This window comes from Variovorax sp. JS1663 (assembly GCF_002157355.1).
Classification (GTDB): Bacteria; Pseudomonadota; Gammaproteobacteria; order Burkholderiales; family Burkholderiaceae_C; genus Variovorax.
On the sequence record NZ_LYMK01000002.1, the window covers coordinates 1 to 112,826 of the forward strand.

At 69.5% G+C, this 112,826-nt stretch carries 97 protein-coding genes and 1 pseudogene (1 of these 98 running past the window's edge); 61 read left to right on the forward strand and 37 right to left on the reverse strand.

From position 1 onward, the window contains the following. Nucleotides 1-83 precede the first annotated feature (83 nt). Together A8M77_RS02250 and A8M77_RS02255 are read left to right on the forward strand one after the other, a co-directional pair. Nucleotides 84-1,277: a 5-(carboxyamino)imidazole ribonucleotide synthase gene (locus A8M77_RS02250; protein WP_086919929.1), complete on the forward strand. Its 1,194-nt coding sequence runs from the start codon at nucleotides 84-86 to the stop codon at nucleotides 1,275-1,277. 5 nt (nucleotides 1,278-1,282) lie between these two features. Then, nucleotides 1,283-2,287, forward strand: a complete 1,005-nt coding sequence (locus A8M77_RS02255; protein WP_086919930.1) for an L-threonylcarbamoyladenylate synthase — start codon at nucleotides 1,283-1,285, stop codon at nucleotides 2,285-2,287. A gap of 119 nt (nucleotides 2,288-2,406) precedes the next feature. Here A8M77_RS02255 and A8M77_RS02260 read toward each other — a convergent pair whose 3' ends face one another. Both A8M77_RS02260 and dacB read right to left on the reverse strand, forming a co-directional pair. Continuing rightward, on the reverse strand, nucleotides 2,407-3,774 hold the full coding sequence (locus A8M77_RS02260) for a lipase family protein (RefSeq protein WP_086919931.1): 1,368 nt from the start codon (nucleotides 3,772-3,774) through the stop codon (nucleotides 2,407-2,409). Between the two features lie 132 nt (nucleotides 3,775-3,906). Next, nucleotides 3,907-5,337, reverse strand: a complete 1,431-nt coding sequence (gene dacB, locus A8M77_RS02265) for a D-alanyl-D-alanine carboxypeptidase/D-alanyl-D-alanine endopeptidase (protein WP_086919932.1) — start codon at nucleotides 5,335-5,337, stop codon at nucleotides 3,907-3,909. 89 nt (nucleotides 5,338-5,426) lie between these two features. Here dacB and A8M77_RS02270 point away from each other — a divergent pair, with 89 nt between their 5' ends. The 9 genes from A8M77_RS02270 (at nucleotide 5,427) to A8M77_RS02310 (ending at nucleotide 13,850) form a co-directional block, all read left to right on the forward strand. Then, nucleotides 5,427-6,413: a DMT family transporter gene (locus A8M77_RS02270; RefSeq protein ID WP_086919933.1), complete on the forward strand. Its 987-nt coding sequence runs from the start codon at nucleotides 5,427-5,429 to the stop codon at nucleotides 6,411-6,413. A 5-nt stretch (nucleotides 6,414-6,418) separates the two neighbouring features. Then, nucleotides 6,419-7,120 (forward strand): tRNA (adenosine(37)-N6)-threonylcarbamoyltransferase complex dimerization subunit type 1 TsaB, encoded by a 702-nt coding sequence (gene tsaB / locus A8M77_RS02275; RefSeq protein WP_443269961.1) that lies wholly within the window; start codon nucleotides 6,419-6,421, stop codon nucleotides 7,118-7,120. Then, nucleotides 7,117-7,692, forward strand: coding sequence for a ribosomal protein S18-alanine N-acetyltransferase (gene rimI, locus A8M77_RS02280; protein ID WP_086919935.1), 576 nt, complete (start codon nucleotides 7,117-7,119; stop codon nucleotides 7,690-7,692). Before tsaB ends, rimI begins: the two co-directional genes overlap by 4 nt. A gap of 142 nt (nucleotides 7,693-7,834) precedes the next feature. After that, nucleotides 7,835-8,566: a uracil-DNA glycosylase family protein gene (locus A8M77_RS02285; protein WP_238136676.1), complete on the forward strand. Its 732-nt coding sequence runs from the start codon at nucleotides 7,835-7,837 to the stop codon at nucleotides 8,564-8,566. Between the two features lie 9 nt (nucleotides 8,567-8,575). Beyond that, a complete protein-coding gene (gene pyrF, locus A8M77_RS02290) occupies nucleotides 8,576-9,400 on the forward strand; it encodes an orotidine-5'-phosphate decarboxylase (protein ID WP_086919937.1) in 825 nt (274 codons plus the stop codon). Nucleotides 9,401-9,577: 177 nt separating this feature from the next. Continuing rightward, entirely contained in the window at nucleotides 9,578-11,440 is a 1,863-nt protein-coding gene (locus tag A8M77_RS02295) for a DUF1800 domain-containing protein (RefSeq protein ID WP_086919938.1), read from the forward strand. 10 nt (nucleotides 11,441-11,450) lie between these two features. Continuing rightward, complete coding sequence (locus A8M77_RS02300; RefSeq protein WP_086919939.1) at nucleotides 11,451-12,917, forward strand: DUF1501 domain-containing protein; 1,467 nt, start codon at nucleotides 11,451-11,453, stop codon at nucleotides 12,915-12,917. 73 nt (nucleotides 12,918-12,990) lie between these two features. Further along, on the forward strand, nucleotides 12,991-13,338 hold the full coding sequence (locus A8M77_RS02305; protein ID WP_086919940.1) for a GFA family protein: 348 nt from the start codon (nucleotides 12,991-12,993) through the stop codon (nucleotides 13,336-13,338). Continuing rightward, a complete protein-coding gene (locus A8M77_RS02310; RefSeq protein WP_443269968.1) occupies nucleotides 13,335-13,850 on the forward strand; it encodes a GFA family protein in 516 nt (171 codons plus the stop codon). The genes A8M77_RS02305 and A8M77_RS02310 overlap by 4 nt, the downstream gene beginning before the upstream one ends. Nucleotides 13,851-13,859: 9 nt before the next feature. On the opposite strand, the gene A8M77_RS02315 is transcribed toward A8M77_RS02310, so the two are convergent. Next, nucleotides 13,860-14,687 (reverse strand): IclR family transcriptional regulator, encoded by an 828-nt coding sequence (locus tag A8M77_RS02315; protein WP_086919941.1) that lies wholly within the window; start codon nucleotides 14,685-14,687, stop codon nucleotides 13,860-13,862. 121 nt (nucleotides 14,688-14,808) lie between these two features. On the opposite strand from A8M77_RS02315, the gene A8M77_RS02320 reads away from it, so the two are divergent. From A8M77_RS02320 to A8M77_RS02350, 7 genes are all read left to right on the forward strand, one after another. Continuing rightward, nucleotides 14,809-15,777: an MBL fold metallo-hydrolase gene (locus A8M77_RS02320; protein ID WP_086919942.1), complete on the forward strand. Its 969-nt coding sequence runs from the start codon at nucleotides 14,809-14,811 to the stop codon at nucleotides 15,775-15,777. 27 nt (nucleotides 15,778-15,804) lie between these two features. Then, complete coding sequence (locus tag A8M77_RS02325) at nucleotides 15,805-17,466, forward strand: FAD-dependent oxidoreductase (protein WP_086919943.1); 1,662 nt, start codon at nucleotides 15,805-15,807, stop codon at nucleotides 17,464-17,466. A 13-nt stretch (nucleotides 17,467-17,479) separates the two neighbouring features. Further along, nucleotides 17,480-17,674 (forward strand): DUF2783 domain-containing protein, encoded by a 195-nt coding sequence (locus A8M77_RS02330; protein ID WP_086919944.1) that lies wholly within the window; start codon nucleotides 17,480-17,482, stop codon nucleotides 17,672-17,674. Between the two features lie 31 nt (nucleotides 17,675-17,705). Then, complete coding sequence (locus A8M77_RS02335) at nucleotides 17,706-18,662, forward strand: Bug family tripartite tricarboxylate transporter substrate binding protein (protein WP_086919945.1); 957 nt, start codon at nucleotides 17,706-17,708, stop codon at nucleotides 18,660-18,662. Between the two features lie 27 nt (nucleotides 18,663-18,689). Next, nucleotides 18,690-19,985, forward strand: a complete 1,296-nt coding sequence (hmgA, locus tag A8M77_RS02340) for a homogentisate 1,2-dioxygenase (protein ID WP_086919946.1) — start codon at nucleotides 18,690-18,692, stop codon at nucleotides 19,983-19,985. Then, a complete protein-coding gene (fahA, locus tag A8M77_RS02345; RefSeq protein ID WP_086919947.1) occupies nucleotides 19,982-21,268 on the forward strand; it encodes a fumarylacetoacetase in 1,287 nt (428 codons plus the stop codon). Before hmgA ends, fahA begins: the two co-directional genes overlap by 4 nt. A gap of 334 nt (nucleotides 21,269-21,602) precedes the next feature. Continuing rightward, entirely contained in the window at nucleotides 21,603-21,962 is a 360-nt protein-coding gene (locus tag A8M77_RS02350) for a response regulator (RefSeq protein ID WP_192871535.1), read from the forward strand. A 13-nt stretch (nucleotides 21,963-21,975) separates the two neighbouring features. On the opposite strand, the gene A8M77_RS02355 is transcribed toward A8M77_RS02350, so the two are convergent. From A8M77_RS02355 to A8M77_RS02370, 4 genes and pseudogenes are all read right to left on the reverse strand, one after another. Then, on the reverse strand, nucleotides 21,976-24,204 hold the full coding sequence (locus A8M77_RS02355) for a hybrid sensor histidine kinase/response regulator (RefSeq protein WP_158100870.1): 2,229 nt from the start codon (nucleotides 24,202-24,204) through the stop codon (nucleotides 21,976-21,978). Continuing rightward, nucleotides 24,195-29,141 (reverse strand): HAMP domain-containing protein, encoded by a 4,947-nt coding sequence (locus tag A8M77_RS02360; RefSeq protein WP_086919950.1) that lies wholly within the window; start codon nucleotides 29,139-29,141, stop codon nucleotides 24,195-24,197. Before A8M77_RS02360 ends, A8M77_RS02355 begins: the two co-directional genes overlap by 10 nt. Before the next feature lie 155 nt (nucleotides 29,142-29,296). Beyond that, nucleotides 29,297-30,040 (reverse strand): amidase family protein, encoded by a 744-nt coding sequence (locus A8M77_RS02365; RefSeq protein ID WP_238136677.1) that lies wholly within the window; start codon nucleotides 30,038-30,040, stop codon nucleotides 29,297-29,299. A gap of 192 nt (nucleotides 30,041-30,232) precedes the next feature. Continuing rightward, nucleotides 30,233-30,556 (reverse strand): annotated as a pseudogene (locus tag A8M77_RS02370) (Bug family tripartite tricarboxylate transporter substrate binding protein); the annotation flags it as partial. A 27-nt stretch (nucleotides 30,557-30,583) separates the two neighbouring features. On the opposite strand from A8M77_RS02370, the gene A8M77_RS02375 reads away from it, so the two are divergent. Next, complete coding sequence (locus A8M77_RS02375; protein WP_238136679.1) at nucleotides 30,584-31,309, forward strand: LysR substrate-binding domain-containing protein; 726 nt, start codon at nucleotides 30,584-30,586, stop codon at nucleotides 31,307-31,309. Nucleotides 31,310-31,325: 16 nt separating this feature from the next. Here the strand turns inward: A8M77_RS02375 and A8M77_RS02380 are convergent, their stop codons facing one another. Both A8M77_RS02380 and A8M77_RS02385 read right to left on the reverse strand, forming a co-directional pair. Continuing rightward, entirely contained in the window at nucleotides 31,326-31,772 is a 447-nt protein-coding gene (locus A8M77_RS02380) for an acyl-CoA thioesterase (protein WP_086919951.1), read from the reverse strand. 141 nt (nucleotides 31,773-31,913) lie between these two features. Then, nucleotides 31,914-32,810, reverse strand: coding sequence for a LysR family transcriptional regulator (locus A8M77_RS02385; RefSeq protein WP_086919952.1), 897 nt, complete (start codon nucleotides 32,808-32,810; stop codon nucleotides 31,914-31,916). Between the two features lie 127 nt (nucleotides 32,811-32,937). On the opposite strand from A8M77_RS02385, the gene gtdA reads away from it, so the two are divergent. The 7 genes from gtdA to A8M77_RS02420 all read left to right on the forward strand — a co-directional run bounded on the left by gtdA (nucleotide 32,938) and on the right by A8M77_RS02420 (nucleotide 40,406). Next, nucleotides 32,938-34,011: a gentisate 1,2-dioxygenase gene (gene gtdA, locus A8M77_RS02390; RefSeq protein WP_086920195.1), complete on the forward strand. Its 1,074-nt coding sequence runs from the start codon at nucleotides 32,938-32,940 to the stop codon at nucleotides 34,009-34,011. A 75-nt stretch (nucleotides 34,012-34,086) separates the two neighbouring features. Beyond that, on the forward strand, nucleotides 34,087-34,791 hold the full coding sequence (locus tag A8M77_RS02395; protein ID WP_086919953.1) for a fumarylacetoacetate hydrolase family protein: 705 nt from the start codon (nucleotides 34,087-34,089) through the stop codon (nucleotides 34,789-34,791). Between the two features lie 30 nt (nucleotides 34,792-34,821). Then, complete coding sequence (locus tag A8M77_RS02400) at nucleotides 34,822-36,042, forward strand: 3-hydroxybenzoate 6-monooxygenase (RefSeq protein ID WP_086919954.1); 1,221 nt, start codon at nucleotides 34,822-34,824, stop codon at nucleotides 36,040-36,042. Between the two features lie 39 nt (nucleotides 36,043-36,081). Further along, nucleotides 36,082-37,041 carry a Bug family tripartite tricarboxylate transporter substrate binding protein gene (locus A8M77_RS02405; protein ID WP_086919955.1) on the forward strand — a complete coding sequence of 320 codons (960 nt, stop codon included), beginning with the start codon at nucleotides 36,082-36,084 and terminating at the stop codon, nucleotides 37,039-37,041. Nucleotides 37,042-37,113: 72 nt separating this feature from the next. Next, complete coding sequence (locus A8M77_RS02410) at nucleotides 37,114-38,073, forward strand: Bug family tripartite tricarboxylate transporter substrate binding protein (protein ID WP_086920196.1); 960 nt, start codon at nucleotides 37,114-37,116, stop codon at nucleotides 38,071-38,073. After that, nucleotides 38,070-39,416, forward strand: a complete 1,347-nt coding sequence (locus tag A8M77_RS02415) for an FAD-dependent oxidoreductase (protein WP_086919956.1) — start codon at nucleotides 38,070-38,072, stop codon at nucleotides 39,414-39,416. The genes A8M77_RS02410 and A8M77_RS02415 overlap by 4 nt, the downstream gene beginning before the upstream one ends. 72 nt (nucleotides 39,417-39,488) lie before the next feature. Next, nucleotides 39,489-40,406 carry an acyl-CoA thioesterase gene (locus A8M77_RS02420; RefSeq protein ID WP_086919957.1) on the forward strand — a complete coding sequence of 306 codons (918 nt, stop codon included), beginning with the start codon at nucleotides 39,489-39,491 and terminating at the stop codon, nucleotides 40,404-40,406. A 65-nt stretch (nucleotides 40,407-40,471) separates the two neighbouring features. Here A8M77_RS02420 and A8M77_RS02425 read toward each other — a convergent pair whose 3' ends face one another. The 7 genes from A8M77_RS02425 to pdxR form a co-directional block, all read right to left on the reverse strand. After that, nucleotides 40,472-41,056: a GspH/FimT family pseudopilin gene (locus A8M77_RS02425; RefSeq protein WP_086919958.1), complete on the reverse strand. Its 585-nt coding sequence runs from the start codon at nucleotides 41,054-41,056 to the stop codon at nucleotides 40,472-40,474. After that, nucleotides 41,053-41,547, reverse strand: a complete 495-nt coding sequence (locus A8M77_RS02430) for a type IV pilin protein (RefSeq protein ID WP_086919959.1) — start codon at nucleotides 41,545-41,547, stop codon at nucleotides 41,053-41,055. The genes A8M77_RS02425 and A8M77_RS02430 overlap by 4 nt, the downstream gene beginning before the upstream one ends. Next, a complete protein-coding gene (locus A8M77_RS02435; protein WP_086919960.1) occupies nucleotides 41,544-46,412 on the reverse strand; it encodes a pilus assembly protein in 4,869 nt (1,622 codons plus the stop codon). Before A8M77_RS02435 ends, A8M77_RS02430 begins: the two co-directional genes overlap by 4 nt. 20 nt (nucleotides 46,413-46,432) lie before the next feature. After that, nucleotides 46,433-47,041: a pilus assembly PilX family protein gene (locus A8M77_RS02440; protein ID WP_443270122.1), complete on the reverse strand. Its 609-nt coding sequence runs from the start codon at nucleotides 47,039-47,041 to the stop codon at nucleotides 46,433-46,435. 17 nt (nucleotides 47,042-47,058) lie between these two features. Further along, nucleotides 47,059-48,045 carry a PilW family protein gene (locus A8M77_RS02445; protein ID WP_086919962.1) on the reverse strand — a complete coding sequence of 329 codons (987 nt, stop codon included), beginning with the start codon at nucleotides 48,043-48,045 and terminating at the stop codon, nucleotides 47,059-47,061. 53 nt (nucleotides 48,046-48,098) lie between these two features. Further along, nucleotides 48,099-48,692, reverse strand: coding sequence for a type IV pilus modification protein PilV (gene pilV / locus A8M77_RS02450; protein WP_086919963.1), 594 nt, complete (start codon nucleotides 48,690-48,692; stop codon nucleotides 48,099-48,101). Nucleotides 48,693-48,959: 267 nt separating this feature from the next. Next, a complete protein-coding gene (gene pdxR / locus A8M77_RS02455; protein ID WP_238136681.1) occupies nucleotides 48,960-50,417 on the reverse strand; it encodes a MocR-like pyridoxine biosynthesis transcription factor PdxR in 1,458 nt (485 codons plus the stop codon). A gap of 134 nt (nucleotides 50,418-50,551) precedes the next feature. Here pdxR and gabT point away from each other — a divergent pair, with 134 nt between their 5' ends. The 9 genes from gabT to A8M77_RS02500 all read left to right on the forward strand — a co-directional run bounded on the left by gabT (nucleotide 50,552) and on the right by A8M77_RS02500 (nucleotide 62,428). Then, complete coding sequence (gabT, locus tag A8M77_RS02460; RefSeq protein ID WP_086919965.1) at nucleotides 50,552-51,853, forward strand: 4-aminobutyrate--2-oxoglutarate transaminase; 1,302 nt, start codon at nucleotides 50,552-50,554, stop codon at nucleotides 51,851-51,853. A 19-nt stretch (nucleotides 51,854-51,872) separates the two neighbouring features. Beyond that, a complete protein-coding gene (locus tag A8M77_RS02465) occupies nucleotides 51,873-53,336 on the forward strand; it encodes an NAD-dependent succinate-semialdehyde dehydrogenase (RefSeq protein WP_086919966.1) in 1,464 nt (487 codons plus the stop codon). Beyond that, the gene (locus tag A8M77_RS02470; RefSeq protein ID WP_086919967.1) at nucleotides 53,333-54,226 is read left to right on the forward strand and encodes a carbon-nitrogen hydrolase family protein; all 894 of its coding nucleotides are present in this window, start codon (nucleotides 53,333-53,335) and stop codon (nucleotides 54,224-54,226) included. The genes A8M77_RS02465 and A8M77_RS02470 overlap by 4 nt, the downstream gene beginning before the upstream one ends. A gap of 146 nt (nucleotides 54,227-54,372) precedes the next feature. Beyond that, complete coding sequence (locus A8M77_RS02475; RefSeq protein WP_238136682.1) at nucleotides 54,373-57,192, forward strand: aminotransferase class I/II-fold pyridoxal phosphate-dependent enzyme; 2,820 nt, start codon at nucleotides 54,373-54,375, stop codon at nucleotides 57,190-57,192. Next, a complete protein-coding gene (locus A8M77_RS02480; RefSeq protein WP_086919968.1) occupies nucleotides 57,189-58,646 on the forward strand; it encodes a biotin carboxylase in 1,458 nt (485 codons plus the stop codon). Before A8M77_RS02475 ends, A8M77_RS02480 begins: the two co-directional genes overlap by 4 nt. Before the next feature lie 17 nt (nucleotides 58,647-58,663). After that, complete coding sequence (locus A8M77_RS02485; RefSeq protein WP_086919969.1) at nucleotides 58,664-59,716, forward strand: C45 family autoproteolytic acyltransferase/hydolase; 1,053 nt, start codon at nucleotides 58,664-58,666, stop codon at nucleotides 59,714-59,716. A gap of 39 nt (nucleotides 59,717-59,755) precedes the next feature. Beyond that, nucleotides 59,756-61,081 carry a dicarboxylate/amino acid:cation symporter gene (locus A8M77_RS02490; protein WP_086919970.1) on the forward strand — a complete coding sequence of 442 codons (1,326 nt, stop codon included), beginning with the start codon at nucleotides 59,756-59,758 and terminating at the stop codon, nucleotides 61,079-61,081. 12 nt (nucleotides 61,082-61,093) lie between these two features. Further along, a complete protein-coding gene (locus tag A8M77_RS02495; protein ID WP_086919971.1) occupies nucleotides 61,094-62,011 on the forward strand; it encodes an amino acid ABC transporter substrate-binding protein in 918 nt (305 codons plus the stop codon). 150 nt (nucleotides 62,012-62,161) lie between these two features. Further along, nucleotides 62,162-62,428: a hypothetical protein gene (locus tag A8M77_RS02500; RefSeq protein WP_086919972.1), complete on the forward strand. Its 267-nt coding sequence runs from the start codon at nucleotides 62,162-62,164 to the stop codon at nucleotides 62,426-62,428. A 13-nt stretch (nucleotides 62,429-62,441) separates the two neighbouring features. Here A8M77_RS02500 and A8M77_RS02505 read toward each other — a convergent pair whose 3' ends face one another. After that, nucleotides 62,442-62,819: a helicase SNF2 gene (locus tag A8M77_RS02505; RefSeq protein ID WP_086919973.1), complete on the reverse strand. Its 378-nt coding sequence runs from the start codon at nucleotides 62,817-62,819 to the stop codon at nucleotides 62,442-62,444. Nucleotides 62,820-63,187: 368 nt separating this feature from the next. On the opposite strand from A8M77_RS02505, the gene A8M77_RS02510 reads away from it, so the two are divergent. From A8M77_RS02510 to A8M77_RS02530, 5 genes are read left to right on the forward strand one after another with little or no spacing between them, the layout of a single operon-like run. Further along, entirely contained in the window at nucleotides 63,188-63,667 is a 480-nt protein-coding gene (locus A8M77_RS02510; protein ID WP_086919974.1) for a rhodanese-like domain-containing protein, read from the forward strand. Between the two features lie 57 nt (nucleotides 63,668-63,724). Beyond that, nucleotides 63,725-64,636 carry a serine O-acetyltransferase EpsC gene (gene epsC / locus A8M77_RS02515; RefSeq protein ID WP_086919975.1) on the forward strand — a complete coding sequence of 304 codons (912 nt, stop codon included), beginning with the start codon at nucleotides 63,725-63,727 and terminating at the stop codon, nucleotides 64,634-64,636. Next, on the forward strand, nucleotides 64,633-64,902 hold the full coding sequence (locus tag A8M77_RS02520; RefSeq protein ID WP_086919976.1) for a helix-turn-helix domain-containing protein: 270 nt from the start codon (nucleotides 64,633-64,635) through the stop codon (nucleotides 64,900-64,902). The genes epsC and A8M77_RS02520 overlap by 4 nt, the downstream gene beginning before the upstream one ends. A gap of 57 nt (nucleotides 64,903-64,959) precedes the next feature. Continuing rightward, nucleotides 64,960-65,898: a family 2A encapsulin nanocompartment shell protein gene (locus A8M77_RS02525; protein WP_086919977.1), complete on the forward strand. Its 939-nt coding sequence runs from the start codon at nucleotides 64,960-64,962 to the stop codon at nucleotides 65,896-65,898. 6 nt (nucleotides 65,899-65,904) lie between these two features. Next, the gene (locus A8M77_RS02530) at nucleotides 65,905-67,728 is read left to right on the forward strand and encodes a family 2A encapsulin nanocompartment cargo protein cysteine desulfurase (RefSeq protein WP_086919978.1); all 1,824 of its coding nucleotides are present in this window, start codon (nucleotides 65,905-65,907) and stop codon (nucleotides 67,726-67,728) included. 169 nt (nucleotides 67,729-67,897) lie between these two features. On the opposite strand, the gene A8M77_RS02535 is transcribed toward A8M77_RS02530, so the two are convergent. The 3 genes from A8M77_RS02535 to A8M77_RS02545 form a co-directional block, all read right to left on the reverse strand. Next, on the reverse strand, nucleotides 67,898-70,264 hold the full coding sequence (locus A8M77_RS02535; protein ID WP_202820597.1) for a di-heme oxidoreductase family protein: 2,367 nt from the start codon (nucleotides 70,262-70,264) through the stop codon (nucleotides 67,898-67,900). 226 nt (nucleotides 70,265-70,490) lie between these two features. Beyond that, nucleotides 70,491-71,135 (reverse strand): winged helix-turn-helix domain-containing protein, encoded by a 645-nt coding sequence (locus A8M77_RS02540; protein WP_158100871.1) that lies wholly within the window; start codon nucleotides 71,133-71,135, stop codon nucleotides 70,491-70,493. Nucleotides 71,136-71,315: 180 nt separating this feature from the next. Continuing rightward, nucleotides 71,316-72,308 carry a LysR family transcriptional regulator gene (locus A8M77_RS02545; RefSeq protein ID WP_238136683.1) on the reverse strand — a complete coding sequence of 331 codons (993 nt, stop codon included), beginning with the start codon at nucleotides 72,306-72,308 and terminating at the stop codon, nucleotides 71,316-71,318. Between the two features lie 94 nt (nucleotides 72,309-72,402). Between A8M77_RS02545 and A8M77_RS02550 the strand changes: the two genes are divergently transcribed. Genes A8M77_RS02550 through A8M77_RS02565 form a run of 4 tightly spaced genes read left to right on the forward strand, consistent with a single transcriptional unit; the run spans nucleotide 72,403 to nucleotide 76,957 of the window. Next, nucleotides 72,403-73,599 carry a CaiB/BaiF CoA transferase family protein gene (locus A8M77_RS02550; protein WP_086919981.1) on the forward strand — a complete coding sequence of 399 codons (1,197 nt, stop codon included), beginning with the start codon at nucleotides 72,403-72,405 and terminating at the stop codon, nucleotides 73,597-73,599. 23 nt (nucleotides 73,600-73,622) lie between these two features. Next, a complete protein-coding gene (locus A8M77_RS02555) occupies nucleotides 73,623-74,855 on the forward strand; it encodes an acyl-CoA dehydrogenase family protein (protein WP_086919982.1) in 1,233 nt (410 codons plus the stop codon). Continuing rightward, entirely contained in the window at nucleotides 74,848-75,942 is a 1,095-nt protein-coding gene (locus A8M77_RS02560) for an NAD(P)H-dependent flavin oxidoreductase (protein ID WP_086919983.1), read from the forward strand. Before A8M77_RS02555 ends, A8M77_RS02560 begins: the two co-directional genes overlap by 8 nt. A 19-nt stretch (nucleotides 75,943-75,961) precedes the next feature. Then, on the forward strand, nucleotides 75,962-76,957 hold the full coding sequence (locus A8M77_RS02565; protein ID WP_086919984.1) for a Bug family tripartite tricarboxylate transporter substrate binding protein: 996 nt from the start codon (nucleotides 75,962-75,964) through the stop codon (nucleotides 76,955-76,957). Nucleotides 76,958-76,972: 15 nt separating this feature from the next. Here the strand turns inward: A8M77_RS02565 and A8M77_RS02570 are convergent, their stop codons facing one another. The 9 genes from A8M77_RS02570 to A8M77_RS02610 all read right to left on the reverse strand — a co-directional run bounded on the left by A8M77_RS02570 (nucleotide 76,973) and on the right by A8M77_RS02610 (nucleotide 87,003). Beyond that, a complete protein-coding gene (locus A8M77_RS02570; RefSeq protein WP_086920198.1) occupies nucleotides 76,973-80,998 on the reverse strand; it encodes a Pls/PosA family non-ribosomal peptide synthetase in 4,026 nt (1,341 codons plus the stop codon). Between the two features lie 78 nt (nucleotides 80,999-81,076). Beyond that, nucleotides 81,077-82,201 (reverse strand): lytic murein transglycosylase, encoded by a 1,125-nt coding sequence (locus A8M77_RS02575; protein ID WP_443269998.1) that lies wholly within the window; start codon nucleotides 82,199-82,201, stop codon nucleotides 81,077-81,079. A 205-nt stretch (nucleotides 82,202-82,406) separates the two neighbouring features. Next, entirely contained in the window at nucleotides 82,407-82,907 is a 501-nt protein-coding gene (locus tag A8M77_RS02580; protein ID WP_086919986.1) for a dihydrofolate reductase, read from the reverse strand. Between the two features lie 4 nt (nucleotides 82,908-82,911). Continuing rightward, on the reverse strand, nucleotides 82,912-83,745 hold the full coding sequence (locus tag A8M77_RS02585; RefSeq protein ID WP_086919987.1) for a thymidylate synthase: 834 nt from the start codon (nucleotides 83,743-83,745) through the stop codon (nucleotides 82,912-82,914). A gap of 1 nt (nucleotide 83,746) precedes the next feature. Further along, nucleotides 83,747-84,061 (reverse strand): CcdB family protein, encoded by a 315-nt coding sequence (locus A8M77_RS02590; protein ID WP_086919988.1) that lies wholly within the window; start codon nucleotides 84,059-84,061, stop codon nucleotides 83,747-83,749. A gap of 8 nt (nucleotides 84,062-84,069) precedes the next feature. Beyond that, on the reverse strand, nucleotides 84,070-84,309 hold the full coding sequence (locus A8M77_RS02595) for a type II toxin-antitoxin system CcdA family antitoxin (RefSeq protein ID WP_086919989.1): 240 nt from the start codon (nucleotides 84,307-84,309) through the stop codon (nucleotides 84,070-84,072). Between the two features lie 75 nt (nucleotides 84,310-84,384). Next, the gene (locus A8M77_RS02600) at nucleotides 84,385-85,116 is read right to left on the reverse strand and encodes a glutamine amidotransferase (RefSeq protein WP_086919990.1); all 732 of its coding nucleotides are present in this window, start codon (nucleotides 85,114-85,116) and stop codon (nucleotides 84,385-84,387) included. Nucleotides 85,117-85,127: 11 nt separating this feature from the next. Further along, nucleotides 85,128-86,549, reverse strand: a complete 1,422-nt coding sequence (locus A8M77_RS02605; protein WP_086919991.1) for an FAD-binding oxidoreductase — start codon at nucleotides 86,547-86,549, stop codon at nucleotides 85,128-85,130. A 55-nt stretch (nucleotides 86,550-86,604) separates the two neighbouring features. Beyond that, nucleotides 86,605-87,003, reverse strand: coding sequence for a DUF2069 domain-containing protein (locus A8M77_RS02610; RefSeq protein WP_086919992.1), 399 nt, complete (start codon nucleotides 87,001-87,003; stop codon nucleotides 86,605-86,607). A 50-nt stretch (nucleotides 87,004-87,053) separates the two neighbouring features. On the opposite strand from A8M77_RS02610, the gene A8M77_RS02615 reads away from it, so the two are divergent. Genes A8M77_RS02615 through A8M77_RS02625 form a run of 3 tightly spaced genes read left to right on the forward strand, consistent with a single transcriptional unit; the run spans nucleotide 87,054 to nucleotide 89,373 of the window. Further along, a complete protein-coding gene (locus A8M77_RS02615) occupies nucleotides 87,054-88,271 on the forward strand; it encodes a YihY family inner membrane protein (protein ID WP_086919993.1) in 1,218 nt (405 codons plus the stop codon). A 42-nt stretch (nucleotides 88,272-88,313) separates the two neighbouring features. Then, entirely contained in the window at nucleotides 88,314-88,700 is a 387-nt protein-coding gene (locus A8M77_RS02620) for a thioredoxin family protein (RefSeq protein WP_086919994.1), read from the forward strand. Nucleotides 88,701-88,710: 10 nt separating this feature from the next. Further along, the gene (locus A8M77_RS02625) at nucleotides 88,711-89,373 is read left to right on the forward strand and encodes an NAD-dependent epimerase/dehydratase family protein (RefSeq protein ID WP_086919995.1); all 663 of its coding nucleotides are present in this window, start codon (nucleotides 88,711-88,713) and stop codon (nucleotides 89,371-89,373) included. Here the strand turns inward: A8M77_RS02625 and A8M77_RS02630 are convergent. Beyond that, nucleotides 89,357-90,169 carry an alpha/beta fold hydrolase gene (locus tag A8M77_RS02630; protein WP_086919996.1) on the reverse strand — a complete coding sequence of 271 codons (813 nt, stop codon included), beginning with the start codon at nucleotides 90,167-90,169 and terminating at the stop codon, nucleotides 89,357-89,359. The genes A8M77_RS02625 and A8M77_RS02630 overlap by 17 nt on opposite strands. Further along, nucleotides 90,169-91,491, reverse strand: a complete 1,323-nt coding sequence (locus tag A8M77_RS02635) for an O-acetylhomoserine aminocarboxypropyltransferase (protein ID WP_086919997.1) — start codon at nucleotides 91,489-91,491, stop codon at nucleotides 90,169-90,171. The genes A8M77_RS02630 and A8M77_RS02635 overlap by 1 nt, the downstream gene beginning before the upstream one ends. A gap of 141 nt (nucleotides 91,492-91,632) precedes the next feature. Between A8M77_RS02635 and A8M77_RS02640 the strand changes: the two genes are divergently transcribed. Beyond that, a complete protein-coding gene (locus A8M77_RS02640; protein ID WP_086919998.1) occupies nucleotides 91,633-92,082 on the forward strand; it encodes a CBS domain-containing protein in 450 nt (149 codons plus the stop codon). A gap of 20 nt (nucleotides 92,083-92,102) precedes the next feature. On the opposite strand, the gene A8M77_RS02645 is transcribed toward A8M77_RS02640, so the two are convergent. After that, nucleotides 92,103-93,005 (reverse strand): LysR family transcriptional regulator, encoded by a 903-nt coding sequence (locus tag A8M77_RS02645; RefSeq protein ID WP_086919999.1) that lies wholly within the window; start codon nucleotides 93,003-93,005, stop codon nucleotides 92,103-92,105. Nucleotides 93,006-93,109: 104 nt separating this feature from the next. Between A8M77_RS02645 and A8M77_RS02650 the strand changes: the two genes are divergently transcribed. From A8M77_RS02650 to A8M77_RS02670, 5 genes are read left to right on the forward strand one after another with little or no spacing between them, the layout of a single operon-like run. After that, the gene (locus tag A8M77_RS02650) at nucleotides 93,110-93,982 is read left to right on the forward strand and encodes an HpcH/HpaI aldolase/citrate lyase family protein (RefSeq protein ID WP_086920199.1); all 873 of its coding nucleotides are present in this window, start codon (nucleotides 93,110-93,112) and stop codon (nucleotides 93,980-93,982) included. 37 nt (nucleotides 93,983-94,019) lie between these two features. Next, nucleotides 94,020-95,021 carry a tripartite tricarboxylate transporter substrate binding protein gene (locus A8M77_RS02655; RefSeq protein WP_086920000.1) on the forward strand — a complete coding sequence of 334 codons (1,002 nt, stop codon included), beginning with the start codon at nucleotides 94,020-94,022 and terminating at the stop codon, nucleotides 95,019-95,021. Beyond that, nucleotides 95,021-95,893, forward strand: coding sequence for an amidohydrolase family protein (locus A8M77_RS02660; RefSeq protein WP_086920001.1), 873 nt, complete (start codon nucleotides 95,021-95,023; stop codon nucleotides 95,891-95,893). Before A8M77_RS02655 ends, A8M77_RS02660 begins: the two co-directional genes overlap by 1 nt. Nucleotides 95,894-95,919: 26 nt before the next feature. Next, nucleotides 95,920-96,903, forward strand: coding sequence for a Bug family tripartite tricarboxylate transporter substrate binding protein (locus tag A8M77_RS02665; protein ID WP_086920002.1), 984 nt, complete (start codon nucleotides 95,920-95,922; stop codon nucleotides 96,901-96,903). 16 nt (nucleotides 96,904-96,919) lie between these two features. Continuing rightward, nucleotides 96,920-98,143 carry a CaiB/BaiF CoA transferase family protein gene (locus tag A8M77_RS02670; protein WP_086920200.1) on the forward strand — a complete coding sequence of 408 codons (1,224 nt, stop codon included), beginning with the start codon at nucleotides 96,920-96,922 and terminating at the stop codon, nucleotides 98,141-98,143. A gap of 7 nt (nucleotides 98,144-98,150) precedes the next feature. Here A8M77_RS02670 and A8M77_RS02675 read toward each other — a convergent pair whose 3' ends face one another. Next, nucleotides 98,151-98,816, reverse strand: coding sequence for a TetR/AcrR family transcriptional regulator (locus A8M77_RS02675; protein ID WP_238136685.1), 666 nt, complete (start codon nucleotides 98,814-98,816; stop codon nucleotides 98,151-98,153). Between the two features lie 138 nt (nucleotides 98,817-98,954). Between A8M77_RS02675 and A8M77_RS02680 the strand changes: the two genes are divergently transcribed. The 6 genes from A8M77_RS02680 to A8M77_RS02705 are packed head-to-tail and all read left to right on the forward strand — an operon-like array spanning nucleotide 98,955 to nucleotide 105,854. Next, nucleotides 98,955-99,980, forward strand: coding sequence for an HlyD family efflux transporter periplasmic adaptor subunit (locus tag A8M77_RS02680; protein WP_086920004.1), 1,026 nt, complete (start codon nucleotides 98,955-98,957; stop codon nucleotides 99,978-99,980). Beyond that, on the forward strand, nucleotides 99,980-101,734 hold the full coding sequence (locus tag A8M77_RS02685; protein ID WP_086920005.1) for an ATP-binding cassette domain-containing protein: 1,755 nt from the start codon (nucleotides 99,980-99,982) through the stop codon (nucleotides 101,732-101,734). Before A8M77_RS02680 ends, A8M77_RS02685 begins: the two co-directional genes overlap by 1 nt. After that, nucleotides 101,731-102,855 carry an ABC transporter permease gene (locus A8M77_RS02690; RefSeq protein ID WP_086920006.1) on the forward strand — a complete coding sequence of 375 codons (1,125 nt, stop codon included), beginning with the start codon at nucleotides 101,731-101,733 and terminating at the stop codon, nucleotides 102,853-102,855. Before A8M77_RS02685 ends, A8M77_RS02690 begins: the two co-directional genes overlap by 4 nt. 9 nt (nucleotides 102,856-102,864) lie before the next feature. Beyond that, nucleotides 102,865-103,995 carry an ABC transporter permease gene (locus A8M77_RS02695; RefSeq protein WP_086920201.1) on the forward strand — a complete coding sequence of 377 codons (1,131 nt, stop codon included), beginning with the start codon at nucleotides 102,865-102,867 and terminating at the stop codon, nucleotides 103,993-103,995. Nucleotides 103,996-104,007: 12 nt separating this feature from the next. Then, a complete protein-coding gene (locus tag A8M77_RS02700; protein WP_238136686.1) occupies nucleotides 104,008-105,474 on the forward strand; it encodes an efflux transporter outer membrane subunit in 1,467 nt (488 codons plus the stop codon). Then, nucleotides 105,471-105,854, forward strand: a complete 384-nt coding sequence (locus tag A8M77_RS02705; protein WP_086920008.1) for a hypothetical protein — start codon at nucleotides 105,471-105,473, stop codon at nucleotides 105,852-105,854. The genes A8M77_RS02700 and A8M77_RS02705 overlap by 4 nt, the downstream gene beginning before the upstream one ends. A gap of 269 nt (nucleotides 105,855-106,123) precedes the next feature. Here the strand turns inward: A8M77_RS02705 and A8M77_RS02715 are convergent, their stop codons facing one another. From A8M77_RS02715 to A8M77_RS02730, 4 genes are all read right to left on the reverse strand, one after another. Then, nucleotides 106,124-108,475 (reverse strand): PAS domain-containing protein, encoded by a 2,352-nt coding sequence (locus A8M77_RS02715; protein WP_086920009.1) that lies wholly within the window; start codon nucleotides 108,473-108,475, stop codon nucleotides 106,124-106,126. Continuing rightward, nucleotides 108,472-108,930, reverse strand: coding sequence for a response regulator (locus A8M77_RS02720; RefSeq protein ID WP_086920010.1), 459 nt, complete (start codon nucleotides 108,928-108,930; stop codon nucleotides 108,472-108,474). Before A8M77_RS02720 ends, A8M77_RS02715 begins: the two co-directional genes overlap by 4 nt. Before the next feature lie 9 nt (nucleotides 108,931-108,939). Further along, nucleotides 108,940-110,133 carry a sensor histidine kinase gene (locus A8M77_RS02725; protein ID WP_086920011.1) on the reverse strand — a complete coding sequence of 398 codons (1,194 nt, stop codon included), beginning with the start codon at nucleotides 110,131-110,133 and terminating at the stop codon, nucleotides 108,940-108,942. A gap of 145 nt (nucleotides 110,134-110,278) precedes the next feature. Further along, a complete protein-coding gene (locus A8M77_RS02730; RefSeq protein WP_086920012.1) occupies nucleotides 110,279-111,217 on the reverse strand; it encodes a LysR family transcriptional regulator in 939 nt (312 codons plus the stop codon). Nucleotides 111,218-111,347: 130 nt separating this feature from the next. On the opposite strand from A8M77_RS02730, the gene A8M77_RS02735 reads away from it, so the two are divergent. Further along, nucleotides 111,348-112,523 (forward strand): CaiB/BaiF CoA transferase family protein, encoded by a 1,176-nt coding sequence (locus A8M77_RS02735; protein ID WP_086920013.1) that lies wholly within the window; start codon nucleotides 111,348-111,350, stop codon nucleotides 112,521-112,523. Beyond that, nucleotides 112,520-112,826, forward strand: the 5' end (the start) of a protein-coding gene (locus tag A8M77_RS02740) for a hydroxymethylglutaryl-CoA lyase (protein ID WP_086920014.1). 683 nt of this gene lie beyond the right edge of the window; 307 of the gene's 990 nt are visible here — the first part of the coding sequence; it begins with the start codon at nucleotides 112,520-112,522; its stop codon lies beyond the right edge, outside the window. Before A8M77_RS02735 ends, A8M77_RS02740 begins: the two co-directional genes overlap by 4 nt.

Below are 112,826 nucleotides of genomic sequence, written 5' to 3' on the forward strand. Positions count from 1 at the left end.
CGGCCGCCCGAAGGCGCTCGCCCCCTCCTTCAGGAGGGGGTGCGCGAAGTACACGAAGTGACGAGCCTGGGGGAGGTCGGCCAATGACCGCGATCCTGCCTGGCGCCACCCTCGGCGTGATCGGCGGCGGGCAACTGGGCCGCATGTTCGCGCATGCCGCCCAGCGCATGGGCTACCTCACGGCCGTGCTGGACCCCGACGCCGACAGCCCGGCCGGCCGGGTGAGCCACCACCACATCCACACCGACTTCGCCGACGTCGACGGCCTCGCCCGGCTGGCAGGCCTGGCCGACGCCATCACCACCGAGTTCGAGAACGTGCCGGCGCCCTCGCTGGAGCATCTCGCGGTGGCCCGGCCGGTGCGGCCGGCTGCCGCCGCCGTGGCGATCGCGCAGGACCGCATGCGCGAGAAGAGCCATTTCGTCAGCTGCGGCGTGGACTGCGCGCCCTACGCGGTCATCGAGACGGCCGAGCAGATCCCACTCATCCCGCCCAACCTGCTGCCGGGCATCCTGAAGACTGCGCGCCTGGGCTACGATGGCAAGGGGCAGCAGCGCGTGGGCACGCGCGAGGAACTGGCTGCCGCCTGGGAAAGCGCCGGCCAGGTGCCCTGCGTGCTCGAGAAGCTGATGCCGCTGGACTACGAGTGCTCCGTCATCGTCGCGCGCGGCCAGGACGGCCAGGTCGTGCATTTCCCGCCGCAGCGCAACCTGCACCGCAACGGCATCCTCGCGGTGACCGAGGTGCATGCGCAGAACATCCCCGAAGCCGTGGCACGGCTGGCGGTGAATTCGGCCATCGCCATCGCGGAGGGCCTGCAGTACGTGGGCGTGCTGTGCGTGGAGTTCTTCGTGCTGGCCGACGGTGCCCTGGTGGTCAACGAGATGGCGCCGCGCCCGCACAACAGCGGCCACTGGACGCTGGACGCCTGCGACGTCTCGCAGTTCGAGCTGCAGGTGCGCACCCTCGCCGGCCTGCCGCTCACCACGCCGCGCCAGCACAGCCCGGCGCTGATGCTGAACCTGCTTGGCGACCTGTGGTTCCCGGACGTCGATGCGGCCGGCTCGGCGCGCGGCGCCGACACCGCGGTCGAGCCGCGCTGGGCCGACGTGCTCGCGCTGCCGGGCGCGCACCTGCACCTCTACGGCAAGGCCGAGGCGCGGCGCGGGCGCAAGATGGGGCACCTCACCATCACCGGCAACGACATCGACACGGTGCGCAGCACGGCCGATTTCGCCGCGGCGCTGCTGGGCCTGCCGATCCCCTTGTCGGAATGAGCACGATGGCCATCCGCGACGGCCATTCATCCGACGCCATCCAGGAAGCCGCGCGCGTGCTGCGCGCCGGCGGCCTGGCAGCCTTCCCGACCGAGACGGTCTATGGCCTGGGCGCCGACGCCAGCAGCGACGAGGCGGTGGCCGGCATCTTTGCGGCCAAGGGGCGGCCCAGCAACCATCCGTTGATCGTGCACGTGGCGGCTGGCGCCAAGGGCACCGAGGCACTGTCCCGCTTCGCCCAGCCGCTGCCACCCTTCGCGCAGAAGCTGGTACAGGCCTTCTGGCCCGGTCCGCTGACGCTGATCGTCACCCGCCAGCCGGGCGTGGCCGCGGCGGCGGCTGGCGGGCAGGACACCATCGGTCTGCGTTGCCCCGCCCATCCGGTGGCGCAGGCCCTGCTCGTGGCCTGTGCCGAGCAGGGCGTGCCGGGCATTGCGGGGCCGAGCGCCAATCGCTTCGGGCGGGTGAGCCCGACCACTGCCGAGCACGTGCGGCAGGAGTTCGGCGACGACCTGCTGGTGATCGACGGCGGCCCCTGCGACGTCGGCATCGAGTCCACCATCGTCGATTGCAGCCGCGGCCAGCCCGTGCTGCTGCGCCCCGGTGCGATCACCCGCATGCAGATCGAGGCGGCCTGCGGCGAGACCCTGCGCGACAGGAACGAACTGGCCGTGCCCGACCCGCGCGCTTCCGGCACGCTGGAGGCGCACTACGCGCCCGCGGCCAAGCTGCGCCTGATGGATGCCAAGGCATTGCAGACCGGCCTGGACGTGCTGGGCCCGAATGCGGCCCACATTGCCGTGTGGTCGCGCAGCCCGCTCAAGAGCCGCTCTCAGCGGGTGCTGCTACGTCGCATGCCCGACGATGCGGCGGCTGTCGCGCAGCAGTTGTTCGCGATCCTGCGCGCCTTCGACGACGAGGGCGCCAAGCTGATCTGGGTCGAGACCCCGCCGGCCGGCCCCGAATGGGAAGGCGTGCACGACCGCCTTCGAAGAGCCGCCGCTGCATAGGGCCTGCGCGCAGCGCGCCCGTTCGGGGCCGCCGCTTGACCGGCTTTGCCGGGCCGCTGGCGGGGCCCCCGGTGAGGGGGGTTGGCGGCTGCGCGAAGCGAGCAAGCCCGGGGGAGAGCCTACTTCACCGTGTCGAAGAGCGCCCGTGCCCGCACGTGGCAGAACGGCGGCTCATAGGTGCCGTGGTAAGCGCCGAAATAGGCCGCGTAGGCAGGCGTCGTCGGGTCGGTCGGCGCCTTGCCGCCCGGTCCGTAGGTGGCCTGGATCTGGGCATCCACGTCCACCGTCGTCACCGTCGTCACGCCGCGTGAATCGAAATCCGCCTTCATCGGCACCATGTGCACGGCCGGCGGCACGGTCGGGTCGCCGGCGCCGCCGCACAGCAGCGTCTTGGCGCGCGGGTTCCAGCCGAACAGGTCGTTCTTCTTCGCGTCGAGGAAGAGCGTGTTGTTCGGGTTGGTCTGCACGTCGGTGAGGAAGGCGCTCTGGAAGATCGCGTCGCGCGCCTGGTTCGGCGTCTCGCCGTTGGCGCCCGGCAGCGTTCCGCTGGTCACCAGCGTGGTGTAGTTCAGCGTCGCGCTCGGCAACAGGTTCTCGATGTAGCTGACGTAGGGCTGCCTGTAGACCGTGTTGGCGTCGGTGTAGACGTCGCCATACACCTTCTGGTACGAGTTGACGATGAAGGGCACGAAGAACTGGTAGCCCGCGATGGCCTGGGTCAGCTTGAAGGAGCCCGAGAGGTTGTAGGGCCCGGCCAGGTGCGCGCCGGCCACCACGTTGATCTCCGCCGCGTTGTCGCGCTCGGCCGCGCGGTGCGCCGCCATCGAGGAGTGGCCACCCTGCGAATAGCCGGTGAACATCACCTTGCCCGACAGCGAGCCGCCTGCGCTCACCACGGCCGCCCTGGCGGCGCGCACCGAATCCAGCACCGTGCGTGCCTCGGAATCGGCATGCAGGTAAGGGTGGTAGGGGAAGGTGGACCTGGCGTAGCCCAGGTAGTCGGTCGCCACCACCGCATAGCCCTGGGCCGCGTACATCGCGGTCAGCAGGAAGGTCTCCGGATCCTGCGGATTGACCAGCGTGCGCGGCTTCTGCACGTCGGTGCCCTTGGCATAGGCCACCAGCGGCGCGCCGTTGGCGCAGGTGCCGGCCGGCATCAGCAGCACGCCCGAGGCGTTGGTGACTTCTCCCTTCGGTCCCACGGTGCTGTAGTTGAGCGAGACCACATTGACGTCGCATTTCGCCTTGCCGCTGAGCGCCTGCAGGCCGCTCTGCGCGCTGGCGCCATCGATCTGCGCCGTCGTCAGCGTGGTCACGATCACGGGCGGCTCCCGGAGCGCGCCGGTACCGGGGCCGCCGCTGCCGCCGGTGCCGGTGCCGGTCCCGGTACCGATGAAGGCGAAGCCGCCACCGCCACCACCGCCGCCGCAGGCTGCGAGCAGGCTGGCCGTGGCGACGGCGCAGAGTAGATGCAGACGACGATTCATGGCTTGTCTCCGTGCTGTGCGTGTTGTCGTGATGAGGAAGGCGCACGATCCTAGGCCTGTGCCTTGCCGAGCCGGACCGAGGGAAACCCCGAGCCGTCGCACCACCGCAGTCGCCTTGGCGACGCTCCGTGCTCAGTTGTCCTGCGCTGCCCAGTCGACCAGCGCATCGAAGGCCGGTCGTGCGGCATTCGCGCTGCCGTGGTTGGCGATCGCCACCACCACCCAGCGCCGGCCGCTGGCGCCGTGCACGTAGCCCGCGATGCCGGCCGAATCGCGCAGGCTGCCGGTCTTGAGGTGGGCCGCCCCGCCCGAGCGCAACGTGCGCTTGCGCAGCGTGCCGTCCACGCCCATGGCCGGCAGCGAGGAGGCCAGCTCGGGCATCAGCGGCGAGCGCCATGCGACCTGCAGCATCTTCGCCAGGGCCGCCGCGCTGATGCGTTCCTCGCGCGACAGCCCGGAGCCGTTGTCGAACACCGGCTGGCCCTCGCCGGTGCCGATGCGCTCGTTCCACCACTGGCGCAGCACGGCGCGCGCGGCCTCCGGCGTGCCGCGCCGCTTCTGCTGCAGCCCCAGGGTCAGGAAGAGCTGCTGTGCCATCACGTTGTTGCTGTACTTGTTGATGTCGCGCACCACCTCGGCCAGCGGCGGCGAGGTGGCCTCGAAGGCCGGCCGCAGGCCTGCCGGCACCGAGCCCTCGCGGACCTGGCCCTGCAGCTTCGCGCCCATCTCGGCCCACATGCCGCCGACCGCGCGCACCGCGTAGCTGCGCGGCTCCGCGTAGGCCACGGCCCAGCTCTTCTCGCCGCAGGCGGCGGGATAGCTGCCGGCGAAGCCGATGCGGGCCGGATCGGCGAAGGCCGGCGCCAGCGCGGCACGCCAGTCCCCGCACTCGCCGGGCACCAGCGGCACGCTGGCCTGCATGCCGACCCCGCTCAGCGCCGGCTCGTAGCTGACCTGGGCGGCCTGGCCGTCGCGGTTCGGCTGGAAGGTCATCACCACCGACCTGAAGTTGATCAAGAGCGCGTCCGGCGCGGCGTTGTAGGGCCGCTGGCCCTCGCCGTCGAAGGCCGAGGGGTCGGTCTCCGCGGCCTCGAAGGCGCTGCGGTCCAGCACGATGTCGCCGCGGATCGTGTGGATGCCCAGCCCCTGCACCCGCCGCAGCAGCAGCCACAGGCGCTCGATCACCAGCTTCGGGTCGCCCTGGCCCTTGATGTAGAGGTTGCCGGCCAGCACGCCGCCCTGCACCGGCCCGTCGGCGTACACCGGCGTGCTCCAGGTGAAGGCCGGGCCCAGCAGGTCCAGCGCGGCGTAGGTGGTCACCAGCTTCATGACCGACGCCGGGTTCACGGGCACTTGCGAGCGCCAGGCCAGCCGGGGCGGGCGCACCCCGTCCGCATCCGCCACCAGCATCGTGACGGCCTCGCGCGGCACTTTGGCGCGGGCCAGCGCAGCCTCCACCTCGGGCGGGAGGTTCTGGGCCAGGGCAGGGACCGAAGCAAGCGCGGCGAGCAGGGAGAACAGGCGCAGGACGCGGCGCGCGGATGGCTTCGGGGCAGCAGGCATCGGGCGATTATCCGGGGCCTTCCCGGTGCGTTGGGCCGCTCATGGGCCTGCCGCGGCGCGGTGCATGGCGGCCCCTCGATAATCGCCCGATGCCCGCCGTTCCCCGTCTGTCCCCCCGTGCGCTCGGCATCGGCGCGGCAGTTGTCACCGTCCTGGTCTGGACCGCCTTCATCGTCATCGCCCGGGCTTCGGCCGGGCGCTCGCTCACGCCCTTCGACATCGCCTTCACGCGCATCTGCGGCGCCAGCCTGGTGCTGGTGCCCTGGGGTGCCTGGCTGGTGGCGCAGGCGCGGCGGCGCGATCCCTCGCAGGGCTCGCTGTTCGGGCTCTCGCCGGTCGCGCTGCGCCCGACCGTCGTGGCGGGCGTCTTCGGCGGTCTCGCCTACGCCCTGCTGGCCTACGCCGGTTTCTTCTATGCACCGGCCACGCATGCCTCGGTTCTCATGCCGGGCAGCCTGCCGCTGTGGACCGCGGTGCTCGCCGCCGTGGTGCTGCACGACCGCCTGACGCCCGCTCGCCTGTTCGGCCTGTCGCTGATCGTGCTGGGCGACCTGCTGGTGGGCGGCGCCAGCCTGCTGCATGCCTTCGAGGGCGGCGAGCTCTGGAAGGGCGACCTGCTGTTCATGAGCGCGGCCTTCTGCTGGGCCTGCTACAGCGTGGTGGTGCGCCGCGAGGGGCTGGACGCGGTGCGCGCGACCATCGCGATCACGGTGTTCGCCTTCCTCGCCTACGTGCCGGCCTATGCGCTGCTGGCCTACCTGGGCCAGGTGACGAGCCGGCTCGGGAGCGCGCCGCTGGGCGAGATCGCGTTCCAGCTGCTGTTCCAGGGCGGTGGCTCGGTCGTCGTTTCCGGCATCACCTTCACCCGCATGGTCGAGTACTTCGGGCCGGTGCGGACCACCATGATCACCGCGCTGGTGCCGGGCCTGTCGGCGCTGGGTGCGGTGTTCTTCCTGGGCGAGCCGCTGCACTGGAACCTGATCGCGGGGCTGCTGCTGGTCACGGCCGGCATCCTGTTCGGTGTGCAGCGCATGCGCGCGGGCGGCGTGAGCGCGGCGGTCGCCGCCCGGGGATGAGGCCGATGGCTGCCACCCGCCTCCTGGCCTTCGACACCAGCACCGAGGTCCTGTCGGTCGCGGTGCGCCATGGCGACCTGCTGCTCACGCACACCGGGGCGGGCGGCGCGCAGGCCTCAGGCACGCTGATCCCGACGATCGAGCAACTGCTGGCCCAGGCCGGGCTCACGCTGGCCGGGCTCGACGCGATCGCCTTCGGCCGCGGTCCGGGCTCCTTCACCGGCCTGCGCACCGCCTGCTCCGTGGCCCAGGGGCTGGGCTTCGGCGCCGGTGTCCCCCTGCTGCCGATCGACACCCTGCATGCGGTGGCTGAGGAGGCGCGCCACCGCTTCGGCGCCACCCGCGTGCTGGCGCTGCTCGATGCGCGCATGGACGAGCTCTACGCCGCCCGCTACGACTTCGGGCAGCCCGTGCAGGCCGGCGCCGAGCCGCAGCTGATGGCGCCGGAGCAACTGCAGGTGCCGCCGGACTGGGCCCTGGCCGGCAACGTCTTCGCCGCCTACGGCGAGCGCCTGCCGCCCGCCGCGGCCCGCCACGAGGCCCTACCCACCGCCGAGGCGATGCTGAGGCTGGCTCCGGAATTGCTTGCTGCTGGCAGGGCGGTCGAGCCGGCGCAGGCCTGGCCGCTCTATGTTCGCGATAAAGTTGCGCAAACCACCGAAGAGCGTGCCGCCCTGAAGGCGGCGCCGATCCCCCCGAAGTCATGAGCGCCGTCCTGCAGCCGCGAGAAGCCCGCCTCGAGCCGATCACGCTCGAGCGGATCCCGGCCGTGTGCACGATCGAGCGCAGCGCCTACACCCACCCGTGGACGCCCGCCAACTTCAGCGATTCGCTGCACGCCGGCTACCACTGCCAGTGCCTGGTGGCCCCGGCGCTCCTGCCGGGCGAGGCCGCGCCAGCGCGGCGGCCGCGCGCGCTGTGGGGCCGGCCGGCCTCGCAGTCCGGCGGCGAGACGCTGATCGGCTACTTCGTCGCCATGAAGGGCGTCGACGAGGTTCACCTGCTCAACATCACCGTCGCGCCCGCCTTCCAGGGCCAGGGCTGGGCGCCGCTGATGCTGGAGGCGCTGGCCGGCTGGTCGCGCGGCCAGAACGCCCAGTGGCTGTGGCTGGAGGTGCGCGCCAGCAACCAGCGCGCCCTGGCCATTTACGAGCGCCAGGGCTTCCGCCGCGTGGGCATGCGCAAGGGCTACTACCCGGCCGAGGGCCATTCGCGTGAGGACGCGGTGGTGATGAGCCTGCGTCTCAACGAATCGAACAGTGCGTGGGGAGCACCATGACTCTCCCCCAGGCTCCCCCCACTTCGTGTGGTCCGCCAACCCCCTCACCGGGGGCAACACCAGAGGCCCGGCAAAGCCGGTTCCGCGGTGTTTCCCGAACGGGCCTGGCTTCGCCGGCCGCGGTGCTCCGATGAAAGAGGGCATGCTGAATCTGGATGCGCGCCAGCGCGCGATGCTCGACGAGATGGGCGTGAAGGTCTGGTGGCCGGTGGCAGCGTCGACCGAGGCGCCGGCGGCCGTTGCGGTGCCGGCCGCGGCGCCACCGATGCCCCGCGCGAGCACGCTGCCTTCCGCGCCCGTGCCCGTGCCCGTGCCCGCGCCCGCGCCGCCGGTCGTCGCCCGCCCCGCGGCTGCGCCTTCCGCCGCCAGTGTCCTTGTCGAGGTGCCCCGCCTGCTGTACGGTCCCGAAGGCGCGGCCCAGGGCGGCTGGCTGATCGTTGCCGACATGCCGCCGGGCCTCGACGGCCGCCACGCCGAGCCCTTCGACGGCGATGCCGGCCGCCTGTTCGAGGCCATGCTGCGCGCCCTGCAGCTGCACACGGGCGCGGTGCCCGTGCAGCTCATGCGCACCCACCGCGGCGTGGCCTCCGGCCAGCCCGGCAGCCCGCGCCCGATCGCCGAGGGCCTGCCCTTGCCGGCGGTCGTTCCCCAGGTGGTCCTGGCCATGGGCCCGCTCGCATCGCAGAGCCTGCTGCAAAGCGGCGAGCCGCTCGGCCGGCTGCGCGGCCGCGCCGCACGGGCCGTCCTGCCGGGCTGGGAGGCGGTCCCGTTGGTCGCCACGTACCACCCCGCCTACCTGGTGCGCAACCCGGCCGACAAGGCACGCGCCTGGGCCGACCTGTGCCTGGCCGCCGACCAGTTCGGCCCCTCCTAGAATTCCCCCATGACCTTCCTGGACAAGCTGCGCGCCGCCGAGCGCCGCAACGGCTCACTGCTGTGCGTGGGCCTGGATCCCGAGCCCACCAAGTTTCCCGCCCACATGAAGGGCGACGCCAGGCGGATCTACGATTTCTGCGCCGCCATCGTCGATGCCACCGCCGACCTGGTGATCGCCTTCAAGCCCCAGATCGCGTACTTCGCCGCCCACCGCGCCGAGGACCAGCTCGAGAAGCTGATGGAGCACCTGCGCCGCAACGCGCCCGACGTGCCGGTGATCCTGGACGCCAAGCGCGGCGACATCGGTTCCACGGCCGAGCAGTACGCGCGCGAGGCCTTCGAGCGCTATGGCGCCGATGCCGTCACCCTCTCGCCCTTCATGGGCTTCGACTCGGTCGCGCCCTACCTGCGCCACGAGGGCAAGGGCGCCTTCCTGCTGTGCCGCACCAGCAACCCGGGCGGCGACGACCTGCAGGCCCAGCGGCTGGCGGACGTCGACGGCCAGCCCTTCCTCTACGAGCATGTCGCGCGCCTCGCCCAGGGCCCGTGGAACCTGAATGGCCAACTGGGCCTCGTCGTCGGCGCCACCTACCCGGCCGAGATCGAGCGGGTGCGGGCGCTGGCGCCGACGGTGCCGCTCCTGATCCCGGGGGTCGGCGCCCAGGGCGGCGACGCGGTCGCCACCGTGCGCGCGGGCTGGCGGGCCGATGCGCCGATCGTGGTCAATTCTTCGCGAGCCATCTGCTACGCCTCGGATGGCGAGGACTTCGCGGCAGTGGCACGCAATGAGGCTATTCGTACTCGCGACGGCCTCGAGCAAGCCAAGCCTTAGTTCACTTTCCCAGGTGATGGCAAGCAGCCGAGTGCGTCACCCTGACGGAAAAAGTCACATTTCGCGACAATTGTTGTCGTTCTTCGCTGCCTGAAGCGCCGTCCAGCCCCGGTTCGGGCCCGGCACGGCGATTGCCTCAGCAGCCGCGGCGCCGCAGCGCCGAGGAGCGAGGAACTCATGGTGGAAGACATTGCGACCGGCCGCCCCGAGGCGGCCGACGGGCCGCCGCGCGCGCCTGACACGACGGCCACACCCGACGCCGGCCCTGCGGCCGCGCCGCGCAACCCCTTGCCGGGGGCAGCCGCCCTGGCCGCCGCCGCCGCGGCGCTGGCCGCCTGCGGCGGTGGTGGAGGCGGTGGAGGCGGGGGCGGCGGCGCCGGGTTCTTCCCCGGCCTGGGCGGCGGCAATGGCGAGGGCGTGCAGGCCGGCTCCCTGACGCCGCTGGCGAGCACCCCGAGCGGCCAGTCCTACGTCTACACGCAGGCCAAGACCGACGACGAGGCCGCCCGCTTCCTGCTGCAGGCGCAGTTCTCCGCCTCCGAGGCCGAAATCGCCGCGGTGCGCAGCCAGGGCTACCTGCCCTGGCTCGGCGCCCAGATGGACCGCGCGGCCACGCAGACCGGCTGGGCCTGGATCGCGAGCAAGCCCTACGACGCGGTCAACAGCGACGACATGGTCTGGAACCAGCTCATGACCTCGCCCGACGCCCTGCGCAAGCGCATGGCGCTGGCCCTGTCGGAGATCTTCGTGGTCTCGGCCAACGACGTCAGCTCCAACTGGACCGCCCACATGTTCGCCCAGTACTGGGACATGCTGGTCGCCGGCGTCACCGGCAACTTCCGTCAGCTGCTGGAGAACGTGTCGCTCAACCCGGCCATGGGCTACTACCTCAACACCAAGGGCAACCAGAAGGAGAACGCCCAGGGCCGCCAGCCGGACGAGAACTACGCCCGCGAGGTCATGCAGCTGATGAGCATCGGCCTCTACCAGCTCAACCCCGACGGCTCGGTCAAGACCGGCGCCGACGGCGCGCCGCTGGAGAGCTACACGCAGGACGACGTCACCAACCTAGCGCGCGTCTTCACCGGCTACGACCTCGACATCCCTTCGGGCGAGCGCAATGCCTTCACCCCGCCCGGCGCCAGCTTCACCATCGAGAGCAATGCCTGGACCACGCGGCCGATGGCGCTCACCGCCTCGCGCCATTCCACGTTGGAGGCCAAGTTCCTCGGCGCCACCGTGCCCGCCAACACCGAAGGCAAGGTCGCGCTCAAGACCGCGCTGGACACGCTGCACAACCATCCCAACGTGGGCCCCTTCATCGGCCGGCAGCTGATCCAGCGCCTGGTGACCAGCAACCCCAGCGCCGCCTACGTGAAGCGCGTGGCGGATGTGTTCGCCGACAACGGCGCGGGCGTGCGAGGCGACATGAAGAGCGTGTTCGCCGCCGTGCTGCTGGACAACGAGGCGCGCAGCCCTGCGGGCCTGGCCGATGCGAGCTTCGGCCGCCTGCGCGAGCCCATGCTGCGGCTGGTGCAGTGGGGTCGCACCTTCGGCATCACCTCGACCCAGGACACCTGGAAGATCGGCAACCTCTCCCGCCCGAACGACCAGCTCGGCCAGAGCCCGCTGCGCTCGCCCTCGGTCTTCAACTTCTTCCGGCCGGGCTACGTGCCGCCGTCCAGCGCGATGGCGAGCGCCAAGCTGGTCGCGCCCGAGTTCCAGCTGGTCAACGAGACCAGCGTGGGCGGGTACCTCAACTTCATGCAGAACGTGCTGCCCAACGGCTTCAACAGCAAGGACGTGGTGGCGGGCTATGCCGCCGAGAAGGCGCTGGTGCTCGACCCCGCCGCGCTGGTGCGCCGCCTCAACCTGTTGATGACCGCCAACCAGCTCGATGCCGGCACCGTCGCGCTGATCACCAACGCCCTGAACACGCCGGCGGTCACCGCGGCCAGCACCGACACCGTCAAGAACAACCGCGTCTACGCCGCCGTGCTGCTGGTGATGGCCGCGCCGGGCTACCTGGCCCAGAAATGAGGAACGCGCGATGCACCTGATCGATCCCCAGGCCCACACCCGCCGCGCCTTCCTGCGCCGCTCCGGCCAGCTCGCGATGGCCGGCAGCGCGCTGCCCTTCGCGCTCAACCTGGCCGCCATCGGCGAGGCCGCGGCCCAGGCCGCCGGTGACGACTACAAGGCGCTGGTGTGCGTCTTCCTGTTCGGCGGCAACGACTACGCCAACACCGTCATCACCTACGACGACACGAGCTACAACGCCTACAGCGCGATCCGCGGCGGCGGTGCCGGCCAGACCGCCGGCGGCGTCGCGATCGCCAAGGCGGACCTGACGCCGACGCTGCTGACGCCGACCACGCCACTGGCCGATGGCCGCCAGTACGCGCTGCATCCGTCGATGACCGAGCTGGCCACGCTCTTCAACACGGATGCCAAGGCCGCGGTGCAGCTCAACGTCGGCCCGCTGGTGGTGCCGCTCACGCGCGCCCAGTACAACAGCGGCAACCGCAAGCTCTACCCGGTGCCGCCCAAGCTGTTCTCGCACAACGACCAGCAGTCGACCTGGCAGTCCTCCTCGCCCGAAGGCTCGACGGTGGGCTGGGGCGGCAACCTCGGCGACCTGATGCTCGGGCAGAACACCAACTCGCTCTTCACCTGCATGTCGGTGTCGGGCAACGCGGTCTTCCTGTCGGGCGACACGGCCCTGCAGTACCAGGTGAGCACCGGCGGCGCGGTGCGCATCAACAGCGTGACCGGCGGCAACGTGTACGGCTCGAGCACCGTCAAGGCCGCGATGGCGCAGATGGTGCAGCAGGCGCGCGGCCATGCGCTGGAGAACGAGTACACCAAGGTCACCAAGCGCGCGGTGGATGCCGAGGGCTCCGTCACCTCGGCCATCGGCTCGGCCTTCAGCGCCGGCACCTTCCCCGCCACGGGCCTGGGCAACCAGCTCGCGATGGTGGCGCGCCTCATCCGCGGCCGGGCCACGCTCGGCGCCAAGCGGCAGGTGTTCTTCGTCTCGATGGGCGGCTTCGACCTGCACGACAACCTGATCGCCAACCAGCCCGGGCTGATGAAGCAGTTGAGCGACGCGCTCGCCGCCTTCTACCGGCAGACGGTCGCGCTCGGCGTGGCCGACAAGGTCACCGCCTTCACCGCCTCCGACTTCGGCCGCACCCTGGCCTCCAACGGCGACGGCTCCGACCACGGCTGGGGCGGCCACCACCTCATCGTCGGCGGCGCCGTGAAGGGCAAGCAGATCTACGGCACGCCGCAGGTGGTGAGCATCAACAACGACTCGAAGCTGGCAGGCTACGAGGGCCACGTGGGGCAGGGGCGGCTGATTCCCTCCACCTCGGTCGACCAGTACGGCGCCACGCTGGCGAGCTGGTTTGGCGTGCCGGTGGGCAGCCTGGAGAGCATCCTGCCCAACCTCAGGAACTTCGGCGGCAACGTCAACGGCATCAACTACCCGAAGAACATCGGATTCATGACGTAGAGGCCGCCTACAGACGCCGCACTGCGCGGTCCGCATACTCGGCGGTCCGCGCATTTCTTTTTTGGAGACAACGATGAAATACCAAGGTAGCTGCCACTGCGGCCGGATCGCCTTCGAGGTCGAGGGCGAGATCCAGGGCGCAATGGCGTGCAACTGCTCCATATGCCAGCGCAAGGGCTCCCTGATGTGGTTCGTGCCGCACGACAAGCTCGTGCTCAAGACCCCGCCCGAGGACATGAGCACCTACCTGTTCAACAAGCACGTGATCTCGCACCGCTTCTGCGGCGTCTGCGGCATCCATCCCTTCGGCGAGGGCGCCGATCCGAAGGGCAACAAGATGGCGGCCATCAACATCCGCTGCCTGGAGGGCATCGACCTGGAGAAGGTGCCCGTGCAGCACTTCGACGGGCGCTCCAAGTGAGCCCTGAGCCTCCCTTCCCGCTCGAAGGCGGCTGCACCTGCCGCGCGGTGCGCTACCGGATGACGACGCGCCCGCTCTTCGTCCACTGCTGCCACTGTCGCTGGTGCCAGCGCGAGAGCGGCAGCGCCTTCGCCCTCAACGCGATGATCGAGGCCGACCGCATCGAGCGGCTGCAGGGCGAGGTCGAGCTGGTGCTGACGCCATCTCACAGCGGCAAGGGCCAGAAGATCGCGCGCTGCCCGCAGTGCCGCGTCGCGCTGTGGAGCCACTACGCCGGTTCCGGCGAGGCGGTGTGCTTCGTGCGCGTGGGCACGCTGGACATGCCGGACCACCTGCCGCCGGACATCCACATTTTCACGATGTCGAAGCAGCCGTGGGTGCAACTGCCGGAGGGCGTGCCGGCGGTGTACGAGTACTACCGGAGTGCGGAGCATTGGCCGGCGGAGAGCCTGGAGCGCGGGCGTGCGCTCAAGGCCGCGCGCGTCGCTGCTGCTGCTGCTGGTGGCGGCTGAGGCCGCGCCTCAGCGCCCCGCCGCCCCCAAGCGCTGCGACACTTCGCTCGCACACCGCTTCAACGCCCGCGCCACCGGCCCGTCCCAGCTCGCATCGAACACCGCCGTGGTGCCGATCGCCGTGATCGCCAGCGCGATCGCCCCGGTGTGGTCGAACACCGGCGCCGACATCGCACTCACCCCCGGCACGATCTCGCCGTCGGAGCGGCTCATGCCGTGCTCGCGCACCGCGTGCAGCTGGGCCTCGAAGCCTTTCCAGTCCGGCACGGGCGGCGCGGGCGGCATGCCGACGTGGCTTTCGGGCGCCGGGCCGCTGCTCTTCTCGCGGCGGCGATCCTTCTCCAGCATGCGCTTCACTTCCTCGGGCGGCAGGTACGCGCCGAACAGCCGTCCCGACGCCGTGCTGGCGAGCGAGAACACCGTGCCGTGGCGCATGCTCATGTGCAGCGCGGCCGGCGATTCGGCCACCCGCACGATGGTGGCGCCGCGGTCGCCCCACACGACGATGGCCGTCGTGTGGCCGATCTCCTGCGCCAGCGCGCTCACCAGCGGCGTTGCCAGGTGCACCGGATCGGCCTGCTGAAGGCTGATCAGCCCCAGTTGCAAGGCGAGCGGGCCGAGCAGATAGTGGCCGCTGGCGCGGTCCTGCTCGATCAAGCCGAGCCGGCCGAAGCTGACCATGTAGGGGTGCGCCTTGGCGGGCGACATCTCGGCCTCGCGCGCGAGGTCCTTCAAGGCCATCGGCCGGCCGTGGTGCACCAGGGCACGCAACAGCTGGCCGCCCACTTCGATGCTCTGGATGCCGCGCTGCGCGCGGTCGCCGCTGTCAGAGGCCATGGCCGCTCCGTCGTTCGTTCATGCAGAAGGCATTAGACATGATCCAAAAAGCCGACTACACTGCCGTCATTCGTTCCTTGCAAACCAATTTGTTTTAGACGAATAAACAGGAGACACCCCGATGAGCCAGACCCAGACCACCAAGGCCTTCGCCAGCCAGGCCGACCTCGAAGAAAAGAAAGTCACCTTCAGCCAGATCTCGGAGCACGCCTGGGCCTACACGGCCGAGGGCGATCCCAACACCGGGATCATCATTGGCGACGACGCCGTGCTGGTGGCCGACACCCAGGCCACCCCCGCCATGGCCGCCGACGTGATCCGCCGCATCCGCGAGGTCACCGACAAGCCGATCAAATACGTGGTGCTGACCCACTACCACGCCGTGCGCGTGCTGGGTGCCAGCGCCTACCAGCCGCAGCACATCCTGGCCAGCCAGGACACCTACGACCTGATCGTCGAACGCGGCGAGGCCGACAAGGCCAGCGAGATCGGCCGCTTCCCGCGCCTGTTCCAGAACGTCGAGAGCGTGCCCCCGGGCCTGACCTGGCCCACCATGACCTTCACCGGCAAGTTGACCCTCTGGCTGGGCAAGCTCGAAGTCCAGCTGCTGCAGCTCGGCCGCGGCCACACCAAGGGCGACACCGTGGTCTGGCTGCCGGGCGAGAAGGCCCTGCTGTCGGGCGACCTGGTCGAGTTCGACGCCACGCCCTATGCCGGCGACGCCTACTTCAAGGACTGGCCCCAGACGCTGGACAACATCGCCGCCCTGAAGCCCAGGGCCCTGGTGCCCGGCCGCGGCGCCGCGCTCACCACGCCGGAAGAGGTGGCCAAGGGCCTGGCCGGCACGCGCGACTTCATCGCCGACGTCTATGCCAGCGTGTCCGAGGGCACGAAGGCCGGCAAGGACCTCAACGCGGTCTACAAGGACACCTACGCCAAGCTCAAGCCCAAATACGGCCACTGGGTGATCTTCGACCACTGCATGCCCTTCGACGTGACGCGCTGCTACGACGAGGCCACGAAGTACGCCGACCCGCGCGTGTGGACCGCCGAGCGCGACGTCGAGATGTGGAAGACGCTGGAAGGCTGAGTCCCTTTTCGCCCGCAGGAGACAACCGTGAAGCTGAACGACCTCGCGTCGGTCGGCGGGGAACCGCTCGACTATCAGAAAGTCACTTTCGACTACCGGCACCATCCCGACCAGGATGCGGCCTCGCCCGCACGCCATCCGGTGGTCGTGGTCGGCGCCGGCCCGGTCGGCCTGGCGCTGGCCATCGACCTCGCGCAGCGCAACGTGCCGGTGGTGCTGCTGGACAACGACAACAAGCTGTCCACCGGCTCGCGGGCCATCTGCTTCGCCAAGCGCTCGCTGGAGATCTTCGACCGGCTCGGCTGCGGCGAGCGCATGACGGCCAAGGGCGTGTCGTGGAAGCTGGGGCGCGTGTTCCTGCAGGACGCGCAGATCTACGAGTTCGACCTGCTGCCCGAGGCCGGCCATCACCGCCCGGCCTTCATCAACCTGCAGCAGTACTACGTCGAGGGCTACCTGGCCGAGCGCGCGGCCGAGCTGCCGCTGCTGGACATCCGCTGGAACCACAAGGTGACCGGCGTCGAGCAGCATGCGGACCACGCCCTGGTGACGGTCGAGACGCCCGAGGGCAGCTACCGCCTGCAGGCCGGCTGGCTGGCCGCCTGCGACGGCTCCCGCTCGGCGGTGCGCCAGCTGATCGGCCAGGAAAGCAAGGGCCGCATCTTCAAGGACCGCTTCCTGATCGCCGACGTGAAGATGAAGGCCGACTTCCCGGCCGAGCGCTGGTTCTGGTTCGACCCGCATTTCCACCGCAACCAGAGCGTGCTGCTGCACATGCAGCCCGATGGCGTGTGGCGCGTCGACTTCCAGCTCGGCTGGGACGCCGACCCGGAGGTGGAGAAGAAGCCCGAGAACATCATCCCGCGCGTCAAGGCGCTGCTGGCCGCCTCGCCCTTCAAGGACGCGGAGTTCGAGCTCGAATGGGCCAGCGTCTACACCTTCGCCTGCCAGCGCATGGAGGCCTTCCGCCATGGCCGCGTGCTTTTCGCCGGCGACTCGGCGCACGGCGTCTCGCCCTTCGGCGCGCGCGGTGCCAACTCGGGTGTGCAGGACGCCGACAACCTGGCCTGGAAGCTGGCCGCGGTGCTGCGCGGCGACGCGCCAGATGCGCTGCTGGACAGCTACGCCCGCGAGCGCGAGTACGCGGCCGACGAGAACATCCGCAACTCCACCCGCGCCACCGACTTCATCACGCCCAAGAGCGAAGTGAGCCGGCTGTTCCGCGATGCCGTGCTGCACTTGGCCCGGCGCCATGCCTTCGCGCATTCGCTGGTCAACAGCGGGCGGCTGTCGGTGCCGGCCACGCTGCACGGCTCGACGCTCAACACGCCGGACGGCGACGGCTTCGCGGGGCGCATGGTGCCCGGCGCCGTGGCGGCCGATGCGCCCTTCGGCGCGGGCGGCTGGCTGCTGAACACGCTCGGCACCGATGGCGGCTTTGCCGCGCTGGTGTTCGGCGACGGCGCCGCTGCCGAGGCCAGCCTGCGCGCGCTGGCCGAGTCGGACGTGCCCGCCGCCGTGGTGCGCGTCCCGCTCGACGAGGCCCATGCGCTGGCCGCGCAGCGCTACGACGCGCGGCCCGGCACCACCTACCTGATGCGCCCCGACCAGCACGTGTGCGCCCGCTGGCGCAGCCCCACGGCCGACCGGATCCGGGCTGCCCACGCACGCGCCCTCGCCAAGGCTTGAGAGGACCCTGACCATGTCCAACGACCACCTGATCCTGACGCCGAACCTGGACGCGCCGGACGACTTCTACGAGGCCCTGCTCGACGCCCACCAGGGCCTGTCGATCGAAGAAAGCCAGGCCTTCAACGCCCGCCTGGTGCTGGTGCTGGCCAACCACATCGGCGCGCTGCCCGTGCTGCGCGAGGCCCTCGAGGCGGCCCGCGCCTGAAGAATTTTTCGATCCACCGGAGACACGACCCATGATCCGCAAGACCCTGGCCGCCCTCGGCCTGGCCGCACTCTCTTTTGCCGCCGTCGCCCAGGATGGCAAGCCCATCGAATGGGTGGTCGGCTACGCCGCAGGCGGCGGTTCCGATTCGGTGGCGCGCGCCACCGCCGAGTCCATGGGCAAGAGCCTCGGGGCCCCCCTCGTCATCAACAACAAGCCGGGCGCGGCCACCAACATCGCGGCCGAGTACGCGGTGCGCGCCCGGGACGTGGAGCACACCCTGTTCACGGCCGATTTCGCGACGCTGGCGGCCAATCCCTTCCTCTTCACCAAGCTGAGCTACGACGCCGAGAAACAGCTCAAGCCGGTCGGCCTGCTCGCGCGCTTCCCGCTCGTGCTGGTGGTCGGCCCGCAGGTGCCCGCGAACAACTGGAAGGAGTTCGTGGCCTGGGCCAAGGCGCAGCCCGGCGGCGTCAACTACGGCTCGGCCGGCGTCGGCAGCCCGCACCACCTGGCAGCCGAGCTGCTGCGCGAGAAGGCCGAGCTCAAGCTCACCCACGTGGCCTACCGCGGCGCCGCGCCGGCGATGCAGGACGTGCTGGGCGGGCAGGTGCCCTTCATGCTGGTCGACACGGCCAGCGGCAACCCGTTCGTGCAGGCCGGCAAGGTCAAGGCGATCGGCGTGGCGAGCGCCAGGCGCATCGCCTCGCTGCCCAACGTGCCCACGCTGATGGAGCAGGGCCTGGCCGGCTACGAGGCCTATGCCTGGCAGGGCCTCACCGTGCCCTCCGGCACGCCCGACGCCACGGTGGCACGCTACGCCAAGGCCCTGCAGGAGGCGCTGGCCTCGCCCGCGGTCAAGGCGCGCTTCGATGCGCTCGGCGTGGAAGGCCTTCCCGGCTCGCCGGCCGACATGGCAAGCTACGTGAAGGCCGAGCGCGAGCGCTGGGGGCGCCTGATCAAGGCCAACAACATCCGCGTGGATTGAACCTTGAACCCGACGGAAAGGAGACCCATGAGCACCGACGCATTGCGCTACCAGAGTGGCTTTGGCAACGAATACGCCACCGAGGCCGTGCCCGGCACCCTGCCGCAGGGCCGCAACAGCCCGCAGCGCGCGCCCCATGACCTGTACCCCGAGCTGATCTCCGGCACCGCCTTCACCGCGCCGCGCCACGAGAACCGCCGCAGCTGGCTGTACCGCCGCCAGCCCTCGGTGGTCTCGGGCCGCTACCAGCCCTATGCGCAGCCTTACTGGCAGACCGGGCCGGACCGCGAGGTCATCCTCGCGCCCGAGCCGATGCGCTGGCATCCCATCCCGCTGGAGAACGCCGAGGTCGACTTCGTCGATGGCGTGCGGACGCTGGCGGCCAACGGCGACGCCGAGGCCCAGACGGGCGTGGCCGCGCATGTCTACCTGGCGAACCGCTCGATGGAGCGCCGCGCCTTCGTCAATGCCGACGGCGAGATGCTGTTCGTGCCCCAGCAGGGCCGCGTGGTGCTCACCACCGAGATGGGCGTGCTCGAGCTCAAGCCGGGCGAGATCGCGCTCGTGCCGCGGGGTGTGGTGTTCAAGGTCGGCTTGCCCGACGGTCCCTCGCGCGGCTACCTGTGCGAGAACTACGGCGCCCAGTTCCGCCTGCCCGAGCTGGGCCCGATCGGCTCCAACGGCCTGGCCAACGCGCGCGACTTCCTCGCGCCCGTGGCGGCCTTCGAGGACGATGCGGGCTCCTACGAGCTGGTCAAGAAATCCGCCGGCCGCCTGTGGCGCGCGCCGATGAAGCAATCGCCCTTCAACGTGGTCGCCTGGCACGGCAACCTGGCGCCGGTGAAGTACGACACCGCCAACTTCATGACCATCGGCTCGATCAGCTTCGATCATCCCGATCCGTCGATCTTCACCGTGCTGACCTCGCCCTCGGACACGCCCGGCACCGCGAACTGCGACTTCGTGATCTTCCCGCCGCGCTGGCTCGTCATGGAGGACACCTTCCGTCCGCCCTGGTACCACCGCAACCTGATGAGCGAGTTCATGGGCCTGGTCTACGGCGAGTACGACGCCAAGCCGGGCGGCTTCAAGCCCGGCGGCGCCAGCCTGCACAACGCGATGGTGCCGCACGGGCCGGACGAGGAAGCCTTCGAGAAGGCCAGCAACGCCGACCTGAAGCCGCAGAAGCTGGACAACACCCTGGCCTTCATGTTCGAGTGCCGCTACCGTTTCATTCCCAGCGCCTGGGCCCTGCAAAGCCCCGCGCTGGACACCGATTACGCCGACTGCTGGGCCGGCCTCCAGGATCGATTCAAGCCATGAACCCCGACGCACTCAACCCCACCCACGACCTGAAACTGCGCAGCTGGGTGGCCTCGGCCAACGTGCCAGGCTGCGACTTCCCCATCCAGAACCTGCCTTTCGGCCGCTTCCGCCCCTTTGGCAGCAGCGAGGCCTTCCGCATCGGCGTCGCGATCGGCGACCAGGTGCTGGACCTGCGCGCCACCGGCCTGGTCGGCGACGAGGACATGAACGCGCTGATGGGCCACACCCGCGAGGCGCGCCAGCGTCTGCGCGCCGCGATCTCGGCCGGCCTGGCCGAAGGCAGCGACAAGCAGGCCGCCTGGTCGAAAGCGCTGCTGCCGCAGTCGGCGGTGGAGCTCACCGTGCCCTGTCGCATCGGCGACTACACCGACTTCTACACCGGCATCCACCATGCCCGCACCGTGGGCAGCCTGTTCCGTCCGGACGCGCCGCTCCTGCCCAACTACCAGTGGGTGCCGATCGGCTACCACGGCCGCGCGTCGTCCATCGCCATCTCGGGCCAGCGCTTCAAGCGCCCGCAAGGGCAGACCCGGGCGCCCGACGCGAAAGAGCCCAGCTTCGGCCCCTCGAAGCGGCTGGACTACGAGCTGGAGCTCGGCTTCCTGGTCGGCCAGGGCAATGCGCTGGGCCAGCCGATACCCATCGGCCAGGCCGAGGCTCACCTGTTCGGCGTGACCCTGCTCAACGACTGGTCGGCGCGCGACATCCAGGCCTGGGAGTACCAGCCGCTGGGCCCTTTCCTGTCGAAGAACTTCGCCACCACGCTTTCGCCCTGGATCGTGACCATGGAGGCGCTGGCCCCCTTCCGCGCCCCCTTCGAGCGCCCGGCCGGCGACCCGCAGCCGCTGCCCTACCTGGACGCCCCGGCCAACCGAGCGGCCGGCGCCCTCGACATCGTGCTGGAGGTCCTGCTGCAGACCGCGAAGATGCGCGAGGCCGGCCAAGCGCCGGTGCGCCTCACGCGCGGCAACGTGCGCGAGGCCGCCTACTGGACTGCGGCGCAACTGGTCACCCACCACACGGTGAACGGCTGCAACCTGCAGCCCGGCGACCTGCTGGGCTCGGGCACGCTTTCGGGCCCCGGGCCCGACGAGGCCGGCTCGCTGCTGGAGCTCACGCTGGGCGGCAAGCAGCCCATCGAGCTCCCCAACGGCGAGCGCCGCACTTTCCTCGAGGACGGCGACACGCTCACCCTGCGCGGCTTCTGCGAGCGCGAAGGCGCGGTGCGCATCGGGCTGGGCGAGGTGAGCGGGACGGTGGAGCCGGCGCTGGGTGCGTAGCTGGCCTACTGAGCACGCCGCCACCGCCCTGCGTGTTGCTGAGGTTGCAGTTCTTCGGCACGCGTGCCCAGTCGACCTGGGAAACGGCGATGGGCCAGGTGAATGTGACGGGCTGCCGGCGCGCGCGCGGGTCATCAACTGCCGGTCGGTCCCGAACCCGCCGCTCGACAAGGTGGCATCCGGAGATACGACGTTCCGTGCGAACGCCTGGTCTTGCAGGATGGTGTGACGAATGCCTTGCGCGGCGCGAGCCGTGCTGTTTGACGGCGCCTCCTCCTACGCCTCGCCCCGGGCCGCCTGCGCATACTGGGATGCTTGCCTGGAGGACCTCGCCGTGAATGTGCTCATCGTCGACGACAACAAGGCTGCGGCCGACCTGTTGCGCGAGCTGCTGGGGCTGGAGGAGCACACCGTGCATTGCAGCTACTGCGCGCAGGACGCGCTGGACGCCGCGACCGCCACCGCCTTTGATGCCGCGCTGGTCGACCTCGTACTGCCCGACTTCTCCGGCGCCGAGCTGGCCCGGCGCCTTCGCGCGGCTGCGGGCGGGAGGTCGCTGCTGCTGATCGCCGTCTCGGGCCTGGGGCTGGAGGACGCGGGCGATGCCGCCGCGCCCGGCCTGTTCGACCACCACCTGCAGAAACCCATCGACTTCGAGGCGCTGGACCGCATGCTGGCGGCGCCGGTACCCTGAGGCGGCTGCTCTTTCAGGCGGTGGCGCTGGCAGTGCCGTTGTTGCTGCTGTTGCGACCGGTGCGCTGCGCCGACCATTGACGGATGCAGGCCAGCAGGGCCTGCGCGTCGGCAGGCTTGACGAAGTGGTGGTCGAAGCCCGCGCCGAAAGCGGTCTGGCGATCTTCCCGCTGCCCGTAGCCGGTCAGGGCGATCAGCAGCAGCCCCTGGCCCTCGGGCACCGCGCGCATGCGTCGCGCCACCTCGTAGCCGTCGAGCAGCGGCAGCCCGATGTCCAGCACCACCACCTCGGGCCGATGGAGGGCCAGCGCCGCGAGCGCCTGCTCGCCGTCCGCCGCGGTGCGCACCGCATGCCCCTCCAGCTCCAGCACCGCGGCGACACCGGCCGCCGCATCGTGGTTGTCGTCGACCACCAGCACCCGCAGCGCATCCGGCCGCGGCGCGGCCGCAACCGTTGCAGGCCCCGGCGCCGGCTCGGCCGGCCCAGCCGGCCCGGCCGTGGCGGGCAGGTGCAGCCGGAACTCGGAGCCGCGGTGGTGGCCTTCGCTGAAGGCCACGATCCGCCCGCCGTGCATCTCGGTCAGGCGCCGCGCCAGCGTCAGCCCCACGCCCAGGCCGCCCTGGATGCGGTCCAGGCCGCGCTCGCCCTGCTCGAACAGGTCGAAGATGCGCGGCAGCAGCGCGGCCTCGATGCCGATGCCCTGGTCGCGCACCGACACCACGATCGCACCATCCTCCAGCCCGCAGGCGAGGGTGATGTCGGTGTCCTCGGGGCTGTACTTGGCGGCGTTGTGCAGCAGGTTGGCGACCACCTGCGTGAGGCGCGCGGCATCGCCCGCGAGCCAGGCCGGCTGCTGCGGCAGGCTTGTGGCCAGGCGCTGGCGGCGCCCGTCGATGAAGGGCTGCACCGTCTCCACGCTCTGCGCGATCACCGTGCGCAGGTCCACCACCTGCCGCTTCAGGACGATCTTGCCCTGGCTGATGCGGGCCACGTCGAGCAGCTCCTCGATCAGCCGGGTCAGTTGCCGCAGCTGGCGCTCCGCGATGTCCAGCGCCCAGGTCACCTTGGGATGCGGCGCGGCGACACGGCGGATCACCTCCACGGCGGTGTGGATGGGCGCCAGCGGATTGCGCAGCTCGTGCGACATCATGGCCAGGAACTCGTCCTTGCGCCGGCTGGCGCGCTGCAGCTCCTCCTGCGCTGCCTGCAGGCCGCAGTAGAGGCGGGCGTTCTCCAGGGCGGCTGCGGCGCGCGCGGCCAGCTCGTCGACGAGGCCGGGGAGGCCGGGGTCCGACCCCTCGGCCGTCTCCGCGATCAGGACCGCCCCCAGCGCGCGCTCGCCGCGCAGCAGCGGCACCGCCTCGCCGGCGCGCAGCGGCACCGGCGCCGCCGATCCGGCGAAGGCAGCTGCGAGCGCTGCAAGCGCCTGCGGCTCGACGCGCGTGCGCCGGCGTCCTTCCACTGCCTCCTTGAGGGCCGCGCGCACGCCTTCGGGCAGCGCCGCCTCCGAGGCGGCCACGAGCCGGGGCGGCGCCTCGCCCGGCGCCTGGACCGCGGCCCGCAGCCGGCTGGCGCCGAGCTCGGGATCGCTCGCCATCACCACCGCCAGTGGCGCGAGCCGCGGCACCAGCAGGGCCGCGAGCTGCTCCATCGCGATCTCGATGTCCAGCGAGCTGCCGAGCGCGCGGCTGGCGTCGGCCAGGAAGGCCGAGCGCCGGTCGTTCTCCTCGGCCACGCGCCGCGCCGCCTGTGCGGCCATCATCGCGGCGCGCGCATCGGCCTGGCGGCGCACCTGGCGCTGCATCAGGTAGAGCGAGACGAACACCGACACCTTGCTGCGCAGGATCTCCGGCACCACCGGCGACAGGATGTAGTCCACCGCGCCCAGCGAATAGCCGCGCGCCTGCTGCATCTCGTCGGCGTAGGAGGTGATGAAGATGATCGGCGTGTGCGCGCAGCGCCGGTGCTGGCGGATCAGCGTCGCGGTCTCGAAGCCGTCGATGCCGGGCATGTTGACGTCCAGCAGGATCACCGCGAACTCGTGCTGCAGGATCTCGCGCAGCGCGTCGGCGCCGGAGCGCACCAGCACCAGCTCCTGCCCCAGTTCCTCCAGCACGGTCTTGAACACCAGCAGCTTCTCGGGCAGGTCGTCCACCACCAGGATGCTGGCCTTCTCCCCGGCGGGCGGCTCCGGCATGCCGGGCAGGTCCGACGGGTCCTCGCCGTCTCTGTCTATCTGCACAGCCATCCCCGCAGCACGGCCAGCAGGTGGGCCGTGTCGACCGGCTTCGACAGGTAGTCCCAGGCGCCGGCCTCGATGCACTTCTCGCGGTCGCCCTTCATCGCCTTGGCCGTCACCGCCACCAGCGGCAGCTCCTTGCCGCGCGGCAGGCGGCGCAGCTCGCGCATGGTCTGCATGCCGTCCATCTCCGGCATCATGATGTCCATCAGGACGATGTCGATGTCCGGGTCCTGCTGCACCAGGCGGATCGCGTCGCGGCCGTTCTCCGCGGACACGATGTCCATGCCCTGCGCGTCGAGCACCGCGGCCAGCGCGAAGATGTTGCGCATGTCGTCGTCCACGATCAGCACCTTGCGGCCGGCCAGCGAGCCGCTGGCCTGGTGCACCGCCTCCACCGCGTGCCGCTCGGGTTCGGACAGGTGCTGCGTGTGGCGGTGGAGCATGAAGGCAGTGGCATCGACCAGCTGCTCCAGCGAGTCCGCCACGCGCAGCGCCGGGCCGCCGGCGCCGCGCTCCCAGCCCGGCACGGGGCCACCGGGCGCGGGATTGAGCAGCAGCATCGGCAGCGGCCGGATGGCATCGCGGCGGCCCTCTTCCAGCCACTCGGCCACGTCCTCGCGGCGCAGGCCGGGCACCGCGCCGTCGGTGACGAGGCCGTCGAACGCCTGCGTGCACAAGGCCTCGCGCGCGGCCTCGGCGCTGTCGGCGAGCAGCACCTCGACCTCGGCGCCGGGCAGGGCGGCCAGGTAGCGCTCGCGCAGCGGCGAGGGCGGCATCGCCACCAGCAGCCGGCGCAACGGCGCCTCGACGTAGCGGCGCAGGGGGACCAGCGCGAGGTCGACCTCGTCGATGGACTGCAGCGGCTTGGCCAGGAAGCCGATGGCGCCGGACTCCAGCGCGCGCTCGCGCGCATCGTCGGTCGAGACCACGCACACCGGGATGTGCCGGGTCGTCAGGTCGGCCTTCAACCGCTCGAGGATGCGCCAGCCTTCCATGTCGGGCAGGAAGATGTCCAGGGTGATCAGTGCCGGATGGTGGTCGCGCGCCAGCGCCAGGGCGCCCGCGCCGCTGGTGGCCACCAGTCCCTTGAAGCCGCCGCGGCGCGCGGCCTGCAGCAGCATCTTGGCGAAGGCCAGGTCGTTCTCCACCACCAGCAGCACCTTCTCGCCGGCCAGGATGTTGTCGCGGTCGTCCTCGGCGACGTTCAGCCCGGCCGGCAGCTCGGCCGCGCCTTCGACGTCCAGCTGCGCAGGCGCCGGAAGGGACGCCGGGATGGGCGCCGCCGCGGCCTGGGTGCGCCGCGCCGGCTTGCGCGCCTCGGCCCGCCCCTCGGGGGGGCGGCGGCCCAGCCGCGTGCCGCGCGAGGCGTTGTAGCTCTGCGGCAGGTAGAGGGTGAAGGTGCTGCCTTCCCCGGGCACGCTGGCCAGGCGGATCTCGCCGCCCAGCAGCCGCGCCAGCTCGCGGCTGATCGCCAGCCCCAGCCCGGTACCGCCGTACTTGCGGGAGGTCGAGCCGTCGGCCTGCTGGAAGGCCTCGAACACGATCTGCTGCTTGTCGGGCGAGATGCCGATGCCGGTGTCCGAAACCGAGAAGGCGATCACCCGGCCGGCGCGGCCGAGGCTCTCGTTGTCGGCCGACCAGCCGCTGTTCACCTCGGCGATGGTCAGCGCCACCGACCCCTGGTGCGTGAACTTGAAGGCGTTGGACAGCAGGTTCTTGATGATCTGCTGCAGCCGCTTCACGTCGGTCGCGATGGTCTCCGGCAGTGGCGCCCCGGCGCGGATGTCGAAGGCCACGTGCTTGGCCTCGGCCACGTGGCGGAAGCTGCGCTCCACGGAGCGCTGCAGGTCGTCCAGCCGCAGCTCGGACAGCTCCACCGCCACCGTGCCCGACTCGATCTTCGACAGGTCCAGGATGTCGTTGATCAGCATCAGCAGGTCGTTGCCCGAGAGGTGGATGGTCTTGGCGAACTCCACCTGCCTGGCCGTGAGGTTGCCCTCGTTGTTCTTGCACAGCTGGTCCGACAGGATCAGCAGGCTGTTGAGCGGCGTGCGCAGCTCGTGCGACATGTTGGCCAGGAACTCGGACTTGTACTTGGAGGTGAGCGCGAGCTGCTCGGCCTTTTCCTCCAGCGCCTGGCGCGCCTGCTCCACTTCCTGGTTCTTGCGCTCCACCTCCTGGTTCTGGTGCACCAGCAGGCGCGCCTTCTCCTGCAGCGCCTCGTTGGTCTGCTGCAGCTCCTGCTGGCGGCTCTGCAATTCCTCGGCCAGCGACTGGGACTGCTTGAGCAGGTCCTCGGTGCGCATGTTGGCCGAGATGGTGTTGATCACGATGCCGATCGATTCGGTCAGCTGGTCCAGGAAGGCCTGGTGCGTCGGATTGAAGCGCTCCAGCGAGGCCAGCTCCAGCACGGCGCGCAGCTCGCCCTCGAAGACCACGGGCAGCACGATCACGTCCATGGCCGCGCCCTCGGACAGCCCGGTGGCGATGCGGAAGGCGGTGCTCGGCACGTTGGTCAGCAGGATCTTCGTCTTCTCCACTGCGCACTGGCCGACCAGGCCCTGGCCCAGCGCGATCTCCTTGCCGTGCACGTGCTGGCCGCCCGAGGCATAACTGGCGAAGAGCTTGAGCCGCGGGGTGCTGCCGGCGGGGGTCAGCAGGTAGAACTCCGCCTGCTGCGCGCCGACCACGGGCGCGAGCTCCGACAGGATCAACTGGCCGACGGTCAGCAGGTCCTTCTGCCCCTGCAGCATGCGGCTGAACTTGGCGAGGTTGGTCTTGAGCCAGTCCTGCTCGGTGTTCTTCTGCGTGGTGTCCTTCAGGTTGCGGATCATCTCGTTGATCGTGTCCTTCAGGGCCGCCACCTCGCCGCGCGCTTCCACCGTGATGGACCGCGTCAGGTCGCCCTGCGTCACCGCGGTCGCCACCTCCGCGATCGCCCGCACCTGCGTCGTGAGGTTGGCGGCGAGCTGGTTCACGTTCTCGGTCAGGTCCTTCCAGGTGCCGGCCGCGCCGGGCACCTTGGCCTGGCCGCCCAGCTTGCCTTCCACGCCCACCTCGCGCGCCACCGTGGTCACCTGGTCGGCGAAGGTGGCGAGCGTGTCGGTCATGCTGTTGATGGTCTCGGCCAACGCGGCGATCTCCCCCTTGGCCTCCACCGTCAGCTTCTGGTGCAGGTCGCCGGTGGCCACCGCGGTCACCACCTTGGCGATGCCGCGCACCTGGCCGGTCAGGTTGCCGGCCATGGAGTTGACGTTGTCGGTCAGGTCCTTCCAGGTGCCCGAGACGTCGCGCACCTGGGCCTGGCCGCCCAGCCGGCCCTCGGTGCCCACCTCGCGCGCCACCCGCGTCACCTCGGCGGCGAAGGAGGAGAGCTGGTCCACCATGGTGTTGATGGTGGCCTTGAGCTCCAGGATCTCGCCCTTCACGTCCACCGTGATCTTCTTGGACAGGTCGCCCCGGGCCACCGCGGTGGTCACGTCGGCGATGTTGCGCACCTGGCTGGTCAGGTTGGAGGCCATCAGGTTCACCGAGTCCGTCAGGTCGGCCCAGGTGCCGGCCACGCCCTGAACGTCGGCCTGGCCGCCGAGCTTGCCCTCGGTGCCCACTTCGCGCGCCACCCGCGTCACCTCGGCGGCGAAGGAGCGCAGCTGGTCCACCATGGTGTTGATGGTGTTCTTCAGCTCGGAGATCTCGCCCTTCACGTCCACCGTGATCTTCTTGGAGAGGTCGCCGGCGGCCACCGCGGTCGTCACCTCGGCGATGTTGCGCACCTGCGAGGTCAGGTTGCCGGCCATGAAGTTGACCGACTCCGTGAGGTCCTTCCAGGTGCCGGCGACGCCCTGCACGTCGGCCTGGCCGCCGAGCTTGCCTTCGGTGCCCACCTCGCGCGCCACGCGCGTCACCTCGGCGGCGAAGGAGCGCAGCTGGTCCACCATGGTGTTGACCGTGTTCTTCAACTCCAGGATCTCGCCCTTCACGTCCACCGTGATCTTCTTGGAGAGGTCCCCCGCCGCCACCGCCTTGGTCACGTCGGCGATGTTGCGCACCTGCGCGGTCAGGTTGCCGGCCATGGAGTTGACCGAGTCGGTCAGGTCCTTCCAGGTGCCGGAGACGCCCTCCACCCGCGCCTGCCCGCCCAGCGAGCCCTCGGTGCCCACTTCGCGCGCCACCCGCGTCACTTCGGAGGCGAAGGAACGCAGCTGGTCCACCATGGTGTTGATGGTGTTCTTCAGCGTGAGGAACTCGCCCTTCACGTCCACGTCGATCTTCTTCGACAGGTCACCCTTGGCCACCGCGGTGGTCACGTCGGCGATGTTGCGCACCTGGTCGGTCAGGTTGCCGGCCATGGAGTTGACCGAGTCGGTCAGGTCCTTCCAGGTGCCGGCCACGCCCTTCACCTTGGCCTGGCCGCCGAGCTTGCCCTCGGTGCCGACCTCGCGCGCCACCCGCGTCACCTCGGCAGAGAAATTGCCCAGCTGCTCCACCATCTTGTTGATGGTCTTGGCGGTGCGCAGGAACTCGCCTTCGAGCTGCCGTCCGTCCACGTCCAGCGCCATGCTCTTGGAGAGGTCGCCCTGGGCCACGGCGCCGATCACGCGCGCCACTTCGGTGGTCGGATGCACCAGGTCGTCGATGAGCGCGTTGACGCACTCGACCGATTCGCCCCAGAAGCCGCGCGCCTCGCCCAGCGTCGCGCGCTGCCGGAGCTTGCCTTCCTTGCCCACGACCTGGCGCAGCCGCACCAGCTCGGCCGCCAGCGTGGCGTTCTGCTCGACCACGTCGTTGAAGACGTCGGCCACCTTGCCCGACAGGCCGGTCCAGTGCACCGGCAGTCGGACCCGGGCGTCGCCCTTGCGCAGGCGCGTGAGCGCATCCAGCAGGATGGCCATCTCCTCGAGCGACCCGGTCGCAATGGATTTGTCCAGGACGTTCATCTCTTCGCCTCCGGTCGTTGTCGGAATGGTCGCTGCGGTGCGCCGAGCCAGGGCTCGCCGGGGCAGTGTATCGACCGCGGTCCCGACTCCGCGTAAGACGAAACGTACAACGGCCGACCTCCCATGGGGGCCGGGCGTCGTGAGAGGGAGGGGGATCAGGCTGGATCGACGGGGGGCGGCGTGCCGGTTCGGCGCTCGATCGCCGCGGCGGTCGCGAGGCAGAGGTCCTCGCGGAAGCAGTCGGCCATGAGCTGCACGCCCATCGGCCGCGGGCCCGGCAGCGGCACCGACACGCCCGGTGTGCCCAGCATGGCGGTGGCCAGCAGCGGGCTCTGGGCTTCCAGCACGGCGCGCACGGTGTCGGGATCACGCTGATCCTCGTCGACCGCGAAGGGCGTGCGCCAGGAGACCGGCATCAGTACCAGCGGGAAGTCCTGGAACAGCAGCGACCAGGCGCGCCGGATCTTCGTGCGCGAGGCCAGGGCTTCGAGGTACCCGCGCAGGTCCAGTTCCTTCGCATAGGCCAGCATGGCCTGGTAGGCGCGCTGGATCGGCAGGTCGCCGTCGCGCAGGATGGCCTCGCCCACCAGCAGGCGCGTGTCGTTGAGCGTGAGGCTGAACCACAGGTCGTGTGCCTCGCGGAACAGCGGCAGCTCGATCTCTTCCACACGGTAGCCCGCGTCCTCCAGCCAGCGCGCCGTCTGGTCCAGCGCGGCCGTGACGGCCGCATCGGCGTGGAAGCCCGGCATCCGCCGGCACAGGCCAACGCGCACCGGCGCGGCGGGCGCAGGGCCGGCCAGCGGCGCCGGCACCCAGGCCGGGTCGCGTGCATCGCGCGCGGCCATGGCCTCGAAGGCCAGCCGCAGATCGGCCACGCTGCGCGCCAGCGGACCCTGCACCGAGGTGATCTGGACGCATCGGCTTCGGCCAGTGCTTCGTCGGGCCGCAGGTCAACCACCGCGTTGAGCCGCGGGTTCACCGCATCGAGGCGGCCCAGGCAGCTTTGCATCGCCTCGCGGGCCGACACCTCGCGTTGGCGGATCAGCGCGGCGAGTTCGGCGGCGCCGAAGCGCCAGAGTTCGTTCGCCATCTCAGTCTCCCTTCACGCCGGCGCGCTTCACGGCCTCGGCCCAGCGCGCTGTCTCGCGCTTCATCAGCGCTGTCATCTCCTCGGGCCTGGACGGCATCGCCTCGATCGACAGCGCCGCGTTGGCCCGCACCACGGCCGGGTCGGCCAGCGCCTTGCGCAGCGCGGCGCTGAGCCGTTCGATCGCGTTCTTCGGCGTGCCCACCGGCGCGACCAGCCCACCCCACGCCACCACGTCGAAGCCCGGCACGCCGCTCTCGGCCAGCGTCGGCACCTGCGGCAGCACGGAGGCGCGCTTCGCGCTGGTCACCGCCAGCGCCTTGATCTGGCCCGACTGGACGCCAGCTCACGCGGCGTGGAACTGACCGAGTGCGGCCGGCAGCTCGCAGTGCGCGCGCGCCTGGCGCAGGAGCAGCTGGCGCTCGCGCGCCAGGACATCCGTCAGCTCCAGGGCGGCAAGCAGGCGCGCGTGGCAGCGGCGGTGACGCCGGTGGTGTTCATGGGCGCGCTGCCGAAGGTGGTGCGCGAGTTCCGGCGCACGCTGCCCTACGCGCAACTCAAGCTGTACGAGGGCCTGATGCCGATGGTGCTGCCGCTGCTGCGCGAGGGTTTTGTCGACTTCGCAGTGGCCGGCGCGATGGAAGGTGCGCTGGACGGCGACCTGGAGCTCGACCCGATCGCGCCGATCGAGATGATCGTCGCCTGCCGTCCGGACCACCCGCTGGCGCGAGCCACCCGCTGGGAGGACCTGGTCGACGCCGACTGGCTGGTGCACCGCGCGCCGGGCAGCCACCACACCGTGCTCTTCGACCAACTGCAGCGAAGCGGCCTGCCGGTGCCGCAGCGCACCATCGAGACCAACACCTTCGGCGTCAGCTGGGGCCTGGTGACGCGCAGCGACCTGCTGCTGATCCTGCCCGAGCGCTTCCTGTCGATCGAGCCCTATGCGCGCCAGATCGTGCGCGTGCCGCTGGCCATGAGCCTGCCGGCGCTCACGCTCGGCATCCTGAAGCTGCGGGCCTCGCCGCTGTCGCTGGCGGCCACGCGGCTGGCGACGCTGTTCCGGCGCTACGCGCGCTGAAGGCCTGTGCAGGAGTTCAGGCCGTGCCCGCCGCGCGCGAGGCCTCGAGGTGCTGCTTGGCCCGCGCGGCCACCGACTTCGCCTCGTCGGTGGCAGGTACGTAGGGCACGACCGGCAGCGGCCGGCCGTGCGAGTCGACCGAGACGAAGACGATCAGGCACTCGGCCGTCTTCTGCATCTCGCCGCCCTTCATGTCGCCGCTGCGCACCTCGACGGCGATGTTGATGCTGCTGGTGCCGGTGTAGGCCAGCTTGGCCTCCACCTCGACCAGGTCGCCGATCATGATCGGGTGGTGGAAGCGGATGCTGCCGATGAATACCGTCACGCAGTAGCGCTTGGACCAGCTGGTGGCGCAGGCGTAGCCGGCCTCGTCGATCCACTTCATGACGGTGCCGCCGTGCACCTTGCCGCCGAAGTTGACGGTGCTGGGTTCGGCGAGGAAGCGCAGGGTGATGGAGCTCATGGGTCGGCCTGGATGAGGGGTTGAATCGTGGGGGAGCGCCCGCGGATTATGCGGCGCGCCCGGCCGCCGCCGGGCCGCCCCACGGCGGCCGAGCCTCCCCCTCGGGGGCGGCGAAGCATACGCAGTAGCAAGCCGGGGGCACTATTTCCCGCCGAAAAGCTGCGCCACGGTGCGCCTGAGCCAGGCATTGCCCGGGTCGGCATGGAAGCGCTCGTGCCAGTGCTGCTTGACCGCGTAGGGCGGCAGCGCGAAGGGCGGATCCAGCAGCTTCACCGGCTCCTGCGTGACCAGCACCTCGCCCAGGATGCGCGGAACGATCACGATCAGCTCGGTATGCGCCACGATGCGCGCCACGCTCAGGAAGCTGGACAGCGCCACCACCACCTCGCGCTTCAGGCCCAGGCGGGCGATGGTCTTGTCGACGATGGCATGGCCGGTGCCGGAGGAGGAGATCACCGCATGCGCCTCGGCCTCGAAGCGCTTGCGCGTGAGCCGCTCACCGATGCGCGGATGCGCCCGCGCCGCCACGCAGACGAAGTTCTGCATGAACAGCGTCTGCTGGTAGAAGCCCGCGTCCAGCTGCGGCATGAAGCCCACCGCCAGGTCCACCTCGCCGTCGGCCAGGCGGCGGCCGCTGTCGGTGGAGATGATCTCGGTCTCCAGGTGCACGCCCGGCGCGGTGCGCCGCAGGTGGTCGAGCAGGCCGGGCAGCAGCACGACCTCGCTGATGTCGGTCATGCAGATGCGGAAGTTGCGCTGCGCCCGCGCCGGGTCGAAGCTGCTGCGGCTGCCGCGGGCCTGTTCGATCTGCGACAAGGCCTCCCGCACGTGGGGCAGCATGCGCTGTGCATAGGGCGTGGGCTGCATGCCCTGGGCGGTGCGGGCGAACAGGCGGTCGTCGAAGTGCGCGCGCAGCTTGTTCAGCATGGTGCTGGCCGCGGCCTGCGCCAGGCCCAGCCGCTCGGCGGCCTTGGAGACGCTGCCGGTCTTGTAGATCTCGTCGAAGACGGCGAGCCATTCGAGGTCGAGCTTGGCCATGGGGTGTTCCTTCTCGGTACTCATTATCGAAAAACGGAATGGCAGGTATTGGCTGCAGGTCTTGAGGAAATAGTGGTCGCGGCGAACAATGCATCCCAAGGCGGCCACCGCCTCGGAGACACCCACCATGAACACCGCCACCCAGGCCGTCCCGGCCGGCAACGCTGCCGAACGCCGCGGCTACTACGAACGCATCCGCCCGCTGAACCTCACGCCGCTGTGGGAGTCGTTGCATGCCCTGGTGCCGCGCGAGCCGCAGACGCCCTGCGTGCCGGCCCTCTGGCGTTACGACGAGATCCGCCCGCTGCTGATGGAGTCGGCCGCGCTGATCACGGCCGAGGAGGCGGTGCGCCGCGTGCTGGTGCTGGAGAACCCGGCCATCCCGGGCCGCTCCTCGATCACCCAGTCGCTCTATGCCGGCCTGCAGCTGATCATGCCGGGCGAGATCGCGCCCTCGCACCGCCACGTGCAGTCGGCGCTGCGCTTCATCGTCGACGGCAAGGGTGCCTACACCACCGTGGGGGGCGAACGCACCACCATGTACCCGGGCGATTTCATCATCACGCCCTCCTGGGCCTGGCACGACCATGGCAACGAGGGCATCGAGGGCGTGGCCGAGCCGGTGGTATGGCTCGACGGCCTGGACATCCCGATGCTGCGCTTCTTCGACGCCGGCTTCGCGGAGAACGACGATGCCAAGGTGCAGCACGTGGCGAAGGCCGAGGGCAACAGCCTGGCCCGCTTCGGCCACAACATGGTGCCGGTGCGGCATGACCACGTCGCGCCGACCTCGCCGATCTTCAACTATCCCTATGCCCGCAGCCGCGAGGCGCTGGCCCAGCTGCAGAAGCAGGAGGCGCCCGACGCCTGGCTCGGCCACAAGCTGCGCTACGTCAACCCGCTGACGGGCGGCGCGCCGATGCCGACCATCGGCACGAACCTGCAGCTCTTGCCCAAGGGCTTTGCCGGCAAGACGCACCGCGCGACCGACGGCACGGTCTACAGCGTGGTCGAGGGGCGCGGCACGGCGGAGATCGGCGGCCAGCGCTTCGACTTCGGCCCGCGCGACACCTTTGTCGTGCCCTCGTGGGCGCCGCTGCGCTTCTCGGCCTCGGAGGAAGCGGTGCTGTTCAGCTTCTCCGACCGTCCGGTGCAGCAGGCCATGGGCGTGCTGCGCGAGGCCTTCCTGCAGGACGCCTGAGCCCGGCGGCGCCGCCGCGCCGCATGTCCCTTCTTTTCTTGAACCATGTGCCGCGCCCGCGGCAGGAGTTTCCTCATGTCTTACGTCGTCACGCCGCCCGCTACCGTCGGCCTTCCCATCGCCGGCTCGTCCGACCTGTTCCCGGTGCGCCGGGTCTACTGCGTCGGCCGCAACTACGCGGCCCATGCCCGCGAGATGGGCTTCGACCCGGACCGCGAGCCGCCCTTCTTCTTCTGCAAGCCCAACGACGACGCCTCCATCGTGCCGGTGCCGGCCGGCGAGACGGTGGGCATCCCCTACCCGGGCCAGACCGCCAACTACCACTACGAGGCCGAGCTGGTGGTGCTGATCGGCCAGGGCGGCCGCGACATCGCGGCCGAGGACGCGCCCAAGCACATCTACGGCTACGCGGTCGGGCTGGACATGACGCGCCGCGACCTGCAGATGAAGATGCGCGAAGCCGGCCGGCCGTGGGAGATCGGCAAGGCCTTCGACTTCTCCGCGCCCATCGGCCCGGTGCGCCGGTTCGCGGACGGCGGTGCGATCGACGGCGGCGCGATCGTGCTCGAGGTGAACGGCGAGACGCGCCAGAAGAGCGACATCCGCAACCTGATCTGGTCGGTCAGCGAGGTGATCGCCAACCTCTCGACCCTGTTCGCGCTGCAGCCCGGCGACCTGATCTTCACCGGCACGCCCGAAGGCGTGGGTGCGGTGCAGCGCGGGCAGACCATGAAGGTGACCATCGACGGCCTGGCGCCCATCGCGGTGCGCGTCGACTGAGCGCCTGCGCCACCCCACTGGAGACACACCATGAGCACCCCACGACAGGACAAGCCCTCCGTGCTGCTGATCGGCGGCGGCATCGGCGGCATGGCGGCCGCGCTGGCGCTGGCGCGCCTGGGCATGCGCATCGACCTGCTGGAGCAGAGCGCGGCCATCGGCGAGATCGGCGCCGGCCTGCAGCTGGGGCCCAATGCCTTCGCGGCGCTCGATGCGCTGGGCGTGGGCGAGGCCGTGCGGCGCGGCGCGGTCTTCACCGATCGGCTGGTGATGATGGACGCGGTGGACGCCAGCGAGGTGGCCTCGGTCCCGGTGGGCGAGGCCTTCCGCGCGCGCTTTCGCAATCCCTATGCGGTGAGCCACCGCGCCGACCTGCACGGCGCCATTCACGAGGCGGTGAAGCAGCATCCGCTGATCCGCTTCCACACCTCGGCGCAGGTGCAGGACCTGGACATCGGCGAGCGCGGCGTCACAGCCGTCACCCGCGACGGACGGCGCTTCCAGGCCGATGCGATCGTCGGTTGCGATGGCGTGAAGTCGGTGGTGCGTGCCAAGCTGATCGGCGACGCGCCGCGTGTCTCGGGCCATGTGGTGTACCGCGCGGTGGTGCCCACGGTCGACATGCCCGAGGACTTGCGCTGGAACGCGCCGGTGGTCTGGGCCGGCCCCAACTGCCACCTCGTGCACTACCCGCTGCGCCACGGCGAGCAATACAACCTGGTCGTGACCTTCCACAGCCGCTACGACGAGGAATGGGGCGTGACCGACGGCAGCAAGGAAGAGGTGCTTTCCTACTTCGAGGGCATCCACGCGCGCCCGCGCCAGTTGCTGGACCGGCCCACCTCGTGGCGCCGTTGGAGCACCGCCGACCGCGAGCCGGTCGCGAGCTGGAGCCAGGGCCCGGCCACGCTGCTGGGCGACGCGGCCCATCCGATGATGCAGTACCTGGCGCAGGGCGCCTGCATGGCACTGGAGGATGCGGTCACGCTGGGCGCAGCCGTCGAGGCCTGCGACTACGACCTGCCGGCCGCCTTCCAGCTGTATTCGTCGGCCCGCGTGGCGCGCACCGCCCGCGTGGTGCTGTCGGTGCGCGAGATGGGGCGCCTCTACCATGCCAAGGGCGTGGAGCGGTTGGTGCGCAACGGCCTCTGGACTGGGCGCACACCCGAGCGCTTCTACGATGCGGTCGAATGGCTCTATGCCTGGAACCCCGCTGAATGTCTGGCGGACGCACGGCGCGCCGCCGCCTGAAACGCCTTTCTCATCGCCATCCAAAGGAGACAAGCCTTCATGAAACCCATCCTCTCGCTGATCGCCGGCCTGCTCGTCACCACCGGTGCGTGGGCGCAGGCCGACTACCCGAGCAAGCCCGTCACCCTCGTCACGCCCTTCGCTGCCGGCAGCGGCCCCGATGCGGTGCTGCGCCTGGTCTCCGACAAGCTCAGCCGCCTGTGGAACCAGCGCGTGGTGGTGGACAACAAGCCCGGCGGCGGCGGCTTCATCGCCATCGACCAGGCCAAGCGCGCCGCGCCCGACGGCTACACCCTGCTGCAGCTGGACAGCGAGCACATCGCCGCGCTGCCGCACCTGTACAAGTCGCGCAACTTCGTGACGCTGCAACACTTCGACCCGGTGGCTTCGCTGTTCCGCACGCCCTTCTTCGTGGCGGTGCCGACCGATTCGAATTGGAAGAACATGAGCGACCTGGTCGCCGCCGCCAAGGCCGGGCCGGTGAGCTACGGTTCCTGGGGCGTGGGCAGCCCGGGGCATCTGGGTGCGCAACAGCTCGAAGCGCTGACCGGCGTGCAGATGCAGCACATCCCCTATCGCGAGGTCTCGCAGCTCTACGCCAATGTGGGCGCCGGCGAGGTGCCATGGGCCTTCGCCAGCATTCCGTCGAGCCAGGGCATCTACAAGGCCGGCAAGCTGCGCTACATCGCGGTTGCCACCACCAAGCGCGTGCCGCAGATGCCGGACGTGCCGACCATGGCCGAGGCCGGCGGACCGGCGGGGCTGGAGGTCAATTCCTTCGTCTCCATCCTCACGCCCAAGGGCGTGGCGCCGGCCATCCAGGCGAAGATCAACGCCGACGTCGCCAAGGTCATCGCCGACCCGGAGATCCGCGCCCGCTTCGACACCTTTGCTTTCGAGCCGCTGGCCTGGTCGCCGGAGGAGATCCGGCGGCAGGCGGAGGCCAAGTCCAAGGTCTATGGGGAACTGGTTCGCCGCGGGAACATCAGCCTCGATTGACATCGCTGCGTCACACCCGGCGACAGGCCGGCTTTATCCTTCTGCCTTCCATTGCTCCATTCCATCTCGTTCATGCACCTGTCCAAGAGAGTCCTCCTGATCGCCGCCTGTGCCCTTCCGCTCGCCGCCGCCGCGCAGGACACCTGGCCCACCAAGCCGGTGCGCCTGGTCGTCGGCTTCCCCGGCGGCTCCACGCCCGACATCGCAGCGCGCACCATCGCCGAGCCACTGGCCAAGGCGCTGGGCCAGCCGATCGTGGTGGACAACAAGCCGGGGGCCTCCGGCAACATCGCGGCCGACCAGGTGGCCAAGGCGACCGACGATCACACCCTCGGCGTGGTGATCAACGGCAACCTCACCTCGTCGAAGATGCTCTATCCGAAGCTGCCTTACGACCCGGCCAGGGACTTCACCTACCTCTCGCTGCTGACCACCGCGCCGCTGGTGCTTGTGGCGCAGAACGGCCTGCCGACGGGCACGGCCTTCTTCGACGCCGGCCGCAAGAGCGGCGACAAGTGGAGCTACGGCTCGGTGGGCGTGGGCTCGGTGGGCCACTTGGGCATGGAACTGCTCAAGAGCCGCGTGCCCGGCATGAAGGCGGTGCACGTGCCCTACCAGGGCAACCCGCAGGTCATGACCGACCTGATCGGCAACCAGATCCAGATGGCGCTGATCCCGCCGGGCGTGGCCATGCCCCAGGTCAGGGCCGGCAAGGTCAAGGCCATCGGCGTGACCAGCGGGCGCAGCGCGCTGGTCCCCGAGCTGCCGCCGCTGGCCGATGCCGGTGTGAAGGACTTCAACCTCGAGGTCTGGACCGCGCTGCTGGGCCCGGCCAATCTCTCGAAGCAGGCGCAGGAGCGCATCACGCGCGAGCTGGCGGTCGTGATGAAGTCGCCGGAGGTGCGGCAGAAGCTCTTCGAGCAGGGCTGGCAGGCAGTGGGCACCTCGCCCGACGGCATGCGCACGCGCGTGAAGGAAGAGGCGGCGCTGATGACCAGGATCATTTCCAGCCAGGGCATCAAACTCCAATGACCGCCACCGTCATCGAGCCGCAACGCAGCCTGCCGGTCTTCGGCGAGTACGACGTGGTCGTGGTGGGCGGTGGGCCCGCCGGCATCGCCGCGGCCGTGAGCGCGGCGCGCCACGGCGCGCGCACGCTGCTGGTGGAGCGCTACGGCTTCCTCGGCGGCATGGGCACGGCTGGCGGGGTGACCAACTTCGCCGGGCTGTACGGCAAGCGCGGCGGCGAGATGACGCAGTTGGTGCACGGCGTGGTCGATGAGCTGCTGGCGCGCATCGACGCGCTGGGTGGGCTCAACAAGCCGCAGGACGGCATGCAGGGCCGCATCCGTGTGCGCTCCTACGACACCTCGGTCTACAAGTGCGCGGCCGACCGGCTGCTGCTCGATGCGGGCGTGGCGCTGCTGTTCCATGCGCTGGCCGCGGCGGTGGTGATGGACGGCCCGCGCATCGCCGCGCTGGTGGTCGAGACCAAGTCCGGGCGGCTCGCCATCCGTGCCAACGCCTTCATCGACGGCAGCGGTGATGCCGACGTGGCGGCCTTCGCGGGAGTGCCCTTCGCGGTGGGCGATGGGCACGGCAGCGGGCTCTTTCCCTCGACCATGTTCCGCGTCGGCCATGTGGATGCGCCGAGCGCGCTGGCCGCCGTGAGCGAGTTCAAGGCCATCAACGAACTGATGGCGAAGGCGCTCGAGCGCGATCCCGGGGCCTATCGTTTCCCGCGCGAGGGCGCGATCCTGCGGCCGCAGATCGATCCGCGCGAATGGCGCGCCAACGTCACGCAGATCCGCAATGCCAAGGGCGGTGCGATGAACGGCGTGGACGCGCGCGAACTGAGCGACGGCGAGATCGAGGGCCGGCGCCAGATCGTCGAGTACTTCCGCTTTCTCAAGGCGGAGGTGCCGGGCTTCGCAGGGTCGGCCATCGTCGAGATCGCGCCGCAGGTGGGCATCCGCGAGACGCGGCGCATCGAGGGCCTCTATGCGCTGGACGGCGAGGACATCCTGTCGTCGGCGCGCTTCGACGACAGCATCGGCATCAACGCCTGGCCGATGGAGATGCACGCCGCCGGAAAGATCGAGTGGGCCTTCCCACGCGATGGGCAGCGCACCTACAACCAGCTGCCCTGGCGCATGCTGGTGCCGCAAGGCGTCGACAACCTGCTGGTGGCGGGGCGCTGCGCGTCGATGACGCACGAAGGCCAGTCGGCAGCCCGCGCCAGCGGCGGCTGCTTCGTCATGGGACAGGCGGCGGGCACGGCAGCGGCTGCGCTGGGCAGGGCGCGCTTCGCCGAGGTGGATGTGCCGGCGCTGCAGAAGAAGCTGGCCGACGACGGCGCCGACCTGGACCGCTGACAGACCGGGGACAGCCGAGCGGCGGGCTCTTTGCTATCGTCGCTGGATTCCCTTCAGCGCTGCCTGTCCACAATGACCGATCCCGCCAACGCCGCCCGCCTCGTCGGCGACCTCGTCGACCTGATGCAACTGGAGCCACTGGGCGGCGACCGCTTCCGCGGCCGGAGCGAGGACATCGGCACGCCGGCCGTCTTCGGCGGCCAGGTGCTGGGCCAGTCGCTGGTGGCGGCCAGCCGCACCGTCGATGCCGACCGGCCGATCCATTCCATGCATGCCTACTTCCTGTTGCCGGGCGAGCATGCGCCCATCGACTATTCGGTGGATCGCGTGCGCGACGGGCGCAGCTTCACGACGCGGCACGTGGTGGCGCGCCAGGGCGAGCGCGTGATCTTCGAGATGTCGGCCTCCTTCCAGACCGTGGACGAGGGCGTGGAGCACCAGTTCGCGATGCCCGCCACGCCGGGCCCCGAGGGCCTGCCGAGCGAGCTGGACCAGCGCCGCGCGCTGGGCGACCGGCTGCCCGAGCGCTGGCGAGCGAAGGCGCTGCTGCCGCATGGCATCGAATACCGGCGCGCCGATCCCGACGACATCCTGGCGCCCGAGCCGCGCCCCTCGGAAAGCGCGATCTGGCTGCGCGCCATCGCGCCCCTGCCCGACGACCCGATCGTGCACCGCGCGCTGCTGGCCTATGCCTCCGACCACGGCCTGCTGCGCGCAGCCGTGCGGCCACACGGGCTTAGCTTCATCAGCGGCAAGGTGCGGCCCGCCAGCCTGGACCACGCCATGTGGTTCCACCGCGACTTCCGCATGGACGACTGGCTGCTCTACGTGATGGACTCGCCCAGCGCCAGCGGCGCGCGCGGGCTGTGCCGGGGCAGCCTGTTCACGCCGGACGGGCGGCTGGTCGCCTCGACCGCGCAGGAAGGCATGCTGCGCGTGTGGCGGGAGGGCATGCCGGTGCCGAGCGCGGGTGGGTCGGCGCCGATCTGAACGTGCCGCGAGGCGCTACGATCAACACAAGCCATGGTCGAGGCGAGCGTAACCAGGACGGGCCACTACTCGGTCGCGGTGGTGACGCAAGTCGTGTCCGTTGCTGGCTTGCAAACACGCACCCGGCCCGTGACGGCAATCACGATCAGCCGGGTCTGCTCCTTGAGCGCGGCGTCTGCAAGATCGCTGCGCTGAATGGAAAGGGTCACAGATCGAAAGGCCGCCGTGCCTACCGTTTGGCTGTAGCCTGACGCGTCGAACATCAGGTAGTCTGTGGCGCTTCCATCCCCCGATTGCGCGCTGGCGGAGAAGTAGCTCTGCAAGGCGCCTTGCTTGAGGATCGTGACATCTTTCGATTCGTCGTATCTGCGATCGCGATCGACATCGACGAACACCGTCCATCCCGTGCCCCAGTCACTGCCGCTCGCCGGGACGATCAGCGCGCTCATGCTGCGCTTCATGGCTTCACCGCGTGCAGCGTTGATTGCGGCCACCAGGGTGTTGGTGGCAGAGGTGAGCTCCGAGTTGCGCTGGAAGGTGACAAAGCTGGGCACGCCGATCATCAGAAGAATCACGGCGATGGCGATGGCAACCAGAAGCTCGATCAGCGTGAATCCGCTGGCGCCTGCATGGGGACGGCGCTTGTTCATGGCCAGCAAAGCTTGAACTTGGAATCTGTCGCTGCGATGTCGCAGCCTTTCACGCTGGTGCTCGTCAGGCTCAGGGCACCGACCACGGGATCGCCAATCGTCGGGGTGGCGACCAGCGCCACGCAGTCCCTGATCGCAAATGTGCCTCCGCCTGGCTTGGCGCACGTGGTTGCGCTCAGCCAGTAGGGCGGTGCAGTCGAGCTATCGCCTGCAAAGACTTTGAAGACCGTGCTTGCGTTGGCCGGGTTCGTGGTCCCGGAAGCGTTGCTGAATGCGAGGTACGTGTTGTTCTGTGTCATGTAGCGTTCCTGCTGCTGCAGGAGTTCCATGAGGGCAGTGCGCGCCTGGGCACGCCTGCCCTTGCGCACCGAATCCGTGTAGGCCGGGTAGGCGATCGCCGCAAGCAACGCGACCACCGCCACCACGATCATGAGCTCGATCAGCGTGAAGCCGCGCGACGGTTGTTGCTTGGAAAAGCCAGATCTCTTCATGGTGCTGCCGCGTGTTTCAAGTCTTGATAGTTGCTGATCTGACGCCAGCTGAGGCGGCCTGTGTAGATCGAAGTGACCTGAGTCGATGTTGACGACAGTCCATCGCTACCCAAGTCGACGACTGTCTTGCTTTCTTTTCGCACGCGACGGCCAGTGGTGTTGCTGATAGTTTCCGTTGCGGCGCTCTCCAACTCAATCATCAACGGTTGACCAAGGAAACCCACAGTCGACGTTCGGAAGCTGCCGTCGCCCGTGTCGACGTTCAAGCGGTACTGTCGTCCGCTGCCCGCCGTGACATTGCAGACCGCCGCGTTGGTACTTCCCGGGATGAGGCTGGCGAAGATCAACGTATCGCCTGCCAGCGCTGCGCTGCTGATCTGGCGCTCGCCGACGGTTGCGGCATAGTCGATGTACCAGCCCGAGCGTCGCGTGGTGTCGTCATCGCTGGTCGCGCGTCCCCAGACAAAGGGGTCGACGCCCACGATTCCGCTATTGGTGTCGATCGTGCCGCTTTTCAATCGACCTCTTCCGCTGATCACGCTGGCACCGGCGGAGCTGTCGAAAGTGGCCACCCCGCTGTCCAGCACTGTGTAGAACGAATTCTTTGCTGTCGATCCGCGATCGCTCGCCTCGAGGTATTTGCCTGTGCCGAAGGCCACGTAGGAGCTGATGGACGATTCGCCGGCCACCAAGATCGGTGCCATGCTGATGGGCTGGCGATTTCCGTCGGCATCCTTGGCGATGAAGAGCGGCGCCGGCTCGCTTCCCTTGTAGAAGGCCGAGAGATGTGCGATGTCCCACTCGGTAGACGGCCGTGCGCGAAAATCCAGCTTCCACAAGTTGCCGTGGAGATCGCCAGCAAAGATTTGGGTGGTCACGCGATCGGAGTCCACGACTTCGCGGAGGTTGAGGACCCCTGGAGCGATGCTGGCTGCCAATGTCGTGTCGACGGGCAACGAGATCTTGTAGTAGTTGCTTCCCAGGGTCCACGCCGTTCCTGCCGGCTTGGCCAGATCGAGCAAGAACAAAGTGGGCTTGCCCGTCGAGCTGAATGCGCCTGCGCTGTCCCGCAGATAGTTGTTCACACCGCCGGCAACGGCTGCAAACCATTTGTAAGTGGGCGTGGGTTCGTTCGCCGCATTGGTACGCAATTTCACGATGCGCGGCTGGCCGACCACGAAGCCGAGATCGGCGTCATCCGTGGAGGTGAATTCCCACAGCGCGTCGGAAGCCGTGAACGTGGCCGGATTGGTGACGTTCAGCGCGAAAACGCCACGCCCGCCGGCACCCGTGCCGGACACCAATACCGTCTTCCAGTCCTCCTTCGTGCCGCTGGTGCCGAGCTGTGCCTCTGCCACCATGGACGGACCATCGACGAAGCTCTGATGACTGTCCAGATAGAGAGGATCGGTGAGCTGCGAAAGCTTAGGGCCCATCCAGCTCGGGATGTATGCGAACAGTTCGTCGCCGGTGTCGGCCTTGAAGGCGTGGAGCATGCCGTCGTTGGCACCCACATAGACGGCAGCTTGCCGGCCCTTGTATTCGTTCAGGAACTCAGCGTAGCTGGTGGATTGGATGGCGCTGGAAGGCGCGCCGACGTGAACGACGTTTGAGTTGACGATGTCACCGAGCAACTTGCCATCGCGGCGCCGGAACAGACCGCGTTCTTGTTCTTGTGACCTGTCGCCGCGTAAATAGGCCAGGCGGCTTTGCCCGAGCCCATCGGCCACCGCGGTCGGCGAAAGCTTGTTCAATGCGCTTTGCAAGGTCGAGGGAATGGCATCCCATGCGAAGTTGGTGGCAACGGGGTTTGTGGTGGCCCCCCCGCTGCCGATCACGATGTTGCGGGATGCGTTTGGATTGGACAGGGCCGCCAGGCGCGCGCTCGCAGACCAGAGCGGGGTGGAGCCGATGGTTGCGCCCGTGGCTGTTCCGGTCAACGTGATGGCCACGACGTCACCGGTCCAGTTCGAAGTGTCGAACGCGCCTTGGTAGATCGTCGTCGTGGCGCCTTGCGCGACGGAAGTCGATTGGGCGGCGCCACCGGCAATGCTGCGCGCGGACGAGGCGGCGCGATTGAAGAGGGTGTCGAAGGCAGTCAACACACCGCGCGCATTGTTCTGCATGAAGTAGGCGGCGGCTTCGCCCGGACGGGATGGATCCTGCCAGACGTTGTTGTCAACGGTTCCGTCCTCGCGCTGGAAGGGGTTGCCGAACCTGTTGAAGGCAGGGCCGTTCGCAGGCTCGGTTTCGAAGCCAGCGTATTTGGCGGTCATGAAGAACTGATTTCTGTATCGCCGCAGGGATTCGATGTTCTGATCGCCAAATTCGTTGACGTCGAAGGTGAATGTCTTGACTCGCAGTCCCGGGCGCTGCTTTGTCGGCGCGTCCGTCCAGCCTGTACCGCGGATGTCGTGCGTGTGGGCCCAATAGGCCCATCCGATCATGGCGTTCGAAGGTGCCAACAGGTTGGAGGGATTCGGATTGCTTGTGGCTCGCCCGACGCCTTGGCCATCGGTGTAGTCGCGGCTGACAAGATTTCGCTCAAACGCGAGGGCTGTGAGCCGCCACAGGGATAAGTCGGGAATGTTCTTTGTGACATCGGGACTCGGATAGCGGTTGCTGCCTTCTTGCACGTTGACATCACCGACGACCACGATATTGCTTTTCAGACAGCCATATTGACCGTCCGCCGGCCGGCCGTCGCCGTAAGGGTCTGACCATGTGGTGTGGACCGGGAAGCCGTCGTACATCGCGGGCGTCAAGTTGCTGACCGCGTCGTCGCTTGGCTGCAGGCCTTGCAGGTACCGCAATGTTTCGTAGTACATCTCGCTGACGGGGTCGTAGACCTTGTAGCGACCGGGCACCGGGCCGATGCGCCCGAATTTGTTGAGGTAGTTGATCACGCCTGAAATGGCGGGGTTCTGGGAGGTGTCGCCATCCGGATTGGCCGTGAAGACACCGGTGGACATGTCCCATTCGGCCTTTGGGTTCCCGCCTGCCGGCGTGTTGTCCGCACCATAGATGTCGAACGTCTTGCCGCCGACATACTTCATCGGCACGCGCAGCACACCTCCATAGCGTCCACCGGGGTTGTAGCTTGCTGTCTGATCCATCAGATAGCCAAATGCGGCAAGCCGCATGCGGTTGCCGTACTTCTGGATCACACCGTTCGGCTTGTAGTTTCCATTGGGATACTTGGTGCAGAAGTCGTAGTCGCGCACTTCGAGAAGGTTGCCCGCACTGTCCTTCTGGCACACCTGCACGCGCGCGTAGAAGAAGCCGTCGCTGTTGAGCGAATCGGCGCGGGTATAGCAGGACTTATGGACGCCAACCAAAGGATCGCCAAAGGTGAGGTACGTGCAAGTCGTGCCCCCGCTCACAACTGCGACCTTCCAGCTGTCGTTGGCGCCGTACCAGACCTCCCGCACGCCGGTGAAGCTGCATGCATTGCTTTCGGCTGCGCATAAGGTGGCATCGGTGGGGAGGGACTGAGATCGGGATTCGATCGGGCCGATGGAGGACGTCATTGGCGAGTTCCCGAAGGCGCGGATATAGCAGGACTTATGGACGCCAACCAAAGGATCGCCAAAGGTGACGTACGTGCACGTCGTGCCCTCGCTCACAAGTGCGACCTTCCAGCTGTTGTTGGCGCCGTACCACACCTCCCGTACGCCGGTGAAGCTGCATGCATTGCTTTCAGCCGCGCACAAGGTGGCATCGGTGGGAAGGGACTGAGACCGGGATTCGATCGGGCCGATGAGGGACGGTCCGGAATAGGCGCGGGTATAGCAGGACTTATGGACGCCCCCCAAAGGATCGCCAAAGGTGAGGTACGTGCAAGTCGTGCCCTCACTCACAACTGCGACGTTCCAGCTGTTGTTGGCGCCGTACCAGACCTCCCGTACGCCGGTGAAGCTGCATGCATTGCTTTCAGCTGCGCATAAGGTGGCATCGGTGGGGAGGGACTGAGATCGGGATTCGATCGGGGTCCGGCCGATGGAGGACGTCATTGGCAAGCCACCGAGGGCGTAGCCGCTGGGGGCGATGCAGTTCCCACCCCACGACGTGCCGAAATAGATCCGGTTGAGTGTGTTGCCGACATAGATGTCGTTTGAGCCTGCAGCCGTCGCCATGATCGCCGGTACCGCGCCCCAGTAGGGCTTGCCGCTGGTCCCACCGGCACGCGCCAGGACCTTCCCGGGAAAGTTCTGCGAATTCCACATGCAAGTCGGGTCTCCATTGGGGATGATGGCTCGCTGTAGGATGGTCTGATCCGGCGTGTCGATGTAGCGGTCGCCGCCCGACAGGGCGATGCGCATCATGTCGATGGCGGAACTTGACGCCCAGTTGAGAAAGTTGCCACTGAATGCATTGGCATTGACGTCCGAGCATGTTCGATCGATGGCCGAGCCCACGCGGTCGAATCGCTTGTAGTCCGCGCGGGTCAGACCCGTTGCCGGCGACTCGGTCGGTGTGTCGTTGTAGGCATAACAGCCGTTGGCGTCGAAGTAGCCGAGGTATTCCTTCAGGTTGCTGTAGCTGTCGTCCACGGCATTGCGCGGCTCTTTGATGTGCAACGCGCCGACCGTCGGGAACTCCACCGACAAGGCCAGGGCCAGCGTCGGCTTGTCGCCGGCCGTGCTGGCGTAGAGGGGATCGCTCGACAGGCTCACAGGCTTGAACTCGGGTGGCGTGGGAGCCCCCACTTGGGCGATGGCGGCGATGGTCAATGCCAAGATCGGAGCGATCATCAACGCCGATGCGCGCCGTGAAATCGGCCATGGCCGCAAGCGTGTCCTGTTGCGTGGCACTTGAGTCGCCGGATGCGCGCAGGATTTCTGTGGTTGCTTGTCGTTGTTCATGAAACTGATCGACACTTGTTTCAGTTGCGGTAGACCGTTTGTGTCACGGCTTGGATGTCTTCACGAGGTCCGAAGCCCATGGCCGTGATGCGATAGATGAGCTTGGTGCAGGGGTCAGACCGGTCGCGCTGGCGTGCCGTGTCGCACAACGCCTCGATGATGTAGCGTGGCTTGAGTGCGGGCTGCGGACCTGCCGTGCCGGCGGCAAAGGATCTGCCTGTGAACTCGCCAAGCTGCGCGACCGTATTGGCGTCGGTGAAATCCACAGCGAGCCAGGTCGGCTTTCCGCTCGTCGAGACCGCGCAAAGGCCCTTGCGCTCGCCGCTGCCGCAGCTCGCGGCGAAAGCCCCGAGGTTCGATGAGCCGGTAAAGGTGGAAAGGCGGTTCGACGCCGCACTGTTGGGGCCATGGATATCGAACTCTGCGTCCATCAGTGCGGCTTCGGATGCTTGCCAAGCGATCTGCATGTCGCGGTCGTTGCGGGACCCGCGCTCGGCCATCGAGGCAATCTGCGCTGCACTCACACCGAGGATCGAGACGATCACAAGGATGAGCAGAGCCATGATCAGGGATGCACCGCTCTGGTAGTTCGTTGTCGCGTGTGGCCGTGGAAAGCGGCTGGACGCCACCGGGAGTGATGCGGTGGTCATGGTGCGTACCCCAGCCCTTGGTCGTTTCTCAGGTGAATCGTGAAGGTCAGCGACTGTCTGAGCCGCCCGTCGGCTGGTGCGGAGAACGTGCTGTTTGTGTCGGCAGCCGATGCAAAAGCACTGCCCTTTGCGGCGGTTGCGGAAGACTGGCTCGCTCCGAAGGGATAGAAAGTCTGCGTCTCGACGGTCTGGCTGGAACCGGCTGCGCCGCGCAGCACCAGTCCAACACGGATGCTACGCACCCGACGCCAGTTGGCATTGGTTCCCGCCGCGTCGCCGGCAACGACCAATTCATCGGCGCGTAGATAGGCCTTCGCGACGTCGGGTGCCGATGCGCCAGAAGCCGGCGCCGTTCCGGGGGTGACGCCATCCACGCCATAGAGCAGCTGGAACTGTTCAACACCCTGTATCAATGGAACAGTCGTGAAGCCACCCGACACATTCTGATAGGTACACATCAGCGTCGGCTCGTCTTGACGGACATCGACATGGAAGATGCTGACCATGCGAGTGTCACGTGCGTCGGGGCTGGCCGGATCCGGTACGCTCAAAACGGGGTTACCTGCGCAGTCGATCATCGATTTGTCGGAGGTGAGATCGGCCGACTGAGAGCGGAGTTGGCTGGCCTGATAGCGCAGAATCAGGACGTCGCTGCCGTAGCCAGCAACGCTGGAATTGCGGGAGCTCCAAGCAGTGAGCGGATTGCTCGCATCCAGCGCAGCATTGTTGAAGCCGCTGACATCAGGCGGAGGATCTGTACTTGGAGGAGTCTTTCGGGTGCCGGAGGCGAAGCTCACGTCCCGGTAGCCCGCCTGGATGCTCACGCGCTGGATCAGCTCAGCGGCGAAACGGCCGTTGTCGCGCAACTGTGATGCAGCGTCCACGGCGGTGAATCCGCGGCGAGTGACTGTCAGTGCAGCGACCGTCGCCAGTACGACCAGCATACCCACAATCATGGCGACGAGAAGTTCGACGAGGGTCATGCCTCGAACCAGGCGAGAACGACGGGCGAACGGCAAGCCTCTTGGCGTAAGCATCAGATGCTGCTCCCCGGCGTGACGAAGAGGACGACCGATGGGCGCGACGCCTCGTCGAGCGAGGCGCTGGCCGATCTGGTAGAGCCGCGGGTCCAGCCGATCTTCACAATGATGGGCGCGGCCGTCGTACCGGTGCAAGCCCATCTAGGCAGATTGCTGCTGTCATAGGGCGCGGCGTCCGTGCAGATGGTGACTCGGGCACCGGGCAGTTCAGCATCGACGCGCGCAAGCCAGTCTGTCAGCTGCGACGCGGCGACATCGGAGGACGTGGCGCAGCTGTTGCCGACGCCAAGACAGTACCCGGCTGCCGCTGGGGCCAGCGGACTGGTGATGAAGCTGCCCAGATAAGGATTGTTGGTTGACAACAGTGCGATGTCTTTGTTGCCTCGCATCATTTCGGTGAGTTCCCGCGCCAGACCGACAGCAATCGACTGCAGCCTTGCATCGCGATTGGCTTGCAGCGAAGCAGCCTGAAGACCCGCCATGCCGAGCAGGCCGAAGGAGAGAATCACGATGGCGACGAGCACCTCGACCATTGAGAAGCCCGCTTGGCGCGGATGAGCGGCCTGTCCGGGATGAATGGGAGATCTCATGCGCGAACTCTCCGTAGCGTGTCTAGGTAGCGTTCGATGCTAGGTAACACGCCATCACAGCACCGGCCCGTTGGTCGCGCTTGGCAACCGCGCATCTTTGCAATCGCGCGGAAAGTTGTTGTCGCAGAACAATTGGCGACAATGTCGTTGGGGCGCCAGGAAGTGGTGGCAGTCTTCTTCACTTGCCGCGTAGCGGCCGCCCATTCGGGCGGGCGCTTACGGCCGTCATCCGTTCATGCGGGTGCCGGCGGCGCGGACCGCGCCGGCTCAAAGATGGCGCCGCAGCACGGTCGCCAGCGTGGCAAAGCTCGACTCGATTTCCTTCTCGTGCACCGTGCCGTATCCGAGCAGCAAGCCGTTGGTCGCGGCCGATTTCCTCATGTAGTACATCGACAGCGGCCGCGTCGTGACACCAGCGAGCTGGGCGTCGCGAGCGACGCTCTCGTCGCTCACATGCTGCGGCAGTTCGAGCACCACGTGCAGGCCCGCTGCGCCGCCGAGCACCTGAAGGTCAGCGCCGAACTGCTTGCGTATGGCGTGGATCAAGGCATCGTGGCGCGCGCTGTAGACCGTGCGCATGCGGCGGATGTGGGTGGCATAGTGCCCCTCGGCCATGAACCGCGCCAGCACCGCCTGCTGCATGGTGTGCCCTTCACGGAACAGCTCGTTGAGCGATCGCGCGAAGCCTTCCACCAGGTCCGGTGGCAGCACGGCGTAGGCCACGCGCAGCGAAGGGAAAAGCGTCTTGGAGAAGGTGCCGAGGTAGATCACGCGACTGTGCTCGTCGAGTCCCTGCAGGGCCGGGAGGGGCCGCGTTCCATAGCGGAACTCGCTGTCGTAGTCGTCCTCCACCACCCAGCTGCCGTGCATCGCCGCATAGTCGAGCAACTGGCGCCGCCGGCGGTGGCTCATCAGCGCGCCAACGGGGTACTGGTGCGCGGGTGACACGAACATCAGGCGCGGAGGTCTTCGCAGTTGCTGCGGCGTCGGAGCAAGGCCTTCGCCGTCCACGCCTATCGGCAGCAACCTGAGGCCCATGGCGCGGAAAACGCTGCGTGCGCCCCAATAGCCCGGGTCCTCCAGCCATGCCGTGTCGCCGGGATCGGCGAGCAGCTGTGCGATCAAGAGCAGCGATTGCTGCGTTCCGCTGGTGATGACGACTTGCTCCGCCGTGCACGCCACGCCGCGCGTGCCCTGCAGATACTCGGCCACGGCCTGGCGCAGTCCGGCGTCACCGGCGCCGGTGGCGTACGTCAACTGCGCGGGCGCGGCATACCGCCACACGCGGCTCTGCAGACTGTTCCAGATCCGCACCGGAAACATGCGCACCTCCGGCACGCCTGGCGTGAAGGCGCCCCACTGCAAGCGCGCCGCTCCGGCGTGCTCGATCAGCGCCCTGCCGCGCTGCGAGAGCGGCTCGTCGCGGTTGGATGCAGGCGTCCTGGCCGCCTTGACCGTGCGCAGCCCGAGGTGGGTGACATAGGTGCCGCGTCCCACGCCCGCTTCCACGTAGCCTTCCAGTGCGAGCTGCTCATAGACGTGCACGACCGTGTTGCGCGCGATGCCAAGCGCCTGCGCCAGCACCCGCGTCGGCGGCAGCTTCAGTCCGGCCGACAGCTCGGAATGCCGGATGCCGGTCTGCAGGATGCGGTAGAGCTGCAGATGGTCGTACTCGCTGGTCTGGCGGTCGAACTGGCGAAGCACGAAGTCGGGCAGGGCTTGCATTTCATGCTGGGCTTGGCCAATCATTGGTTCCATGCCAAGTAGACTACTTGGTTCTGTTTCTGGGATCAATACTTGCGTAGACTGGCACCCTCCGAAGCTATTGCAGGCTCTCGAAGATCTTGCACGAACGCGCCATGAGCCATGTCACAGAAGCTCCCTTCGCCACTGCCAGACAGGGCGATGCCGGCATCGATGCGCGCCGCGCTGCCGCGACGCCACGCGGTGTCGCCATCGGCTTCCCCTTCTATGCCGAGCGGGCGCGCAACGCCGAGCTGTGGGACGTGGAAGGGCGGCGCTACATCGATTTCGGCTCCGGCATCGCGGTGCTCAACACCGGCCATGGCCATCCGCGCGTGATGGAAGCGGTGCGCGCCCAGCTGGAGCGTTTCACCCACACCGCCTACCAGGTCGTGCCCTACGAGAGCGCGGTTGCGCTGGCCGAGCGCCTGAACCGCATCACCCCCGGCAGCCATCCCAAGAAGACCGCCTTCTTCACCACCGGCGCGGAGGCCGTGGAGAACGCGATCAAGATCGCGCGCTGCGCCACGCGCCGCCCCGGCGTGATCGCGCTCAGCGGCGCCTTCCACGGCCGCACCTTCATGGGCATGGCGCTCACCGGCAAGGTGGCGCCGTACAAGAGCGGCTTCGGCCCCTTCCCGGGCAGCATCTACCATGTGCCGGCGCCGGTGGCCCTGCACGGCGTGTCGGTGGACGACTCGCTGGGCGCGATCGACCGGTTGTTCAAGGCCGACATCGATGCGGAGCAGGTCGCGGCCATCATCCTGGAGCCGGTGCAGGGCGAGGGCGGCTTCTACGTGCAGCCGCCGCAGTTCATGCGCGCGGTGCGCGAGATCTGCGAGCGCCACGGCATCCTGATGATTGCCGACGAGATCCAGACCGGCTTCGGCCGCACCGGCAGCCTGTTCGCGATGGACCACTACGGCGTGGTGCCCGACCTGATGACGGTGGCCAAGAGCCTGGCCGGCGGCCTGCCGTTGTCGGGGGTGGTCGGGCGCGCCGAGATCATGGACGCGCCGGCGCCCGGGGGATTGGGCGGCACCTACGCTGCTAACCCGCTGGCCGTCGCCGCGGCGCACGCGGTGCTGGACGTGATCGAGGACGAGCAGCTCGCGCCGCGCGCCGAGCGCCTGGGCCAGCGCCTGAGGGCCCGGCTGGAGGCCCTGCGCGCCAAGGTGCCGCAGATCGCCGACGTGCGCGGTCTCGGCGCCATGGTGGCGGTGGAGTTCGCCGGCAAGGACGGCAAGCCCGACCCCGAATTCACCAAGCGGGTGCAGCAGCGCGCACGCGATGCGGGCCTGCTGCTGCTGACCTGCGGCGTGTACGCCAACGTGATCCGCTTCCTGTTCCCGCTGACCATCGAGGACGCCGTGCTCGAAGAGGGCCTCGACATCCTGGCCCAGGCGATGCAAGCTTGAGACACGAGGCATTTTCCAGATGACTTTGAAACTGAAAGACCTCACCCTCCTGCGCCAGCAGGCCTTCGTGGCAGGCGAATGGATCAACGCCGACGACGGCGCTACCGTGGCCGTGCACAACCCCGCCACCGGCGAGCAGATCGGCACGGTGCCGATGTGCGGCGCCCAAGAGACGAAGCGTGCCATCGCCGCGGCCGAGACCGCGCAGCGCGACTGGGCGAAGCGCCCCGCCAAGGAGCGCACCGCCATCCTGCGCAAGCTCAACGATCTGATGCTGGCGAACCAGGACGACCTGGCGCTCATCATGACCACCGAGCAGGGCAAGCCCTTGGCCGAGAGCAAGGGCGAGATCGCCTATGCGGCTTCCTTCATCGACTGGTTCGCCGATGAGGCGCGGCGCGTCTACGGCGACACCATTCCCGCGCCCCTGGCCGACCGCCGCATCCTCGCGCTCAAGCAGCCGATCGGTGTCACCGCGGCGATCACGCCCTGGAACTTCCCGACCGCCATGCTCACCCGCAAGGCCGGTCCCGCGCTGGCCGCGGGCTGCTCGATGGTGGTGAAGCCGGCCACGCAGACGCCGTACTCGGCGCTGGCCTTCGCCTTGCTGGCCGAACGCGCCGGCCTGCCGAAAGGTCTGCTGTCGGTGCTCACGGGCTCGGCCTCGAAGATCGGCGGCGAGATGACGGCCAGCCCGATCGTCCGCAAGCTCACCTTCACCGGCTCCACGGAGGTCGGCCGCATGCTGATGAAGCAGTCGGCCGACACCATCAAGAAGCTCTCGCTCGAGCTGGGTGGCAACGCGCCATTCATCGTGTTCGACGATGCCGACCTCGACGCCGCGGTCGAGGGGGCGATGATTTCCAAGTACCGCAACACCGGCCAGACCTGTGTCTGCGCCAACCGGATCTACGTGCAGAAGGGCGTGCTGGCCGCATTCACCGACAAGCTGGTGGCACGGGTGCAGGCCCTCAAGGTGGGCAACGGCGTGGAGCCCGGCGTCACGCAGGGGCCGCTGATCGACGACAAGGCTGTGGCCAAGATCGAGGAGCACGTGGCCGATGCGGTGGCCAAGGGCGGCAAGGTGCTGACCGGCGGCAAGCGCCATGCGCTGGGCGGCCTCTTCTACGAGCCCACCGTGGTGGCCGGCGCCACCCCCGACATGCTGGTCGCGCATGAAGAAACCTTCGGCCCCCTCGCACCCATCTTCGCCTTCGACACCGAGGCCGATGCCATCGCGCTGGCCAACGACACCGAGTTCGGCCTGGCCTCGTACTTCTACAGCCGCGACATCGGCCGCATCATGCGCGTGGCCGAGCAGCTCGAATCGGGCATGGTGGGCGTCAACACCGGCCTGATCTCCACCGCCGAGGCGCCCTTCGGCGGTGTCAAGCAGTCCGGCCTGGGACGCGAGGGCTCGAAGTACGGGCTCGACGAGTTCCTCGAGATCAAGTACGTTTGCCTGGCGGGGCTGGACAAATGAGCGTCGCCTTCGCGCCGGGAAGTGCCAGCGCCACCTTCGGAGTGGCTGGCGTGCAGATGGACGTCTCGGCCTTCGAGAGCAACGTGGAGCGCATGGGCAACTACCTGCGCCACATCCGCACGCGCTTCCCCTGGGTGCGGATGGTGCTGTTCTCCGAGCTGGCCGCGCTGGGCCCCAAGCACGACAAGGCCGAGCCCCTGCCCGGACCGACCGAGGCGCGCCTGGCCGAACTGGCGCGCGAGACCGGCCTGTGGCTCATCCCCGGCTCCTTGTTCGAGAAGGTCGATGGCCCGGCCGGCCCGGTGGTCTACAACACCACGCCGGTGATCAACCCGCAGGGCGAGGTGATCGCGCGTTTCCGCAAGCTCTTCCCGTTCCGCCCCTACGAGCGCGACGTGGCGGGCGGCACGGAGTTCTGCGTTTTCGACGTACCGGGCGCCGGGCGCTTCGGTGTCTCCATCTGCTACGACATGTGGTTTCCGGAGACCACCCGGACGCTGGCGGCCATGGGCGCGGAGGTGATCCTGCACCCGACCATGACCGACACCATCGACCGCGACGTCGAGCTGGCCATCGCACGCGCCTCGGCCGTGACCAACCAGCTCTATTTCTTCGACGTCAACGGCGTGGGAGACGGCGGGGTGGGGCGCTCCATCATCTGCGACCCCTCGGGCTACGTGCTGCACCAGGCCGGCGGCGGCGCCGAGATCATGGCCATCGACGTGGACTTCGCGCGCGTGCGCCGCGAGCGCGAACGGGGCCTGCGCAGCAACCTGGGGCAGCCGCTGAAGAGCTTCCGCGACCGCGACTGCGATTTCGGCGTCTACCGCAGGGACGCCGATGCCTATCCCTACCTGCAGACACTGGGGCCGCTGATGAAGCCCGACTGATTTTTTCTTTTTCCTGCCGTCACGGATCACAACAACGGGCCGGCGCAATCGAGGGGCCGGTCCAGAGGAGACAAAGCATGAAGCCAGGAAGCGCATCCGAAAAGAATGGCCGAGCCTCTTTGAGCCGGCATCGCAGTGTGTGGGAAATGCGGGCCGACGGCTGGATCAGCCTGGTCGACGACCTGAGCCGGCTGGCGATCCTCCCGGTGGACCACCCGGAGCGCGAGCGGCGCCTGGCACACGTGCGCGCCATCGTCGAGCAGCTCGCGCCGGTGGAGAGCTATTGGGCGTTCCCGGGCGGGCGGGTGTTCGGCGAGCTGGCCCACTGGATCGAGCGCGACGAGCTGGCCCGTGCCCACCAGGCGGCGCGGCGCATCCACCGCGTGCTGGCCGCGCGCACCTACCGCCACGACGTCAACACCCTGGACGGCGACAACGAGCTGCCCTCGCAGATCGAGACCGACAGCGAGCGCGCCGCACAGCTGGCGCGCCCCTACTTCGAGGTACTGATCGTCGACGAGATGTCCGCCAGCGAGGAGGACGCCCTGCGCCGCCGCGTGCAGCGCAAGCGCAGCGCTGACGACGACTTCATCTTCGACGTGGTGGTGGTGCCCAGCTTCGAGGACGCGCTGATCGCCACCCTGGTCAACTTCAACCTGCAGGCGGTGGTGATCCGCCACGGCTTCCCGTTCCGATCGGTCAACCACAACGACATGCTGCGGCGCTTCCTCGACGGCCTGGACGAGGGCATCGAGAAGATGGCCGAGTTCGAACGCGGGCCGCTGCTGGGCCGGCAGATCGCGCAGATCCGCCCCGAGCTGGACCTGTACCTGGTGACCGACGTCAACGTCGAGGCCATCGCCGCGCAGGTCGGCGAGGTCTTCAAGCGCATCTTCTTCGGCGAGGAAGACCACATCGAGCTCTACAGCTCGATCATGAAGGGGGTGGGGGAGCGGCACCGCACGCCCTTCTTCCATGCCCTGCGCGACTATGCCAAGCAGCCTACCGGCGTGTTCCACGCGCTGCCGCTGGCGCGCGGCAAGTCGATCATGAACTCCAACTGGATCGGCGACCTGGCGCAGTTCTACGGCATGAACCTGTTCATGGCCGAGACCTCTGCCACCTCGGGCGGCCTGGATTCGCTGCTCGATCCGGTCGGCCCGCTCAAGACGGCGCAGGAGTACGCCGCCCGCGCTTTCGGCGCGCGGCGCACCTACTTCGCGACCAACGGCACCTCCACCTGCAACAAGATCGTGGTGCAGGCCCTGGTGCGGCCCGACGACATCGTGCTGGTGGACCGCAACTGCCACAAGTCGCACCACTACGGCCTGGTGCTGGCGGGTGCGCAGGTGGCCTACCTCGACTCCTATCCGCTGGACCAGTACTCCATGTACGGCGCGGTGCCGATCCGCCACATCAAGCAGACCCTGCTGGACTTCCGCCGCGCCGGCACGCTGGACCGGGTGCGCATGGTGCTGCTGACCAACTGCACCTTCGACGGCATCGTCTACGACGTCGAGCGGGTGATGATGGAATGCCTGGCCATCAAGCCCGACCTGGTGTTCCTGTGGGACGAGGCGTGGTTCGCCTTTGCGCGCTGCCACCCGATCTACCGCCAGCGCACCGGCATGGCCAGCGCGGCCAAGTTGTGCGAGATGTTCAAGGACCCGGCCTATGCCGAGCGCCACGCGGCCTTCAGCAACGGCATCGACTGGAACGACGAGGCGCAGCTGCTCGACACGCGCCTCCTGCCCGACCCGGCGAAGGCGCGCATCCGCGTGTACGCCACGCATTCGACGCACAAGACGCTCACGGCGCTGCGGCAAGGCTCGATGATCCACGTGTGGGACCAGGACTTCAAGGACAAGGCCGAGGAAGCCTTCCACGAGGCCTACATGACGCACACCTCCACCTCGCCCAACTACCAGATCCTGGCCTCGCTCGACGTCGGGCGCAGGCAGGTGGAGCTGGAGGGCTACGAGCTGATCCAGCGGCAGCTGGAGCTCGCGATGAGCCTGCGCGAGCAGGTGCTGCACCATCCGCTGCTCAAGCGCTACTTCCGCTTCCTGCGGGTGAGCGACGTGATCCCCCTCGAGTACCGCGAATCGGGCGTCGAGTCCTACTACAACGACGAGAGCGGCTGGAACAACCTCGAGGCGGCCTGGCGCACCGACGAGTTTGCGCTCGACCCCACCCGCGCCACGCTGACCATCGGCGCCACCGGCATGGATGGCGACACCTTCAAGAACAAGGAGTTGATGGACAAGTACGGCATCCAGATCAACAAGACCTCGCGCAACACGGTGCTGTTCATGACGAACATCGGCAGCACTCGCTCTGCCATCGCCTATCTGCTCGAGGTGCTGGTCAAGATCGCACGTGATGTCGAAGCCCGCATCGCGGACATGAGTTCGATCGAGCGCCGCATCCATGAGAAGCGCGTGAAGTCGCTGACGCTGGAGCAACCGCCGCTGCCGGATTTCTCGAGCTTCCACTTCGCCTTCCGCGGCCGCAGCGTGGAGGGGCGCTCGGGCACGCGCGACGGCGACATCCGCAGCGCATTCTTCCTCTCCTACGACGACGCCAACTGCGAGTACATCGACATGAAAGAGGCTGCGCTCGCCATCCAGTCCGGGCGCGACCTGGTGTCGGCGCTGTTCGTCATTCCCTATCCGCCGGGTTTCCCGATCCTGGTGCCGGGGCAGGTGATCAGCGCCGAGATCCTGCAGTTCATGGCCGCGCTGGACGTGCGCGAGATCCACGGCTTCCGGCCCGAGCTGGGCTTCCGCATCTTCAACGACGCCGCGCTCTCGCGTGCTGCCCAGGGCACCGCCGCGCGCGCCGCGCTCGCGCTCTCCGGCCGGGCCGCGCAGCCGCAGGAGAAGGACGACGAGATCAAGGCCGCCTCGGCCACGACCCCGGCCGAGGCGACCCGAGCCAGTTCCACAACGAGGAGCGAAGAATGACGACCAAGGTCCAGAGCATTGCCGATCTGCTGCTGATGTTCCACCGCAACGAGCGGCCGATCTACTTCATCAGCGCGACCAACTTCAACCTGCTGGGCATGGACCGCTGGGTCAACCGCTTCCGCTACATCAACTACATCGACTGCTTCGACGGGCGACATCCCAACGTGTTCGTGCCCACCGAGTCGCCGCACGAGGAGTTCCAGTCCATCGAGGACATCAACAACTACCTGCTGCAGCACAAGGAGGTGATCGACCTGATCGAGCGCCGCGGCGGCAAACCCGTCGCCACCTTCCTGATGTTCGACGAGAAGACGGAGGAACTGGCCAAGGAGCTGGGCATGGAGGTGTGGTTCCCGCCGGCCAAGCTGCGCACCCGCTGCGACAACAAGATGGAGACCGTGCGCATCGGCAACAAGGCCGGTGTGTTCTCGGTGCCCAATGCGCTGGAGAAGGTCGACAGCTTCGAGCACCTGATGCAGATCGCCGAGCGCAACGGGCTCGGCCGCGACCTGGTGGTGCAATCGGCCTTCGGCGACTCGGGCCACACCACCTTCTTCATCGCCTCGGAAGACGATTTCAACAAACACAAGGACGAAATCGTCAACGACCCCGAGGTCAAGATCATGAAGCGCATCAACTGCCGCGGAGCGACGCTGGAGGCCTGCGCCACGCAGTCGGGCACGCTGGTCGGGCCGCTCCTGACCGAGGTCGTGGGTGCCAAGGAGCTGACGCCCTACAAGGGCGGCTGGAGCGGCAACGAGGTCTTCCCCGGCGCCTTCTCGGAAGAGGTGCGGGCCAAGGCGCGCGACATGGCCGAGCGTTTCGGAAACCAGCTGCTGTCGGAGGGCTACCGCGGCTACTTCGATCTCGACTTCCTGATCGACCAGGACAACGGCGAGGTCTATCTGGGCGAACTCAATCCCCGCATCTGCGGCGCCAGCCCGATGACCAACCACGCCGCCTTCGCCTACGCGGACGCGCCGCTCTTCCTCTTCCACCTGCTCGAGTTCTCGGGCGTGCCCTTCGACCTGAACGTGCGCGAGATCAACGAGCGTTGGGCGCAGCCGCACTTCATCGACTCCTGGTCGCAGGTGGTGCTCAAGTTCACCGACGACAAGGTGGACCAGGTCACGCACGCGCCAGCCACCGGCATCTACCGCATGAGCGAGGACGGCAGCGTGGGCTACCAGCGCTTCGACTACGACCGACGCGCCATCGACAGCGAGCGCGAGGCCTTCTTCCTGCGCATCACCGGCCCGGGCGACTACCGCTACGAGGGCGCCGACCTCGGCATCCTGATCACGCGCGGCCGCTCGATGGACGACAACTTCAAGCTGAACATCCGCGCGCGCGACTGGATCCGCGGCATCAAGAACTACTACGCGGGCAAGCCCATCGTGACCACGCAGCACGAGGCGGCGCCGGCGCCGGGCTCTTTCAAGATCCTCTGAACCCCACGGCCGTCGCCATGGTGATCCAGATCGGCTTCGAGACCCTGGTCGAGGACCAGCCGGGCACGCGCTGGCAGGCGCTGTTCGCCCGCCTGTGGCCCGGCTATCGCGCCTGGTTCCTGCGCGGCGGGGCAGTGGCGCGGCCGAGCTACCTGGAGAGCCGGCGCGCCCTGCGCCAGCACATGCCCGAGCTGGTGCCGACCTGGCAGCGCCTGGTCGAGTTGGCTGGCGGCGGCGACGTGGAGGCGCGCTTCCTGTCGCTGTGGTGCCCGCCGCCCTACATCGTCGGCTGCTCGCAGGCCGTGTGGCTGGACCCGGCGGGCCGCGAGGAGCCCGCGCTGCTGCGCAACTACGACTTCGCGCCGGCCCTGCTCGAAGGCAGCTGGCTGGCCACGCGCTGGCACGGCCAGCGGGTCGCGGCCATGGGCGACTGCATCTGGGGCGCGCTCGACGGCCAGAACGAGGCCGGCGTGGCCGCCTCGCTGTCCTTCGGCGGCAGCACCGTCTCGGGCACCGGCTTCGGCATTCCGCTGGTGCTGCGCTATCTGCTCGAAGTGGCGCAGAGCACGGCCGAGGCGGTGGCCCTGCTGCAGCGGGTGCCGGTCAGCATGGCCTACAGCATCACGGTGCTGGACCGGAATGCCGACTGGGCCACCGTGTTCGTCGGCCCCGACCGCCCGGCCGAGGTGACGCGCCGCCGGGTTGTGACGAATTTCCAGCACCACGTCGAGTGGCCCGAGCATGCACGCGCCACCCATGCGACCGAGCGGCTGGACTGCCTTCAGCGCCAGGTGGAAAGCCCCGGCTCGCTGGAGGACGCGATCGCCGCGCTGCTGCTACCTCCGCTCTACCAGCAGGCTTACCTGCGCGGCTACGGCACGCTCTACGGCGTGGCCTACCGCCCGGCCAGCGGACGCATGGAACTGCTGTGGCCGGGCCAGCGCTGGCCGCAGACCGTCGAAGCCTTCGCCGAAGGCCGTCGCGAGATCGTTTACACGCCCGGGCCCGACGCGCCCGCCGGCCCAGACGATGCCGCCGTCGCGCAGATGCTGACCGAATCCCGGAGTTGAGAAGATGTTCAGGTGCCCATGTTTTAGAAAGGACGTTCCATGAACAGCAGTCCCGCCCAGAAGAAAGGCCTCCCACCCGCGGCCTGGATCATGATCGCGATGGTGATCGGCATCGTGATCGGCTACATGATCTTCATCAATTTCCCCGACAAGAAGAGCGCCACCCAGATCGCCGGCTACATCTCCATCATCTCCGACGTGTTCCTGCGGCTGATCAAGATGCTGATCGGCCCGCTGGTGTTCTCCACGCTGGTGGTGGGCATCGCGCACATGGGCGACGCGGCCTCGGTAGGGCGCGTCTTCGGCAAGGCCCTGGGCTGGTTCGTCACCGCTTCGCTGGTGTCGCTGGTGCTCGGCCTGGTGATGGCCAACCTGCTGCAGCCCGGCCACAACCTGGGCCTGCCGCTGCCCGACATCGGTGCCTCGGCCAACCTGGCGACCTCGAAGTTCACGCTGAAGGATTTCGTCAGCCACCTGGTGCCCAAGAGCTTCGCCGAGGCCATGGCCAACAACGAGATCCTGCAGATCGTGGTGTTCTCCATGTTCTTCGGCGTCGCGCTGGCGTCGCTGGGTGACAAGGCCAAGACGCTGGTCAACGCGATCGACGAGCTCTCGCACGCCATGCTCAAGATCACCGGCTACGTCATGAAGCTGGCCCCGCTGGCCGTGATGGCCGCCATGGCCGCCACCGTGGCCGTCAACGGCCTGGAGATCCTGCTGAAGTTCGCCGTCTTCATGGGCGACTTCTACCTGGGCCTCTTCGTGCTGTGGGGCTTCCTCATCCTCGCGGGCTTCCTCTTCCTCGGGCCGCGCATCATCAAGCTGCTGGTGCTGATCAAGGAGGCCTTCCTCCTGTCCTTCGCCACCGCCAGCTCGGAGGCGGCCTATCCGAAGATCCTGGACGCGCTGGACCGCTTCGGCGTCAAGCGCAAGATCTCCAGCTTCGTCATGCCCATGGGCTACTCCTTCAACCTGGACGGCTCCATGATGTACTGCACCTTCGCGGTGCTCTTCATCGCGCAGGCCTACGACATCCACCTGTCGCTCGGCACCCAGGTCACGATGCTGTTGATCCTGATGCTCACCTCCAAGGGCATGGCCGGCGTGCCGCGCGCCTCGCTGGTGGTGATCGCGGCCACGCTCAACCAGTTCAACATCCCCGAGGCCGGGCTGCTGCTGATCCTGGGCGTGGACACCTTCCTCGACATGGGCCGCTCCGCCACCAACGCGGTGGGCAACTCCATCGCCACCGCGGTGGTCGCCAAGTGGGAGGGCGAGCTGCTCTCGGAGAGCGAGGCGGCCGCCAACGAGAAGGTGCTGGACGCGGAGAGCGCGGCCAGCCTGGCCCACCCGGTGCATGCCTGACAAGGTACGGCCATGAAAGCCTTGCGACTGCTGCTGGCCGCGGCCCTGCTGGCGGGCACGTCGGCCTGGTCCCAGACCGAGCCCGCGCCGGCCGCGCCCGCCGCGCTCAGCGGCACGCTGGCCAAGGTTCGGGACTCGGGCGCGGTCGTGATCGGCTACCGCGAATCGTCGGTGCCCTTCTCGTACCTCTCGCCGCGCAACGAACCCATCGGCTACTCCATCGAGCTGTGCAAGCTGCTGGTCGCCGCGATGGAGGAGGCGGTGCACAAGAGCTTGGAAATCAAGTGGGCGCCGGTCACTTCCGAGTCGCGCATCGATGCGGTCGAGAAGGGGCAGGTGGACATCGAGTGCGGCTCCACCACGAGCAATCTGGAGCGCCAGAAGCGCGTGGCCTTCTCGCCCACCATCTTCGTCTCCGGCACCAAGCTGCTGGTGAAGAAGGGCTCGCCGATCCGCGACTTCAAGGACCTGGCTGGCCGCAAGGTGGCCGTCACCCGCGGCACCACCAACGAGAAGACCATGCAGGAGCTTTCGCAGAAGTTCAAGCTCAACCTGCAGCTGCTGGTGCAGCGCGACCATGCGGAGTCCTTTGCGCAGGTGGTCAGCGGCAATGCCGAGGCCTTCGCCACCGACGACGTGCTCCTCTACGGCCTGATCGCGCAGAACAAGGGCAAGGTGCCGGGCGACTACCTGGTGGTCGGCGACTTCCTCTCCTACGACCCCTACGGGATCATGTACCGCAAGGGCGACCCCGATATGGCGCGCGTGGTCAACGACAGCTTCAACGCGATGGCCCAGGACGGCGAGATCGAGCGTCAGTACAAGCGCTGGTTCCTGCGCCGGCTGCCGTTGTCGTCCACCAGCATCGACCTGCCCATGAGTCCGCAGCTCGAAACCATCATCCAGACCATGGGGGTGAAGGCGGAATAGACCGTTTGGTAGATCCTTCTTGCGACAGTTTTCGTTAAAAACTGAGAACTAATGCGTGACATTGTGTTCACAAGAGCGCTTGCACCTACAGCGCCACACGGTGGTCTGAAGCTACAAAGAGTTCCTGTTGGCTTCGCGAAGGAGGATCCGATGTTCAGCTTTTTCCAGCCCAACCGAAACGGCCACCTGCGCCGCGTGATGACCCTGCTCGAGGAGGCGCAGCTGGCGCGCATCGAGCACCAGGCCGCCGCGGAGCACCACGGCGCGCTGGCGCGCATGTATGGCGAGCGGGCGAAGCGCCTGGAGCGCGAGCTCTATGGCTCGGCACAGATGCAGTTGGCGGATCCGAAGGACGAGAAGGCGGTGCTCTACGCGCTGGATGCCCGCCAGCGACTCGAGTCGCAGGTCAAGGCCTGAAGCCGGTGCGTCCCTACAGCGGGAGCTGGTCGCCTCGGGCCGCGGCGCGCGCTGCGGCGCGAACGCTGGCACGATCGACCGAACCGCTCAGCACCCGGCTCACGCCTTGCCCGTAGCCTTCCGCATAGGGATTGGCGCTGTGCGCAGCCGCGACGGCGTCGGAGCGGACCGCGGCGCGGGCCAGGGTGCTCGACAGCACGGGCGCCACGCGCGAGGACGCGCCCTCGGCATAGGGGTTCTCGCTGCGGGCGGCAGCGACGGCCTGCGTCTTCACATCGGCGCGGCTGGTGGCCGACGAGATCGAATGCACGCCGTCATAGGTTTCGGCCTGTGCGCCGGCGGCAGCGAGCAGCGAGAGCGCGGCGGCGGCGATGAACTTCGAGGTCTTCATGTCGTTTCCTTCAAGGGGTTGATTCACTGGGTTTCGGCGAAGGTCGATGCCGTTGCGCCTGGGATGAATTAAAGAAGGCGCTTGTATCGACGGTATGTCGAGCGGGGGCCGTTTTGCATTCGCGTGTGTTCGCGCGCGCCGCGGGATACGGTGGCATACAAAGCCGCGCACAGGGCTCGCGCTCGCGCCCTGTATTGCCCTCGTAATCCATGCGAAACATGCCGGCGGTGCGCGGTCGGGGAGCGCCATAGCTGAGATGGTTCTTAGAAATCCACTTTTCCTTCGTTGGGAATCGGGGCCCCGCCTCCTACATTGATGGTCATCGCCACCAGCCAAGGGGCGAACCGCATCAGAAGGAGTCGAGCACGATGTCGTTGGAAGTCGAGGAAGTCGCATTGCCCGAGGTGCTGCAGACGGCCCACGCCGAGGCCGAGGCGCAGGGATGGTCCTATTCGGGCGGGGTGAGCCCGCAGGCCGCCTGGGCGTTGGTCGAGGCCGGGCAGGCAGTGCTGGTCGACGTGCGCTCGGGCGAGGAGCGCAAGTTCGTCGGCCATGTGCCGCAGAGCCTGCACGTGCCCTGGGCCACCGGCACCGCGCTCACGCGCAATCCGCGCTTCGAGCGCGAGCTGGAGGCCCGGCTCGCCAAGGAAGGCGGCAAGCAGGCCGTGGCGCTGCTGCTGTGCCGCAGCGGCAAGCGCTCGAAGCTGGCCGCCGAGGCCGCGGCCAGGGCCGGCTTCGCGCATGTCTTCAACGTGCTCGAAGGCTTCGAGGGCGAGATCGACGCGCAGCAGCACCGTGGCGGCGCGGACGGCTGGCGCTTCCGCGGGCTGCCCTGGGTGCAGGACTGAGGTCCGCCCGCGCGCAAGAACAACAGAAAACACAAGACGGTTTCGAGGAGGTTTCCCATGGCTCATGTCGAGGTGGGCGAGGTCGTGCGCGCGCTGCGCGGTGCCCGCGACGAATGGCGCGACCGCCAGAAGCGATCGCGCGAGCTGGGCCCGCGCGAGTTTCCTTCGCGGGAGGCGCTGGCCGGCATCATCGAATCGCTCAAAGGCGCGCTGTTCCCGATGCGGCTCGGGCCGCAGGACCTGCGCCATGAGAACGAGGACTTCTACGTCGGCCACACGCTCGACGCGGCGCTGCAGGGCCTGCTGGCGCAGGCGCGGCTGGAGCTGAACTTCAGCGCCCGCCATGCGTCGCCGGCCGCGCAGGACATCGAGGAGCGGGCCATGCAGGCGGTGCGCGCATTCGCGGTCGCGCTGCCTGCGCTGCGCCGGCTGCTCGACACCGACGTGCTCGCCGCCTACCAGGGCGACCCGGCGGCGCGCAGCGTCGACGAGGTGCTGCTGTGCTACCCCGGCGTGCTGGCGATGATCCATCACCGGCTGGCCCACAAGCTCTACATGCTGGAGCTGCCGCTCCTGGCGCGCATCGTGGCCGAGCTCGCGCATTCGCAGACCGGCATCGACATCCATCCGGGCGCGCAGATCGGTCCGGGCTTCTTCATCGACCACGGCACCGGCGTCGTCATCGGCGAGACGGCGGTGATCGGGCAGGGCGTGCGGCTCTACCAGGCCGTCACGCTCGGCGCCAAGCGCTTTCCCACCGATGCCGAGGGCCATCTGCAGAAGGGCCTGCCGCGGCATCCGGTGGTGCAGGACGAGGTGGTCATCTATGCCGGCGCCACCATCCTCGGCCGCGTCACCCTGGGCAAGGGCGCGACCATCGGCGGCAACGTCTGGGTGACCGACGACGTGGCCCCCGGCGCCAGCGTCACGCAGGCCAGCCTGCAGAAGGCGCCGGGAGGGGTGGCATGAAGGCCTTCGTCCAGGACTTCGGCGTGGTGGTGCGCCAGCTGCGCGAGGCGCAGGGCTGGTCGCAGGAGCGGCTGGCCGAGCGCTCGGACCTCAACCGCTCCTACGTCGGCGAGATCGAGCGCGGCAGCGTGATCGCTTCGATCGTGACGGCGCAGAAGCTCGCCAGCTCGCTGGGCATCCACAGCGCGGCGCTGTTCGCGCACTGCGAGGCGCTGGAGCGCACGCGGCTGGCCCGACGCATCAACTTGGCGGCTATAGCCTGTTGAACGAAGGGGTGCCGGCCAGGACACTGGCGGGCGTTTTCTGACCACGGAGTTCCCTCTATGACCGCAACAGTCGGTGGCACCCATGCTCTCGGCGACAACGCCGCGCGGCAGCTTGCAAACGCCACCAAGACCGTCCCCCAGCTCGACACCATCAGCCCGCGCTGGCTCACCCATCTGCTGCAATGGGTGCCGGTGGAGGCGGGCATCTACCGCCTCAACAAGGTGAAGAACCCGGAAGCGATCAAGGTCACCTGCACCGCCAAGGAGGAGGAGAACCAGCTGCCGCGCACCTTCGTCGACTACGAGGACCAACCGCGCGAGTACTTCCTCAACGCGGTGAGCACGGTGCTGGACGTGCACACCCGCATCTCCGACCTCTACAGCAGCCCGCACGACCAGATCAAGGAGCAACTGCGCCTGACGATCGAGACGATCAAGGAGAACCAGGAGAGCGAGCTCATCAACAACCCCGACTACGGCCTGTTGGCGCAGGTGAGCGAGGAGCAGCGCATCTTCCCGCTGACAGGCGCGCCCACGCCCGACGACCTCGATGAGTTGCTGACCAAGGTGTGGAAGGAGCCGGCCTTCTTCCTCACGCACCCGTTGGCCATCGCCGCCTTCGGCCGCGAGGCCACGCGCCGCGGCACGCCACCGCCCACCGTGAGCCTGTTCGGCTCGCAGTTCATCACCTGGCGCGGCATCCCGCTGATCCCCTCGAACAAGGTGCCGGTGGCCGACGGCAAGAGCAAGATCCTGCTCCTGCGCGTGGGCGACAAGCGCCAGGGCGTGGTGGGCCTGTTCCAGCCGGGACTGCCCGGCGAGCAGAGCCCGGGGCTGTCGGTGCGCTTCATGGGCATCAACAACCATGCGATCGCCTCCTACCTGATCTCGCTGTACTGCTCGCTCGCGGTGCTGACCACCGATGCGCTGGCGGTGCTCGACGACGTCGAGGTCGGCAAGTACCACGACTACTCGGTCCTGGACACCTACAAGTAAGACGCGGTGAGCACCTCGCTTCCTTCGCCGGGCCCCGGTTTCGAGGCGCCCTTCGATCCCGCCGTGCTGGCGCGGATGGCCTCGGCCATGTTCGCGGCGTTGCCCGGGAATGCCGCGCCGGGCGTGCAGGCGCCGGTCAACATCGCGCCGCCGGGTTCGCCGCTGGCCAGCCCGGGCGGCTTCGGCCCCGGCGTGCCGGGCACGCCCGTTCCGCAGGGGCTGGTGCCCGGCGCCAACCTGCTGCCGGCGTCACCGACGCCGCTGGCCTCGCTGGCGCACCGCGCGCCGGCGCTGCTGCCGCATGCCACCGCGGCCAACGGGCTGCCCGACAACGTGGTCAGCACCGTGCCGGCCTACGAGCCACGCTTCGGCAGCGGAGTACTGGGCGTGCCTGATCCGCTCGACGCGCTGGCCGCCGAGCCCTTCGCGCAGGCCGAACCGCCGCGCGCGGCGGCGCCGGCCGGCACGGGCGTGCCGCAGACCGTGCCCTCGGCCGAGCCGAAGTTCTACTTCGTCGACGCGGTGGTGCTGCCCAGCGGCTACGTCACGCCGGCCAAGCCCGCGCCGCACGGCACGGCGCCGCCGGCCGGAAAGGACCGCCACCCGGCCTTCGACGTGCACGCGGTGCGGCGCGATTTCCCCGTGCTGCAGGAGCGCGTCAACGGCCGGCAGCTGGTGTGGTTCGACAACGCTGCGACCACGCACAAGCCGCGCGCGGTGATCGACCGCATCTCGTACTTCTACGAGCACGAGAACTCCAACATCCACCGCGCCGCGCACGAGCTCGCGGCGCGCGCCACCGACGCCTATGAGGGCGCGCGCGAGCGCGCACGGGCCTTCATCAACGCGCCCGAGGTGGAGGAGGTGATCTTCGTGCGCGGCACCACCGAGGCCATCAACCTCGTGGCCAAGAGCTGGGGCTGGCAGCACGTGGGCGAGGGCGACGAGATCGTCGTCTCGCACCTGGAGCACCATGCCAACATCGTGCCCTGGCAGCAGCTTGCGGCCGCCAGGGGCGCGAAGCTGCGGGTGATCCCGGTGGACGACAGCGGCCAGGTGCTGCTCGACGAGTACCAGAAGCTGCTCAGCGACCGCACGAAAATCGTCGCGGTGACGCAGGTGTCGAACGCGCTGGGCACCGTGGTGCCGGTCAAGCAGATCGTCGAGCTCGCGCACCGCGCGGGTGCCAGGGCGCTGGTCGACGGCGCGCAGTCGGTCTCGCACATGCGCGTGGACGTGCAGGACATCGGCGCGGACTTCTTCGTCTTCTCCGGCCACAAGGTGTTCGGCCCGACCGGCATCGGCGTGCTCTGGGGCAGGCGCGACGTGCTCGAGGACATGCCTCCGTGGCAGGGCGGCGGCAACATGATCGCCGACGTGACCTTCGAGAAGACGGTGTTCCAGCCGATCCCCAACAAGTTCGAGGCCGGCACCGGCAACATCGCCGACGCGGTGGGCCTGGGCGCGGCGATCGACTACGTGAACCGCATCGGCATCGAGAACATCGCGCGCTACGAGCATGCGCTGCTGTGCCACGGCATGCAGGCGCTGGCTGCGATCCCCGGCGTGCGCCTGGTCGGCACCGCGGCTGACAAGGCCAGCGTGATGTCCTTTGTTCTGGCCGGCTACAGCACCGAGGAAGTGGGGCAGGCCCTCAACGAGGAGGGCATCGCGGTGCGCACCGGCCACCATTGCGCGCAGCCCATCCTGCGGCGCTTCGGGCTGGAGACCACGGTGCGGCCCTCGCTGGCCTTCTACAACACCTTCGACGAGATCGACCGCCTGGTGGCGGTGGTGCGCGGGCTGGCCGGCAAGCGGCGCGCGGGCTGAGCGGGCGCGCGGCGCCGCGCGGCGCACATCAGAACGGCAACCGGAGGTAGTGCGCGCCGAGCGTCGTCATCTCCGTCATCTGCGCCATCTGCTTGTCCGCCGTGTCGATCTGTGCACTGCCGTCCCCGTTGTGCCAGTTGGCGAATTCGGTGACTCTCGGCGGCAGACATCACAGGGAGCTCAGGAAGGCGATCACGGCTGCCCGATCGTCCCTGGACATTGCTTCGAACCGGGTGCGGCTCGCGGCGGCCTCGCCGCCGTGCCACAGGATCGCTTCCATCAGCGTGCGCGCACGGCCATCGTGCAGCAAGCGTACGTTCTGCTCGCTGCCCTGCACGTACTTGAGCGAACCCAGCCCCCACAGCGGCGCCGTGCGCCACATGCTGGCCGCCGCCTTGCCTTCGGCCAGCGTGTCGGCGAGGCCCGGACCCATGTCATGCAACAGCAGGTTCGTGTAGGGGCGGATGGTCTGGTTGCGCAGCTCGGCGAAGGGATGCGCGCTGCCCGTCCTCAGCTGCGGGGTGTGGCAGGCCACGCATTGCGCCTGCGCGAACAACGCGCTGCCGCGGACGATCTGGCCGGGGTTCACGTCGTGCTCGGGCGAGACGCGCGTGTCGTTCGGGAATCCGCTGCGCAGGCTGCGCTGCGCCGGGACGGCCAGCAGCGAAAGGTAGTCCGTCAGCCGGCTCAGCTCGGCTTCGGAGATCGCGGTGGCGCCGGTCGCGTTGCGGCAGTCGGGATCCAGGCGCTGGCAGCCGCGCGAGGGGAACACCGGGCTGGTGACGCCGATGTCCTTGAGCAGCGCGTCGCCGATCTGCTGGCGCATCGTGGCCTTGGCGGCCTTCCAGCCGAAACGCCCCAGATGGACTTTGCCGTTCTCGGGATTGGTGATCCAGTTCGGGACACCCTTCACCCCGTCGCCATCGCGGTCGGCGGGGTCGGCCAGCGCGAGGATGGTGGCCTCGTCGACCGCCTCGATCAGCCCCATGCCCACGATCTGCGATGCCTGGCGCACGGAGAACTGCGCCGGCACCGGCCCCTTGAAGGCATAGACGGGCTTCTGCAGCTCGACCGTCTCGCCGTCGGGCAAGGTGCGCACCGAGGTCTGGTAAGACGCCACGCTCACCGACAGGTCCGTCGCGCCGGCGTCGCGGCTGCGTTGCTGCACGTTCGCGCCGTAGGTTCCATCAGGCAGGGGATTGGCACCGGTGGAGCCGGCGGCGCCGGTGAGCACGGCCATCGTGTCCAGGCGGGCGCCGATCCCGGGCATGGCACTGCGGCCGTTGAGCGTGTGGCATGCGATGCAGCGCTCCTGGTTGAAGCGCGGGCCGAGCTGACCCACGTGCGCGGCGAACACCGGGTTGTCGTCGGGATGCTCGGAGTGCTTGCCGTCCAGGAACGAAGTGTGGAACAGGCGCCGGCCCTGCACGAAGCGCTTGCTGTTGACGATGCCGATGTTGTTGGCCATCTGCTGGAAGACGCGCATCGGCTCTTCCGAGTAGTTGTACGACAGGCTCGTCGCTCCGCCCAGCAGCGTCGCTTCGGGCAGCGGGGCCGAATTCAGCCGCGGTGCCACGCCGTACCACGGCACCAGGCCCTGGCCGACGACGTAGAGTTGTTCGAAGGAGTAGTAGCGGCTGCCGGCGCCGTCGACCACGGCCTTGCCCCGCAGGCTGTCGGGCACCGGCTCGCCTGCATGCATGCCGTCGCCATAGCGCTCCATGCGCTGGGCTGGCGACAGCTCGATCACGTCGCCCATCTTGAGCGCGCGGTGCGGCTGGCCCTTGGGCACGTCCCAGTAGGAGTCGAAGCTGATCTTGCAGTCGCGGCTGCCCGCCGTGCAGATCGGCTTGCCGCCCCGGTTGGGGTTGTCGAAGCCCGTGTTGAGCGCCCAGCCGAAGTCGCGCACGCCTTCGTCGTTGCTGTTGCGAAAGAGGCTGAACGTCGTGCCGTCGAAGGTGCCGTCATTGACGATCAGGATCATCTCGATGAGTTGCTTTCCCGCGGGAACGTGGTCGCGGATTTCGATGCCGTAGGTGCGGTTCTGGAAGTAGGCCGACGGGAAGGTGAGATAGCGGCCGGGCCCCTGGTCGGCCGCGGTCCACGGCTCGCCTCGCTCGCGGGCATGACGCTCGGTGGGCCGCATGCCCATCAGCGTGACGAGCGTGCCGTCCGGCTCGCGGTACTGGATCTGTTCGGTGACCGGCGTGCTCGCGGCGAACAACGGATAGAAGCTGGTCACACCCAGGCTCGCGTCCACCGTCACGGGCTGTGTCGGCGGCAGGGAGGGTGAAGGCGGCACGGGATTCGGCGCGTCCACGTGGGTGCCGATGTTCTCCGGCTCCGGCGCGTTGTCCCCGGGCGATGCAGAAGGCGGGGCTCCTGCAGCGGGCGGCGGCGTGAACACCCCGGCGGCGGATCCGGAACCCGATCCGCCGCCGCAGCTGGTCAGCATGGCCGTTGCGACGAGCAGGCCCGCCAGGGTGGCTGTCGCGGGCGATGGCAGTCTTCCGGGGTCGACGTTTTTCTTGGCCAAGAAGGTTCTCCTTGTATTTCGTTTGGCGCACGTGTTCCCGAACTTCTTCAGGAAAGTTCATGGGGGTTTTGTCGACGAAAGAGGCAGCCTTCATGCCAAAACGGCGTTGGCGTGAAATGCGTCACGGTGTGACACAAGTTGTCAGCCGTCTGACGCTCAACGACAGCCGTGCATGTCACTCAGCGTCACCGGGCACGTCGCGCGCGAACCGGTCGCACGCCATCCATCAGCACGCGAGCCGGTAGCCCTTGCCGTACACCGTCTCGATGCGCAGCGCGTCGCCGTCTGGCGGCACGACGCGCTCGAACTTTCTTCTCAACTCGTAGGCGTGCTGCTTCACCGCGCGCTCCGCGCTGTCGTCGACGCGGCCGCACAGCGCCTGGCACAGCTGCTCGGTTGCCACCAACTGGTTGCACTGCTCGAACAGGAGACGCGCGAGCGTGAGCTCGCGCGAAGTCAGGCGCACCTGCCGACCCTGCGTGCGCAAGTCGCCGTGCGTCAAGGCGAGCGTGTAGGCGCCGACCCTCAACGTGCTCTGTTGCGACGCGCGCAGCTTGACGCTGACGCGCGCGATGGCGCGCTGGACCAGGTGGTTGGACGCCTGCTCGCAGCTGATCGCATAGTCGTCGGCACCCTGGAGCAGGGCGCGCGAGATGTTGGCCGCTCCGCCTGCGCCGACCACGATGAGCGCGGTCTGCGCCGCGAGGTGCGGCTGCAGCTTTGGCAGGCGCTCATCGACGCGCGGCGCCGCGTCGTCCACCAGAACCGCGGCGAACGGTTGTGCGGCCTGTGCAGCGATGAGCGCGCCGGCAGCGGCGAATGGCACGGCCTCGATCCCCTGGGCGGCCAGCGAGCGCGTGATGTGGGACAACGAGCCCGGATCCGATATGAGTGTGGCAATTCTCATCTCGCCGTCACCTCGGCCGAGGTGGGTTGCGGGCGATCGAGAAACTTCTTGACTGTCTGGGGCATGGTGCTTCGATTCGGGTTCTTGCCCGAAACAAGGTGCTGCGGCATGCAAGCGCGATGCCAATGCACCCGGCTCTGCCCGCTAGCGCTCCGCCGGGTCGGCCACCGCCATCTGTGCCAGCGCCGTGGCGACCACGGCCGGTATGAGCCCGGCCAGGGCCTTGCTGGCCAGCGTGAAGGGCCGCTGCGCGCTGGTCGCCAGCAGCACGTGCTGGCGGAACATGCGCTCCGCGAGCGGCACGGCCGCGAGCGTGCCGGCGCGCAGTTCGTCGGCCACCGCGTGCCGCGGCAGCACGCTGGCGCAATCGTGCCGCGCGAGCATGCTCTTGACGATCACCGACGAGCTGCCTTCCAGCACCAGGTTCAGCGTCAGGCGGTGGCGATGGGCCACCTCGTCGAGCAGGTTGCGGATGGCGTTGGGCGGCACGGGCAGGACCAGCGGCAATCCCGACAGGCTGTGCAGGGTCGTCTGCGGCGGCAGCGCGGGTTTCGCGCCGGCCTTCCTCGGCAGCAGCGCGCGCTGCAGGAAGGGCCGGCGTCCGACGATGCACACCGGCGAATCGAAGAGGCGCCGGTAGCTGTTGCTGCCCTTGGCGCGGTAGCGGTTCAGCACCGCCAGGTCGATGCGGCCCTGGGTGAGCGCGGTCTCCATGTCGCCGCTGTAGCCCTCGATCACGCGCAGCCGGACCTCGGGGTATTGCTTCGCGACCGCGCCGTACAGCGCGGCGGCCAGGAAACCCGACACGCCGGGCACCAGGCCCAGCGTCACCAGCCCGCTGGGCGTGCCGGACAGCGCGCGGCCGGCTTGGGCCAGCTCTTCGGCCTGCGCGAGCAGGCCGTCCACGCGCGGCAGGATCTGGCGCGCCAGATCGGTGGGCTGCACGCCGCGGCCGGTTCGGTGGAAGAGGGCGCCGCCGAAGGCGCGCTCCAGCTCGCCCACCTGCCGGCTCACCGCCGACTGGGCCAGGCCGAGCGCGACGGCCGCGCGCGTCAGGCTGCCGGCCTGCGCCACCGCGGCCAGCGTGCGCAGGGCGCGCAGCGTGAGCAGGTCGGCGATGTCGCCGGTGGATGTCATTGAAGTCATCTCGAAAGCAGATAGCTGATTTCCAGATTGGACATTGGCCCGAGGAAGTCCGGCAACTAGAGTCTTCCTCAGGAGACGAAACGACATGACCGGACCTCTGACAGGCCTTCGCGTACTGGACATCGCCACGATCATCGCGGGCCCTTCCGCCGCCGCCCTCTTGGGCGACTACGGCGCCACCGTGGTGAAGGCCGAACTGCCGGGCAGCGGCGACGGCGCGCGCGACTTTCCCCCGCACAAGAACGGCAAGCCGCTGTGGTGGAAGGTGACCAACCGCGGCAAGCGGCTGATCACGCTCGACCTGCGCAAGCCCGAGGGTGCCGCGCTGCTGCTGAAGATGCTGCCGCAGTTCGACGTGCTGATCGAGAACTTTCGCCCCGGCACGCTGGACCGCTGGGGCCTGGACAAGGCGGCGCTGTGGGCGGCGCAGCCCAGCCTGGTGATCCTGCGCGCCACCGGCTTCGGCCAGACCGGCCCGTACCGCAACCGCCCCGGCTTCGCACGCGTGTTCGAGGCGATGGGCGGGCTCACCCACCTCACCGGCGAAGCCGAGGGCGAGCCCATGCATGCGGGCTATCCGGTCGCGGACAACGTGGGCGGCCTGTTCGGTGCCGTGGGTGTGCTGGCCGCCCTGTGGCGCCGTGCGCGCGATCCGAATGCGCCGGGCGAGGAGATCGACCTCTCGCTCACCGAGGCCACGCTCAAGCTGCTGGAGTTCCTGCCCATCGAGCACGACCAGCTCGGCGCGGTGCGCCAGCGCTCCGGCAACGCCAACCAGTACTCGGCGCCGGCGGCGGTCTACCGCACGGGCGACGGGCACTGGGTGTCGCTGGCGGGCAGCACCAACGCGCTCTTCGCCGCCAACTGCCGTGCCATCGGGCGGGCGGACCTGATCGCCGATCCGCGCTTCGCGAACAACAGCGCGCGGGTGGCCCATGCGGCGGAGCTCAACGGCGTCTTCGCCCAGTGGTGCGGCCGACATCCGCTGTCGGCCGTGCTGGCTGCCTTCGAGGCGTCGGGCGGCACCATCGCGCCGATCTACGGCATCGACCAGATCGAGGCCGACCCGCACCTGCGCGCGCGCCAGGCCATCTGCGACGTGCCCGATGCGGACTTCGGCCGCGTGCGCATGGCCAACGTGGTGCCGCGCTTCGCCGGCGCGCCCTGCGAGATCCGCCACAGCGGCGGCGCGCTGGGCCAGGACAACGCCGACTTCTACCGGCGCGAGCTCGCGCTGGATCCCGAGCACATCGAACGCCTGCAGACCGCGGGCGTGATCTGAAACCCCCACCCGAGGAAGAACCCATGCCCCTTCATGCCGACCCCCATCCGCTCGTGAACCTGCCGCCCGAGGAGGCGAAACTGCTGGCCCGCGTCCAGTCCCTGGTGGCCGAGAAGATCGGCCCCGACGCCGAGCGCGTGGCGCGCGAGGACGTGTTCGCCTGGGACACCTTCCGGCTGCTGTCCGCCGAGGGCATCGTCGGCACCGCCTTCCCGCGTGCCTACGGCGGCAGCGAGGCCAGCATGCTGCTGCGCGTGCGCATCATCGAGGAGCTGGCGGGCGTGTGCTCCACCGCGGCCTCGCTCATCACCGGCACCGACCTGTCCTCGCGGCCGATCGTGGCCGGCGCCAGCGAGGCGCTCCAGCGCGAGCTGATCGGCGACCTGGCGAGCGGCGCGCGCCAGTCGGCTTTCGCGCTCACCGAGCCCGGCGCGGGCAGCGACGTGGCGCGGCTGGCGGCCCGCTACGCGCCCTCCGGCAAGGGCGGCTGGGTGCTCAACGGGCGCAAGAAATTCATCACCCGCGCCAACGTGGCCGACATGTTCGTGGTGGTCGCGCGCCAGGAGGACGGCCCGGCCGGCGCGAAGGGGCTGAGCGCCTTCGTCGTGCCGCGCGATGCGAAGGGCGTCAGCGTGTCGCCGGTGATCCCCAAGCTGGGCTGGTACGGCGTGCCGATCGCGATGGTCGACTTCGAGAACGTGCAGGTGCAGGCCGGCCACCTGCTCGGCCAGGAGGGCCAGGGCATGGCCCTCGCCCAGGACACGCTGCTGCGCGCGCGCATCGGCCATGCCGCCATCGCGCTGGGGCGCGCCACCGGCGCGCTGCGCATCGCGGCGCAGTATGCGGGCCAACGCCAGGTCTTCGGCCAGGCGGTGGGCGAGCACCAGGGCATCCAGTGGATGCTGGCGGAGATGGCGGCGCAGATCGAGGCCACGCGCTGCCTGGTCTACAGCACCGCGCTGCGCTATGACGCCGGGGACAAGGATGCGTCGATCCACGCCTCCATCGCCAAGATGCATGCGACCGACCTGTGCATGAAGATCGTGGTCGACTGCCTGCAGCTGCTGGGCGGCAACGGCTACCTGAAGGCCTTCCCGCTGGAGCGTTTCATGCGCGACGCCAAGATGAACCAGATCGGCGAGGGCACGAGCGAGGTGCACAAGACATTGATCGGCCGCCACGTGCTGCGCACGGCCGGCGAGATGGCGCAGCACCCCTGCCTGGCCATGGAACCGGACCTGTGGTGCCATGGCTGAGCCGCTGACCAATGCGCTGTGTCGCCGGCTGGGCATCCGGCTGCCGGTCTTCGGGCTGGCGCATCGGGTCGAGGTGGCCGCGGCCATCTCGCGCGCCGGCGGGCTGGGCGTCTACGCTGCGGCCCGCGACGGCCCGCACGAGCTGGAGGACAAGCTGCGCCTGCTGCGCCGGCTGTGCCCCGACCACCCGGTGGGCGTGGACCTGCTGCTGCCCACCGGCCTGCCCGGGCACAACACGCGCGAAGCGGTGGCTGCCGCCGTTCCGCAGGGGCATCGCGACTTCGTGCGCACGCTGTTCGACAGGCACCAGGTGCCGCCTGCCACGCATGGCAACTTCTTCTCGCAGTACGTGCGCTCGCAGAGCCTGTTCGAGGAGCAGATGGATGCGGTGACGGCCAGCGATGTCGACGTCTTCGCCGCGGGCGTGGGCACGCCGCCGCAGGTGCTGGCGCGGGCCCGCGCGGCGGGCCAGCAGACCATCGCGCTGGTCGGCAGCGTCCGCCATGCCGGGAAGGCCATCGCCGCGGGCGCCGAGATCCTGGTGGCGCAGGGCTACGACGCGGGCGGCCACACCGGGCCGATCGGCACCTTCACGCTGGTGCCGCAGATCGTCGCCGCGGCACAGGGGCGGCCGGTGATCGCGGCCGGCGGCATCGGCACCGGCGCGCAGGTCGCGGCCGCCTTCGCGCTCGGCGCGCAGGGCGCCTGGCTCGGCACGCTGTGGCTGGGCACGCGCGAGCACGAGCTGCCCGCGGCGCTGGCGGCCAAGCTGATCGCGGCCGGCAGCGAGGACACGGTCATCACCCGTGCCCACAGCGGCAAGCCCTGCCGCGTGCTGCGCAGCGCCTTCAGCGATGCCTGGGAAGCGCCCGGCGCGCCGCAGCCGCTGGCCATGCCCTACCAGCAGGCGCTGACCGGCGAGCTGCTGGCGGCGGTGGAGGAGCACGAGATCGCGCCGCTCATGTACGAGGCGGCAGGGCAGAGCGTGGACTGGCTGCGCCGCATCGAGCCGGTCGCCGACGTGATGGAGCGCCTGGTGCGGGAGACCCGCGACGCGCTGCGATCGATGACGCCGTACATGGCATGACACGACGAGAGGAGACAGCATGCATCGACGCCACTTCCATTCCTGCGTCCTCGCCGCAATGGCGGCAGGCCTGCCCGTTCTGTCGCGCCCGGCCGGGGCCGCGGTCCCGCCCGGCCCGGGCGGCTATCCCGACAAGCCGGTGAAGATCGTGGTGCCCTATCCGGCCGGCGGCATCGTCGACGGGCTGGTGCGCACCGTCAGCGATCCGCTGTCGGCCGAGCTGCCGCAGCGCATGGTGGTCGAGAACCGCCCCGGCGCCGACGGGCGCATCGGCCTCGACGCGGTCGCCCGCGCCGCGCCGGACGGCTACACCCTGCTGGGCGCTTCGCCGCTGCTGGCGGTGGGCGAGCACCTCATTCCGGACATGAAGGGCCGGGGCAAGGAATTCAGCGGCGTGTGCGGCATCGCGGCCGCGCCCACGGTGTTCGTGGTGCACAGCAGCGTGGCGGCGCGCACGCTGAAGGAGTTCGTCGCGCTCGCGGGTGCGAAGCCCGGCGAGTTCAACGTCGCCAACCCGGGCACGGGCAGCTCGATCCACCTGGCGCAGGAGCTGTTCTTCGAGCGCACGGGCCTGAAACTGACCAACGTCAACTACAAGGGCCAGCCGCCCTCGCTGGTGGACCTGGGCTCGGGGCAGCTGCAGTTCGCCATCGTGACGCAGAACCTGGTGCTGCCACTGATCCAGTCCGGCAAGGTGCGCCCACTGGCGGTGAACGCCGCGGCGCGCACGCGCTCGCTGCCGGACGTTCCCACGGTGGCCGAGGCCGGGTTTCCCGACACGCTGGTGCAGTCCTGGTACGGCGTGGCCGCGCCCGCCAGGACGCCTGCGGCGGTCGTGGCCTGGCTCAGCCAGCAGTTCCAGCGCGGCATGGCGCAGCCGGAGGTGCGGGCCAAGCTGGCGGGCTTCGATGCCGAGGTGCTGGCGCTCGACGGCGCGCGCTTCGACGCGCTGATCGACAAGGAGCGCCAGCGCTGGGGCGAGCTGATCGCGCGACGGCGGATCCAGCTCCAGTGACTCGCGCCCTGCGGCTCAGCGGGCCGCGGCAGGCGCGGCCGGATTGCCGCTCCACACGCTCGCGGCCGGGATGGTCTCGCCCTTCATCACCAGCGTGAGCGGCCCGAGCTGCGCCCGGTCCTCGACCCGCGCGCCGTAGAGCACCGTGGTGCGCGGGCCGATGGTCACGCGTTTGCCGATGCGCACGTGGTCGATCTTCATCACGCGGTCCTCGAACAGGTGGGTCTGCGGGCAGCTCTGCGCATTGAGCTCGCTGTGCGCGCCGATGTGCACGCAGTCGAACTCGGTGATGTCGGTGGTGTCGAGGTACACGCCGCGGCCGATGCGGCAGCCCAGCAGCCGGAAGGCCATGGGCAGCCAGGGGGTGCCGCGCAGGTAGTGCATGAAGTTCGGCACCGCAATGCCCTCGTAGAGGTTGGTCGCGGCTTCGGAGAGCCAGACGAAGGGCGTCCACATCGGCACCTCGCGCGGCCGGTAGCGGCGCAGCAGCAGCCACTTGAAGAGCAGGACGAAGACGAAGGTGCCCAGGCCGAAGATCAGGCCGTCGACCATCAGGTACCAGGCCACCCAACCCCATTGGCTGGCCGCGGCCAGCGGCATCACCGCGAGCACGATGCTGTAGCCCGCCGCGATCACGATCGCGTGCGGCGCGACGATGCGGAAGCCCTCGACCAGCGCGCGCCCGAGCCGGCGCAGCGCCGAGGGGCGGTAGGTCAGCGATTCGGGGTGGCCCGTGACCGTCTCGCGCGCGGGCAGGTGCAGCGCCGGCGAGCCGGCCCAGGTGTCGCCGCTCTGGATGGCGTGGCGGTCGGGCACGCGCGAGAGCACGCCGATCAGCACGTTCTCCGGCAGCGTGGTGCCGTCGGGCACGTAGGCGCCGTTGCCGATGAAGCTGCGGCGCGAGACCACGGTGGGCTGCATCGTCATCCAGCCGCCGTCGATCTCCTCGTCGCCCAGCAGCACCGCATCGGCGACGAAGGTCTCGTCGCCGAGCGTGAGCATGTCGGGCACCACGCCCAGGGCGGTGGAGATCTCGGCATCGCGGCCCACCCTGGCGCCGAGCAGGCGGTACCAGGTCGGCGCGAACACGGTCGCGTACAGGCCGTGCAGCACGTTCAGGCTGCCTTCCTGGATCTGGTTGACCAGCCACTTGACGCAGTAGGTACGGCTGTGCACCGGCCAGCTGCCGGGGGCGAGGCGCGGCATCAGGCCCCAGCGCAGGGCGGCGGCGGCCAGCACCGTCAGCACCACCATCACCGCGCTGGCGGGGAGCGCGAAGACGAAATACTTGAGCAGCTGCAGGGCCGTGGAGCTGGTCTCCAGCCACGGGAAGCGCTCGGTGTCGTCGAGCACGTCGATCAGCAGGAAGGTCGGGAACACCGGCAGGAAGAACAGCACCGAGACCAGCGCCGCGCCGATGGCGAAGAAGGCCGTTTCGGCGCCGCGCCGGGCGGCGCTCGCCGGCGGCCGCGGCGGCAGGGAAGCCGGATCGAAGGCGCCGCCGTCGCGCGCGGGCGAGCCCACCCAGAGCCTGCGCTCGGGCACCGACTGCCCCTCGCGCAGCGCCGACTGGCCGTCGAGGTGGCCCCAGGCGCCGATGCGCGTGTCGCCTTCGAGCACCGCATAGGAGCCCACGTGCGCGTCGGCCCCGATCTCGATGCGGCCGAGCACCAGTTCGCCGCGCTCGACGCGTGCGTTCTCGAAGTTGACCGCGTTGCCCACGCTCACGCGGTCGCCGAGCGCAAGCAGGTCGGGTGCGCGCAGCTTGACCGAGCCGATCACCACGTCGTCGCCGATGCGCGCCCCCAGCGCGCGCCACCACCAGGCATGCAGCGACGCGCCGCTGAGCAGGTAGGTGGGCGCGGCATCGATCAGCCGGTCGGCCAGCCACCAGCGGTAGTACACGAGGCCCCACAGCGGATAGCGCCCCGGCGCGAGTCGGCCGGCGACCAGCCACTTGGCCCCGATCGCGAGCGCGAACTCGAGCACCGTGGCCAGCAGGAACATCGCCACCGACATCGCGATCGCGTAGGGGATCGAATCGCCCGGGCTGCCGGTGTGGAAGTGGTAGGTGAAGAAGGGCGCGAGCCACTGCATCATGCGCAGCGCCACCAGCAGCGGGATGGCGGCGGCCTGGGCGAGGCCGCAGCGCCAGCGGCGCAGGGCAGAGGGCGGGGCCCAGTCCGGCGTGTGTTCCGCCGCGACGCCATCGCGCTCCAGCACCGACGCGATGCGGCCGATCACGCGGTGCTGGTAGATGTCGCGCACGGTGGCGTGCGCGAAGCGCGGGTCCGCGCGCAGGGCCGAGGCCAGGCGCGCGGCGAGCAGCGAATGGCCGCCGAGGTCGGCGAAGAAATCGGCATCGCGCCGGATCGCCAGGCCCGGGAACATCCGGGCCAGCGCCGTGAACAGCGCATGCTCGGCGGCACCCTGCGGACGATCGGAGTCTTCAGCTTCGGCGGCTGCCGCCAGCGGCCGCGCCTTGAGCGTCTTGCGATCGATCTTGCCCGAGGTCAGGCGCGGCATCGCCTCGAGCATCTCGAAGCGTGCGGGCAGCATGTAGGGCGGCAGCCGCGCGGCCAGCGCCTCGCGCAGCGCCGTGACCGACAGCGGCGCATCGGCCACGATGAAGGCCACGAGTTGGTCGATGCCCTCCTCGGCGCGCAGCAGCACGGCCGCGGTGCCGACGCCCGGCTGCTGCGCGAGCGCGGCCTCGATCTCGCCCAGTTCCACGCGGAAGCCCCGGATCTTGACCTGGTCGTCCACCCGGCCCAGGCATTGCACGCGGCCGGCGGCATCGATGCGCGCGAGGTCGCCGGTGCGGTAGAGGCGCTGGTCGTGCTCGCCGGTGGCCCAGGGGTTGGGCAGGAACTTCTGGGCCGTGAGCTCGGGCCGTCCGAGGTAGCCGGCGGCCACGCCGGGCCCGGTGATGCACAGCTCGCCGGTCTCGCCACGGGGCAGCAGGGCCGGGCCCTGCTCGCCGTCGGCCTCTGCGTCGACCACCAGCAGCGCGTAGTTGGGCAGCGGCCGGCCGATGGTGACCGGCTCGCCCGCGCGCAGCTCGGCCAGGCTGGCGGAGACGGTGGCCTCGGTGGGGCCGTAGGTGTTGAAGACCTGCCGGCCGGGCCGGGCCCAGCGCGCGGCCAGCGTATCGGGACAGGCTTCGCCGCCGAGGTTCACGATGCGCAGGCCGGGCACGTCCTCGCCGAACAGGGCCAGCAATGTGGGCACCGCATGCAGGACGGTGATGCGCTGGGCCTTCAGCGCCGCGGGCAGGGCCTCGGGGTTGGCGGCGATCTCCTTCGGCGCGACCCACAGGGTGGCGCCGGCCAGCCAGCTGATCCAGATCTCCTCGAAGCTCATGTCGAAGGCGACCGAGAAGCCCTGGTACACCCGGTCCTCGCCGCGCACGCCGAGCACCGCGTTCTCGCTGCGCAGGAAGTGGCAGATGCTGCGCTGGGTGATGGCGATGCCCTTTGGCTTGCCGGTGGAGCCCGAGGTGTAGATCACGTAGGCCGGATGCGCGGGCCTGGCGCCCTCGCGGCGGCGCAGCGGTTGTTCGGGCGCGGACGCGAGCAGCGCCTCCGCCGTCCACACCGTGCGGCCGAGGCCGGCCAGGCGTGGCGCCAGCTCCTCGCCGGTGAGCACGCCGGCCGCGTCGGCATCGTCCAGGCAGATGCCGATGCGTTCCACCGGCGTGTCGACGTCGAAGGGCAGCCAGGCCGCGCCGGTCTTGGCGATGGCCAGCTGCATCGCGATCAGCTCGATGCCCCGCGGCAGCCACAGGCCCACGATCTGGCCGGGGCGCATGCCGGCCTCGATCAGGCGCGAGGCGGCGAGGTTGGCGAGCGCGTCGAGCTCGCGGTAGCTGAGCGTGCGCTCGCCGAAGACGAGGGCCGGATGCTCGGGCCGCTCGGCGGCGGTCGCTTCGAACAGGTCGGCAAGCACCTCTTCGCGCAGCAAGTCGGGACGGGAGGGGCCATGCAGGATGTCGTGCGCCGTGGCCAGCGGCGGCGGGGAGAAGCGGGGAAGCGCGGACATGAGGTACAAGGCCAACGTCCCAGCGCCGCAGGCGGATGACGCAGGCCGGCGGCCCGCCGCCGCGCGACACGACAGTGGCTAAGGCTGCTGCAGGCGCTGCAGCAACTCCAGGGTCGGATAGCCGTCCGCGGGCAGGCCGGCACTGCGCTGATACCGGCGCACGCCCTCGCGCGTGGCCGGCCCCATCACGCCGTCGGGCGTGCCGCTGGCAAAGCCGCGCTGGTTGAGCGCGGTCTGAAGCTCCGCCATCTGGCTGCGCGTCAGCATGGCCAGGTCGCGTGGCCAGGGTGCCTGCACGCCGGCGCCGCCGGCGATTCGCTGCGACAGCAGCCCGACCGCGAGCGCGTAGCTGGTCGAATTGTTGTAGCGGAGGATGGCGCGGAAGTTGGGCCCGACGAGGAAGGCGGGGCCGCGGGCGCCGGCCGGCAGCAGGATCGCGCCGTCGGCGAATTCCGGCAGCGGCTGGCCGTTCATGCCTTGCAGCCCCTCGGCCGCCCACTGGGCGCTGGACTGGCGGATCGACGGATCGGCGCGGGCGTGGTCGAAGCCCGGCGGCAGCAGGACCTCGGCCCCCCAGGGCTGCCCGGCCTGCCAGCCGGCGCGCGCGAGGAAGTTCGCGGTCGAGCCCATCACGTCGGCCATGCTGCCCCAGATGTCGCGACGGCCATCGCCATCGGTATCCACCGCGTAGGCCAGGAAGCTCGAGGGCAGGAACTGGGTCTGGCCCATCGCGCCGGCCCAGGAGCCGATCATGTCGTCGCGGCCGATGTCGCCCCTGTCGAGGATCTTCAAGGCCGCGAGCAGCTCCCCGCGCGCCCAGTCCGCGCGCCGTCCTTCGAAGCCCAGCGTGGCCAGCGCGTCGATGGTCGAGGTGCTCCCGTAGTTGCTGCCGTAGTTGCTTTCCATGCCCCAGACGGCCACCAGGATGGCCGGCGGCACGCCGTAGCGCGCGGCTGCCGCGTCGACCTCGCCGCGGACCTGCAGCAGCTTGTCCTGGCCGGACGCGATGCGCTGGGCCGAGACGGTGCCATCGAGATAGTCCCAGACCGCGCGCGTGAATTCGGGCTGCGCACGATCCAGCTCGATGACGCGCGGAAGGTACTGGACCTTGTCGAACGCCGCGCGCAACGTGGCCTCGCCGATGCCTGCCGCGCGTGCGGTCGCGCGGAAGTCGGCCACCCACCGGGTGAATCCCTGCTGCAACTGCGCGTCGTCCGCACTGGCCTGGCTCGAGGGAGCGGCTGCCGGGGTCGGCGTGCTGGCGGCGGGTGGGGGTGAGGGCGCGCTGGGTGGCGCGGATGCGCAGCCTCCCAGGAGGGCAGCCGCAAGCGCCGTCAGGGCCAGCCGGTGGAAGCCAGGCGATGGAAACCGGATGGAATGCCGCAAGTGCACGTGAAGATGCCGGTGCTCAGGGCCGCTCGAGCGTGATGAAGCTGTAGCGCAACCCATTGGCCGCCATGTGCGACTCGCGCGCGGTCTCGCGCCAGGAGGTGTCGAAGCGCGGCGCCCAGGCGTCGCCTTCGTAGTGGCGGTCGATCTCGGTCACGATCGCGCGCTGGGCCAGCGGCTCGGCCTCGGCGTAGATCTGGGCGCCGCCGATCACCCACACTTCCGGCTCCTCGGCCTGCTCGCAGCGTGCCAGCGCCTCGCGCAGGCCGTCGGCGCACTCGGCGCCCTCGGCCTGCCAGCCGGGCTGCCGGCTGATCACGATGTTGCGCCGCCCCGGCAGCGGCCGGAAGCGCGGCGGCAGCGAGTCCCAGGTCTTGCGGCCCATGATCACCGGCGCGCCGGCGGTCTGCTGCTTGAAGTGGGCCATGTCCTCCGGCAGGTGCCAGGGGATGCCGCCCTCGTGGCCGATGACGCCGTTGGCGGCGCGGGCCAGGATCAGGTTGATGCGGGTGGTGGTCATGGCGCTAGACCGCGACGGGCGCTTTGATGGGGTCGTGGTGGCGGTAGTCCACGATCTCGAAGTCTTCGTACTCGTAGTCGAGGATCGAGGCCGGCTTGCGCCTGATGCGCAGCGTCGGGTACGGGTACGGCTCGCGGCTGAGCTGCAGCGCCACCTGCTCGGCATGGTTGCTGTAGATGTGGCAGTCGCCGCCGGTCCAGATGAAGTCGCCCACGTCCAGGTCGCACTGCTGCGCCACCATGTGGGTGAGCAGCGCGTAGCTGGCGATGTTGAAGGGAACTCCCAGGAAGATGTCGGCACTGCGCTGGTAGAGCTGGCAGCTCAGGCGGCCGCGTTCGCCGTCGTTCTGCGGCGGTGCCACGTAGAACTGGAAGAAGGCATGGCAGGGCATCAGCGCCATCTTCGGCAGGTCGGCCACGTTCCAGGCGCTCACGATGATGCGGCGCGAGTCGGGGTTGGTCTTGAGGGTGTCGATCACCTGGCGGATCTGGTCGATGTGGCCGCCGTCCGGCGTCGGCCAGCTGCGCCACTGCACGCCGTAGACGGGGCCCAGGTCGCCGTCCTCGCGCGCCCATTCGTCCCAGATGGTGACGCCGCGCTCCTTGAGCCAGTTGTTGTTGCTGGAGCCGGTCAGGAACCACAGCAGTTCCACGATGATGGACTTCAGGTGCACCTTCTTGGTGGTGACCAGCGGAAAGCCCTCGTTCAGGTCGAAGCGCATCTGATGGCCGAACACGCTCTTGGTGCCGGTGCCGGTGCGGTCGCTCTTGTAGACGCCGTGGGTGTCCACGTGGCGCATGAAGTCTTCGTATTGGGAGCGGATGGGGCGAGTGGGCATGTCAGTAGGAGCCAAAGAGCATGTCGAGTGCGTCGACGATCACGTCGCTCTGCCCTTGCAGGTTGAGGATGGGCGTTCGAAGATCCGCGGCAGGAAAGGCAGCAAGCGCAGCAATGTCCATGACGACCTGCGTCCCGGCTATTTCGAACGAGGGGTTGAGATCGCGCATCGGCAGGCCGAACATTCTGGCGAGCCGCATTGGCGCCACGATACGGGTGTCGACACCGTGGATGTAGTTGTTCTGCAGGTCCAACAGGAACGGGGTGCTCTTGCGGAGGCTGGCATCGGGGTGCCGGTAGATGTCGAAGCGCGCCATGCACGGGCTCAGAATGTGCGGTACTTGGCCAACGGCAGGCCTTCCTTGGCGATACGCGCGTTGTAGGCTTCCATGGCTTCCTTGTTCTCCTCGGCCCATTTCTCCCAATAGCGGCGTTTCACCTCTTCTGCGAGCAGATGGTCGACCGTCTGCGACACGTTCATGCCCAGCTCGCGGGCCATCTCCAGCACCTTGCTGTTGAGCGAGAGGTTCGCGGCCTTCTTGGGCGCGTTGTCGAAGCGAAACATGGGGAGGCTCCTTGAGCGTCGGGAATGCGCATAGTTTACGCGCATGACCCGTGAACATGACACCCCCGGGTAGGGTCATGCAACGCCGCTGTCCCGTCCCTGCAGTTCGTCGAGCCAGGCCCCCATCACCCGCTCCAGTGCAGCCGCCAGGCCCGGGCCCTGGCGCGCGGCGTCGCGTCGCAGCGCGGCGATGTCCACGCCGGCCTGCGCCAGTTCCACCGTGTGGCCGATCAGCCATTGCTCGATGCGGCGCGGGTCGGCTTCCAGGTGGAACTGCCAGGCCATGGCAGCGGGCCCGGCCATGAAGGCCTGGTGCGGGCACAGCGCGGTCTCGGCCAGGCTGGCGCAGCCGGGCGGCAGCGCGAACTGGTCGCCGTGCCAGTGGAGCACGCTCTGGCCCTGCAGCGCTGCCAGCGGCGAGGCGCGGCCGGCTTCGGTCAGGGTCATGGGGCCGAAGCCGATCTCCTTGCGGCCATGGGGCATGGGTGCGACGCCGGCGCCCAGCGCGCGCGCCATCAGCTGCGCGCCCAGGCAGATGCCCAGCAGCGGCCGGCCGCTGGCGAGGCGTCGGCGGATCAGCTCGACCTCGGCGGCCAGATGCGGGTACAGCGCATCGTCGTACACGCCGATGGGGCCGCCCAGCACGACCAGCAGGTCGATCGCATCCAGGTCGATGCGGGCGAGGTCGTCCACGCCGACGTCGTGGTGGTCGATCCGCGAACAGCCGCGGCGGCGCAGCAGCGGCTCCAGCAGGCCCAGGTCTTCGAAGGCGAGGTGGCGCAGCGCCAGGACGGAACGGCTGCTCATGTGTCCCCGCCTCAGGTCCGTATCACCCGCCCCGGATTCAGCAGGTTCTGCGGGTCCAGCCCGCGCTTGATGGCGCGCATCATCTCCAGCGCCACCGGTGACTTGTGCGCCTCCAGCGTCTCGACCTTGAGCGAGCCCACGCCATGCTCGGCCGAAAAGGAGCCGGCGAAGCGGCGCACCGATTCGTACACCAGGCCGTTGATCCGGTCCTCGTGGTCGCGCAGGAAGTCGCCGTTGTGCGCACCGGCCGGCGCCTGCACGTTGTAGTGCAGGTTGCCGTCGCCCAGGTGGCCGAAGTTCACCAGCCGCACACCGGGCATCTCGCGCTCCAGCAGGGCATCGGTCTCGGCCACGAAGGCCGGGATGCGCGAGACCGGGATCGAGATGTCGTGCTTGATGTTGAGCCCTTCCTCGGCCTGCGCGAGCGGGATGCTCTCGCGCACGTGCCAGAGCTGGTGGGCCTGGGTCAGGTTCTCGGCCACCACCGCGTCGCTCACGCAGCCGGACTCGAAGGCCGTTTCGAGCAGGGCCTCGAAACGGGCGCGCGCATGGTCTTCCGACTCGTTGTCGGAGTTCTCCAGCAGCACGCAGTAGGGCACGCCGTCGTCTTCGATGAAGGGCACGCGCTGGGCCGGGAAATGCCTGGCCACCAGGCTGAGCGCGAAGCGGCCCATCACCTCGAAGCCGGTGAGCCCGGCGCCCAGGCGCTGGTGGGCCAGGCCCAGCAGTTCCACCGCCTGCTCCAGCGTGGGCACGGCGGCCCAGGCGGTCAGCCGCGCCGCCGGCAGGGGATAGAGCTTCAGCGTGGCGGCGGTGATGATGCCCAGCGTGCCTTCGCTGCCGATCATCAGGTCGCGCAGGTCGTAGCCGGTGTTGTCCTTGCGCAGGCCGCTGGTGCCTTCCCAGATGCCGCCCTGCGGCGTGACCACCTCCAGGCCCAGGCACAGCTCGCGCGCATTGCCGTAGCGCAGCACCTGCGTGCCGCCGGCGTTGGTCGCGAGGTTGCCGCCGATGGTGCAGCTGCCCTCGGCCGCCAGGCTCAGCGGAAACAGGAAGCCGGCCTTCTCGGCCGTCTCCTGGAGCGTCTGCAGCACGCAGCCGGCCTCCACCGTCATCGTGAGGTTGGCCGCATCCACCTCGCGCACCGCGTTCATGCGCTGCAGGCTCAGCACCACCTGGGTGCCGCTCTCGTCGGGGATGGAGCCGACCGCGAGGCCGGTGTTGCCGCCCTGCGGGACGATCGCGGTGCCGGCGGCCGCGCAGGCCTTCACCACCTCGGCCACCTGCGGCGTGCTGCCCGGGCGCACCACGGCCAGCGCCTTGCCGCGGGCGCGCTTGCGCCAGTCCTGCTCCCAGGCGCCGAGGTCGCCCTCGGTCAGTACGTTGGCCGCACCCACGATGGCGCGCAACTGTTCGATCAACTCGGTGTTCATTGGGTACCTCCGCCTTCGGCTGCGGTGCGAGCGCCTTCGGGCGGCCGTGCGACGCTCATGGCGCGGCTCCTTCCAGGCTGTGGGACTTGGCGTGCCGAAGGCGAAGGCGCACATGCCAGGCGCAGGCGGCGAAGAGCACGAGGCACAGCAGGACCTCGGCCAGCGCGAGCACCCGGCTCGTGCCGTCCACGTCGCTCCAGGCGCGCACCACGCCCTCGGTGAAATAGAGCCAGACCAGCAGGCTGACCCAGCGGTAGGTGTACATGCGGTTCTTCAGGATCCCCGCCAAGGGGATGGCGAGCGGCAGCACCTTGAGCGCCAGCCAGGAGCCGCCCGGGCGCAGCGGCGCCAGCCACAGTTCCCAGGCCAGGCCCAGCGCGATCAGCCCGAGCAGGCTGCCGGCGGCGAGCCAACGGGTGGCGGAGACGGAAGGGGGAGCGGCGGGAGCTTTCACGGCGGCGGAGTCGGGGCGGTCGGCGCCGGGCTGGCAGATGACCCGATGGCATGATAGCCGCCATGAATCGCCGGCAACTCTGGAGGGATCTTTCGCATTTTCCCTGGGGCAATACGGCGGCGGTGCTGGGCGAGCGCTTCCGCGAGGACCGCCTCGGCCTCACCGCCAGCAGCCTCACCTTCACCACCACCATCGCGATGGTGCCCTTCTTCACCGTGGCGCTGGCGCTGTTCACGGTGTTCCCCATGTTCGCCGCCATGCAGGGGCGCGTGCAGCGCTGGCTGATCGAGAGCCTGATCCCCGACAACATCGCGCGCCAGGTGCTGGGCTACCTCAACCAGTTCGCCAGCAAGGCCAGCGAACTGGGCGTGGCCGGCCTGGTGGTGCTGCTGGTCACGGCCATCGCGCTGATCCTCACCATCGACAAGACGCTCAACAACATCTGGCGGGTGCGCACGCCGCGGCCCTTCGCGCAGCGGGTGCTGATCTACTGGGCCGCCCTCACGCTGGGGCCGCTGGTGCTGGCCCTGAGCCTGAGCACCACCGCCTACGTGTTCTCCGTCTCGCGGGAGTGGGTCGGGCGCGGCATGCTCAAGCTGGTGTTCGACGCCTTCGAGTTCGTGCTGCTGGCCGGCGGCATGGCCTCGCTCTACCACTACGTGCCCAACACGAACGTCAAATGGGCCCATGCCTGGGCCGGCGGCGTCTTCGTGGCGGCGGCGATCGAGGTCGCCAAGCGGGTGCTGGGCTACTACCTGAGCCTGGTGCCGACCTATTCGGTGCTCTACGGCGCCTTCGCCACCGTGCCGATCCTGCTCGTGTGGATCTACGTGGCGTGGGTGATCGTGCTGCTGGGCGCGGTGATCGCCGCCTACCTGCCCAGCCTGCTGACCGGGGTGGCGCGGCGCGGCGGCATGGCCGGCTGGCCGCTGCAGCTGGCGGTGGAGGTGCTGCAGCACCTGGCGCAGGCGCGGGATTCGCAGGTCAAGGGCCTGGGCGCGGCCGACCTGGTCGCGCGAATGCGGGTCGACGTGCTGCAGCTCGCGCCGGTGCTGGAGACACTGGTGGCGCTCGACTGGGTCGGGCCGCTGGCCGAGGAGCCCGTCGACGAGGACCCGCGCTACGTGCTGCTGGCCGACCCGGCCCGCACCCCGCTGGAGCCCCTGCTCAGGGAACTGCTGCTGCCGCAGGCGCCGCCGCTCGATAACCTGTGGCAGAAAGGCCCCTTGCGCTCGCTGCTGCTGCAGGATTTGCTGCCGTATCGATAATGGCGGGGCCTTTCGCTTCGCTCCAACCTCATTCATTCAGCCTTGAACGATTCCGTCTCCCCCGCGACCCTGGATGCCGCCGACGACACCTTGTGGGTGGTCTGCCTCTGCGCCGAATGGTGCGGCAGCTGCCGCGAGTACCGGCCGCTGTTCGAGCAGGTGGCGCGGTCCCATCCGCGCTTCCGCTTCGCCTGGGTCGACATCGAGGACCATGCCGAGCTGGCGGACGACTTCGACGTCGAGACCTTCCCCACGCTGCTGGTGGCCGGCGAATCCGGCACCCGCTTCCTCGGCCCGCTGCTGCCGCACGCCGAGACGCTGGCCCGCATGCTCGGCGCCCTGCAACAGGCCCAGGCGCCGGCGCCGGAAGTCCGCACCCTGATCGCCGCGCTGGCGCGCGATCCGGGCAGCTTCGAGATCACCCACTGACGAACGCCCCATGAAGGTCCTGCTTTTCGGCGCGACCGGCATGGTGGGCCAGGGCGTGCTGCGCGAGTGCCTGCTCGATCCCGGCGTCACGAAGGTGCTGAGCGTCGGCCGCCGGACGACCGGCCAGGTGCATCCGAAGCTCGAGGAGCTCGTGGTGCCGGACATGCTCGACTACGGCGCGGTCGAGGACCGGTTGGCGGGCTACGACGCCTGCTTCTTCTGCCTCGGCGTGTCCTCCGTCGGCATGAGCGAGCCGGACTACCGGCGCGTGACCCTCGACATCACGCTGGCCGCAGCCCGGCTGCTGGTGCGGCTCAACCCGCAGATGTGCTTTGTCTACGTCTCCGGCGCCGGCACCGACAGCACCGAGCGCGGCCCCAGCATGTGGGCGCGCGTCAAGGGCGAGACCGAGAACGCGCTGATGCGCCTGCCCTTCAGGGCCGCCTACATGTTCCGCCCCGGCTTCATCCAGCCCTTGAACGGCGTGCGCTCCAAGACGGCGTTGTACCGGTGGATCTACGTGCTGGCCACCCCGGTGTTCGGCCTGGTGCGCCACCTGTCGCCGGATCGCGTGACCACCAGCGAGCAGATCGGCCGCGCCATGCTGGCCGCGGCCCGCAACGGCGCGCCCGCGCCGCTGGTGGAAATGTCCGACATCAACGCGCTGCGCTGAAGAAATCCCGCAGCGCGAACAGCACCTCGTCCGGTGCCTCGCTCATCAGCGCATGGCCCGCCGTGACCTGCACCGTCCGCCCATCGCGCGCCTTCGCCGCGAGCGCTTTGGTGGCGCGCGGTGGCGTCATCTGGTCGGCGTTGCCGAGCACGAAGAGGACGGGGCACTGCACCGCGGCCATCGCGGCCTCGCCGTTGGCGTAGTCGTTGCAGGCCTTGAAGCCGACGTGGAACACGTTGACCTCGCGGTTGCTCGCCAGCACGCGGCGCATCAGCGCGCGCGAGCCGCCGTAGAGCCAGGTGCCCGGCCCCAGCGTGGAGGGCGGCGGGGCCAGCATCGAGTGCGAGAAGCTGTTGACCATGGCGATGGCGCGCTGCGGGTCGTTCAGCGATGCATCGAGCAGGGCGGGCGACACGGTCATCGGGTAGGCGGTCCCCACCATCGCCAGGTGCGTGATGCGCCCGGGCGCGCGCGCCGCGGCCTCCAGCGCGATCAGCGAGCCGAAGCTGTGGCCGGCGAGGGCCGCCTTCTGGACGCCCGCCGCATCGAGCAGCGCCAGCACGAACTGCGCGGCCGCCTCCACGCTGGCGGGCGGCGCGCCTTCGCTGCGGCAGTGCCCCGGCAGGTCCACCGCCAGCACATTCCAGCCGTGGTGAGCGAACCAGCGGCTCTGCAGAATCCACACGCTGTGGTCGTTGAGCACGCCGTGGATGAAGACCACCGTCGGCTTCGCGGCATCGAAGGGCTTGCCGCCGGTGTAGCAGTAGGCTTTGTGGCCGTTGACGATGAGATCCATCAGGAGCCTGCCTTTTCCGCGGCCTTTTCTGCCGCCTTCAGTGCGCGCTTCAGGTCATCGATCAGGTCCGCCGGATCCTCCAGGCCGATCGACAGGCGGATCGTGCCCTGCGAGATGCCGGCCGCCGCCAGCGCCTCGTCCGTCATGCGGAAGTGCGTGGTGCTCGCCGGATGGATCACCAGGCTGCGGCAGTCGCCCACGTTGGCCAGGTGGCTGAAGAGCTTGAGCGTCTCGATGAACACCTTGCCCTGCTGCCGGTTGCCCTTGAGATCGAAGCTGAACACCGCGCCCGCGCCCTTGGCGCCGTGGCGCAGCAGCCGGTTGGCCAGCGCGTGGCTGGGATGCGATTCGAGCAGCGGATGGCCCACGTGCGCCACGAAGGGATGCGAGGCCAGGAACTCCACCACCTTCTGCGTGTTGTCGATGTGGCGCTCCATGCGCAGCGGCAGGGTCTCGATGCCCTGCAGGATCAGCCAGGCCGTGTGCGGGCTCATCGAGGCGCCGAAGTCGCGCAGCCCTTCGCGCCGCGCGCGCAGCAGGAAGGCGCCCACCGTGCTCTCTTCGCTGAACACCATGTTGTGGAAGCCCTCGTAGGCCTGGGTCAGCTCGGCGAACTTGCCCGAGCGCTCCCAGTCGAAGCTGCCCGCGTCGACCACCACGCCGCCGATCACCGTGCCGTGGCCGGAGAGGAACTTGGTGGCCGAGTGGTAGACCAGGTCCGCGCCCCAGTCGAAGGGCTTGATCAGGTAGGGCGAGGTGAGGGTGGAGTCCACCAGCAGCGGCACCCCGGCTGCGTGGGCGATCTCGCTCACTGCCGGGATGTCGAGCACGTCCAGGCCGGGGTTGCCCACCGTCTCGCCGAACAGCAGCCGCGTTTCGGGCCGGATGGCGGCGCGCCAGCCGTCCAGGTCGCCGGGCTTGACGAAGGTGGTGTCGATCCCGAAGCGCCGCAGCGTGTAGTGCAAAAGGTTCTGCGAGCCGCCGTAGAGCGCGGTGCTGGCCACGATGTGCGAGCCCGCGCCCATCAGCGTGGCGATCGCCAGGTGCAGCGCCGCCTGGCCGCTGGCCGTCGCGATCGCGCCGATGCCGCCTTCCAGCGCGGCCACGCGCTGCTCGAGCACCGCGTTGGTCGGGTTGCTGATGCGCGAGTACACGTGGCCGGCGCGCTCCAGGTTGAAGAGCGCGGCCGCATGGTCGCTCGACTCGAACACGAAGGAGGTGCTCAGGTGGATGGGCACGGCGCGCGCGCCGGTGGCGGGGTCGGGCGCCGCACCGGCGTGCAGCGCGAGCGTGTCGAAGCCGGGATCGGAATAACCGGGCATGGGGACCTTTCGAAGCAACCGTTTTCTGCAATGCCCCGTTACGCGCGCGATGCCTGCGACGCCGCAGGGGCCGGAGGATGGGCGGCCATTGTGGGCTATATTCAATTCGGCATCAGCACCGAGCATGAGAGGAGCATCACGATGAAAGTCAGCGACATCCTGCGCGTGAAGGGAAACGCGCTCTTCACCGTCACCCCTGACGAACCCCTGTCCACGGCGGTCAACACCATGGCCGAGAAGGACATCGGCTCGCTGGTCGTGATGGAGCACGGCGACCTCGTGGGCATGCTGACTTTCCGCGAGGTGATCGTCGCCATCGTCGGCAACGGCGGCCAGGTCGGCAGCACGCTGGTGCGCAAGGCCATGGACGACCACCCCGTCACCTGCACGCAGGAAACCGACCTGGACGAAGTGCGTCGCATCATGCTGGAGCGCCATGCCCGCTACATGCCGGTGATCGACAAGCGCATGCTGATGGGCGTGATCAGCTTCTACGACGTGGCCAAGGCCGTGGTGGACAGCCAGAACTTCGAGAACAAGATGCTCAAGGCCTACATCCGGGACTGGCCGGCAGAGGACGAGCCGTCCTGACCGTCGATCGCTGAGGGGCCCTAGCGCCCCCCGCGCTTTTTCCGCCCGGCGGTCATCGGGAACAGCGCCATCGCTTCCTCCCGCACCGCCTCCACCAGCCGCAGTCTGAGCGAGGCCCGCGACCAGATCAGCCCGATGCGCCGCGGCTCGAAGGGCAGGGGCAGCGGAATGCGCGCGAGGCGCAGGCCTTCGGGCCAGGGCCGGGTCCAGTCCGGCACCAGCGAGACGCCCAGGCCCCGGTCAACCATCACCGCGATCGCGCCCAGCGCATTGAGCTCGAAGCGCTCGCGCGGCTTGATGCCGGCCTTGCGCAGGTACTGCTCGGCCTGGCGGCCTCCCCATTGCGTGCGGTCGTAGCGGATCAGCGGCTGGGTCGACAGCAGCGCGTGCGGATCGGCATGGGCCCACTTCGCCGGTGCCAGCACCACCAGCGGCTCCTCGCGCAGCAGCTGCCAGCCCAGCGCCTTGGGCAGGGCCACGGGCGACTCCAGCACGATGGCAGCATCCAGCTCGCCGCGCTGCACCGCGGGGTGCATGTCCACGGAATAGCCGGGCTGCACGAACACATTGACCGCGGGATAGCGCTTCACCAGCCCGGCCAGGATGTCCGGCACCATGCCCAGCAGCGCATTGGTGCCGGCGCCCAGGCGCAGGTCGCCCGACAGCGTCGCGTCGTTGGCGAGCGAGCGCAGGTCGGCCACCTGGCCCAGCAGCTCGCGGGCGCGCTCGACGATGCGGTCGCCGGCCTCGGTGGGCGTGACGGTGCGGCCGGTGCGCCGCACCAGCGCCGTACCCATCTCGCGCTCCAGTGCCCGCACCTGCTGGCCGACGGCCGCCGGCGTGAGGTTGAGCCGGCGCGCGGCCTCGGCCATGGAGCCGTGCGCAACCACGGCAACGAAGCTCCTGAGGAAGTCGGTGTTCATGGGCGCTTGCGACGATAAAGAAAAACTACATTCTAAAAATAGCACCAAGCGGTTTTTCTTTTTGATGCAAGCGCTCAGACTCCGGAGATTCTTCTGGAGACATGATGCGCAGCAAGCTCTTCGTTCCCGGCTCGCGCCCGGAGCTGTTCCCCAAGGCGCTGTCCGGCCCGGCCGATGCCCTGTCCTTCGACCTCGAGGACGCGGTGGCCGAGGCGCGCAAGGCCGAGGCGCGCGAGTGGGTCCGCGCGCTGCTGTGCTTGCCCGAGGCGCAGGCCTCGGGCAAGACGCTGATCGTGCGCGTCAACGCGATCGACACGCCGCATTTCGAGGCCGACGTCGCGGCCGTCGTGCGCCAGGGCGTGCACCTCGTGAACCTGCCCAAGGCCGAATCGGCCGATCAGGTGCGCGCCGCCGCTGCCGCGCTGGAGGCGGCCGAGCGCGCGAACGGCGTGCGCCAGCCGGTGCGGCTGCTGCTCAACATCGAATCCCCGCGCGGCCTGCGCGAGGCCGCGGCGATGGCCGGCGCGCATGCGCGCGTCGCCGGCCTGCAGCTCGGCTTCGGCGACCTGTTCGAGCCGCTGGGCATCGCCCGCCGCGACGCCGCCAACGTGCATGCCGCGATGTTCGCGATGCGCATGGCGGCAGGGGAAGCCGGCGTGTTCGCCTACGACGCCGCCTTCGCCGACGTGAAGGATGCCGAGGGCTACCTGGCCGAGGCCGACATGGCGCGGCGCCTGGGCTACCTGGGCAAGAGCTGCATCCATCCCAGCCAGGTCGCGCTGGCGCACCAGGTGTTCCGCCCGCCGCAGGCCGAGATCGAGCGCGCGCTGCGCATCGTCGAGGCGGCGCGCGAGGCACAGGCGCGCGGCGTCGGGGCTTACATGGTCGACGGCCGCATGGTCGACGGCCCCTTCGTGCGCGGCGCCGAGGCCGTGCTGGCGGACGCGCGCCGGCTCGGCTTGCTGCCCGACGCCTGAGGACCGACTTCAACACCACGAGCAAAACGGAGACGACATGCGATTGACCGGACTTTCCCTTTCTTCTTCCACGCGACGCCGCGGCCTCGCGGCCCTGGCTGCGGTGGCTGCCGCCCTGACCTGCGGCCATGCCCTGGCCCAGGAGGCCTGGCCCTCGCGCCCGGTGACCATCGTCGTGCCCTATCCGGCCGGCGGTTCCAACGACGTGTTCGCCCGCGCCGTGGGCCGGCGCCTGTCGGAAGCGCTGGGCCAGCCGGTGCTGATCGACAACAAGCCCGGCGCCGGCGGCACCCTGGGCACCGGCATCGTCGCCAAGGCGCCGGCGGACGGCTACACGCTGGTCGCGGTGTCCTCCAGCTTCGTCACCAATGCCGCGGTGCAGCCGCGCCTGCCCTTCGATCCGGTCAAGAGCTTCGCGCCGGTGGCGATGATGGCGCAGGGGCCCTTCGTGGTCGCAGTGCGCGCCGACCTGCCGGTGAAGACGCCGGCCGAGCTGGTGGCGCTGGCCAAGCAGCGGCCGGGCAAGCTCAACTACGCCTCCTCGGGGCCGGGCAGCACCAACCAGTTCGCCACCGAACTGCTGAAGTCCAGCGCGGGCGTCTTCATCACCCACATTCCCTACCGCGGCATGGCGCCCGCCACCACCGACCTGATGGGCGGCAACGTCGACGTGCTGATCGCGAGCGGCCCCTCGCTGCAGCCGGCGCTGCGCTCGGGCAAGGCGCGCGCGGTCGGCGTCACCAGCGCCAAGCCCTCGGCCGTCGCGCCGGAGCTGGTGCCCATGGCCCAGGCCATTCCCGGCTACAGCTTCAGCATCTGGTGGGGCATGCTCGCGCCTGCCGGCACGCCGGCGGCGGTGGTGCAGCGGCTCAACACCGAGATCAACAAGATCGTCGAGAGCCAGGAGATGAAGGCCTTCCTGCTCCGCGAGGGCGCCGAACCCGCGGGCCTCACGCCGGCGCAGTTCGCGGCGCAGATCCAGCGCGAGATCCCGTACTGGCAGAAGGTGGCGAAGGACGCCGGCATCTCGACCGAATGATGGACACCGTCTTCCCCAATTCCGCCGGCAGCGCACCGCCGAGCATGCCGGTGCCTCATGACGCCTGCGACGCGCACATCCACGTGTTCGATCCGCGCTTCGCGGAGGCGCCCGGCGAGAAGCTGACGGCCACGCCCGCGCAGGCCACGGCCGCCGACTACCGCCGCATCCAGCAGCGCCTGGGCACGCGGCGCGCGGTGGTGGTGCAGCCGCGCGCCTACGGCACCGACAACAGCGCGACCCTGGATGCCATCGCGCAGCTGGGCGCAGGGCGCACCCGCGGCATCGCCGTGCTCACGCCCGAGGCCGACGAGGCCATGCTGCGCCAACTGGACGCCGGCGGCATCCGCGGCCTGCGGCTCACGCTGCACGCGGCCGCCGGCGCGCCCACGCGCTTCGAGATGCTGATGCCGCTGGCCGAGCGCATCGCGCCGCTGGGCTGGCACCTGCAGCTGCACTTCCAGGCCGCGCAGATCGCGCAGCATGCGGCGCTGCTGCGGCAGCTGCCTTGCCCGATCGTCTTCGACCACCTCGCGCGGCTGCCGCTGGGCGGTGAGCACCAGGAGGCGGCCTTCGCCCTCGTGCGCGAGCTGCTCGAGCGGGAGCGCGCCTGGGTCAAGCTCAGCGGCGCGTACCTCAACACGCGCAGCGGTCCACCGGCCTACGCCGACACGGTGGAGGTGGCGCGCACCCTGGTGCGCATCGCGCCGCAGCGCCTGGTGTGGGGCAGCGACTGGCCTCATGCCACCGAGCCCCTCGACAAGCCCGACGACGCCGCGCTGCTCGACCTGCTGGGCGACTGGGTCCCCGATGCCGCCACGCGCGACGCCATCCTCGTGCACAACCCGGCCCGCCTCTACGGCTTTGCCTGACAACCCCGGAACTCCTCCCATACGCCATGCCTTTCATCCGACGCCTTCCGAGCCTTCTTGTCCTTCCCCTGTGCGCCGCGCTGCTGTCGATGGCGCCGCGCGCGCACGCGCAGGCCGACTACCCGAGCCGCCCCGTGCGCCTGATCGTGCCCATCGCCGCCGGCCAGGCCACCGACATCCTCGCGCGCCTGGTGGCCGAGCAGCTCTCGCGCTCGCTCGGCCAGCCCTTCGTGGTGGAGAACAAGGCCGGTGCCGGCACCACCATCGGCACCGACTTCGTGGCCAAGGCCGCGCCGGACGGCTACACGCTGCTGATGGCGACCAGCGCCGGCTTCGCCGCCGCGCCGGCCCTGTACGCGAAGCTGCCCTACGACCCGGTGCGCGACTTCGCGCCGGTGTCCAACGTGGGCCTGGTGATCCAGACGCTGGTGGCCAGCCGCGACGCGCCCTTCGACACCCTGCCGCAGTTCATCGCCAAGGCCAAGGGCGGCTCGATGAGCTATGCCTCGGCCGGCAACGGCTCGACCTCGCACCTGGCGACCGAGATGTTCCTGCACCAGGCCGGCCTGCAGGCGGTGCACGTGCCCTTCAAGGGCGCGGCCGAGGCGCAGCCCCAGTTGATCGGCGGGCAGGTCCAGTTCATGTTCGACGCGCTGCCGGCGGTGCTGCCGCAGGTGCGCGCCGGCAAGCTGAAGGTGATCGGCGTCGGCTCGGCGCAGCGCACGCCGCTGCTGCCCGAGGCGCCGACGCTGGCGGAGCAGGGGCTCAAGGGCTTCGAGGCGGTGGGCTGGATCGGCCTGGCGGCGCCGGCGAAGACGCCGGACGCGGTGCTGGACAAGCTCAACCAGGCCGTGCACCGTGCCTTGGCGACGCCGGAGATGCAGGAGCGGCTGAAGACGTTGTCCTTCACGCCCGCGGCCGACACGCGCGAGCATTTCGGGCGCTTCATCGCCGCCGAGATCGGCAAGTGGGGCCAGGCGGCGAAGAATGCGCGCATTGCGCCCCAGTGAGCAGGAGGACATGCAGATGACGAGCGCGAACCAGGGAGAAGAGGCAGAAGAGGCGCCGCGCGGGCCGCTGTCGGGCATCCGGGTGCTGGACCTCAGCGCCTACATCGCGGGGCCCTACGGCTGCACGCTGCTGGCCGACATGGGTGCCGAGGTGGTCAAGGTCGAGCCGCCCGGCGGCGACAACCTGCGCAAGTACCCGTCGACGCTGGAGGCCGAGAGCCGCGCCTTCCTCGGCGTCAACCGCAACAAGAAGGGCCTGGCGCTGGACCTCAAGAAGCCGGAGGGGCTGGAGGTGCTGCACCGGCTGCTGGCCGAGGCCGACGTGCTGGTGCACAACTTCAGGCCCGCGGTGCCGCCGCGCCTGGGCATCGCCTACGGGCAGTTGCAGGAGCGCTACCCGGCGCTCGTCTACTGCGCCGTCACCGGCTACGGCGAAGAGGGGCCGCTGAAGGACAAGGCCGGCTACGACCAGGTGCTGCAGAGCATGACCGGCATCTGCGCGATGCAGGGCAGGGCCGGCGGGCCGCCGGAAATCGTCTACGGCTCGGTGGTCGACTACTACGCGGCCTCGATGCTGGCGATGGGCGTGAGCGCTGCGCTGGTGGAGCGCGCGCGCAGCGGGCGCGGGCAGTACGTGGGCGTCTCGCTGCTGCGCAGCGCGCTGGCCATGCAGTCGGCGCGCCTGGTGTGGGCCGACGGCGAAGGCCGCGAGGTGGGGCGCGACATGCGCTCGGGCGGCGTGACGGGGCTGCATCCCACGCGGGAGGGCCATCTGTACCTGTCGGCCAACACGGCGCATTTCTGGGCCGCGCTGTGCGAACGCACCGGCCTGCAGGCACTGGCCACCGACGCGCGCTACGACACCGTGCGCAAGCGCGCCCAGCACGCCGCCGAGATCGTGCCGCTGCTGCGCCAGGCGCTGCTGAAGCACAGTGCGCTCGAATGGGAGGACATCTTCGGCGAGGCCGTGCCCTGCGCGGCAGCGCGGGCGGTGGAAGACATGTTCGTGCACGAGCAGGTGCTGGCGGAAGGCATGGTCAGCCACTTCAGCCACGAGGGCGTGGGTGGCTACCGCGGCTTCGACAAGCCGGTGAAGTTCGGCCGCACGCCGGGGCCGCAGGCCTTCGCCTCGCCGGGCTTCGGGCAGCATGCGGCGGACATCCTGGCAGCGCACGGCTACGGCGAGGAAGAGATCGCGAAGCTGCGGGCGCTGGACGTGCTGCCCGAGAGGATGGTTTGAGTTCCGTTCAGGCCGCGGCCTTGCGCTTGGGCGGCTTGTGCGCCTTGCCCAGCGCCTCCAGTCCTGCGAACACGTAGCGCATCAGGTCCTCGAACACCGCGCCGCTGTCGGCCGCCATGGCCGGCAGCACCTTGCTGGGAATCTCCTTCGGCGCCACCAGCATCACGATGCACGGCAGCACCGAGAACACCAGCCCGCGCTGCACGGCGGGATGGTCGGGCGGCAGTCCCAGGATCTGCGCGATCAACCCGAGCAGCAGCTTCGCCTTCGGCCGCACCGCCTTCTCCACCAGCGCCGGCGCCAGCGGCCCCGGTGACATCACCTCCCGCAGCACGACGCGGAACCCCCATGGGCTGCCCTCGCGGCTCGACGGCGCGAGCAGGTGCTGGAGCAGGGCGCGCAGCTTCTCGCGCGGATCGCCGATGGCCCGCGTCATCTCCTCCAGCTCCTCCACACTCACGATCTGGCGGTGCGCCTCGATCAGCACCTCCTCGTACAGCCCCTCGCGGCTGCCGAAGTGGTAGTTGACCGAGGCCATCGGCGTGCCCGCGCGCTCGCAGATCTCCTTGCTCGTGGCATCCGCGTAGCCGCGTTCAGCGAACACCTGGCCGGCGGTCTCGAGCAGCAGCGCGCGGGTGGCAGTGCCGTCGGGACGCGAGGCGCGTACGGCCACGGAGGCGGGGGCTTTCTTTCGGGGGGCAATGGGCATGGGACTGCGAAATACTCGGGTTTAGTTTGAATTTGAATTCAAATTCGCTAAGATCCAGTCTACTTCATCGACGACTCAACGGCGAGCCCTCGCCCCCAGCCCATGAACAAGAAACCCCTCGTCCTCGGCGGCATCCTCCTGGTCGCGGCCCTCGCCGCCGGCGCCTGGTACTTCACCCGCAAGCCCGCGGACGCCTCGACGCTCGTCCTGTACGGCAACGTCGACCAGCGCCAGGTCTCGCTCGCCTTCAACGGCAGCGAGCGCATCGGCAGGCTCGACGTCCAGGAGGGCGACCGCGTCAAGGCCGGCCAGGTGCTGGGCGAGCTCGACACGCGCACGCTGAAGCTGCGCGTCGCGCAATCCAGGGCCCAGATCGCCGTGCAGGAGCAGGCCCTGCAGCGCCTGAAGACCGGCAGCCGCCCGGAGGAGATCGCCCAGGCCCACGCCGGCGTGGCCGCCGCGCAGGCCGATGCCGAGCTCGCCCGCCAGCAGCTCGACCGTCTGCAGGGCATCCGCCAGACCACCGCCGGTCGCGCGGTCAGCCAGCAGGACCTCGACAGCGCCGAGGCCCGCCGCAAGGTCGCGCTGGCCCAGCTGGAGAATGTGCGCAAGGCGCAGCAGCTGGTGGTGACCGGCCCGCGCAAGGAAGACATCGCGCAGGCCCAGGCCCAGCTCGAGGTCGCCCGCGCCGAGCTCGCGGTGCTGAACCGCCAGGTGGAGGAGGCCACGCTGCAGTCGCCGATCGACGCCGTGGTGCGCGCGCGCCTGATGGAGCCCGGCGACATGGCTTCGCCGCAGCGCCCGGTCTACACCCTCGCCATCACGGACCCCAAGTGGGTGCGGGCCTATGTGGCCGAGGCCGACCTCGGCCGCATCCGGCCCGGCATGGCCGCCACCCTCGGCACCGACAGCCATCCCGGCCAGCCCCTGTCCGGCAAGGTGGGCTACATCTCCTCGGTGGCCGAGTTCACGCCCAAGACCGTGCAGACCGAGGAACTGCGCAGCAGCCTGGTCTACGAGATCCGCGTGCTGGCCGACGACAAGGAAGACCGCCTGCGCCTGGGCATGCCGGTCACCGTGCGCCTCTCGTTGAACGGCCAATCGGCGCAGGCCGCGGGCGGACGCTGATGGACGCCGCCATGCCCGCGCTGGTGGGCGAGGGCCTGCACAAGGGCTTCATGCCCAAGGGCGCCAAGCGCAGCGTGCAGGCGGTGGCCGACGTCTCGCTGCGCATTCCCGCCGGCAGGCTCAGCGCCCTGGTCGGCCCCGACGGCTCGGGCAAGACCACGCTGCTGCGCCTCGCTGCCGGCCTGATGCGCGCGGACAGCGGCACGCTGCAGGTGCTGGGCATCGACGTCGCGGCCGATCCGCAGGCGGTGCAGGACCGCATCAGCTACATGCCGCAGCGCTTCGGCCTCTACGAGGATCTGAGCGTGCAGGAGAACCTCGATCTCTACGCCGACCTGCACGGCGTGGCCAAGGACCTGCGCCAGGCGCGCTATGCCCGGCTGATGGAGATGACCGACCTCGGCCGCTTCACCGCCCGGCCGGCCGGCAAGCTTTCCGGCGGCATGAAGCAGAAGCTCGGCCTGGCCTGCACGCTGGTGCGTTCGCCGCAGCTGCTGCTGCTGGACGAGCCCACGGTGGGCGTGGACCCGCTCTCGCGACGGGAGCTGTGGCAGATCGTGCAGCAGCTGGTCGACGACGAGCGGCTCAGCGTGATCGTCAGCACCGCCTACCTCGACGAGGCCGAGCGCTGCGCCCAGGTCTTCGTGATGCACGAGGGGCGACTCATCGCGGAGGGCGCGCCGCAGGCCATCCGCGACAACGCGCAGGGCCTGTGCCACATCGCGAAGCCGCCCCCGGGCATGGCCGCGCGCACCCTGCAGGCCCGGCTGCTCGATGCGCCCGCCTCCATCATCGACGCCGTTCCGCAAGGCGGCGACGTGCGCTTCATCCGCCGGCCGGATGCCGACGAGGCGGCGCTCGCCGCGCTGTTCGATGGCATGCCGGTCGAGACGGTGCCGGCGCGGCTGGAGGATGGCTTCATGGTGCTGCTGCGCTCGAAGCATCCGCAGCCGGCGATGGCGGCGCCGCAGTCCTCGCCGGTCGCCGCGGCCCCTGGCGCGCCGGGCGAGGTGGTGATCGAGGTCAAGGACCTGGTGCGCAAGTTCGGCGACTTCACCGCCGTGGCCAGCACCAGCTTCAGCGTGCGCCGCGGCGAGATCTTCGGCCTGCTCGGCCCCAACGGCGCCGGCAAGACCACGACCTTCCGCATGCTGTGCGGCCTGCTGCCCGCCAGCAGCGGCTTCCTGCAGGTGGCGGGCGTCAACCTGCGCCATGCGCGCGCGCAGGCCCGCTCGCGGGTGGGCTACGTTTCGCAGAAGTTCGCGCTCTACGGCAACCTCACCGTGGCGGAGAACCTCGAGTTCTTCGGCGGCGCCTATGGCCTGCGCGGTGCGCGCCTGCGCGAGCGCATGCAGGCCGTGCTCGACCAGTTCGAGCTCCAGGGGCAGGAGGGCGCCACCAGCGGCCAGCTGCCCGGCGGCTTCAAGCAGCGGCTGGCCATGGCCACCGGCCTGCTGCACGAGCCCGAGATCCTGTTCCTCGACGAGCCCACCAGCGGCACCGACCCGCTGGCGCGGCGGGAGTTCTGGCGCCGCATCACCGCGCTGGCCGAGGCCGGCGTGACGATCATCATCACCACCCACTTCATGGAAGAGGCCGAGTACTGCGACCGCATCGTGATCCAGGACGCCGGGCAGCTGCTGGCCCTGGGCACGCCGCAGCAGGTGCGCGTGCAGGCGGGCAGCGCGCCGGACATGGAGCAGGCATTCATCGGGATCGTGACGCAGGCGCGCGAGGAAAGGGCACGGACATGAGCAGTGGATTCGGTCGCCGCCTGGGCGCGCTCACCCGCAAGGAAACACGTCAATTGCTGCGCGACCCGAGCAGCATCGCCATCGGCGTCCTGCTGCCCATCATCCTGATCCTGATCTTCGGCTTCGGGCTTTCGCTCGACGTGAAGAACGCGCCGATGGCGGTGGTGATGGAGGATGCCTCGCCCACCGCGATGGACGCGGTGGCCGGCCTGCAGCTCACGCCCTACATCTCGCCCGTCATGCTGGGCTCGATGCACGAGGCCGAGCAGTTGATGCGCGATCGGCGCGTCGACGGCATCGTGCGCGTGCCGAACGACTTCTCGCGCCGCCTCGCGTCCGGCGACGGCCGCATCCAGGTCATCGTGCACGGCGCCGATGCGGGCCGGGCCAGCATCGTGCTGCGCTATGCCACCGCGGCCCTGCAGCAGAACGCACTGCGCCAGGCTGACCGCGGGCAGAATGCGCCGGCCATCGGCGCAGTGGCCATCGAGCAGCGCCTGTGGTTCAACAGCGCCAACACCAGCACCTGGTACCTGGTGCCGGGCCTGATCGTGCTGATCATGACCCTGGTCGGCGCCTTCCTCACCGCGCTGGTGATGGCGCGCGAATGGGAGCGCGGCACGCTGGAGGCGCTGTTCGTCACGCCGGTGCGGCCGGTGGAGATCCTGCTGGCCAAGATCATTCCCTACTTCGGCATCGGCATGGTGGGCCTGGCCCTGTGCCTTCTGGCGGCGCGCTTCCTGTTCGAGGTGCCGATGGTCGGCTCGCTCGCGCTGCTGGTGCTGTGCGCCATGCTCTACATGCTGGTGGCGGTGGGCATCGGCCTGTTGATCTCCGCTGCCACGCGCAACCAGTTCCTGGCCAGCCAGGTCGCGCTGCTGGCGAGCTTCCTGCCTTCGCTGATGCTCTCGGGTTTCCTGTTCGACCTGCGCAACGTGCCCACCGCCGTGCGCGTGGTCGGGCAGGTGCTGCCGGCCACCTACTTCATGGAGCTGATCCGCACGCTGTTCCTGGCCGGCGACGTGTGGCCGCTGGTGCTGCGCAATGGGGGCATCCTGATCGCCTATGCCGTACTGCTGCTGGGCGTGGCGCGCGCCGTGACGCGCAAGTCGCTGGACTGAGGGCGAATGATGAACGGTTCCCTTCTCGACGCGCTGCTGCGCATCCTCAACCTCTGCCGCAAGGAGTTCCTCGCGGTGCTCAAGGACCCGGCCAGCCGCGCCATCCTGGTGGTGCCGGCGCTGATGCAGAGCCTGCTGTTCGGCTACGCCGCCACCTACGACCTGAACCAGGCCGACTATGCGCTGCTCGACCAGAGCCGCAGCGCGGCCTCGACCGAGCTGGTCGCCCGGCTGGAGGGCACCGGCGTGTTCCGCCGCGCCGCGACGCTGAATACGCCGGCCGACATCGCCCGCGTGATCGACGCGCAGGATGCACTCTTCGTGGTCCAGATCGGCCCGCGCTTCGAGCAGCAGCTGCAGGCAGGGGAGAGCGCCCCCGTCCAGTTGATCGTCGATGCGCGCAACTCCAACACCGCGGGCTCCGCCGCCGGCTACGTGAGCGCGATCGTGGCCGACTTCAACGCGCAGTGGCGGCGCCAGCATGGGGGTGCCGAGGCGCCGGTGCGCATCGACTCGCGCGCCTGGTTCAACCCCAACCTCGAGACCCGCTGGAACCTCATGCCCGGCATGATCGCCGCGCTGAGCATGCTGCAGACCCTGCTGCTGACCGCGTTGTCGGTCGCGCGCGAGCGCGAGCAGGGCACCTTCGACCAGTTGCTGGTCACGCCGCTGTCGCCCACCGAGATCATGGTGGGCAAGGCGGCGCCGCCGGTGCTGATCGGGCTGCTGCAGTCCACCATCGTCCTGCTGGTGACGCTGCTGTGGTTCAAGGTGCCGATGGCCGGCTCGCTGCTCACGCTCTACGCGGGCCTGGCCTGCTTCACCATCGCCAGCGTGGGCATCGGCCTGTCGATCTCGGCGGTGTCGGCCAACATGCAGCAGGCCATGCTCTACACCTTCGTGCTGATCATGCCGCTGATGCTGCTGTCGGGCCTGACCACGCCGGTGCGCAACATGCCGGAGGCCCTGCAGATCGTCACCCTGGCCAACCCGCTGCGCTTCGCCATCGACCTGGTGCAGCGGGTGTACCTCGAGGGCGTGGGGCTCGCGGCCGTCTGGCACAACCTCATCCCGCTGCTCGTCATCGCGGTGGTCACGCTGCCCCTGGCAGCCTGGCTGTTCCGCCATCGTCTCGCCTGAATGGTCCTTGCCATGAAAAAACTTTCCACACTGCTTGCTGCGCTCCTTCTGGCCGGCTGCGCCGTCGGCCCCGACTTCAAGCCGTCCACGCCCGAGGCGCCGGCCGATTTCTCGGCATGGCACGGCGGCTCGACCGAGCTGCTGGATGCGCAGGTCCGCAGCACCCAGGGCGCGCCCATCGGCTGGTCGGCCTTTGCCGACCCGGTGCTCGACGCGCTGATGGACAAGGCGAAGGGGGCCAACCACGACCTGCAGAGCGCCACGCTGCGCTTCACGCAGAGCCGCGTGCAGCGGCAGCAGGCCGAGGCGCAGCGCGGGCCTCAGCTCAATGCGAGCGCCGCCGCCTCGCGACAGCGGCAGAGCGAGGTCGGTTCCGGCACGCGGCTGATCGATGCGCTCAACCCCTCCAACCGCGAGCAGCTCATCGGCGTGCTGAGCGAGCCTTACAACCTCTACCAGGCCGGCTTCGACGCCTCCTGGGAGCTGGACCTCTGGGGCCGGGTGCGGCGCTCGATCGAGGCCGCGGAGGCCGACGTCGCGGCCTCGCAGGCCCTGCTGGCGCAGGTGCAACTCGCGGTGCAGTCCGAACTGGCGCGCAACTACTTCGAGTTGCGCACGGCCCAGCGGCAGCTCGGCCTCGCCCGCGCCGACATCGCGGCCAGCGAGGAAACGCTCTCGCTGGTGCGCGCGCGCGCCGACGGCGGCCTGACGACCGACCTCGACGTGACGCGCCAGGCCGCGCAGGCGGCCGAGCTGCGCGCACGTGTGCCGCAACTGCTGGCCCAGGAGGCGCGGGCGATCAACCAGATCACGCTGCTGGCTGGCGAGCGCCCCGGCGCATTGCAGGCGCAGCTTGGGGTGCCTGCCGACGCGCCCGCGGGCGTGCTGCCCGACCTCTCGCCGGGCCTGCCCTCCGAAGTGGCGCTGCGCCGCCCCGACATCCGGCGCGCGCAGGCCCAGCTGCACGCGGCCACCGCCGGCATCGGCGTGGCAGTGGCCGACCTGTACCCCCGCATCACGCTGGGTGCGCGCCTCGGCTTCGAGTCGGTGGGCAGCCGCGACTTCGGCGAGTGGGGCAGCCGCCAGTGGTCGATCGGCCCCAGCCTGCAGTTGCCGATCTTCGACGGCGGCAGGCGCCGCAGCACCGTGACCCTGCGCGAGCTGCAGCAGCAGGAGGCCGCGGTGGCCTACCAGCAGACCGTGCTCAAGGCCTGGCACGAGATCGACGATGCCCTGAGCGCCTACGCCGCCGACCGCCAGCGCCAGCTGCAGCTCGTGGAGAAGGAGCGCCACAGCCGCGACGCCTGGGCGCTGGCGCGCGTGCGCTACGAGCACGGCCTGACCGACTTCCTGGTGCAGCTGGATGCGCAACGCACGCTGCTGCAGGCGCAGCGCGACCAGGTGGAAGGCAGCGGACGGCTGGCCCTGGACCTGGTGGCGCTGACCAAGGCGCTGGGCGGGGCGGGCGCCGGGCCATGAACCTTGTGCCTTTCGTCAGCGTGGACGGCACGCCCTTCTCCATTGCGCGAGAGGACTTGCTGAGGACGCGAGGCCGGCCCGCCAGAACCGGGCGCAATGGCGTGGGCCTGAACGAGCTGGACTACGGGTCGGTGGTCTACCGCTTCCAGGACAGCGGCCGGCTGGAGGAGATCACCCTGCAGGCGCCGCTGGTCATCATCGGCCAGCTGACCGTGCCCTTTCATGCGTTGGCGTCCTTCGTCCGGAGCGAGGATGCTGATGCGTTCGAGCGTGCGGAGTTCGTGGTCTCGCCGAGGTTCGGGCTGGCCTTCGATCCGAAGGAGCCATTCTGGGTGACGGCGCTGGCGGCGCATTGCCTGGACGCGTGGCGAGCGATCTGAGCGCCTTGCCTCGAACCGAACGGATGTGCTGCAAGCGGCGCCTCGGCGCGAGGCCGTCAGCGCCCCCTTCGGCCGCTCCGCCATGTAGGCCAGCGTGCGGGCCACCAGCGCGCGCACGCCCAGGCGCAGGGTCTTCTCGTCGATCACGAACTCGGACGAATGGTTGGGCGCGCCGGGCTTGTCGCCGAAGGGCGAGGCATTGAGGTTCCAGAACACCACCGGCCGGTTCTTGCCGAAGGAGCCGAAGTCTTCCGAGCCCATGCGTCCGATCACGCCTGCAGCGGCGGCGTGAGCACGCGTGCCAGGCTGATGGCCAGTTGGCGCGTCGAGAGCGGCTTCTTGAGCAACTCGTCGGGCCCGGCGTCGCCGCCGCGCGGCACGGCCACGTCGCCGACGTAGCCGCTCACGAGCAGCACGGGCATGCCGCGCCGGATGCTGCGCACCTGGCGGATCAGGGCCGAGCCGGACATGCCCGGCATGCGTTCGTCCGTGACGAGGGCATCGAAGCCTTCCGGGTCGGCGCGGAAGGCCTCCAGCGCCTCGGCGCTCGAGGTGAAGCCGACCATCGCATAGCCCAGCTCGGCCAACGTCTCGGTCGCGAGTTCGACCAGGAGCGCCTCGTCGTCGACGAACAGCACCCGCTGGCCGGTGCCGCGCGGAATGTCTTGTTCGGCGTCATGCGCCTGCTCGGGCGCGTCGCTCGCGCGCGGCAGGTAGACGCTGAAGCAGCTGCCCTGGCCGGGCATGCTCGTCACGTCGATGGCGCCGCCCACGCCCGTCACGATGCCGTGCACCAGCGACAGGCCGAGGCCGGTGCCCACGCCCAACTCCTTGGTGGTGAAGAAGGGGTCGAAGATCCGGTCCTGCTTCTCCGGGGCGATGCCGATGCCGCTGTCGCGCACCTCCAGCACGACGTAGTCGCCGGCAGCGACGGTGCCGACCGTCACGGCGCGCTCGCCGCCGGCGTGCAGCAGCGCGAGCGACACATCCAGGGTGCCGCCTGCGGGCATGGCCTGGATGGCATTGGTGGCAAGGTTCATCAGCAACTGGTGGACCTGGGTCGGGTCGCCCTGGATGGCCGCGCGGCCAGCCTTGAGCGTGCTCCGGATGGAGATGCCCGCCGGCAATGTCGCCGCAAGCAGATCGAGGGTCTCGCGGACCACGCCCTCGACATGCACGGGAATGCACTCGCCCATGCCGCTGCGGCTGAAGGTCAGGATGCGGTCCACCAGTGCGCGCCCGCGCTCGCCGGCGGCGAGGATGTTCTCGATGTCGCGTCGCAGCCGGCCTTCGCGCGGCAGCTCGCGCAGCATGCGCTCGCCGTAGCCCAGGACGGCGCCGAGGATGTTGTTGAAGTCGTGGGCGATGCCGCCGGCCAGCGTTCCCAGCGCCTCGAGGCGCTGCGCCTGCAGAAGACGCGCCTGCAGCCGCCGCAGTTCATGCTCGGCATCGCGCCGCTGCGTCACGTCGAACATGAAGCCGACGATGCGCTCCGGCCGGCCTTCCTCGTCGCGCAGCATGCGGCCCTTGGCCTGCAGCCAGCGCGCGCCGGCATCCGGATCGGCGGCGCGATACTCCACCTCCAGCTGGCCGGACTGCTCGGCATGCCGGATCGCGTCCTCCACCGCAGGCCAGTCGTCGGGATGGACGCGCTGCCTCCAGACGCCGATGCTGGCGTAGGCGCCGTCGGGTGCCTGCCCATGCGCCGATCGGCCCGGCGCCATGCCCGGCCCGATGCGGCACTCGAAGGCCACGGCGCGCGCCGCCTGCTGGGCCAGGTCGAGCATCTCCTGGCGCGCGCGCAGCGTGGCCTCCGCCTCGACGCGCTCGGTGATGTCGGTGGTGGTGCCGATGAATTCCTCCACCTGGCCCGACGCTGCCTGCACCGGCCTCCCCATGCTGCGCAGATGCCGCGCGGATCCGTCCGGCAGCACGACCCGGTAGTCCATGGAATACGGCTGCCTGCCGCGAAGCGCTTCGTCGAGCACCCGTTGCACGCGCGCGAGGTCATCCGGGTGGACGACGCCGAGAAAGCACTCGAGCGACGGCGCCACGCCGCCGGGCTGGAAGCCCAGCATCCGGTACTGCTCGTCCGACCATGTGACCGTGCCGTCGGCCAGGGCCCACCCCCAACTGCCGGTGTGGCTGATCCGCTGCCCGTCCGCCAGGAAGGCCTCGCTGCGCCGCAGGCGCTCCTCGGCGTGCCGTCGCTGGACGCGTTCCTGCCGTTCTCGCAGGGCCCGGCGCACCGCGCTCGCGAGCCGCGACAGCCGCGCCTTGAGTACATAGTCGGTGGCGCCGTTCTTGAGGGCCTCGATCGCCACCTCCTCCCCCAGCGCGCCGGAGACGAAGATGAACGGCAGCTCGGGCGCGTGCTCCCGGGCGAGCTCCAGCGCCGACAGGCCGTCGAAGGTGGGTAGCGAGAAGTCGGCCAGGACCAGGTCGAATCCGCCCTCGGCCAGCCCCGCGCAGAAGCCGTCGCGCGTATCGACGCGCTGGATGTCGAGCACCAGGCCTGCTTCCTCCAGCACCGCCTGGATGATCTCGGCGTCGTGTGGATCGTCCTCCAGGTGAAGAGCGCGCAGCGAAGGGGGCGTGGAGGGGCGGGAGGAGGCAGTCATTGCTTGCGCAGTCCCACGCTTCCCGGCGGCGGCTCGTTGATGATGGCCCAGAAGATCCCCAGCTCCTTGATGGCGTTGACGAACTCGTGGAAGTCGACCGGCTTGACCACGTAGCCGTTGACCCCGAGCTGGTAGCTCGCCACCTTGTCGCGCTCCTCGCGCGAGGACGTCAGCACGACGATCGGGATGACCCTGAATTCCTCGTGCGACTTGAGGTCCTGCAGCACCTCCAGCCCATCGACCTTGGGCAGCTTCAGGTCGAGCAGCAGCACGGCCGGGTTGCCGGGGTCGCGGGTGGCGTAGGTGCCACGGCGGTAGACGTAGTCCAGCGCCTCTTCCCCGTCGCGCAGCACGACCACCTCGTTGGCCAGCTTGTATTCGTCGAGCGCGGTGAGCGTGAGTTCGACGTCATGGGGGTCGTCCTCGACGAGCACGATTCTTCCGAACGTTGCCATGTGCATCTCCTACGGCGTTGGAACCGAGACATAGAAGGTCGCGCCCTCGTCGAGGACGGATTCGGCCCATGCCCTGCCGCCGTGGCGGGACATGATGCGCTGGACCGTGGCCAGCCCGATGCCCGTGCCCTCGAAGGCCTCGGACCCGTGCAGCCGCTGGAAGACACCGAACAGCTTGTTCACGTATTTCATGTCGAAACCGACGCCGTTGTCCCGGACGAACACGACGGCCTCGTGCGGCCCCGCGCCGAGGGTTCCGACCTCGATCCGCGCCGGCGTCCGGGTCCGCGTGAACTTGACGGCATTGCTCAGCAGGTTGACCAGCGCCACGCGCAGCATCGCACGGTCGCCGTAGACGCTGGGCAGCGCGCCGATCTTCCAGGCGATCTGGCGGCCCTCGGTCTCGGACTCGATTTCCTTGAGGATCTCCGCCACCAGCGGCCCCAGGCTGACCAGGGTGTTCTGCGTCTCGACGCGTCCGATGCGCGAGAAGCTCAGCAGGTCGTCGATGAGCGTCCCCATCCGCTGGCCCGACTCGCGGATGATGCCCACGTAGCGTCGGCACCGCTCGTCCATCCCGGCGGAACCATGCTTCTGCAGCAGCTCGCTGTAGCCCACCAGGTGGCGCAGCGGCGCGCGCAGGTCGTGAGAGGTGGAATAGGCGAAGGCCTCCAGTTCGCGGTTGCTCGCCTCCAGCTCGACGGTGCGCCGCTCGAGGTCGGCGTTGAGACGGCGGACCCTCTCCTCGGCTCTGCTGCGCTCGGCGACCTCGGCAGCGAGCTCGTCGCGGGCCCGGCGCAGCTCTTGCTCGATCCGTCGACGCCTGGAGCTGAACCAGGCGATCAAGGTCGCGAAGCCGATGAAGATGATGAAGTACAGGCGATCGGCGGCGTCGATCTCGAGGCTGTGGAGCGGCCGCGTGAAGAAGTAGGCGACGCTCACGCCCGAGAGCGCGATGGCCACGATGCCCGGGCCGATGCCTCCATACCAGACGGAGACGGAGATGGCGACCAGGAACACCGGCACGACGATCTTGTCGACCTCCTGGAGGTCTGCGAGGACGCCGAGTCCCGTCGCCAGGATGACGATGCCGGCCGCCAGTGCATACGAGCGCAGCTGCTTGAGCCACGGCTTGCGCTGCGCGCCGCTCGCGCCGGGCGTCCGGGTCGCAACGGACCTGGCACTGTCGTCCACAGCGTCCACGGGCTTGGCCTCCGTCCTGCGAATCGGGCCGTTAGCGTAGCACTTCCGATGCGGCGCGAACCACCCGTCCGACAGGCTGGAAAACCCGGACTTTCCAATTCGGCCGGGCGCGCACGCGGAGCTTGCAGCTGCCCGATGCAGTGCCTCAGCGATCGCGCTGCGGGTGCCCCGGCGACGGGCTCGAGGCCGCGAGGTGCTGCAACAGAAGGCCCGCCGCCGGCGACAGCTGTCCCCCCGCCTGCGCCGCCATCAGCAGCCGCCGCTCCGCCCAGGCATCGCTGAGCTGCAGCACCTTCAGGCCGAGCACGCTCACCTGTGCCGAGCAGGCCGCCAGCGGCACCACGCCGATACCCAGGCCGGCCGCGATCATGTGACACATCGCGTCGAAGCTGCGCACCTGCACGCGCAGCCGCATCGGGATGCCGGCCTGCTCGGCCGCGCGCGAGGTCAGCTCCAGCAGCGAGCTGCTGCGGTTCAGGCCCACGAACTCGTACGCGAGGCAGGTCTTGAAGCTCACCCGCTTCGCGCGCGCCAGCGGGTGCTGCCGTGCGCACAGCACCACCAGTTCGTCGGTCTGGAAGGGCATCACCTCGAGCCCGTAGGCCGGCGTGTTCTCGGCGAACACACCGACGTCGGCCAGGCCGTCGACGAGCGCGCGCACGATGTCGCCGCTGAGCTGCTCCTCCACCTCGACGCGGATGTCCGGATGCCGCTCGAGGAAGGTGGCCAGCGCCATGGGAAGGAACTCGGTGAGCGCCGACATGTTGGCCCACAGCCGTACGTGGCCGCGCACGCCGCTCGCGTAGTCGCCCAGTTCGCTGCTGAACTGCTCGAAGCCCTGGAACAGGCGCATCGCATGCTGCACGGCGACGTGGCCGGCGGGCGTGAGCGCGATGCCCTGGGCGCTGCGCTCCAGCAGCTTCGAGCCAGCCGCGTTCTCGAAGTCGGACAGGCGCCGGCTCGCCGCTGAGAGCGCCAGGTGACAGGCCTCGGCGCCCTTGGTGATGCTGCCCGATTGCGCCACCGCGCAGAACAGGCGCAGGGTGACGAAGTCGACGCGAGCGGGATTGATGGTGCGGGCCATGGCCCGGATTCTAGGAAGGGCCTTCGCGTTTTGCGAAGCCCTGCTGCCGTCAGAGCAATTCCATGAATACGGCGGCTTTCTTAAAGTCACGTTCATTCCATTCGAACAGAGAGAGAGAGACAAGCAAGCCATGAACGCACTGGAAGGCCTCAAGGTCCTGGAACTCGGGCAACTCATCGCCGGCCCCTTCGCCGGCAAGACCCTGGCCGAGTTCGGCGCCGACGTGATCAAGGTCGAGCCCGCGGAGGTCGGCGACCCGCTGCGCAAGTGGCGCATGCTGCGCGACGGCAGCTCGGTGTGGTGGGAAGTGCAGTCGCGCAACAAGCGCTCGGTCTGCCTGGACCTGCGCAGCAGCGAGGGGCAGGAGGCCGTGCGCGCCCTGGCACTGGAGGCCGACGTGCTGATCGAGAACTTCAAGCCCGGCACGCTGGAAGGCTGGGGCCTGGGCTGGGAGCAGCTGCATGCGCTGAACCCGAAGCTGATCATGCTGCGCATCTCCGGCTATGGCCAGACCGGCCCCTACCGCGACAAGCCCGGCTTCGGCGTGCTCGGCGAATCCATGGGCGGGCTGCGCTACCTCAGCGGCGAGCCCGGCCGCGTGCCGGTGCGCGTGGGCGTCTCGCTGGGCGACACGCTGGCGGCACTGCACGGCGTGATCGGCGTGATGATGGCGCTCTACCACCGTGCCGCGCACGGCGGCGAGGGGCAGTTCATCGACGTGGCGCTCTACGAGTCGGTGTTCAACGTGATGGAGAGCCTGCTGCCGGAATACGACGCCTTCGGCGCGGTGCGCGAGCGCGCCGGCAGCGCGCTGCCGGGCATCGCGCCCACCAACGCCTACCGCTGCAACGACGGCCACTACGTGCTGGTCGCCGGCAACGGCGACAGCATCTTCCGCCGCCTGATGCGCGCCATCGGCCGGCCCGACCTGGAGGAGGAGCCGGCGCTGCGCCACAACGACGGCCGCGTGGCCAACGTGGAGCGGCTCGACGCCGCGATCGAGGCCTGGACCTCGCAGCGCGGCCGCGACGAGGTGCTGGCCGCGCTCGATGCGGCCGGCGTGCCGGTCGGCCGCATCTACACCGTGGAAGACATCGCGACCGATCCGCAGTACCTGGCGCGCGAGATGATCGTCGAGGCACGCACCTCCGACGGCCGCACGCTCAAGGTGCCGGGCATCGTGCCCAAGCTCAGCGCCACGCCGGGCCGCATCGCGCATCCGGCGCCGCGGCTGGGCGAGCACACCGAGGCGCTCGGCAACGCCGGCTGGCCCGCGCGGGCCGTGTCGGAAGGAGCCGCGAAATGAACGGCGGCCAAGGCACGCGCCTCTTCATCAACGAGGTCGCCACCCGCGACGGCTTCCAGATGGAGAGCCGCTTCATTCCCACCGACGACAAGATCGCGCTGGTCGACCGGCTCAGCGGCCTGGGCTACGCGAAGATCGAGGTGACCTCCTTCACCTCGCCCAAGGCGATCCCGGCGCTGCGCGACGGCGAGGAGGTGATGCACCGCATCGCGCGCCGCCCGGGCGTGGTCTACACCGCGCTGGTGCCCAACCTGCGCGGCGGCGAGCGCGCGCTGGACAGCCGCACCGACGAGTTCAACATCG

Excerpts from the sequence above, each read along its gene's own strand:
- A8M77_RS02445 (WP_086919962.1), bottom strand. The coding sequence starts at position 48,045 with ATGACCCTCGTCGAACTTCTCGTCGCCATGATTGTGGGTATGCTGGTC.
- A8M77_RS02545 (WP_238136683.1), bottom strand. The coding sequence starts at position 72,308 with ATGACATCCACCGGCGACATCGCCGACCTGCTCACGCTGCGCGCCCTG.
- A8M77_RS02485 (WP_086919969.1), top strand. The coding sequence starts at position 58,664 with ATGGTGATCCAGATCGGCTTCGAGACCCTGGTCGAGGACCAGCCGGGC.
- pilV (WP_086919963.1), bottom strand. The coding sequence starts at position 48,692 with ATGAGATCTCCCATTCATCCCGGACAGGCCGCTCATCCGCGCCAAGCG.
- A8M77_RS02585 (WP_086919987.1), bottom strand. The coding sequence starts at position 83,745 with ATGCCCACTCGCCCCATCCGCTCCCAATACGAAGACTTCATGCGCCAC.
- A8M77_RS02565 (WP_086919984.1), top strand. The coding sequence starts at position 75,962 with ATGCATCGACGCCACTTCCATTCCTGCGTCCTCGCCGCAATGGCGGCA.
- A8M77_RS02680 (WP_086920004.1), top strand. The coding sequence starts at position 98,955 with ATGAACAAGAAACCCCTCGTCCTCGGCGGCATCCTCCTGGTCGCGGCC.
- A8M77_RS02270 (WP_086919933.1), top strand. The coding sequence starts at position 5,427 with ATGCCCGCCGTTCCCCGTCTGTCCCCCCGTGCGCTCGGCATCGGCGCG.
- A8M77_RS02630 (WP_086919996.1), bottom strand. The coding sequence starts at position 90,169 with ATGGATCTCATCGTCAACGGCCACAAAGCCTACTGCTACACCGGCGGC.
- rimI (WP_086919935.1), top strand. The coding sequence starts at position 7,117 with ATGAGCGCCGTCCTGCAGCCGCGAGAAGCCCGCCTCGAGCCGATCACG.
- A8M77_RS02665 (WP_086920002.1), top strand. The coding sequence starts at position 95,920 with ATGCCTTTCATCCGACGCCTTCCGAGCCTTCTTGTCCTTCCCCTGTGC.
- A8M77_RS02600 (WP_086919990.1), bottom strand. The coding sequence starts at position 85,116 with ATGAGCAGCCGTTCCGTCCTGGCGCTGCGCCACCTCGCCTTCGAAGAC.
- fahA (WP_086919947.1), top strand. The coding sequence starts at position 19,982 with ATGAACCCCGACGCACTCAACCCCACCCACGACCTGAAACTGCGCAGC.
- A8M77_RS02645 (WP_086919999.1), bottom strand. The coding sequence starts at position 93,005 with ATGAACACCGACTTCCTCAGGAGCTTCGTTGCCGTGGTTGCGCACGGC.
- A8M77_RS02715 (WP_086920009.1), bottom strand. The coding sequence starts at position 108,475 with ATGACTGCCTCCTCCCGCCCCTCCACGCCCCCTTCGCTGCGCGCTCTT.
- A8M77_RS02300 (WP_086919939.1), top strand. The coding sequence starts at position 11,451 with ATGCACCTGATCGATCCCCAGGCCCACACCCGCCGCGCCTTCCTGCGC.
- A8M77_RS02640 (WP_086919998.1), top strand. The coding sequence starts at position 91,633 with ATGAAAGTCAGCGACATCCTGCGCGTGAAGGGAAACGCGCTCTTCACC.
- A8M77_RS02410 (WP_086920196.1), top strand. The coding sequence starts at position 37,114 with ATGCACCTGTCCAAGAGAGTCCTCCTGATCGCCGCCTGTGCCCTTCCG.
- A8M77_RS02550 (WP_086919981.1), top strand. The coding sequence starts at position 72,403 with ATGACCGGACCTCTGACAGGCCTTCGCGTACTGGACATCGCCACGATC.
- A8M77_RS02260 (WP_086919931.1), bottom strand. The coding sequence starts at position 3,774 with ATGAATCGTCGTCTGCATCTACTCTGCGCCGTCGCCACGGCCAGCCTG.
- A8M77_RS02360 (WP_086919950.1), bottom strand. The coding sequence starts at position 29,141 with ATGAACGTCCTGGACAAATCCATTGCGACCGGGTCGCTCGAGGAGATG.
- A8M77_RS02730 (WP_086920012.1), bottom strand. The coding sequence starts at position 111,217 with ATGGCCCGCACCATCAATCCCGCTCGCGTCGACTTCGTCACCCTGCGC.
- A8M77_RS02250 (WP_086919929.1), top strand. The coding sequence starts at position 84 with ATGACCGCGATCCTGCCTGGCGCCACCCTCGGCGTGATCGGCGGCGGG.
- A8M77_RS02695 (WP_086920201.1), top strand. The coding sequence starts at position 102,865 with ATGAACGGTTCCCTTCTCGACGCGCTGCTGCGCATCCTCAACCTCTGC.
- A8M77_RS02320 (WP_086919942.1), top strand. The coding sequence starts at position 14,809 with ATGAGCCAGACCCAGACCACCAAGGCCTTCGCCAGCCAGGCCGACCTC.
- A8M77_RS02385 (WP_086919952.1), bottom strand. The coding sequence starts at position 32,810 with ATGGCCAAGCTCGACCTCGAATGGCTCGCCGTCTTCGACGAGATCTAC.
- A8M77_RS02255 (WP_086919930.1), top strand. The coding sequence starts at position 1,283 with ATGGCCATCCGCGACGGCCATTCATCCGACGCCATCCAGGAAGCCGCG.
- A8M77_RS02655 (WP_086920000.1), top strand. The coding sequence starts at position 94,020 with ATGCGATTGACCGGACTTTCCCTTTCTTCTTCCACGCGACGCCGCGGC.
- A8M77_RS02295 (WP_086919938.1), top strand. The coding sequence starts at position 9,578 with ATGGTGGAAGACATTGCGACCGGCCGCCCCGAGGCGGCCGACGGGCCG.
- A8M77_RS02625 (WP_086919995.1), top strand. The coding sequence starts at position 88,711 with ATGAAGGTCCTGCTTTTCGGCGCGACCGGCATGGTGGGCCAGGGCGTG.
- A8M77_RS02595 (WP_086919989.1), bottom strand. The coding sequence starts at position 84,309 with ATGTTTCGCTTCGACAACGCGCCCAAGAAGGCCGCGAACCTCTCGCTC.
- A8M77_RS02425 (WP_086919958.1), bottom strand. The coding sequence starts at position 41,056 with ATGAACAAGCGCCGTCCCCATGCAGGCGCCAGCGGATTCACGCTGATC.
- A8M77_RS02660 (WP_086920001.1), top strand. The coding sequence starts at position 95,021 with ATGGACACCGTCTTCCCCAATTCCGCCGGCAGCGCACCGCCGAGCATG.
- A8M77_RS02305 (WP_086919940.1), top strand. The coding sequence starts at position 12,991 with ATGAAATACCAAGGTAGCTGCCACTGCGGCCGGATCGCCTTCGAGGTC.
- A8M77_RS02395 (WP_086919953.1), top strand. The coding sequence starts at position 34,087 with ATGTCTTACGTCGTCACGCCGCCCGCTACCGTCGGCCTTCCCATCGCC.
- A8M77_RS02505 (WP_086919973.1), bottom strand. The coding sequence starts at position 62,819 with ATGAAGACCTCGAAGTTCATCGCCGCCGCCGCGCTCTCGCTGCTCGCT.
- A8M77_RS02520 (WP_086919976.1), top strand. The coding sequence starts at position 64,633 with ATGAAGGCCTTCGTCCAGGACTTCGGCGTGGTGGTGCGCCAGCTGCGC.
- A8M77_RS02480 (WP_086919968.1), top strand. The coding sequence starts at position 57,189 with ATGACGACCAAGGTCCAGAGCATTGCCGATCTGCTGCTGATGTTCCAC.
- A8M77_RS02405 (WP_086919955.1), top strand. The coding sequence starts at position 36,082 with ATGAAACCCATCCTCTCGCTGATCGCCGGCCTGCTCGTCACCACCGGT.
- A8M77_RS02400 (WP_086919954.1), top strand. The coding sequence starts at position 34,822 with ATGAGCACCCCACGACAGGACAAGCCCTCCGTGCTGCTGATCGGCGGC.
- A8M77_RS02670 (WP_086920200.1), top strand. The coding sequence starts at position 96,920 with ATGACGAGCGCGAACCAGGGAGAAGAGGCAGAAGAGGCGCCGCGCGGG.
- epsC (WP_086919975.1), top strand. The coding sequence starts at position 63,725 with ATGGCTCATGTCGAGGTGGGCGAGGTCGTGCGCGCGCTGCGCGGTGCC.
- A8M77_RS02560 (WP_086919983.1), top strand. The coding sequence starts at position 74,848 with ATGGCTGAGCCGCTGACCAATGCGCTGTGTCGCCGGCTGGGCATCCGG.
- gabT (WP_086919965.1), top strand. The coding sequence starts at position 50,552 with ATGAGCCATGTCACAGAAGCTCCCTTCGCCACTGCCAGACAGGGCGAT.
- A8M77_RS02380 (WP_086919951.1), bottom strand. The coding sequence starts at position 31,772 with ATGAGCTCCATCACCCTGCGCTTCCTCGCCGAACCCAGCACCGTCAAC.
- tsaB (WP_443269961.1), top strand. The coding sequence starts at position 6,419 with ATGGCTGCCACCCGCCTCCTGGCCTTCGACACCAGCACCGAGGTCCTG.
- pyrF (WP_086919937.1), top strand. The coding sequence starts at position 8,576 with ATGACCTTCCTGGACAAGCTGCGCGCCGCCGAGCGCCGCAACGGCTCA.
- A8M77_RS02500 (WP_086919972.1), top strand. The coding sequence starts at position 62,162 with ATGTTCAGCTTTTTCCAGCCCAACCGAAACGGCCACCTGCGCCGCGTG.
- A8M77_RS02475 (WP_238136682.1), top strand. The coding sequence starts at position 54,373 with ATGCGGGCCGACGGCTGGATCAGCCTGGTCGACGACCTGAGCCGGCTG.
- A8M77_RS02690 (WP_086920006.1), top strand. The coding sequence starts at position 101,731 with ATGAGCAGTGGATTCGGTCGCCGCCTGGGCGCGCTCACCCGCAAGGAA.
- A8M77_RS02580 (WP_086919986.1), bottom strand. The coding sequence starts at position 82,907 with ATGACCACCACCCGCATCAACCTGATCCTGGCCCGCGCCGCCAACGGC.
- A8M77_RS02555 (WP_086919982.1), top strand. The coding sequence starts at position 73,623 with ATGCCCCTTCATGCCGACCCCCATCCGCTCGTGAACCTGCCGCCCGAG.
- A8M77_RS02495 (WP_086919971.1), top strand. The coding sequence starts at position 61,094 with ATGAAAGCCTTGCGACTGCTGCTGGCCGCGGCCCTGCTGGCGGGCACG.
- A8M77_RS02490 (WP_086919970.1), top strand. The coding sequence starts at position 59,756 with ATGAACAGCAGTCCCGCCCAGAAGAAAGGCCTCCCACCCGCGGCCTGG.
- A8M77_RS02285 (WP_238136676.1), top strand. The coding sequence starts at position 7,835 with ATGCTGAATCTGGATGCGCGCCAGCGCGCGATGCTCGACGAGATGGGC.
- A8M77_RS02605 (WP_086919991.1), bottom strand. The coding sequence starts at position 86,549 with ATGAACACCGAGTTGATCGAACAGTTGCGCGCCATCGTGGGTGCGGCC.
- pdxR (WP_238136681.1), bottom strand. The coding sequence starts at position 50,417 with ATGCAAGCCCTGCCCGACTTCGTGCTTCGCCAGTTCGACCGCCAGACC.
- A8M77_RS02650 (WP_086920199.1), top strand. The coding sequence starts at position 93,110 with ATGCGCAGCAAGCTCTTCGTTCCCGGCTCGCGCCCGGAGCTGTTCCCC.
- A8M77_RS02735 (WP_086920013.1), top strand. The coding sequence starts at position 111,348 with ATGAACGCACTGGAAGGCCTCAAGGTCCTGGAACTCGGGCAACTCATC.
- A8M77_RS02510 (WP_086919974.1), top strand. The coding sequence starts at position 63,188 with ATGTCGTTGGAAGTCGAGGAAGTCGCATTGCCCGAGGTGCTGCAGACG.
- A8M77_RS02570 (WP_086920198.1), bottom strand. The coding sequence starts at position 80,998 with ATGTCCGCGCTTCCCCGCTTCTCCCCGCCGCCGCTGGCCACGGCGCAC.
- A8M77_RS02330 (WP_086919944.1), top strand. The coding sequence starts at position 17,480 with ATGTCCAACGACCACCTGATCCTGACGCCGAACCTGGACGCGCCGGAC.
- A8M77_RS02420 (WP_086919957.1), top strand. The coding sequence starts at position 39,489 with ATGACCGATCCCGCCAACGCCGCCCGCCTCGTCGGCGACCTCGTCGAC.
- A8M77_RS02615 (WP_086919993.1), top strand. The coding sequence starts at position 87,054 with ATGATAGCCGCCATGAATCGCCGGCAACTCTGGAGGGATCTTTCGCAT.
- A8M77_RS02315 (WP_086919941.1), bottom strand. The coding sequence starts at position 14,687 with ATGGCCTCTGACAGCGGCGACCGCGCGCAGCGCGGCATCCAGAGCATC.
- A8M77_RS02430 (WP_086919959.1), bottom strand. The coding sequence starts at position 41,547 with ATGAAGAGATCTGGCTTTTCCAAGCAACAACCGTCGCGCGGCTTCACG.
- A8M77_RS02685 (WP_086920005.1), top strand. The coding sequence starts at position 99,980 with ATGGACGCCGCCATGCCCGCGCTGGTGGGCGAGGGCCTGCACAAGGGC.
- A8M77_RS02415 (WP_086919956.1), top strand. The coding sequence starts at position 38,070 with ATGACCGCCACCGTCATCGAGCCGCAACGCAGCCTGCCGGTCTTCGGC.
- A8M77_RS02335 (WP_086919945.1), top strand. The coding sequence starts at position 17,706 with ATGATCCGCAAGACCCTGGCCGCCCTCGGCCTGGCCGCACTCTCTTTT.
- A8M77_RS02720 (WP_086920010.1), bottom strand. The coding sequence starts at position 108,930 with ATGGCAACGTTCGGAAGAATCGTGCTCGTCGAGGACGACCCCCATGAC.
- A8M77_RS02525 (WP_086919977.1), top strand. The coding sequence starts at position 64,960 with ATGACCGCAACAGTCGGTGGCACCCATGCTCTCGGCGACAACGCCGCG.
- gtdA (WP_086920195.1), top strand. The coding sequence starts at position 32,938 with ATGAACACCGCCACCCAGGCCGTCCCGGCCGGCAACGCTGCCGAACGC.
- dacB (WP_086919932.1), bottom strand. The coding sequence starts at position 5,337 with ATGCCTGCTGCCCCGAAGCCATCCGCGCGCCGCGTCCTGCGCCTGTTC.
- A8M77_RS02470 (WP_086919967.1), top strand. The coding sequence starts at position 53,333 with ATGAGCGTCGCCTTCGCGCCGGGAAGTGCCAGCGCCACCTTCGGAGTG.
- A8M77_RS02705 (WP_086920008.1), top strand. The coding sequence starts at position 105,471 with ATGAACCTTGTGCCTTTCGTCAGCGTGGACGGCACGCCCTTCTCCATT.
- A8M77_RS02590 (WP_086919988.1), bottom strand. The coding sequence starts at position 84,061 with ATGGCGCGCTTCGACATCTACCGGCACCCCGATGCCAGCCTCCGCAAG.
- A8M77_RS02700 (WP_238136686.1), top strand. The coding sequence starts at position 104,008 with ATGAAAAAACTTTCCACACTGCTTGCTGCGCTCCTTCTGGCCGGCTGC.
- A8M77_RS02635 (WP_086919997.1), bottom strand. The coding sequence starts at position 91,491 with ATGCCCGGTTATTCCGATCCCGGCTTCGACACGCTCGCGCTGCACGCC.
- hmgA (WP_086919946.1), top strand. The coding sequence starts at position 18,690 with ATGAGCACCGACGCATTGCGCTACCAGAGTGGCTTTGGCAACGAATAC.
- A8M77_RS02435 (WP_086919960.1), bottom strand. The coding sequence starts at position 46,412 with ATGAACAACGACAAGCAACCACAGAAATCCTGCGCGCATCCGGCGACT.
- A8M77_RS02465 (WP_086919966.1), top strand. The coding sequence starts at position 51,873 with ATGACTTTGAAACTGAAAGACCTCACCCTCCTGCGCCAGCAGGCCTTC.